This window comes from Kitasatospora sp. NPDC051164, assembly GCF_044455625.1.
Lineage (GTDB): Bacteria > Actinomycetota > Actinomycetes > Streptomycetales > Streptomycetaceae > Kitasatospora.
The window spans coordinates 77,596-187,939 of the sequence record NZ_JBITFB010000008.1 but is presented as its reverse complement, the minus strand read 5'-3'; the positions used below and the strand labels follow the sequence as shown (position 1 = coordinate 187,939).

105 protein-coding genes and 3 pseudogenes (2 of these 108 running past the window's edge) are annotated in these 110,344 nt (G+C 73.4%); 66 read left to right on the top strand and 42 right to left on the bottom strand.

Translation table 11 applies throughout. The features are described from left to right. From ACIBEC_RS14470 to ACIBEC_RS14455, 4 genes are all read left to right on the top strand, one after another. Positions 1–1,107: the 3' portion of a hypothetical protein gene (locus ACIBEC_RS14470; RefSeq protein ID WP_396287929.1), read on the top strand. Its footprint begins 117 nt before the window's first position; 1,107 of the gene's 1,224 nt are visible here — the last part of the coding sequence; the start codon falls outside the window, past its left edge; the stop codon is at positions 1,105–1,107. Positions 1,108–1,233: 126 nt separating this feature from the next. Further along, positions 1,234–2,871, top strand: a complete 1,638-nt coding sequence (locus tag ACIBEC_RS14465) for an ABC-F family ATP-binding cassette domain-containing protein (protein WP_360499384.1) — start codon at positions 1,234–1,236, stop codon at positions 2,869–2,871. Positions 2,872–3,050: 179 nt separating this feature from the next. Continuing rightward, on the top strand, positions 3,051–3,671 hold the full coding sequence (locus tag ACIBEC_RS14460) for a nitroreductase family protein (protein ID WP_360499410.1): 621 nt from the start codon (positions 3,051–3,053) through the stop codon (positions 3,669–3,671). A 123-nt stretch (positions 3,672–3,794) separates the two neighbouring features. Next, positions 3,795–4,454 carry a GNAT family N-acetyltransferase gene (locus ACIBEC_RS14455; RefSeq protein ID WP_360499382.1) on the top strand — a complete coding sequence of 220 codons (660 nt, stop codon included), beginning with the start codon at positions 3,795–3,797 and terminating at the stop codon, positions 4,452–4,454. Positions 4,455–4,481: 27 nt separating this feature from the next. Here ACIBEC_RS14455 and ACIBEC_RS14450 read toward each other — a convergent pair whose 3' ends face one another. Then, positions 4,482–5,435, bottom strand: a complete 954-nt coding sequence (locus ACIBEC_RS14450) for an aldo/keto reductase (protein WP_360499380.1) — start codon at positions 5,433–5,435, stop codon at positions 4,482–4,484. A 422-nt stretch (positions 5,436–5,857) separates the two neighbouring features. On the opposite strand from ACIBEC_RS14450, the gene ACIBEC_RS14445 reads away from it, so the two are divergent. The 3 genes from ACIBEC_RS14445 to ACIBEC_RS14435 all read left to right on the top strand — a co-directional run bounded on the left by ACIBEC_RS14445 (position 5,858) and on the right by ACIBEC_RS14435 (position 9,818). Continuing rightward, positions 5,858–6,454: a choice-of-anchor C family protein gene (locus ACIBEC_RS14445; RefSeq protein ID WP_360499378.1), complete on the top strand. Its 597-nt coding sequence runs from the start codon at positions 5,858–5,860 to the stop codon at positions 6,452–6,454. Positions 6,455–6,682: 228 nt separating this feature from the next. Beyond that, positions 6,683–8,209 carry a carbohydrate binding domain-containing protein gene (locus ACIBEC_RS14440; RefSeq protein WP_360499376.1) on the top strand — a complete coding sequence of 509 codons (1,527 nt, stop codon included), beginning with the start codon at positions 6,683–6,685 and terminating at the stop codon, positions 8,207–8,209. 205 nt (positions 8,210–8,414) lie between these two features. After that, entirely contained in the window at positions 8,415–9,818 is a 1,404-nt protein-coding gene (locus ACIBEC_RS14435) for an SDR family oxidoreductase (protein ID WP_360499374.1), read from the top strand. Positions 9,819–9,926: 108 nt separating this feature from the next. On the opposite strand, the gene ACIBEC_RS14430 is transcribed toward ACIBEC_RS14435, so the two are convergent. Beyond that, a complete protein-coding gene (locus tag ACIBEC_RS14430; protein ID WP_360499373.1) occupies positions 9,927–10,670 on the bottom strand; it encodes an SDR family oxidoreductase in 744 nt (247 codons plus the stop codon). Between the two features lie 111 nt (positions 10,671–10,781). Here ACIBEC_RS14430 and ACIBEC_RS14425 point away from each other — a divergent pair, with 111 nt between their 5' ends. Then, positions 10,782–11,456, top strand: coding sequence for a TetR/AcrR family transcriptional regulator (locus tag ACIBEC_RS14425; RefSeq protein WP_360499371.1), 675 nt, complete (start codon positions 10,782–10,784; stop codon positions 11,454–11,456). Between the two features lie 235 nt (positions 11,457–11,691). Here ACIBEC_RS14425 and ACIBEC_RS14420 read toward each other — a convergent pair whose 3' ends face one another. Both ACIBEC_RS14420 and def read right to left on the bottom strand, forming a co-directional pair. Beyond that, positions 11,692–12,345 carry a class I SAM-dependent methyltransferase gene (locus tag ACIBEC_RS14420; RefSeq protein ID WP_360499369.1) on the bottom strand — a complete coding sequence of 218 codons (654 nt, stop codon included), beginning with the start codon at positions 12,343–12,345 and terminating at the stop codon, positions 11,692–11,694. Positions 12,346–12,354: 9 nt separating this feature from the next. Further along, complete coding sequence (gene def, locus ACIBEC_RS14415) at positions 12,355–13,002, bottom strand: peptide deformylase (protein ID WP_396287935.1); 648 nt, start codon at positions 13,000–13,002, stop codon at positions 12,355–12,357. Positions 13,003–13,028: 26 nt separating this feature from the next. Between def and ACIBEC_RS14410 the strand changes: the two genes are divergently transcribed. Then, the gene (locus ACIBEC_RS14410) at positions 13,029–13,610 is read left to right on the top strand and encodes a helix-turn-helix domain-containing protein (protein ID WP_360499365.1); all 582 of its coding nucleotides are present in this window, start codon (positions 13,029–13,031) and stop codon (positions 13,608–13,610) included. A gap of 33 nt (positions 13,611–13,643) precedes the next feature. Here the strand turns inward: ACIBEC_RS14410 and ACIBEC_RS14405 are convergent, their stop codons facing one another. The 5 genes from ACIBEC_RS14405 to ACIBEC_RS14385 all read right to left on the bottom strand — a co-directional run bounded on the left by ACIBEC_RS14405 (position 13,644) and on the right by ACIBEC_RS14385 (position 19,050). Then, positions 13,644–14,180: a hypothetical protein gene (locus ACIBEC_RS14405; RefSeq protein ID WP_360499363.1), complete on the bottom strand. Its 537-nt coding sequence runs from the start codon at positions 14,178–14,180 to the stop codon at positions 13,644–13,646. Positions 14,181–14,373: 193 nt separating this feature from the next. Continuing rightward, positions 14,374–15,309, bottom strand: a complete 936-nt coding sequence (gene hemC / locus ACIBEC_RS14400; protein ID WP_360499362.1) for a hydroxymethylbilane synthase — start codon at positions 15,307–15,309, stop codon at positions 14,374–14,376. After that, a complete protein-coding gene (locus ACIBEC_RS14395) occupies positions 15,291–15,815 on the bottom strand; it encodes a hypothetical protein (RefSeq protein WP_396287928.1) in 525 nt (174 codons plus the stop codon). Before ACIBEC_RS14395 ends, hemC begins: the two co-directional genes overlap by 19 nt. A 126-nt stretch (positions 15,816–15,941) precedes the next feature. Then, entirely contained in the window at positions 15,942–18,251 is a 2,310-nt protein-coding gene (locus ACIBEC_RS14390; RefSeq protein WP_360499358.1) for an FtsX-like permease family protein, read from the bottom strand. 73 nt (positions 18,252–18,324) lie between these two features. After that, the gene (locus tag ACIBEC_RS14385) at positions 18,325–19,050 is read right to left on the bottom strand and encodes an ABC transporter ATP-binding protein (protein ID WP_360499356.1); all 726 of its coding nucleotides are present in this window, start codon (positions 19,048–19,050) and stop codon (positions 18,325–18,327) included. A gap of 118 nt (positions 19,051–19,168) precedes the next feature. Here ACIBEC_RS14385 and ACIBEC_RS14380 point away from each other — a divergent pair, with 118 nt between their 5' ends. The 6 genes from ACIBEC_RS14380 (at position 19,169) to ACIBEC_RS14355 (ending at position 24,581) form a co-directional block, all read left to right on the top strand. Beyond that, on the top strand, positions 19,169–20,038 hold the full coding sequence (locus ACIBEC_RS14380) for a histidine kinase (protein WP_360499354.1): 870 nt from the start codon (positions 19,169–19,171) through the stop codon (positions 20,036–20,038). Positions 20,039–20,097: 59 nt separating this feature from the next. Beyond that, positions 20,098–20,796 carry a response regulator transcription factor gene (locus ACIBEC_RS14375; RefSeq protein ID WP_360499352.1) on the top strand — a complete coding sequence of 233 codons (699 nt, stop codon included), beginning with the start codon at positions 20,098–20,100 and terminating at the stop codon, positions 20,794–20,796. Positions 20,797–20,981: 185 nt separating this feature from the next. Then, positions 20,982–22,187 (top strand): cytochrome P450, encoded by a 1,206-nt coding sequence (locus tag ACIBEC_RS14370; protein ID WP_360499350.1) that lies wholly within the window; start codon positions 20,982–20,984, stop codon positions 22,185–22,187. 104 nt (positions 22,188–22,291) lie between these two features. After that, entirely contained in the window at positions 22,292–23,452 is a 1,161-nt protein-coding gene (locus ACIBEC_RS14365; RefSeq protein WP_360499348.1) for a type III polyketide synthase, read from the top strand. After that, positions 23,449–24,033, top strand: coding sequence for an NUDIX hydrolase (locus ACIBEC_RS14360; RefSeq protein ID WP_360499346.1), 585 nt, complete (start codon positions 23,449–23,451; stop codon positions 24,031–24,033). The genes ACIBEC_RS14365 and ACIBEC_RS14360 overlap by 4 nt, the downstream gene beginning before the upstream one ends. Positions 24,034–24,158: 125 nt before the next feature. Beyond that, on the top strand, positions 24,159–24,581 hold the full coding sequence (locus ACIBEC_RS14355; RefSeq protein ID WP_360499344.1) for an SHOCT domain-containing protein: 423 nt from the start codon (positions 24,159–24,161) through the stop codon (positions 24,579–24,581). Positions 24,582–24,688: 107 nt separating this feature from the next. Here the strand turns inward: ACIBEC_RS14355 and ACIBEC_RS14350 are convergent, their stop codons facing one another. Beyond that, complete coding sequence (locus ACIBEC_RS14350) at positions 24,689–27,190, bottom strand: Tex family protein (protein ID WP_360499342.1); 2,502 nt, start codon at positions 27,188–27,190, stop codon at positions 24,689–24,691. Positions 27,191–27,358: 168 nt separating this feature from the next. On the opposite strand from ACIBEC_RS14350, the gene ACIBEC_RS14345 reads away from it, so the two are divergent. Then, positions 27,359–27,751: a PPOX class F420-dependent oxidoreductase gene (locus tag ACIBEC_RS14345; RefSeq protein ID WP_360499340.1), complete on the top strand. Its 393-nt coding sequence runs from the start codon at positions 27,359–27,361 to the stop codon at positions 27,749–27,751. Here the strand turns inward: ACIBEC_RS14345 and ACIBEC_RS14340 are convergent. Next, a complete protein-coding gene (locus ACIBEC_RS14340) occupies positions 27,738–28,316 on the bottom strand; it encodes a hypothetical protein (RefSeq protein WP_360499338.1) in 579 nt (192 codons plus the stop codon). The genes ACIBEC_RS14345 and ACIBEC_RS14340 overlap by 14 nt on opposite strands. A gap of 74 nt (positions 28,317–28,390) precedes the next feature. On the opposite strand from ACIBEC_RS14340, the gene ACIBEC_RS14335 reads away from it, so the two are divergent. Continuing rightward, the gene (locus ACIBEC_RS14335) at positions 28,391–29,290 is read left to right on the top strand and encodes an aminoglycoside phosphotransferase family protein (RefSeq protein ID WP_360499336.1); all 900 of its coding nucleotides are present in this window, start codon (positions 28,391–28,393) and stop codon (positions 29,288–29,290) included. 3 nt (positions 29,291–29,293) lie between these two features. On the opposite strand, the gene ACIBEC_RS14330 is transcribed toward ACIBEC_RS14335, so the two are convergent. Beyond that, positions 29,294–30,202, bottom strand: a complete 909-nt coding sequence (locus ACIBEC_RS14330; RefSeq protein WP_360499334.1) for a LysR family transcriptional regulator — start codon at positions 30,200–30,202, stop codon at positions 29,294–29,296. A gap of 72 nt (positions 30,203–30,274) precedes the next feature. Between ACIBEC_RS14330 and ACIBEC_RS14325 the strand changes: the two genes are divergently transcribed. The 6 genes from ACIBEC_RS14325 to ACIBEC_RS14300 all read left to right on the top strand — a co-directional run bounded on the left by ACIBEC_RS14325 (position 30,275) and on the right by ACIBEC_RS14300 (position 33,733). Then, on the top strand, positions 30,275–30,664 hold the full coding sequence (locus ACIBEC_RS14325; RefSeq protein WP_360499332.1) for a RidA family protein: 390 nt from the start codon (positions 30,275–30,277) through the stop codon (positions 30,662–30,664). Between the two features lie 105 nt (positions 30,665–30,769). Then, entirely contained in the window at positions 30,770–31,282 is a 513-nt protein-coding gene (locus ACIBEC_RS14320; RefSeq protein ID WP_360499330.1) for a DUF6232 family protein, read from the top strand. After that, a complete protein-coding gene (locus ACIBEC_RS14315) occupies positions 31,279–31,602 on the top strand; it encodes a hypothetical protein (protein ID WP_360499328.1) in 324 nt (107 codons plus the stop codon). Before ACIBEC_RS14320 ends, ACIBEC_RS14315 begins: the two co-directional genes overlap by 4 nt. A 69-nt stretch (positions 31,603–31,671) precedes the next feature. Beyond that, entirely contained in the window at positions 31,672–32,310 is a 639-nt protein-coding gene (locus ACIBEC_RS14310) for a TetR family transcriptional regulator (RefSeq protein WP_360499326.1), read from the top strand. 23 nt (positions 32,311–32,333) lie between these two features. Further along, positions 32,334–33,068, top strand: coding sequence for a tyrosine-protein phosphatase (locus ACIBEC_RS14305; protein ID WP_360499324.1), 735 nt, complete (start codon positions 32,334–32,336; stop codon positions 33,066–33,068). Between the two features lie 104 nt (positions 33,069–33,172). Further along, positions 33,173–33,733, top strand: coding sequence for a DinB family protein (locus ACIBEC_RS14300; RefSeq protein ID WP_360499322.1), 561 nt, complete (start codon positions 33,173–33,175; stop codon positions 33,731–33,733). A 163-nt stretch (positions 33,734–33,896) separates the two neighbouring features. Here the strand turns inward: ACIBEC_RS14300 and ACIBEC_RS14295 are convergent. Continuing rightward, positions 33,897–34,727: pseudogene (locus ACIBEC_RS14295) on the bottom strand (pentapeptide repeat-containing protein); the annotation flags it as partial. A 128-nt stretch (positions 34,728–34,855) separates the two neighbouring features. Between ACIBEC_RS14295 and ACIBEC_RS14290 the strand changes: the two are divergent. Then, positions 34,856–35,512 (top strand): GNAT family N-acetyltransferase, encoded by a 657-nt coding sequence (locus ACIBEC_RS14290; RefSeq protein WP_360499319.1) that lies wholly within the window; start codon positions 34,856–34,858, stop codon positions 35,510–35,512. Positions 35,513–35,559: 47 nt separating this feature from the next. Here ACIBEC_RS14290 and ACIBEC_RS14285 read toward each other — a convergent pair whose 3' ends face one another. Further along, the gene (locus tag ACIBEC_RS14285; RefSeq protein WP_360499317.1) at positions 35,560–36,345 is read right to left on the bottom strand and encodes an SGNH/GDSL hydrolase family protein; all 786 of its coding nucleotides are present in this window, start codon (positions 36,343–36,345) and stop codon (positions 35,560–35,562) included. A gap of 351 nt (positions 36,346–36,696) precedes the next feature. Then, positions 36,697–37,050 (bottom strand): annotated as a pseudogene (locus ACIBEC_RS14280) (winged helix-turn-helix transcriptional regulator); the annotation flags it as partial. Positions 37,051–37,147: 97 nt separating this feature from the next. Between ACIBEC_RS14280 and ACIBEC_RS14275 the strand changes: the two are divergent. Beyond that, on the top strand, positions 37,148–38,362 hold the full coding sequence (locus ACIBEC_RS14275) for a pyridoxal phosphate-dependent aminotransferase (RefSeq protein ID WP_360499315.1): 1,215 nt from the start codon (positions 37,148–37,150) through the stop codon (positions 38,360–38,362). Positions 38,363–38,383: 21 nt separating this feature from the next. Then, positions 38,384–38,716 (top strand): YnfA family protein, encoded by a 333-nt coding sequence (locus ACIBEC_RS14270; protein ID WP_360499313.1) that lies wholly within the window; start codon positions 38,384–38,386, stop codon positions 38,714–38,716. 72 nt (positions 38,717–38,788) lie between these two features. Here ACIBEC_RS14270 and ACIBEC_RS14265 read toward each other — a convergent pair whose 3' ends face one another. From ACIBEC_RS14265 to ACIBEC_RS14250, 4 genes are all read right to left on the bottom strand, one after another. Beyond that, on the bottom strand, positions 38,789–40,456 hold the full coding sequence (locus tag ACIBEC_RS14265; RefSeq protein WP_360499311.1) for a metallophosphoesterase family protein: 1,668 nt from the start codon (positions 40,454–40,456) through the stop codon (positions 38,789–38,791). Positions 40,457–40,665: 209 nt separating this feature from the next. Then, complete coding sequence (locus tag ACIBEC_RS14260) at positions 40,666–40,917, bottom strand: hypothetical protein (protein WP_360499309.1); 252 nt, start codon at positions 40,915–40,917, stop codon at positions 40,666–40,668. A 115-nt stretch (positions 40,918–41,032) separates the two neighbouring features. Next, positions 41,033–41,461, bottom strand: a complete 429-nt coding sequence (locus ACIBEC_RS14255) for a (2Fe-2S) ferredoxin domain-containing protein (RefSeq protein ID WP_360499307.1) — start codon at positions 41,459–41,461, stop codon at positions 41,033–41,035. A gap of 171 nt (positions 41,462–41,632) precedes the next feature. Continuing rightward, positions 41,633–43,288, bottom strand: a complete 1,656-nt coding sequence (locus ACIBEC_RS14250; protein WP_360499306.1) for an FAD-binding dehydrogenase — start codon at positions 43,286–43,288, stop codon at positions 41,633–41,635. A gap of 335 nt (positions 43,289–43,623) precedes the next feature. Here ACIBEC_RS14250 and ACIBEC_RS14245 point away from each other — a divergent pair, with 335 nt between their 5' ends. After that, a complete protein-coding gene (locus ACIBEC_RS14245) occupies positions 43,624–44,562 on the top strand; it encodes an SGNH/GDSL hydrolase family protein (protein ID WP_360499304.1) in 939 nt (312 codons plus the stop codon). A 123-nt stretch (positions 44,563–44,685) separates the two neighbouring features. On the opposite strand, the gene ACIBEC_RS14240 is transcribed toward ACIBEC_RS14245, so the two are convergent. Then, positions 44,686–45,786: a HoxN/HupN/NixA family nickel/cobalt transporter gene (locus tag ACIBEC_RS14240; protein WP_360499302.1), complete on the bottom strand. Its 1,101-nt coding sequence runs from the start codon at positions 45,784–45,786 to the stop codon at positions 44,686–44,688. A gap of 258 nt (positions 45,787–46,044) precedes the next feature. On the opposite strand from ACIBEC_RS14240, the gene ACIBEC_RS14235 reads away from it, so the two are divergent. The 4 genes from ACIBEC_RS14235 (at position 46,045) to ACIBEC_RS14220 (ending at position 50,743) form a co-directional block, all read left to right on the top strand. Beyond that, positions 46,045–47,010 carry a hydrolase gene (locus ACIBEC_RS14235; RefSeq protein ID WP_360499300.1) on the top strand — a complete coding sequence of 322 codons (966 nt, stop codon included), beginning with the start codon at positions 46,045–46,047 and terminating at the stop codon, positions 47,008–47,010. Between the two features lie 150 nt (positions 47,011–47,160). Further along, complete coding sequence (locus ACIBEC_RS14230; RefSeq protein ID WP_360499298.1) at positions 47,161–49,023, top strand: CocE/NonD family hydrolase; 1,863 nt, start codon at positions 47,161–47,163, stop codon at positions 49,021–49,023. 54 nt (positions 49,024–49,077) lie between these two features. Then, positions 49,078–49,773, top strand: coding sequence for an aspartate/glutamate racemase family protein (locus tag ACIBEC_RS14225; RefSeq protein ID WP_360499296.1), 696 nt, complete (start codon positions 49,078–49,080; stop codon positions 49,771–49,773). A 214-nt stretch (positions 49,774–49,987) separates the two neighbouring features. Continuing rightward, complete coding sequence (locus ACIBEC_RS14220; protein ID WP_360499294.1) at positions 49,988–50,743, top strand: alpha/beta hydrolase; 756 nt, start codon at positions 49,988–49,990, stop codon at positions 50,741–50,743. A 92-nt stretch (positions 50,744–50,835) separates the two neighbouring features. On the opposite strand, the gene ACIBEC_RS14215 is transcribed toward ACIBEC_RS14220, so the two are convergent. Further along, positions 50,836–51,144, bottom strand: coding sequence for a cupin domain-containing protein (locus ACIBEC_RS14215; protein ID WP_360499292.1), 309 nt, complete (start codon positions 51,142–51,144; stop codon positions 50,836–50,838). A 71-nt stretch (positions 51,145–51,215) separates the two neighbouring features. Here ACIBEC_RS14215 and ACIBEC_RS14210 point away from each other — a divergent pair, with 71 nt between their 5' ends. Beyond that, positions 51,216–52,022: a hypothetical protein gene (locus tag ACIBEC_RS14210; protein WP_360499290.1), complete on the top strand. Its 807-nt coding sequence runs from the start codon at positions 51,216–51,218 to the stop codon at positions 52,020–52,022. Here the strand turns inward: ACIBEC_RS14210 and ACIBEC_RS14205 are convergent. Next, complete coding sequence (locus ACIBEC_RS14205) at positions 51,989–52,981, bottom strand: aminoglycoside phosphotransferase family protein (protein WP_360499288.1); 993 nt, start codon at positions 52,979–52,981, stop codon at positions 51,989–51,991. The genes ACIBEC_RS14210 and ACIBEC_RS14205 overlap by 34 nt on opposite strands. A 114-nt stretch (positions 52,982–53,095) precedes the next feature. Continuing rightward, positions 53,096–53,827 carry an SDR family oxidoreductase gene (locus tag ACIBEC_RS14200; protein ID WP_360499408.1) on the bottom strand — a complete coding sequence of 244 codons (732 nt, stop codon included), beginning with the start codon at positions 53,825–53,827 and terminating at the stop codon, positions 53,096–53,098. Between the two features lie 105 nt (positions 53,828–53,932). Between ACIBEC_RS14200 and ACIBEC_RS14195 the strand changes: the two genes are divergently transcribed. Then, positions 53,933–54,781, top strand: a complete 849-nt coding sequence (locus ACIBEC_RS14195) for a LysR substrate-binding domain-containing protein (RefSeq protein ID WP_360499286.1) — start codon at positions 53,933–53,935, stop codon at positions 54,779–54,781. On the opposite strand, the gene ACIBEC_RS14190 is transcribed toward ACIBEC_RS14195, so the two are convergent. After that, on the bottom strand, positions 54,757–55,611 hold the full coding sequence (locus tag ACIBEC_RS14190) for a helix-turn-helix transcriptional regulator (protein ID WP_360499284.1): 855 nt from the start codon (positions 55,609–55,611) through the stop codon (positions 54,757–54,759). The genes ACIBEC_RS14195 and ACIBEC_RS14190 overlap by 25 nt on opposite strands. A gap of 103 nt (positions 55,612–55,714) precedes the next feature. On the opposite strand from ACIBEC_RS14190, the gene ACIBEC_RS14185 reads away from it, so the two are divergent. Beyond that, a complete protein-coding gene (locus tag ACIBEC_RS14185) occupies positions 55,715–56,449 on the top strand; it encodes an SDR family NAD(P)-dependent oxidoreductase (protein ID WP_360499282.1) in 735 nt (244 codons plus the stop codon). A gap of 13 nt (positions 56,450–56,462) precedes the next feature. On the opposite strand, the gene ACIBEC_RS14180 is transcribed toward ACIBEC_RS14185, so the two are convergent. The 3 genes from ACIBEC_RS14180 to ACIBEC_RS14170 form a co-directional block, all read right to left on the bottom strand. Further along, the gene (locus tag ACIBEC_RS14180; protein WP_360499280.1) at positions 56,463–57,128 is read right to left on the bottom strand and encodes an HAD family hydrolase; all 666 of its coding nucleotides are present in this window, start codon (positions 57,126–57,128) and stop codon (positions 56,463–56,465) included. Between the two features lie 137 nt (positions 57,129–57,265). Further along, a complete protein-coding gene (locus tag ACIBEC_RS14175) occupies positions 57,266–58,813 on the bottom strand; it encodes a putative Ig domain-containing protein (RefSeq protein ID WP_360499278.1) in 1,548 nt (515 codons plus the stop codon). A gap of 187 nt (positions 58,814–59,000) precedes the next feature. Beyond that, on the bottom strand, positions 59,001–59,621 hold the full coding sequence (locus ACIBEC_RS14170) for a hypothetical protein (RefSeq protein WP_360499276.1): 621 nt from the start codon (positions 59,619–59,621) through the stop codon (positions 59,001–59,003). A 217-nt stretch (positions 59,622–59,838) separates the two neighbouring features. Here ACIBEC_RS14170 and ACIBEC_RS14165 point away from each other — a divergent pair, with 217 nt between their 5' ends. Next, entirely contained in the window at positions 59,839–60,960 is a 1,122-nt protein-coding gene (locus ACIBEC_RS14165) for an alpha/beta hydrolase-fold protein (protein ID WP_360499274.1), read from the top strand. Positions 60,961–61,043: 83 nt separating this feature from the next. Continuing rightward, complete coding sequence (locus tag ACIBEC_RS14160; RefSeq protein WP_360499272.1) at positions 61,044–63,572, top strand: glycosyltransferase family 39 protein; 2,529 nt, start codon at positions 61,044–61,046, stop codon at positions 63,570–63,572. A 106-nt stretch (positions 63,573–63,678) separates the two neighbouring features. On the opposite strand, the gene ACIBEC_RS14155 is transcribed toward ACIBEC_RS14160, so the two are convergent. Together ACIBEC_RS14155 and moaA are read right to left on the bottom strand one after the other, a co-directional pair. Beyond that, a complete protein-coding gene (locus tag ACIBEC_RS14155) occupies positions 63,679–65,256 on the bottom strand; it encodes an alpha/beta hydrolase (RefSeq protein ID WP_360499270.1) in 1,578 nt (525 codons plus the stop codon). A gap of 166 nt (positions 65,257–65,422) precedes the next feature. Beyond that, positions 65,423–66,418 (bottom strand): GTP 3',8-cyclase MoaA, encoded by a 996-nt coding sequence (gene moaA, locus ACIBEC_RS14150; protein ID WP_360499268.1) that lies wholly within the window; start codon positions 66,416–66,418, stop codon positions 65,423–65,425. 129 nt (positions 66,419–66,547) lie between these two features. Between moaA and ACIBEC_RS14145 the strand changes: the two genes are divergently transcribed. The 5 genes from ACIBEC_RS14145 to ACIBEC_RS14125 all read left to right on the top strand — a co-directional run bounded on the left by ACIBEC_RS14145 (position 66,548) and on the right by ACIBEC_RS14125 (position 71,732). Further along, entirely contained in the window at positions 66,548–67,180 is a 633-nt protein-coding gene (locus ACIBEC_RS14145) for a nucleotidyltransferase family protein (RefSeq protein ID WP_360499266.1), read from the top strand. A gap of 152 nt (positions 67,181–67,332) precedes the next feature. Beyond that, positions 67,333–68,187, top strand: a complete 855-nt coding sequence (locus tag ACIBEC_RS14140; protein ID WP_360499264.1) for a hypothetical protein — start codon at positions 67,333–67,335, stop codon at positions 68,185–68,187. Between the two features lie 225 nt (positions 68,188–68,412). Beyond that, complete coding sequence (locus tag ACIBEC_RS14135; RefSeq protein ID WP_360499262.1) at positions 68,413–69,255, top strand: hypothetical protein; 843 nt, start codon at positions 68,413–68,415, stop codon at positions 69,253–69,255. Between the two features lie 166 nt (positions 69,256–69,421). Next, entirely contained in the window at positions 69,422–70,417 is a 996-nt protein-coding gene (locus tag ACIBEC_RS14130; RefSeq protein WP_360499260.1) for a (2Fe-2S)-binding protein, read from the top strand. Between the two features lie 214 nt (positions 70,418–70,631). After that, positions 70,632–71,732 carry a DUF2637 domain-containing protein gene (locus ACIBEC_RS14125; RefSeq protein ID WP_360499258.1) on the top strand — a complete coding sequence of 367 codons (1,101 nt, stop codon included), beginning with the start codon at positions 70,632–70,634 and terminating at the stop codon, positions 71,730–71,732. A gap of 158 nt (positions 71,733–71,890) precedes the next feature. Here ACIBEC_RS14125 and ACIBEC_RS14120 read toward each other — a convergent pair whose 3' ends face one another. Together ACIBEC_RS14120 and ACIBEC_RS14115 are read right to left on the bottom strand one after the other, a co-directional pair. Continuing rightward, positions 71,891–74,179 carry a SpoIIE family protein phosphatase gene (locus ACIBEC_RS14120; RefSeq protein WP_360499256.1) on the bottom strand — a complete coding sequence of 763 codons (2,289 nt, stop codon included), beginning with the start codon at positions 74,177–74,179 and terminating at the stop codon, positions 71,891–71,893. Between the two features lie 404 nt (positions 74,180–74,583). Further along, positions 74,584–75,135 (bottom strand): ATP-binding protein, encoded by a 552-nt coding sequence (locus tag ACIBEC_RS14115; RefSeq protein ID WP_360499255.1) that lies wholly within the window; start codon positions 75,133–75,135, stop codon positions 74,584–74,586. Positions 75,136–75,652: 517 nt separating this feature from the next. Here ACIBEC_RS14115 and ACIBEC_RS14110 point away from each other — a divergent pair. The 4 genes from ACIBEC_RS14110 (at position 75,653) to ACIBEC_RS14095 (ending at position 79,858) form a co-directional block, all read left to right on the top strand. Further along, positions 75,653–76,363, top strand: coding sequence for an urease subunit gamma (locus ACIBEC_RS14110; RefSeq protein ID WP_360499253.1), 711 nt, complete (start codon positions 75,653–75,655; stop codon positions 76,361–76,363). Beyond that, on the top strand, positions 76,360–78,081 hold the full coding sequence (locus ACIBEC_RS14105; protein WP_360499251.1) for an urease subunit alpha: 1,722 nt from the start codon (positions 76,360–76,362) through the stop codon (positions 78,079–78,081). Before ACIBEC_RS14110 ends, ACIBEC_RS14105 begins: the two co-directional genes overlap by 4 nt. Positions 78,082–78,129: 48 nt before the next feature. Then, complete coding sequence (locus ACIBEC_RS14100; RefSeq protein WP_360499249.1) at positions 78,130–79,176, top strand: agmatine deiminase family protein; 1,047 nt, start codon at positions 78,130–78,132, stop codon at positions 79,174–79,176. A gap of 82 nt (positions 79,177–79,258) precedes the next feature. After that, a complete protein-coding gene (locus ACIBEC_RS14095; RefSeq protein ID WP_360499247.1) occupies positions 79,259–79,858 on the top strand; it encodes a TetR/AcrR family transcriptional regulator in 600 nt (199 codons plus the stop codon). Between the two features lie 43 nt (positions 79,859–79,901). On the opposite strand, the gene ACIBEC_RS14090 is transcribed toward ACIBEC_RS14095, so the two are convergent. Further along, complete coding sequence (locus tag ACIBEC_RS14090) at positions 79,902–81,572, bottom strand: hypothetical protein (RefSeq protein WP_360499245.1); 1,671 nt, start codon at positions 81,570–81,572, stop codon at positions 79,902–79,904. A gap of 329 nt (positions 81,573–81,901) precedes the next feature. On the opposite strand from ACIBEC_RS14090, the gene ACIBEC_RS14085 reads away from it, so the two are divergent. The 5 genes and pseudogenes from ACIBEC_RS14085 to ACIBEC_RS14065 all read left to right on the top strand — a co-directional run. After that, entirely contained in the window at positions 81,902–82,477 is a 576-nt protein-coding gene (locus tag ACIBEC_RS14085; RefSeq protein ID WP_360499243.1) for a hypothetical protein, read from the top strand. A 103-nt stretch (positions 82,478–82,580) separates the two neighbouring features. Further along, positions 82,581–83,243, top strand: a complete 663-nt coding sequence (locus ACIBEC_RS14080) for a DUF3105 domain-containing protein (RefSeq protein WP_360499241.1) — start codon at positions 82,581–82,583, stop codon at positions 83,241–83,243. 134 nt (positions 83,244–83,377) lie between these two features. Next, on the top strand, positions 83,378–84,007 hold the full coding sequence (locus ACIBEC_RS14075) for a DUF305 domain-containing protein (RefSeq protein ID WP_360499406.1): 630 nt from the start codon (positions 83,378–83,380) through the stop codon (positions 84,005–84,007). Between the two features lie 120 nt (positions 84,008–84,127). Continuing rightward, positions 84,128–84,799: an aminoacyl-tRNA hydrolase gene (gene pth, locus ACIBEC_RS14070; protein WP_360499239.1), complete on the top strand. Its 672-nt coding sequence runs from the start codon at positions 84,128–84,130 to the stop codon at positions 84,797–84,799. Then, positions 84,786–85,196, top strand: a pseudogene (locus ACIBEC_RS14065) (SMI1/KNR4 family protein); the annotation flags it as partial. The gene pth and the pseudogene ACIBEC_RS14065, both read left to right, overlap by 14 nt. Here the strand turns inward: ACIBEC_RS14065 and ACIBEC_RS14060 are convergent. Continuing rightward, a complete protein-coding gene (locus ACIBEC_RS14060) occupies positions 85,154–86,839 on the bottom strand; it encodes an MFS transporter (protein WP_360499237.1) in 1,686 nt (561 codons plus the stop codon). The pseudogene ACIBEC_RS14065 and the gene ACIBEC_RS14060 sit on opposite strands and share 43 nt — an antisense overlap. Before the next feature lie 144 nt (positions 86,840–86,983). Between ACIBEC_RS14060 and ACIBEC_RS14055 the strand changes: the two genes are divergently transcribed. Both ACIBEC_RS14055 and ACIBEC_RS14050 read left to right on the top strand, forming a co-directional pair. After that, on the top strand, positions 86,984–87,493 hold the full coding sequence (locus ACIBEC_RS14055; protein WP_360499235.1) for a MarR family winged helix-turn-helix transcriptional regulator: 510 nt from the start codon (positions 86,984–86,986) through the stop codon (positions 87,491–87,493). Positions 87,494–87,596: 103 nt separating this feature from the next. Further along, positions 87,597–88,157, top strand: coding sequence for a GNAT family N-acetyltransferase (locus ACIBEC_RS14050; RefSeq protein WP_360499233.1), 561 nt, complete (start codon positions 87,597–87,599; stop codon positions 88,155–88,157). 41 nt (positions 88,158–88,198) lie between these two features. Here ACIBEC_RS14050 and ACIBEC_RS14045 read toward each other — a convergent pair whose 3' ends face one another. After that, positions 88,199–88,768 (bottom strand): methylated-DNA--[protein]-cysteine S-methyltransferase, encoded by a 570-nt coding sequence (locus ACIBEC_RS14045; protein ID WP_396287927.1) that lies wholly within the window; start codon positions 88,766–88,768, stop codon positions 88,199–88,201. Continuing rightward, the gene (locus ACIBEC_RS14040) at positions 88,765–90,333 is read right to left on the bottom strand and encodes an AlkA N-terminal domain-containing protein (RefSeq protein ID WP_360499231.1); all 1,569 of its coding nucleotides are present in this window, start codon (positions 90,331–90,333) and stop codon (positions 88,765–88,767) included. Before ACIBEC_RS14040 ends, ACIBEC_RS14045 begins: the two co-directional genes overlap by 4 nt. A gap of 109 nt (positions 90,334–90,442) precedes the next feature. Between ACIBEC_RS14040 and ACIBEC_RS14035 the strand changes: the two genes are divergently transcribed. Beyond that, positions 90,443–90,937 (top strand): ASCH domain-containing protein, encoded by a 495-nt coding sequence (locus ACIBEC_RS14035; RefSeq protein WP_360499229.1) that lies wholly within the window; start codon positions 90,443–90,445, stop codon positions 90,935–90,937. Between the two features lie 83 nt (positions 90,938–91,020). Here ACIBEC_RS14035 and rsgA read toward each other — a convergent pair whose 3' ends face one another. Continuing rightward, the gene (rsgA, locus tag ACIBEC_RS14030) at positions 91,021–92,178 is read right to left on the bottom strand and encodes a ribosome small subunit-dependent GTPase A (RefSeq protein WP_396287926.1); all 1,158 of its coding nucleotides are present in this window, start codon (positions 92,176–92,178) and stop codon (positions 91,021–91,023) included. Positions 92,179–92,509: 331 nt separating this feature from the next. After that, the gene (locus tag ACIBEC_RS14025) at positions 92,510–93,583 is read right to left on the bottom strand and encodes a cytochrome c oxidase assembly protein (RefSeq protein WP_360499227.1); all 1,074 of its coding nucleotides are present in this window, start codon (positions 93,581–93,583) and stop codon (positions 92,510–92,512) included. Between the two features lie 243 nt (positions 93,584–93,826). Between ACIBEC_RS14025 and ACIBEC_RS14020 the strand changes: the two genes are divergently transcribed. Next, a complete protein-coding gene (locus ACIBEC_RS14020) occupies positions 93,827–95,317 on the top strand; it encodes an FtsW/RodA/SpoVE family cell cycle protein (RefSeq protein ID WP_360499225.1) in 1,491 nt (496 codons plus the stop codon). A 122-nt stretch (positions 95,318–95,439) separates the two neighbouring features. Here ACIBEC_RS14020 and ACIBEC_RS14015 read toward each other — a convergent pair whose 3' ends face one another. Beyond that, positions 95,440–96,810 (bottom strand): YihY/virulence factor BrkB family protein, encoded by a 1,371-nt coding sequence (locus ACIBEC_RS14015; RefSeq protein WP_360499223.1) that lies wholly within the window; start codon positions 96,808–96,810, stop codon positions 95,440–95,442. A gap of 177 nt (positions 96,811–96,987) precedes the next feature. Between ACIBEC_RS14015 and ACIBEC_RS14010 the strand changes: the two genes are divergently transcribed. The 11 genes from ACIBEC_RS14010 to ACIBEC_RS13960 all read left to right on the top strand — a co-directional run bounded on the left by ACIBEC_RS14010 (position 96,988) and on the right by ACIBEC_RS13960 (position 106,885). Beyond that, positions 96,988–97,071 (top strand): putative leader peptide, encoded by an 84-nt coding sequence (locus tag ACIBEC_RS14010; protein ID WP_310593185.1) that lies wholly within the window; start codon positions 96,988–96,990, stop codon positions 97,069–97,071. A gap of 198 nt (positions 97,072–97,269) precedes the next feature. After that, a complete protein-coding gene (locus tag ACIBEC_RS14005; RefSeq protein WP_360499222.1) occupies positions 97,270–98,994 on the top strand; it encodes a nitrite/sulfite reductase in 1,725 nt (574 codons plus the stop codon). Next, complete coding sequence (locus ACIBEC_RS14000) at positions 98,991–99,173, top strand: hypothetical protein (RefSeq protein ID WP_360499220.1); 183 nt, start codon at positions 98,991–98,993, stop codon at positions 99,171–99,173. The genes ACIBEC_RS14005 and ACIBEC_RS14000 overlap by 4 nt, the downstream gene beginning before the upstream one ends. Further along, a complete protein-coding gene (locus ACIBEC_RS13995; protein WP_360499218.1) occupies positions 99,154–99,855 on the top strand; it encodes a phosphoadenylyl-sulfate reductase in 702 nt (233 codons plus the stop codon). Before ACIBEC_RS14000 ends, ACIBEC_RS13995 begins: the two co-directional genes overlap by 20 nt. A 78-nt stretch (positions 99,856–99,933) precedes the next feature. Further along, on the top strand, positions 99,934–100,515 hold the full coding sequence (gene cysC, locus ACIBEC_RS13990; protein ID WP_360499400.1) for an adenylyl-sulfate kinase: 582 nt from the start codon (positions 99,934–99,936) through the stop codon (positions 100,513–100,515). Further along, entirely contained in the window at positions 100,512–101,450 is a 939-nt protein-coding gene (cysD, locus tag ACIBEC_RS13985; protein WP_360499216.1) for a sulfate adenylyltransferase subunit CysD, read from the top strand. The genes cysC and cysD overlap by 4 nt, the downstream gene beginning before the upstream one ends. Then, complete coding sequence (locus tag ACIBEC_RS13980) at positions 101,450–102,769, top strand: GTP-binding protein (protein ID WP_360499214.1); 1,320 nt, start codon at positions 101,450–101,452, stop codon at positions 102,767–102,769. The genes cysD and ACIBEC_RS13980 overlap by 1 nt, the downstream gene beginning before the upstream one ends. A gap of 245 nt (positions 102,770–103,014) precedes the next feature. Continuing rightward, positions 103,015–104,175, top strand: coding sequence for an ABC transporter substrate-binding protein (locus tag ACIBEC_RS13975; RefSeq protein ID WP_360499212.1), 1,161 nt, complete (start codon positions 103,015–103,017; stop codon positions 104,173–104,175). A gap of 254 nt (positions 104,176–104,429) precedes the next feature. Next, positions 104,430–105,233, top strand: coding sequence for an ABC transporter ATP-binding protein (locus ACIBEC_RS13970; protein ID WP_360499210.1), 804 nt, complete (start codon positions 104,430–104,432; stop codon positions 105,231–105,233). Then, complete coding sequence (locus ACIBEC_RS13965; RefSeq protein ID WP_360499208.1) at positions 105,220–106,146, top strand: ABC transporter permease; 927 nt, start codon at positions 105,220–105,222, stop codon at positions 106,144–106,146. Before ACIBEC_RS13970 ends, ACIBEC_RS13965 begins: the two co-directional genes overlap by 14 nt. Positions 106,147–106,156: 10 nt before the next feature. Then, a complete protein-coding gene (locus ACIBEC_RS13960; RefSeq protein ID WP_360499206.1) occupies positions 106,157–106,885 on the top strand; it encodes a sirohydrochlorin chelatase in 729 nt (242 codons plus the stop codon). Positions 106,886–106,900: 15 nt separating this feature from the next. Here the strand turns inward: ACIBEC_RS13960 and ACIBEC_RS13955 are convergent, their stop codons facing one another. The 4 genes from ACIBEC_RS13955 to ACIBEC_RS13940 all read right to left on the bottom strand — a co-directional run bounded on the left by ACIBEC_RS13955 (position 106,901) and on the right by ACIBEC_RS13940 (position 110,008). Next, positions 106,901–107,311, bottom strand: a complete 411-nt coding sequence (locus tag ACIBEC_RS13955; protein WP_360499204.1) for a PIN domain-containing protein — start codon at positions 107,309–107,311, stop codon at positions 106,901–106,903. Next, positions 107,308–107,529, bottom strand: coding sequence for a type II toxin-antitoxin system VapB family antitoxin (locus ACIBEC_RS13950; protein WP_360499202.1), 222 nt, complete (start codon positions 107,527–107,529; stop codon positions 107,308–107,310). Before ACIBEC_RS13950 ends, ACIBEC_RS13955 begins: the two co-directional genes overlap by 4 nt. 385 nt (positions 107,530–107,914) lie before the next feature. Beyond that, on the bottom strand, positions 107,915–108,682 hold the full coding sequence (locus ACIBEC_RS13945) for a ricin-type beta-trefoil lectin domain protein (RefSeq protein ID WP_360499200.1): 768 nt from the start codon (positions 108,680–108,682) through the stop codon (positions 107,915–107,917). Between the two features lie 294 nt (positions 108,683–108,976). Continuing rightward, positions 108,977–110,008: a hypothetical protein gene (locus ACIBEC_RS13940; protein WP_360499198.1), complete on the bottom strand. Its 1,032-nt coding sequence runs from the start codon at positions 110,006–110,008 to the stop codon at positions 108,977–108,979. Between the two features lie 111 nt (positions 110,009–110,119). Between ACIBEC_RS13940 and ACIBEC_RS13935 the strand changes: the two genes are divergently transcribed. Further along, on the top strand, positions 110,120–110,344 hold the start of the coding sequence (locus ACIBEC_RS13935) for a helix-turn-helix transcriptional regulator (RefSeq protein ID WP_360499196.1). 663 nt of this gene lie beyond the right edge of the window; 225 of the gene's 888 nt are visible here — the first part of the coding sequence; its start codon is at positions 110,120–110,122; its stop codon lies beyond the right edge, outside the window.

Genomic DNA, 110,344 nt, shown 5'->3' with positions numbered 1-110,344 from the left:
ACGGCCCCGTCCGTCGCGGCCGGCGCCTCCGGCAAGCCGGGCGCGGCGCCGATCAAGCTTCCGACGCTCGAAGAGCTGAAGACCTGGAAGCCCGAGGACTGGGACAAGTGGGCCCAGGCGAACGTCATCACCCCGGCGGTCAAGGGCTACTGGACCCTGCAGAAGCTGCTGGAGGCCAAGCCGAAGCCGCTGCCCCAGGCCCCGGCCCAGGACCCGACGCAGGCGCCCGCCCAGCCGACCGCGCAGCCCACCAGCGCCGCCCCGGCCCCGGCCCAGCCCACCGCCGCCCAGCCGCCGGTCGGCCCGGACCAGATGCCCGCCATGGTCCCGGCGAAGCCCGTGGCGCACCCGTTCCCGAAGAACATGCATGTCAACGGCAAGCTCTTCTTCAAGGACGGCAACGACGACTACGTGTGCTCCGGCACCGTCGTCTCCGACCCGGCCAACCCGGGCAAGAGCAACCTGGTGTGGACCGCGAGCCACTGCCTGCACGGCGGCAAGGGCAACAAGTACTACACCGACATCACCTTCGCCCCGGCCTTCAACAGCAACGGCGTGCTGAGCAACGGCAACAAGCAGAAGTCCAAGCTGGACGACGCCGAGCCGTACGGCGAGTGGGGCGCGACCGCCGGCATGGTCTCCCCGCAGTGGACCGCCGAGGCCGACCCGGAGCACGGCGGCCCGTGGAGCCAGTACGACTTCGGCATCATCAAGGTCGCCAACCCCGACCCGAACGGCAAGTCGCTGGAGGAGACCGTCGGCGGCTCGGTGCCGCTGTGGTTCAACGCCCCGCGCGACCAGCTGGCCGCCGTCTCCAACTACGGCTTCCCGGAGGGCAAGCCCTTCGACGGCGTCGAGCTGGAGCACTGCGACGGCGGCAAGCCGTCCAAGAAGACCGGCGACCCGAGCCGCCCGGCGATGCTGCTGATCGGCTGCAACATGACCGGCGGCAGCAGCGGCGGCGGCTGGTACGCGACCAAGGACGGCAAGCCGGCCCTGGTCAGCGACACCTCCATCGGCAACGGCGCGAACACCTATGAGGCCGGTCCGTACCTGGAGGACGTGGCCCAGCACATGTTCGACTACTTCTCGAAGAAGGCCAAGTGATCCACGGGGGATGATCCCCCACCGGTCCCGGGGGCCGCGGCTGCCACAGCCGCGGCCCCCGGGCCTTTCCGTTGCCGGCCGGCTTTTTCCGGTGCCGGCCCTGTTCCTCCTACAATCGGGCCCATCATGAGCGCGACACTCGTAGTCAAGGACCTCAGCGCCGGCCACGGCGAACGCACCCTCTTCTCCGGCCTGGACCTGGTCATCGCCCCCGGCGACGTGATCGGCCTGGTGGGCGTGAACGGCGCCGGCAAGTCGACCCTGCTCCGGCTGCTGGCGGGCCTGGACACCCCCGAGGGCGGCTCGCTGCGGCTGAGCCCGGCCAGTGCCAACATCGGCCACCTCCCGCAGGAGCCGGAGCGGCGCGAGGGCGAGTCGGTGCGCGCGTTCCTGGCCCGCCGCACCGGCGTGGCGGCCGCCCAGGCCGCGCTGGACGAGGCCACCGAGGGCCTGGTCGAGGGCCGGGCGGGCGCCGACGACGCGTACGCGGCGAGCCTGGACCGCTGGCTGGACCTCGGCGGCGCCGACCTGGAGGAGCGGGCCGAGGAGGTCGCCGACTCCCTCGGGCTGAAGGTCTCGCTCGACCTGCCGATGACCGCGCTCTCCGGCGGCCAGGCCGCCCGGGCCGGCCTCGCCTCGCTGCTGCTCTCCCGCTACGACGTCTTCCTGCTCGACGAGCCCACCAACGACCTCGACCTGGACGGCCTGGAGCGGCTGGAGGCCTTCGTCAAGGGCCTGCGCACCGGCACCGTGCTGATCAGCCACGACCGCGAGTTCCTGGCCCGCACCGTGACCAAGGTCCTGGAGCTGGACCTGCACCAGCAGCAGGTCAACCTGTACGGCGGCGGCTACGAGGCGTACCTGGAGGAGCGGTCGGTGGCCCGCCGGCACGCCCGCGAGGACTACGAGGACTACGCCGACACCAAGGCCGGACTGGAGGCCCGCGCCCGGATGCAGCGCGGCTGGATGGAGCACGGCGTGCGCAACGCCCGCCGCAAGTCCTCCGACAACGACAAGATCGGTCGCGCGATGCGCTCCGAGTCCACCGAGAAGCAGGCCTCCAAGGCCCGCCAGACCCAGCGGATGATCGAGCGGCTGGAGGTGGTCGAGGAGCCCCGCAAGGAGTGGGAGCTGCGGATGGAGATCACCGCCGCGCCGCGCTCCGGCTCGGTGGTCGCCACCCTGAACGGGGCCACGGTCCGGCGCGGCGACTTCGCCTTCGGCCCGGTGGACCTGCAGATCGACTGGGCCGACCGGGTCGCCATCACCGGCGCCAACGGCGCGGGCAAGTCCACGCTGCTGGCCGCCCTGCTCGGCCGCCTCGAACTCGACGGCGGCAGCGGCTCGCTGGGCTCCGGCGTGGTGGTCGGCGAGGTGGACCAGGCGCGCGGCCTGTTCCTCGGCGGGGAGCCGCTGGCGGAGGCCTTCGCCGCCGCCGTACCGGAGCTCTCGCCGGAGGACGTGCGCACCCTGCTGGCCAAGTTCGGCCTGAAGGCGGTGCACGTGATGCGCCCGGCCGGCACCCTCTCCCCCGGCGAGCGCACCCGGGCCGCGCTGGCGCTGCTGCAGGCCCGCGGGGTCAACCTGTTGGTCCTGGACGAGCCCACCAACCACCTGGACCTGGCCGCGATCGAGCAGCTGGAGTCCGCGCTCGGCTCGTACACCGGCACCCTGCTGCTGGTCACCCACGACCGGCGGATGCTGGACACCGTCGCGGTGAACCGGCGGATCGAGGTCCGGGACGGGCGGGTGCACGAGCTGTAGCGGCCACTATTGGTCTCTACCTCTTCCCGGAGGGACCGTCATGTGCTGTGCTGTCGCCCATGGTTGACAGGACAGACGTTGACGCCGACGTCGACAGTACGGACATCGACAGTGCGGTGAGCCCCGCGGCGGGGAGCCCCGTGGCGGGGACGTCCCGCCCGACCGTCCCCCTCGCCCCCATGACGGTCCCGGCCCACGAGGCCGAGGCCCGCAGCAGGTCCTTCCACGAGGTGATGGCCCGGCGCCGGACCGTCCGCGACTACGCGACCCGCCCGATCCCGGACGGGGTGGTCGAGTGGGCGGTCCGGACCGCGAGCACCGCGCCCAGCGGCGCGCACGTCCAGCCCTGGCGGTTCGTGGTGATCACCGACCCGGAGCGCAAGCGGCGGCTGCGCGAGGCCGCGGAGGCCGAGGAGCGCGAGTTCTACGGCCACCGGGCGTCGGAGGAGTGGCTGGCCGCGCTGGCGCCGATCGGCACCGACTGGCGCAAGCCGTTCCTGGAGGACGCGCCGGCCGTGATCGTCGTGTTCGAGGTGCACAAGGGGCCCGGATCGCCGCGCCCGTACTACACCAAGGAGTCGGTGGGGATCGCGGTCGGGCTGCTGCTGGCCTCGCTGCACCAGGCCGGACTGGCCACGCTGACCCACACACCGAGCCCGATGAGGTTCCTCAACGAGGTGTGCGACCGCCCGGCCGAGGAGCGGGCGGCGTACGTGATTCCGGTCGGTTACCCGGCCGAGGGAGCACGTGTGCCGGACCTGCGGCGCAAGGAGCTCGACGAGGTGCTGGTCCGGCTCTGACGCGCCCCGGTCGGCGGCCGTACGCCGGGGCCGCGACCGCGCGCCGCCGTGCGCGCCCGCCATCAGGGGGCTTCCGACCGGGCCGAATGGTGACAGGTCCGGGCCAAGGACATAATCGCCGTCATGAGCCAAGCACAGCCACGGTCCTGTGACTCCGTCCCGGCCGAAGAGGCGCGCACGGCCGACCGGGCGCGGGCGGCGGCCGAGGTGACCACCGGGCGGCCGCCCGAGGTACTGCGGCTGCCCGGCGGCCTCTGGCTGCGCCGCCGCGGCAGCACCCACGCGGTGGCGCTGAACCGGGCCGTCCGGGCCAACCTGGAGCACCTGCGGCCCTGGATGGAGTGGGCGGCCGAGGCCCCGACCCGGGCCCAGACCGCCGAGCTCACCCGGGCCGGCTCCGCCGCCTGGGAGGCCGGCACCGACTTCATGTACCTGGTCGGCCTGGACGCCGAACCCGGCGCCGTGATCGGCGCCTTCGGCCTGCACGGGCGGATCGGCCCGGGCGCACTGGAGATCGGGTACTGGGTCGGCGCCGGGCACGTCGGCCGGGGCATCGCCACCACCGCGGCCGGGGCGCTGACCGAGGCCGCGCTGGCCCTGCCCGGGATCACCCGGGTCGAGATCCACTGCGACCGGGCGAACACCGCCAGCGCGGCCGTCCCGCGCAAGCTCGGCTACCGGCTGGACCGGGTCGCCGCGGCCGCCGTCCGGGCTCCGGGCGAGACCGGACGGCAGCTGGTGTGGGTCAAGGAACGGACCGGGTCCGTCCGGGACGGCCGGTAGCGCCCGCCGGCCGGTAGCCCCCGACGGTCAGTAGCGCCCGCCGGTCGGCGCCGGCAGCGCGTCCAGCTCGGCGAGGTCGGCCGCCGAGAGCACGACCTTGGCCGCGCCCACGTTGTCCACCAGGTAGCGCGGCGTCCGGGTGCCCGGGATCGGGAAGACGTACCGGCCCTGCGCCAGCACCCAGGCCAGCGCCACCTGCGCGGGCGTGGCACCGATCCGCTCGGCGACCTCCCGGACCTTCCCGACCAGCGCCAGGTTCGCCTTCAGCGCGTCCTGCTGGAAGCGCGGCAGCCGGCGGCGGAAGTCGTCGGCGGGCAGCTCGTCGAAGGAGGCGATGCTGCCGGTCAGGAAGCCCCGGCCGAGCGGGGAGAACGGCAGGACGGCGATGCCCTGCTCCTCGGTGTACGGCAGGACCTCGGCCAGCGCGTCCCGGGTCCACAGGGACAGCTCGTTCTGCACGGAGGCCACCGGGTGCACCGACTGCGCCCGCTTGATCTCCTCGACGGTCACCTCGGAGAGGCCGATGCTCCGGGCCTTGCCCGCCGCGACGACCTCGGCGAACGCGCCCCAGGTCTCCTCGATCGGGACCTGCGGGTCGACCCGGTGCAGCTGGTAGAGGTCGACGTGGTCGGTGCCCAGGCGGCGCAGGCTCTCGTCGATCGAGCGGCGCACGTGCTCGGGCCGGCCGTTGCGCTCCTGCTGGCCGTTGCCACCCGGGACGATGCCCACCTTGGTGGCCAGGAAGGCGCGCTCCCGGTAGGGGCCGGCCAGGGCGGCGCCGACGACCTCCTCATTGGTGTACGGGCCGTACATGTCGGCGGTGTCGATCAGGCCGACGCCGAGGTCCAGCGCCTGCCGGATCACCCGGACGGAGTTCTCGTCGTCCCGGTTCTGGACGTCGTAAGCCCAGGTCATGCCCATGCAGCCGAGGCCGATGACGCCGATCTCGGGGCCCTTGGTACCGAACGAGGCCTTGCGCATGACGGTGCTCCCATGTGTTGTCTTCGCGGTGGTTCGCATGCTGGTTCGTGTGGCGGTTCGCGCAGTGATTCGCGTGGTGGTGCGTGATCAACGCCTTCAGCTTTCACCTTGGAGTGCACTCAAGGTCAAGTCCGTTCGTACGGTCATCGGCTCACCGCGGGGGGTGCGGGCGGGGCGCATGATTCCGGTTTCACCACCAGGCAGGCAGACCCGGCCGTCGGCCCCCCGTCGTTCGTCCCCGGACCTTTCACCGGGCCATCACAGGTGGCCCTCCGCCAAACCGGCGCGCGAGAGCCCGCGCGCGAGCACCCCGCACCACCGGGCGCCGCCCGTCCGGCCTTGGCAGGGCCCACCGGGACGATCGACGCTCTGTGCACGGCCGATCATCGGCTCATCGCCTCACATCCCATCGGGGAGGACCCATGCAGCTCTCGCGCACCCGCGTCACCGTCGTCGCCCTGCTCGCGGCCGCCGCCACCGCGCTCGCCGTCCCGGCGCAGGCCGCCGGCGGGCACCGCGCGCTCAGTCACTTCGACGACGGCAGCTTCGAGACGCCCAAGGCCCCGGCGAACGCCTTCACCGAGTTCAGCGCCGGCCAGGTCATCGGCCCGTGGCAGGTCGTCAGCGGCAGCGTCGACCTGGCCGGCGCGGGCTTCTGGCAGGCCGCCGAGGGCGACCAGTCGCTGGACCTCAACGGCGGCAGCAGCGGCACCGTCGCCCAGACCTTCACCACCGTCCCGGGCGCCACCTACTCGGTGACGTACGCGCTGGCCTCCAACCCCGCGGGCGGCCTGGCGCTGAAGACCGGCCGGGCCCTGATCGACGGCCAGGACTTCCAGGACTTCTCCTTCGACTCCACCGGCAAGACCAGGGCCGCGATGGGCTACGTGGGGCGGCAGTTCAGCTTCGTCGCCCAGAACTCGTCCACCACACTGTCCTTCGCCAGCACCGTGGCGGGGGCGTACGGACCGGTGATCGACAACGTGCAGGTCAAGGAGTGCAAGCCCTGCTGCGGCTGACCGACCGACCCCCGGGCCGCCAGCGTCCCGGGCCCCGCCTTAACCCTTCCTAAAACCTGCCCTCGGCGAGGCGTCCGGTGCCGGGAAGTGCTTGACGTGCACAGCTGGTCTAGTCCAGTTTGATGCTCAGCACCGCGCTCCCCCGCACCGGACCACCCCAGGCCGCCGCCGCCCCGCGTCTCCCCCCCTCGCGGCGCGGGCGGCCCCCACGTCCCGAGAGGCACCCCCATGCCCAGCGCGCCCCAGCACGCCCCCGCGCACCGCCGCCCCACCGGCCGGACCACCCTGCTGAGCCTCACCGCCGCCACCGCACTGGCGGCCGGCGGCCTGGCCGTCCTCGCCGGGAACGCCGGGGCCGCCGACGGCAACCTGCTCGCCAACGGCGGCCTGGAGAGCGCCGAGCTCAGCCCCTGGAGCTGTTCCGCCGGCACCGGGAGCGTCGTCAACTCCGGTGCGCACAGCGGGACGTACGCACTGAAGGGGGCGGTGAGCGCGAGCGACACCGCGCAGTGCGGCCAGACCGTCAGCGTCCGGCCCGGCACCACGTACAGCCTCAGCGCCTGGGTGCGGGGCCAGTACGTCTACCTCGGCGCCACCGGCAGCGGCGTCACCGACCCGGCCGCCTGGGCCCCGGGCGGCGCCGACTGGCAGCAGCTGTCCACCAGTTTCACCACCGGCCCGGCCACCACCAGCGTCACCGTGTACCTGCACGGCTGGTACGGGCAGGGCGGCTACCTGGCCGACGACATCACGCTGACCGGCCCCGGCGGGGGCCCCAGCACCCCGCCGCCGAGTTCGAGCACGCCCACCGCCACCCCGACCGGCACGCCCACCGCGACGCCCACCGGCGGCCCGAGCACCCCACCGCCGAACGTCCCGCTCCCGGTCGCCCCCTACATCGACATGGGCGCCTGGCCCACCCCGTCCATGCCCGACCTGGCCAAGGCCGGCCACCTCAAGGGCTACACGATGGGCTTCGTCACCGGCGTCGGCTGCAAGGCCAGCTGGTTCAACGCCTATGACCCGCGCACCGGTTGGGCCAAGGACCAGGTCGACGCCCTGCGCGCGGCGGGCGGCGACGTCAAGGTCTCCTTCGGCGGCGCCGGCGGCACCGAACTCGCCGCCGCCTGCACCTCGGTGGACTCGCTGTTCGCCGAGTACGACGCCGTGGTGAAGGCCTACGACCTGCGCTACGTCGACTTCGACATCGAGGGCGCGGCAACCGCCGACACCGCCGCCAACGACCGCCGCTCCGCCGCGCTCGCCAGGCTGCAGCAGGCCCACCCCGGCCTCAAGGTCTCCTTCACCCTGCCGGTCCTGCCCGAGGGCCTGACCGCCGAAGGCGTCGCGATCGCCAAGTCGGCCCGCGACGCCGGAGTGACCACCGACCTGGTCAACATCATGGCGATGGACTACTACCGGAGCGGGACGGACTACGGCAACGCCGCCGTCCAGGCCGCCCAGTCGCTGTTCGGCCAGCTCAAGGCGCTCTACCCGGCGAAGACCGACGCCCAGCTGTGGGCCATGGTCGGCGTCACCCCGATGATCGGCGAGAACGACGACCACCAGATCTACAACCAGGCCGCCGCCCAACAGTTGGTGACCTTCGCCAAGCAGAACCACCTCGGCCTGCTCGCCTTCTGGGACGCCACCCGGGACGCCAACGCCTGCACCGGCGGCTCGCTCTCCAAGTGCACCAACATCCCGCAGCAGCCGTACGAGTTCGCGAAGCTCTTCGCCCAGTACGCGGGCTGACCAGCGGGCTGACCAGCGGGTTGCCGACTGCTGATCACCGTTCCGGGGTGCCGGCTCCGGAACGCCGGCCAGGTCAGGGCCACCGGCACTCCGGGTCGGTTCGCCCACGCCCGACTGCGGCCGAGCACCCGGGGGAAATTGACATCTCATCGGCCCGGACCGTCGGCTACTGTCCCTCCCACCTGTACGGCACGAGGGAGCGGACATGACGGTCCGGGACGACCACAACCAGCTGATCACCATCCATCCGACGAGCGACGCCGCCTGCGCCGGCGGTCTCACCACCGAGGAACTCGCCGCGTTCAGCCGCACCCTCGGCCGCCTCCGCGCACTCCCCTCCCACGACCGCACCCGGCTGCACGCCGAGCGGCAGCTCAGCTCCTTCGTGATGGAGAGCCGCAAGCGCCGCCGCCAGGAGTCGCGGCAGGCCCTCCGGGACGCCGACACCGCACTGCTCGCCGCCACCGCGACCGGCGGCCGGCACCGCCGCGAGGACGCGCCGCTCGCACCCGGCGGCGGGCCCGTCGGCGAGCTGCGGATACCGCGCAAGTGCTATGTCTGCAAACAGGCCTACCGCCAGGTCGACGGCTTCTACCACATGCTCTGCCCGGACTGCTCGGCCGACAACACCGCCCGCCGGGCCCTCGCCACCGACCTGCGCGGGCGCCGCGCGCTGCTCACCGGCGGGCGGGTGAAGATCGGCTTCCAGCTCGCCCTGATGATGCTGCGCGACGGCGCCGAGCTCATCGTCACCAGCCGCTTCCCCCAGGACACCGTCCGCCGCTTCCGCGCCGCCGAGGGCAGCGAGCGCTGGTGGGAGCGCCTCACCGTGGTCGGCATCGACCTCCGCGACCCGCGCCAAGTCCTCGGCCTGACCGAGCAGTTGCGCGCCGACGGACGCCCACTCGACATCCTCGTCAACAACGCCGCCCAGACGCTGCGCCGCCCGCCCGAGTCGTACGCACTGCTGGCCGCCGGCGAGCAGGACGCCCTGCCCGCCGCCGACCGCCGGGCCGTCGGCCACGCCCCCGGGTTCCGGTCGCTCGCCGGGACGCCCCGACTCCCCTCGGGCATGGGATCCCTGCTCGACCTGACGGACGAGGCCGGTCTGCTGCCCGACCTCGCCGCCGCCAACTCCTGGTCCGCCACGCTCGGTTCGCTCGACCCGGCGGAGATCCTGGAGACCCAGCTGGTCAACGCCCTGGCCCCGGCGCTGCTCTGCGACCGGCTGCTGCCCCTGCTGCTCGCCTCCCCGCAGCCCGCCCGCTACATCGTCAACGTCACGGCCGTGGAGGGCCGGTTCGCCGTCCGTAACAAGACCGCCCGGCACCCGCACACCAACATGGCCAAGGCCGCGCTCAACATGCTCACCCGCACCAGCGCCGCCGAACTCGCCACCCGGGGCGTGCACATGTGCGCCGTCGACACCGGCTGGATCACCGACGAGAACCCGGCGCCCAAGAAGGCCCGGATCGCCGCCCACGGCTTCCGCACCCCACTGGACATCGTGGACGGCGCGGCCCGGGTGTACGACCCGATCGTCCGGGGCGAGGCCGGGCACCCGGTGTCGGGCGTGTTCCTCAAGGACTACCGGGTGGCGGAGTGGTGAGGTGACGGCTCACCTGTCGTAGCAGCCACCCCAGGGAGCTGTGAGACCTGTGGGACCCGTGACAACGGCCCGCCCCGGGAAGCCGCCCCGGAGCGGGCCGCCGCCGGCTCAGCGGCCGGTGGGCAGGTTGGCCCCACCGGTGCAGTCGAACACCACGCCCGTCACGAAGGTGTTGGCCGCCAGCATGTGGATCGCCCGGGCGACGTCCTCGGCGCGACCCACCCGGCCGACCGGGGTGGTGGCGGCGAGGCCCTCGAAGAGCGCGGTGCGCTGCTCGGCCGGGACACGGTCCCACCACGGGGTGTCGATGACGCCGGGCGAGACCGCGTTGACCCGCAGCGGGGCGAGCTCGACGGCCAGCGGCGGGACCATCGCCTCCAGCGCGCCGTTGATCGCGGCCAGGCCTGCGGTGCCGGGGATGGCGGCGCGGGCGGAGGCGGCGGTGATCAGGGTGACCGAGCCGTCCTTGCGCAGGTGCGGCAGCGCCGCCTGCAGGACGCGGACCTGCGGCCAGAACTTGGCGTCGAAGCCGGTGGCAAGGTCGGCCAGATCGAGCTGGGCGAACGGGCCGCTGCCGGCCGCGCCGCTGACCGCGACGACCAGGTGGTCCACGGTGCCCTCCTCGGCGAAGAAGGCGGCGACGGCGGCGGGGTCGGCCGCGTCCAGCTGACGGCCGGTGGTCTTGCCCCCGATCCGGGCGACGGCGGCGTCCAGCCGCTCGCGGTCACGGCCGGTGACCACGACCTCGGCGCCGTCCGCCGCGAAGGCGGTGGCGGCCGCCTCGCCGATGCCCGAGCTGCCGCCCATCACGACGAGGTGCTGTCCGGCGAAGAGGTTTGACGCAGTGCTCATGGTGGGGGCCTTTCAACTTGTCGAGACCGTCTGTTCCGGTAATGATGGTTGTCGAGACTGCTAGTCTTGTCAAGCGGGGGCAAGAAACCGGGGCAGGAAGAGAGGGAGACCATGAGCGAGACCGAACCCCGAGCGGATCGCGCGGAGCAGCCTGACCGGCCGGAGCAGGCCGACCGGGCGACCGAGCAGGCCGAGCGGGGCCCGTCCACGCGCCCGCACACCGGACGCCGCCGCAACGAGGCCGCCCACCGGGCGATCCTCGACGCCGCCCTCCACCTGCTCGCCGACTCCGACGGCACCCCCGTCACCATCGACGCCATCGCGCGTACGGCCGGCGTCGGCAAGCAGACCGTCTACCGGTGGTGGCCCTCCAAGGGCGCCGTCCTGCTCGACGCCCTCACCGACCGCGCCGACCAGGACGTCCACGGCCCCGACACCGGCACCCTTCGCACCGACCTGCGCGCCTTCGTCGCCACCACCTTCGACGCCGCCCAGCGCAGCACCACCGCCTCCGCCCTGCGCACCCTCGCCCGCGAGGCCGCCCGCGACCCCCACCTCGCCGAGCTCATGCAGACCTTCACCGCCACCCGCCGCACCGCCCTGCGCGAACTCCTCTCCCGGGGACGCGAGCGCGGCGAACTGGCCGGGAACGCCGACCTGGAGCTGATCGTGGACCAGGTCTACGGGGTGTTCTGGTACCGCTTCCTGCTCGGCCACGGACCACTGGACCCGGCCACGGCGGAGCGGCTCGCCGATTCCCTGGTCACCGGGAACGCAGGCGACTGATCGCGCCCTCGGCCTTCGGAACCACCAGCCCCCGCCCGCACACCAGGGGCAGCTACACGCCCAGGAAGTCGGCCCGGTCGACTTCTCGCGCGACACTTGCGCACGGATATGACGGTCGGTCTACATAGTCATCCGGCCCAGCGATGCACGCGCGCGGGAAGTCGGCCACGCCGACTTCCCGCGCGATGGCCCCGGAGCATAACGGCTGGCGGCAGGAGCCCCCTGACGGAGCCGACTACCCGTGCGCCAGCAGGCTGACGTACCCGCGCTCCGGGTGGCCCGGGCAGGGCTGCTCCAGCCGGGTGGTGACGGTGAAGCCGGCCCCGGCCAGCAAGTCGACCAGGCGGTCGGCCGGGACGAGGTGGGAGGTGTACGAGACCGGGTGGCCGTAGCCCGTCGCCGGGTGCAGTCGGGCGTCGCCGATGTGGCCGCCGAGGAGGAGGTGGCCGCCGGGCGCGAGGGCGCGGTGGAACTCGGCGAACAGTGCGGGCAGCAGCTCGGGCGGGGTGTGGTGGACGGAGTACCAGGCGAGGATGCCGCCGAGGGCGCCGTCGGGGAGGTCGAGGGCGGTCATCGTGCCCTGGCGGAACCGGAGTTCGGGGTACGCGCGGCGGGCGAGCGCGACCATCTCGCCCGAGACGTCCACGCCGAAGGCCGACAGCCCCAGACCGTACAGGTATGCCGTCACCCGCCCCGGGCCGCACCCGAGGTCCGCGACCTCGCCGCCGCCCGAAGCCCGGACCAGTTCGGCGAAGGCGGCGAGCATCGCCCTGGACACCGGGTCCATGCCCTCCGGCGGGACGACCAGGCGGACGTAGTCGGCGGCAACGGTGTCGTACGACTCCCGGACGGCGGCGAGGTGGGCGGCGAGGTGGGCGGGGTCGGTCACCGCGTCGCCCTAACGCCCGGCCTCGGCGGCCTCGGTGGCCTGGGCGGCCTGGGCGGCCCTGGCGGCCCGCTCGGCGAACACCTTCTCGCGCCGGTCGGCGGTCTGCTTCATCATCCGCTTCCGGTCCCGGGCGGAGAGCCGGTCGAGGTACAGGTGGCCGTTCAGGTGGTCGGTCTCGTGCTGGAGGCAGCGGGCGAAGTATCCCGTGCCCTCGATGGTGACGGGATTGCCGTGCTGGTCGACGCCGCGCACGACCGCGTGGGCCGGCCGCGCGAGCCGGGTGTCCGCCCCCGGCACGGACAGGCAGCCCTCGGCGTCCTCGATCAGGCGGCGGCCTGGTTCCTGCTCGTCCACCACCGGGTTGAGCACGTGGCCGACGTGCCGGACGCCGTCGTCGTCGGGGCAGTCGTAGACGAACAGGCGCAGGTCCACATCCACCTGGTTGGCGGCGAGGCCGCAGCCGTCGGCGACGTACATGGTGGCGAACATGGAGTCGATCAGCCGGGCCAGGCGCTCACTGCCGAAGTCGTCCTCGGTCGCCGGGCGGCAGGTGCGGCGCAGGATCTCCTCCCCCACTTCGGTGATCCGCAGAACGGTCGGGCGTTCGCGCAGCTCGGACACGGGTGCTCCTTCGGGGTGGCAACGGCTTGCTGTCAGCTTTGCAAAGTAGCAGACTTTGCAAAGTGACCGAAGACCTCATCAGAACCGGCGCCCTCCCCGAGCACGCCGTCCGCACCGCGCTGCTCGAGCTGCTCGCGGAACGCGGCACCCTCACCTCCACCGAGGCGGCCGCCCGGCTCGGCTACAGCTCCGGCCTGTGCTCCTTCCACCTGCGGCAGCTGGCCCGCCACGGGCTGATCGAGGAGGCCCCGGCCACCGACGGGCGGGCCCGGCCGTGGCGCCTGCCGCAGGAGCAGCAGCCCGTCCCGGACGACCAGGTGCAAGGCCGGGTGGAAGACCGGACGGAAGACCAGTTCGGCGCGTTGGCCCGCGGCCTGGAGGACGAGAGCTACCGGCGCTGGCTCGCCCGGCGCGCCGAGGCCCCCGCCGACTGGCAGCACGACGAGGCCTTCAGCGCCGTCGTCTACCTGACCCCCGAGGAACTTTCGGCCGTCGGCGAGGCCGTCCGCCAGGTCCTCGCCCGCTACCGGCGTCGCGAGGCCGACCCGGCCGCCCGCCCCGCCGACGCCCGCCCGGTCGCCGCCGTCACCCGCCTCTTCCCGCTCCTCGACGAGCTTCCCGACGGGCTGCCCGAGGAACGGTGACCGAGGAGCTACCCGCGCACCGGTGACCGACGCTCAGGCCTGGCGCCAGGACTGCCGGGCCACCGCCCGTACCACCGGCCCGACCAGCAACCCCGCCACAGCGCCCAGGGCAACCCCCTGCACCCCGTCCCAGACGTCCTGCACATCGCAGGTCCGCCCGATCACCGGCAGCGCGTAGTGCAACGCCGACACCGCGAACGGCAGCGCCGCCGCGCCGAACAGCGCCGTCGTCGCCCGCCGCCGGGTCCCCGCCAGCGCGGCCGCGAAGCCGACCGGGGCGTAGGTCGCCAGCTTGAGCTCGATGTGCCGGACGTGCAGCAGCTCGTACGGCGAGCGCGGCCGCCCGCCCTCGACGGTGCAGTGCCGGACGGCGTCCTCGGAGAGCCGGAACGCCTCCGGCAGCAGCGTCGCCACGACCACCCCGCCGAGCCCGAGCAGCAGCACGAAGCCCACCGCCCAGTGGGCTCGCAACAGCCGCCCCACCGGCCGGTTCAGCAGGGCCGCGGGCGCCAGCGAGAGCAGCAGCCCGGGCCAGAACATCGGCATCCCGCCGATCACCGCACTGATCACGCCTCAACGGACGCCCCACGCGTCTGCTCGGTTCTCGCGACGGGAAAGGTGTTGCCTCGGCCGGGCTGCCGGCGCTACCGCCACCGCGCTCTGACGATCACACCCACTGGAACGAAGCAGCCGCGGAACGGGAGCACGGCCGCGCGCCGTGCTCGAGTCAGCAGGCGATCCAGTACGCGATCCAGTGCGCGATTCAGTGCGCGATCGAGGTGATCAGCTCCTGCGCCCCCTGCCGCTTGAGTGCCAGGGCCACCGAGGTCCCCAGGTCCTCCGGGCTGAGCACGCCCGCCCACTCGTGGGCGTCCAGCACCCGCTTGCCGTCCGGGGTGAAGACCCGGCCGCGCAGGGAGAGCCGGCCGTCCGGCTCGGCCTTGGCGTAGCCGGCGATCGGGCTGTTGCAGTGGCCCTGCAGCACGTGCAGGAACATCCGCTCGGCCGCCGCCTCGCGCCAGGTGTCGTGGTGGCCGAGCGTGGTGACGGCGTCGATGGTCGCGGTGTCGTCCTCGCGGCACTGCAGGACGAGGGTCCCGGCGCCGATCGGCGGGCACATCGCCTCGACGCCGAGGACCTCGGTGATCCGTGCCTGCTCGCCGATCCGCTCCAGGCCGGAGACGGCGAGCAGCAGGGCGTCGACGGTGCCGGCCTCGAGCTTGGCGAGCCGGCTGTTGGCGTTGCCGCGGATCGGTACGCATTCCAGGTGCGGGTGGGCGGCGGCGAGTTGGGCGGTGCGGCGGACGGAGGAGGTGCCGATCCGGGTGCCGGGCGGGAGTTCGGCCAGGGTTAGGCCGCCGGGGTGGACGAGGGCGTCGCGGATGTCGTCCCGGCGCAGGTAAGCGGCGAAGACGGTGCCGGCGGGCAGCGGGCGGTCGGCGGGCACGTCCTTGAGGCAGTGCACGGCGACGTCGGCTTCCCCGGCGAGCAGCGCGGCGTCGACCTCCTTGGTGAAAGCGCCCTTGCCGCCCAGGGCGGCGAGGTCCCCGGTCCAGCGGTCGCCCGAGGTGGTGACCGGCACCACCTCGGTGCGCAGGTCCGGGTGCAGCGCGGCGAGTTCGGCGCGGACCCGGTCGACCTGGGCGAGTGCCATGGGCGAGGAGCGGGAGACGATGCGGATCAGCTCAGCGGTGGCCATGGCGCGATGATAGGCGCCCATACGGTCACGACCGGGGGTGCCTCGCGGACTCGGCGACACGGCGCGGCACCGCCGCCCGCTGGACCGGTGCCGAGCACCTCGGCGACGGCGAGCCGTGCGCGCAGGTAGGCCAGGAAGTCCACGGTCGGCCGGCCCGGCCGGATGCCGGGGACGAACGCCCCCGAGCGCAGCATCACGTCGGTGCCGGCCAGGACCGACCGCCCGGCCCGCACGGCCAGCCAGGCGCCGACGGCGGCGAGCACGAACAGCAGTGCGAGGTAGGGCAGTCGGGGCAGCGGGACGGGGGCGAGCAGCAGGGCGGCGGTCACCGCCGGGATGAACCCGCGGTGGCTGAGCACCAGCGGCAGATGGCTCGCCTCGCCACCCGGCCGCACCCCGATCATGTGCCGGGCGTACTGGACCGGGACGCGCCGCTCGCCCTTGCGTCCGGCGACGACCAGCGCGGTGGTCGCCGTCAGGCCGAATCCGTTACGGCTGACGGGCACTTGCCTCATCTCCCCGGGTGTCCACGGGAGTTGGGATGCGACGGACGGCCGGGCGGTTCCTCGCCCGGCCGTCCGCTCCCGCAGAACCTCAATCGTTGTGCAGCACCTCACTCCTTGTGCAGCACCTCACTCGTTGTGCAGCACCTCCGCGATCGGCAGCCGGGCCGCCGAGCGGGCCGGGACGAGCGCGCCGAGGACGGCGATCGCGATTCCCGCGAGGGCGAGGGCGGCCAGCAGCGGGGCGCCCCAGACGTCGATCATCGAGTCCGTGAAGTGGATGATCCGGACGTTCTCGACGATCACCCGGTGCACCAGGATCCCGACCGGGATGCCGATGATCCCGCTGGCCACGCCCTGCCAGGCCACCGAGGTGATGGTCATGGCGACGACCTGCCGGGGCGTCATCCCGATCGACTTGAGCATGCCGAGGTCGCGGCGGCGCTCGCGGATGGTGAGCAGCAGGGTGTTGAAGACGCCGAGCGCGGCGACCACCGACAGCAGGACGGTGAAGATCGTGGTGAAGGACTGGATCGCGACGATCGACCCTTCCGTGCCCGCGGTGACCACCGAGGTCGACAGGCTCGGGTCGGCCGCCGAGACCGCGTCCCGGTAGGCCCTGGCGTCGGTGCCGGGGGCGAGCCGTACGTCGTACTCGACCACGTGCAGGTCGGAGGTGAGCAGAGCTGCGGTGGCGGCGTTGGAGGTGAGCGCGTTGGCGTTGCCCTGGGCCTCCTCGCCGACGATGGTGACGGTGGTCTGCCGGCCGTCCAGCAGCAGGGTGACCTTGTCGCCGAGCTTGAGCCCGTGCTGGTCGAGGAAGGCCGGTCCGACCTCGGCCTCGCCCAGCCCGGTCGCCGGGCGGCCCTCGACCACGTCGAGCCGCCGGTGGTCGACCATGGCGTCGCCGCCGTAGAAGTTGGCGAAGACCAGCTGCGGCTGGCCCACGACTGCGACCCGGAGGAGGCCGCGGACGGAGACCCGGTCGGCGCCGGGGGTGGCGTGCAGCATCGCCTCGGTCTGCTCCTGGGTCAGCCGGGGCGCGACCTTGGTGTCCGAGAAGGCACCGGTCTGCACGTTGATGTGGGTGTACGTGTCGGACGCGGTCATGGACTTGGCCAGGGTGCCGGTCACCCCGGTGGTCACGGTCACGGTGACCACGCCGAGGACGATCGCCGCCATGGTCAGCGCGGTGCGGGCCGGGCGGGCGAAGGGCTGGCCGAGGCCGAGGCTGACGGCGCGCGGCAGCCGGGTGCCGCTCAGCCAACGCTGGACCTTGAGGCCGCGCCCGCCGCGCGGCGCGCTGCCGGCCGAGATGGCCTGGGCGGCGGAGAGCCGGCGGGCCCGCGAGGCGGGGACGAAGGCGGCGAGCGCGACCAGCATCGGGACACCGAGCAGGGTCGCGACCGGCAGCCAGCCGGCCGGTTCGATCACGGCGGTGCCGGTCTCGATCCCGCTGAACGCGGTCAGCAGGATCGGGTACGCGGCCGCCCAGCCGGCCACCGTACCGAGGACGGTGCCGACGACGGCGGGCACCGAGACCATGGTCAGGTAGACCGTGACCACCTGGCGCGGGGTGAAGCCGATCGACTTCAGCACCCCGATGTGCCGGTAGCCGGAGATCACCGCACCGCTGACCACGTTGCCGATGATCAGCGCGGCGACGATCAGGCCGAGCACGCCGAAGACCGTCATCAGCGGCAGGTAGGCGTCGGCACCCGCCGAGAAGGCCTGCTTGAGCACCAGGTAGGACTGCCCGCTGGCGACGGCGTCCCCGGGCAGGCCCTCGGTGGCGTTGGCGAGCGAGGTGGTGAGCTGCTGTTCGGTGCCCGCGTCGGTGAAGCGGTAGAGCATCTGCCGGCCGGTGGGGTGCAGGGCGGCCGCCTGCTGGGGGGTGACCCAGCCGCCGGCGGACCGGCTCATCGTGGATGCGGAGCCCACGATGGTGAGCTTGAGCCCGGTGCCGGTGGTGATCGACGTGCCGATGTGTCCCTCTGCGGAGCCCCCGGCCGTGGCCATGACCATCTCCCCGGGTGCGGTGGCCCAGCGGCCGGACAGCAGTTCCGCGCGGTCCACCGGCGCGGCCGCCGGGTCGGGCCGGCCGACCAGGGTCAGCGGGCCCGGCGGGTGGCCGACCCAGTCGGTGGGGATGGTCACCACGGCCTCGTCGAAGGGCCCGGCGGCGGCCTCGACGCCCGGCCGGTGGGCGGTGGCGGCCAGTTGGTCCGCCGAGGCCTTGGCCGGGTCGAAGACGGCGCTGACGTGGGCGCCGTGCTCGGCCTCGAAGGCGGCGTCGAACGGGGCCCGGGCGGCGCTGATCACCGCGAGGGCGAGCAGCACGGTCGCGGTGGAGCAGAAGACGACCAGGCCGATCACGATGGTCTGCACCCGGCGGCGCTTCACCGCCGCCCGCGACGCCCGCCAGACAGCCCCGCTCATGCGCCCACCTCGCTGCGCTCGGCGGGCGCTTTGCGCAACACGCACCTCTTGATGGTTCCCTCGCTTCGCTCGCTCACGACGACGCCTCCAGCATCCGCTCGCGCGCCACCTTGCCGTCCGCGACCTCGACCAGCCGGCTGGCGCAGCGGGTGGCCAGGTTGGGGTCGTGGGTGACGATCAGCAGGGTCTGGCCGATCTGGTTGAGGTCGATCAGCAGGTCCATCACCTGCTCGCCGGAGCGGCTGTCCAGCGCGCCGGTCGGCTCGTCGGCCAGCAGCAGGGCCGGACGGTTCATCAGGGCCCGGGCCACCGCGACCCGCTGGCGCTCGCCGCCGCTGAGCGCGGCCGGGTAGACGTCCTTGCGGTGGGCGACGCCGAGTTCGTCCAGCAGTTCCAGGGCGCGGCGGCGGGCCTGGCGGGCGGTGGTGCCGGTCAGCTGGGCGGCGAGGGCGACGTTGTCGAGGGCCGGGAGGTCGTCGATCAGGTTGAAGAACTGGAAGATCATGCCGACGTGTCGGCGGCGGAAGAGGGCCAGGCCGGTCTCGTTCAGTTGCCCGAGGTCCTGTCCCTGGACCCGGACGGTGCCGGAGGTGGGCCGGTCCAGGCCGGCCACCATGTTCAGCAGGGTGGACTTGCCGCACCCCGAGGGGCCCATCACGGCGACCGCCTCGCCCGCCCGGATCCGCAGGTCGACGCCGTCGAGGGCCCTGGCGTCGCCGAACTCCTTGTGGACCCCGGACAGCTCGACGACGACCTGCGCGTCGTCCGGCCGGGAGGTCCCGTCGTGGTCGTTGCTCATGGTGGACGACGGTAGGCGCGGGCGCCCCGCCGGTACGTCCCACCCGAGGTGTAACCGCGGGCGGCCGTAGTACCGGGGATGTACGGGCCCGGCACTCCCGGATGATGTGGATCATGCCGTGACCTGGGAAGCTGGCGCCGTGTGGGGAACGGGGTTGGAATGGGCCGCCCTCGCGGTGGCGGGGACGGCGGGCGTGGGCGCGGGCTGGCTGGCCGTGGCGCTGGCCCGGGCGCGGCGGCTGCACCGGGCGGCCATCGGCGAGCGCGGCTGGCTGCTGGAACGGGAGCGCGAGAGCGCCGCCCGTACCGCCGTGGACGCCGAACGGGCGCGGATCGCCGCCGAGTTGCACGACATCGTCAGCCACAACGTGAGTCTGATGGTGGTGCAGGCCGGGGCGGCGCGCGAGGTGCTGGCCACCATGCCCGAGGAGGCGGCGGCGGCGATGGGCGCCGTCGAGGCCGCCGGGCGGGACGCGATGACCGAACTGCGGCACCTGCTCGGCCTGCTCGCCCCCGCCGCGGACGGCAGCGAGGAGGCGGACGGGGAGGACCTCGCGCCGCAGCCGAGCCTGGGCCGGCTGAGCCCGCTGATCGACCGGTTCGCCTTCGCCGGGCTGCCGGTCGAGGTCCGGATCTCCGGCGAGCCCCGGCCGCTGCCCGCCGGCATCGACGTGACGGCGTACCGGATCGTCCAGGAAGCGCTGACCAACGCGCTCAAGCACGGGGACGGGGTGACGGCGGAGGTGACGGTGCGCTACGCGGACCACTTCCTGCGGGTCGAGGTGCTGAACAGCGGGCCGAGCGTGCTGTCCGGTGCCCCGGCCGGCCCCGGCGCGCCCGCCCCGGCACCGCGGCCGGCCGACGGCGCCGGGCGCGGGCTGATCGGCCTGCGCGAGCGCGTCGCCGTGTACGGCGGGGACCTGGACGCCCGGCGCCGGCTCGGCGGCGGCTACCGGGTCCGCGCCCGCATCCCGCTGGACCGGCCGTGACGGAGCGGGCGACAGCGCGGGCGACCGGGCAGACGACGGAGCAGACGACGGAGGGCACCGTGGAGGAAGAGCACCAGGAGCGCCGCCCCCGGGTGGTGATCGCCGACGACCAGGAGCTGGTCCGCACCGGCTTCCGGATGATCCTGACCGCGCGCGGCATCGACGTGGTCGCCGAGGCCGGCGACGGCGCCGGGGCGGTGGCCGCCGCCGTCCTGCACCGGCCGGACGTCGCCCTGCTGGACATCCGGATGCCCGGCATGGACGGCCTGGAGGCCGCCCGGCGCATCCTCGCCCGGGTACCGGACTGCCGGGTGATCATGCTGACCACCTTCGACCTCGACCACTACGTCTACGCCGCCCTGTCCGCCGGGGCCAGCGGCTTCCTACTCAAGGACGTCACCTCCGCCCACCTCGCCGCCGCCGTACGGCTGGTGGACACCGGGGACGCCCTGCTCGCACCCTCGATCACCCGACGGCTGGTCGAGCGCTTCGCGGCCGGCGCCCCGCGTGCGGCTCCCGGTGCCGACGGCCCGCCGCTGCACCGCGACCTCGCCCCGCTCACCCCGCGCGAGGCGGAGGTGCTCGCCCTGCTCGGACGCGGGCTCTCCAACACCGAGTTGGCGCGCGAACTCACCCTCAGCGAGTCGACGGTGAAGACGCACGTGGCCCGGATCTTCGCCAAGCTGAACCTGCGCGACCGGGCGCAGGCGGTGGTCCTCGCCTACGAGACCGGGCTGGTCGCACGGGGCGGCGGCTGACCATCAACTCGCCTCACAAATAAGGCAGTTCACATGACAATCATTCATCTCACTCATTAGAGCTAACTCCACGTCGAATCCCCCGTTTTGCCAGTTCATGGGGCAACATCTGCATGTCCGCGCCCGAACGGAAGATCCACCGCGGGCGGCATCACCCGGCATGACGAAGACCATTGGACAGGCCCGTGACCACCACTCCCCTCGTGTGGGACTGCCCCTTCCACCACACCGACGGCCTGGAGTTCGACCCCCTCCTCAAGCGGCTGCTCACCGAGGCCCCGATCGCCCGGATCCGGCTGCCGCACGGCGAGGGCGAGGCCTGGCTGGCCACCCGCTACGAGGACGTCCGGGTGGTCACCACCGACCGCCGCTTCAGCCGCGCCGCGGGCATCGGCCGCGACCTTCCCCGGATGACGCCCGCCCCGATCGCCCAGTCCGAGGCGATCAACCTGATGGACCCGCCCGCCCACAACCGGCTCCGCCGACTGGTCGCCCAGGGCTTCACCAACCGCCAGGTCGAGCGGATGCGCCCCGCCACCCAGCGGACCGTCGACGGCTACTACGACGAGATGGCGGAGCACGGCTCCCCCGCCGACCTGATGCACTTCCTGGCCGGCCGGCTCCCGCTCACCACCATCTGCGACCTGCTGGACATCCCCGAAGCCGACCGCGCCGAACTCCGCGGCCACGCCGTCGCGATGATGCGGATGGGCCCGGCCAGCCGGGACGGCCAGGAAGCCGCCAAGGCCGCCCTGCGCGGCTACTTCAGCGAGCTGACCGCCGCCCGCCGCGCCGACCCCGGCGAGGACCTGATCAGCGCCCTCGCCACCGCCCGCGACGGCGACGAACTGCTCGACGCCGACGAACTGACCGTCATGGCGATGGTCCTGCTGGTCACCGGCCACGACACCAGCACCTACCAGCTCGGCAACATCACCTACACCCTGCTCACCCACCCCGAGCAGCTCGCCAAGCTCCGCGCCCAGCCCGACCTGCTGCCGCGCGCCCTGGAGGAGCTGCTGCGCTTCATCCCGTTCCGCCAGGGCGTCGGCATCGCCCGGGTCGCCACCGAGGACGTCGAGCTGGGCGGGGTGCTGATCCGGGCCGGCGAGGCGGTGCACGTCTCCTACCTGACCGCCAACCGAGACCCGGCGGTCTACGAGCGCCCCGACGAGCTGGACCTCGACCGCGGCGAGCCCACCCACATGGCCTTCGGCTACGGCCAGCACCACTGCCTCGGCTCGCACCTCGCCCGGATGGAGCTGCAGGTCGCCATCGGCACCCTGCTGCGGCGCTTCCCCGACCTGCGGCTGGCCGCCGAACCCGCCGACCTCGACTGGGACTCCGGCTCGATCTGGCGGTTCCCGCGCACCCTGCCGGTGGCCTGGTAGCAGCTCCCCCGCCCGCCACCGCCGCGCCCGCCACCGCCGCCGCGCCCGTACCGTTCCAGGCATCCACCGGCCTGCCCGCAGGCCCCCAGGGGAGACCCACGCCCATGGCAACACTCTGCCGCCCCGCCATCGCCGTACCCGAGCACGTCATCACCCTCGACGAGACCCTCGCCCTGGCCCGCACCCTGCACGCCGGCCACCCCGAACTCGGCCTGGCCCTGCGGCTGATCGAGAACACCGGGGTGCGGACCCGGCACCTGGTCCAGCCGATCGAGCGGACCCTCACCCACCCGGGCTTCACCGTCCGCAACGAGGTGTACGAGCGCGAGGCCAAGCGCCGCGTCCCCGAGGCGATCGAACGCGCCCTCGAGTACGCCGAGTTGACCGCCCGGGACATCGACCTGATGGTCTACGTGTCCTGCACCGGCTTCATGATGCCGTCGATGACCGCATGGCTGATCAACACCATGGGCTTCCGCTCCGACACCCGCCAGGTGCCCATCGCCCAGCTCGGCTGCGCGGCCGGCGGCGCCGCCGTCAACCGCGCGCACGACTTCTGCCGCGCCTACCCGGGCGCCAACGTGCTCATCGTCGCCTGCGAGTTCTGCTCGCTCTGCTACCAGCCGACCGACCTCGGCGTGGGCTCGCTACTCTCCAACGGCCTGTTCGGGGACGCGGTGGCCGCCGTGGTGATGCGCGGGCACGGCGGGCGCGGCGTGCAGATCGAGCGCAACGGCTCGCACCTCGTCCCGGGCACCGAGGACTGGATCTCGTACGGGGTGAGGGACACCGGCTTCCACTTCCAGCTGGACCGGCGGGTACCCGGCACGATGGAGATGCTCGCGCCCGCACTGCGCGGCCTGGCCGGCGAGCACGGCTGGGACGTCTCCGGGCTCGGCTTCTACATCGTGCACGCCGGCGGCCCACGCATCCTGGACGACCTGTGCCGCTTCCTCAACCTGGAGCCGGCCACCTTCCGCTACAGCCGCGCGACGCTCACCGAGCGCGGCAACATCGCCAGCGCCGTCGTCTTCGACGCCCTCGCCCGGCTGTTCGACGACGGCGGCGTCTCCGAGGGCACCACCGGACTGATCGCCGGCTTCGGACCGGGCATCACCGCCGAGATCTCGCTGGGGAGTTGGGTCGGCGCACCGACCGACACGCTGCGCCCGCGCCGGCCCCGCGCCATCTCCACGTCCGACATCGCCCTCGTCCATCCGACCGCTCCCCGCCGTTTCCCGACCGGCACTACGATCACCGAATGACCGATACCACGGACCGCACCGACACCTCCGCCAGAGCCGCCGAACTCGCCGCCCGCTTCCCGGCGTTGCACGCGCCGCAGCACTGGAGCTGGGGGCGGTACGACGCGCAGTTCTCCATCGAGATGCCGCCGGACTCACTGGTCACCAACATCCACCTGGTCGGTTTCGCGGACGGCGAGGTGGTGCTCTGCCGGGACGACCGGGACCACTGGTTCCTGCCCGGCGGCACCCGCGAGCAGGACGAGAGCGTCGCCTCCTGCCTGGAGCGCGAACTGCGCGAGGAGGCGGGCGCCCGGCTGCTCGGCGAGCCGGGCTGGCTGGGCGCGCACCGCTGCCGCACCGACGATCCGGTGCCGTACCGGCCGTGGCAGCCACACCCGGAGAAGGCCTGGCTGTGGGGCTGGGGCGAGGTCGTGCTGGAGTCCTCGCCGACCAACCCGGCGGACGGCGAGCAGGTGGTCGAGGTCCGTACGGTCCCCGTCGCCGAGGCGCAGCGGCTGCTGCTGAGCGGGCACGACGCCTGGTGGGGCGAGCTGATCGGCCTGGCGGTCGAACTGCGGGGCCGGGCCGGACGGGGCTGAGGCCGAGCCGGCCCTGTCCGGGCCGAGGCCGTCGACCGGCCGAGGTATTCCCGCGGTCGGGGAAGACCACTGGAACGGCGGAGCATCGGGCGACGATGTCTGTTTTGTGGTGATATGACTCATCCATGGACACCACATCGCTGGCCGTGGACTACCCGGTGCTCAACATCTTCTGGACGATGCTGGAGCTGTTCCTCTGGATCCTCTGGTTCTTCCTGCTGTTCAAGATCATCACGGACATCTTCCGCAGCCACGACCTCAGCGGCTGGGGCAAGGCCGGCTGGCTGGTCCTGGTGATCTTCCTGCCGCTGATCGGCATCCTCGCGTACCTGATCGCACGCGGGCAATCGATGAGCACACGCGACATCGAGCAGGCACAACGGTCCGAAGCCGCGTTCAAGTCCTACATCCGGGACGCGGCCGGGACGGAGCCGACCGCCGGCGGCGGCAGCCACGTCGACGACCTGGCGAAACTCGCGGCCCTCAAGGAGAAGGGCGCCATCTCCGACGAGGAGTACCAGAAGGCCAAGGACAAACTCCTGGTCTGACCGGCACCGCACTACGACGGGCACTGCGACCGGCACGACGGCGGGGCCGGTGGACGCGCGAACGTCCACCGGCCCCGACTTCGTTCACCCAGCCGGTCAGCGCCGGTTCAGCGCCGCCCGGAGCGCCGGTCGCCCGCGCCGCCGGCGCCGCCACCGGTCAGGCCGGCCCGGCGCAGCGCGTCCGCCATGGCACTGTTGGCCGGTGCCGCGCCGCCGCCACCCTGACCGCCCTGGCCGCCGCCGCGCCGGTCCTGGCCACCGCGTCCGCCCTGACCACCCTGGTTACCCTGGCCGCCCTGCCCGCTGCCGCGCCGCTCCTGGCGCGGCGGACGGGCCTGCCGCTCGCCCCGGTCCGCACGGTCACCGCGGTCGCCGCCCCGGTCGCCGCGCTCGCGCCCGACCTCGTCGTCCAGCCGCAGGGTGAGCCCGATCCGCTTGCGCGGCACGTCCACCGTGAGCACCCGGACCTTCACGATGTCGCCGGGCTTGACCACCTCGCGCGGGTCCTTGACGAAGTTCCTGGACAGCGCCGAGACGTGCACCAGCCCGTCCTGGTGGACGCCCACGTCCACGAAGGCGCCGAAGGCGGCGACATTGGTGACCACGCCCTCCAGCACCATGCCGACCTCCAGGTCGCCGATCTTGTCGACGCCCTCCTTGAAGACCGCGGTGCGGAAGGCCGGGCGCGGGTCGCGGCCGGGCTTGTCCAGTTCGCCGAGGATGTCGGTGACGGTCGGGACGCCGAAGGTGTCGTCCGCGAAGTCGCCGGGCTTCAGCGCCCGCAGCGCGGCGCCATTGCCGATCAGCTCGCGCAGTTCCCCGCCGGTCGCGGCGAGGATGCGGCGCACCACCGGGTAGGCCTCGGGGTGCACGCTGGAGGCGTCCAGCGGGTCCTCGCCGCCGGGGATGCGCAGGAAGCCCGCGCACTGCTCGAAGGCCTTGGGGCCGAGCCGGGCGACGTCCTTGAGCTGCTTGCGGGTGCGGAACGGACCGTTGGCGTCGCGGTGGGCGACGATGTTGTCGGCGAGCGTGCCGGTGATGCCGGAGACCCGCGTGAGGAGCGGCGCAGAGGCGGTGTTGACGTCCACGCCGACGGCGTTGACGCAGTCCTCGACCACGGCGTCCAGCGAGCGGGAGAGCTTCACCTCGCTCAGGTCGTGCTGGTACTGGCCGACGCCGATCGACTTGGGGTCGATCTTGACCAGTTCGGCCAGCGGGTCCTGGAGACGGCGGGCGATCGAGACCGCGCCGCGGATCGACACGTCCAGCTCCGGCAGCTCCTGCGAGGCGAACGCGGAGGCCGAGTAGACCGAGGCGCCGGCCTCGCTGACCATCGCCTTGGTGAGGTTCAGCTCGGGGTGGCGCTTGATCAGGTCCTCGGCGAGCTTGTCGGTCTCCCGGGAGGCGGTGCCGTTGCCGATCGCGACCAGGTCGACGTCGTGCTTCTTCGCCAGCGCCGCCAGGGTGTGCAGGGCCGCGTCCCACTTGTTGGCGGGCTGGTGCGGGTAGATCGTGTCGTACGCGACGACCTTGCCGGTGGCGTCCACCACGGCGACCTTCACACCGGTGCGGAAGCCCGGGTCCAGGCCCATGGTGGCGCGGGTGCCGGCCGGGGCGGCGAGCAGCAGGTCGCGCAGGTTGGCGGCGAAGACGCGCACCGCCTCGTCCTCGGCCTCGGCGCGCAGCCGGGCGCGCTGGTCGATGCCGAGGCGCACCAGGATCCGGGTGCGCCAGGCCCAGCGGACGGTGTCGCCGAGCCACTTGTCGGCCGGGCGGCCGCGGTCGGCGATGCCGAAGCGGGCGGCGATCCGCTGCTCGTAGTCGTTCTCGCCGGGCAGGTCGCCCTCGGACTCGCCGTCGTAGGGCGAGAGTTCGAGGTCGAGCACCTCCTCCTTCTCGCCGCGCAGCATCGCCAGGATGCGGTGCGAGGGGAGCTTGGTGAACGGCTCGGAGAAGTCGAAGTAGTCGGCGAACTTGGCGCCGTCCTGCTCCTTGCCGGCGCGGACCGTGGCGACCACGCGGCCGCGGGTCCACATCCGCTCGCGCAGCGAGCCGACCAGGTCGGCGTCCTCGCCGAAGCGCTCGACCAGGATCGCCCGGGCCCCCTCCAGGGCCGCCGGGGCGTCCGCCACCGACTCGTTGAGGTACCCGCCGGCGAGCGCCGTCGGGTCCTGCGAGGGGTCGGCGAGCAGGGTGTCGGCCAGCGGCTCCAGCCCCGCCTCGCGGGCGATCTGCGCCTTGGTGCGCCGCTTCGGCTTGAACGGCAGGTAGATGTCCTCCAGCCGGGCCTTGGAGTCGGCGGCCAGCACCCGGGCGCGCAGCGCGTCGTCCAGCTTGCCCTGGGACTCGATCGACTCCAGGACGGCCGCCCGGCGTTCCTCCAGTTCGCGCAGGTAGCGCAGCCGCTCCTCCAGGCTGCGCAGCTGGGCGTCGTCGAGGGAGCCGGTGACCTCCTTGCGGTAGCGGGCCACGAAGGGAACGGTCGAGCCGCCGTCGAGCAAGTCGACGGCCGCCTTCACCTGCCCCTCGCGGACGCCCAGTTCCTCGGCGATCTTGCGCTCGATCGCCTGTTGGGCCTGGCGGGCCACCTGTTCGGCTGGCGTGGTCACGAAGCCGGTCACCTTCTCCTTCAGTGCTTTCGCCGTTACGCCCTGCATTCTGGCAGGTGCCGACGACGACGCCCGGCCGTACCCGGGGCGGCCGGGCGTGGCGTGCCCGGCCGGCGGCCCCAAGAAGGCTCAAGCGATGCCCAGTTGCCGCTTCCTAGGCTGGCGGGCATGGACACTCTGGACGCTGCCGCCGAGGTGGAGCGGCTCGCCGCCGCCAAGTACCTGCTGTTCACCACCTACCGGAGGAACGGCACCCCGGTCGCCACCCCGGTCTGGGTCGCGCGGGACGGCGACGCGCTGGTCTTCACCACCGTGACGAAGACCGGCAAGGTCAAGCGCCTGCGCAACCGCTCCGACGTGCTGGTCGGCCCGAGCGACATCCGCGGCAACCTGCTCGGCGCCCAGGTCCCGGCCACCGCCGTGCTCGACCCGGCCCGGGCGCCCGCCTACCGCAAGCTGCTGCGGCGCAAGTACGGGCTGCTGTGCGCGATCGCGCTGACCGCGAACGTGCTGCGCTTCGGCAAGGGCGGCACGGTCGGGGTGCGGGTCACTCCAGTGTGAGCGAGCCGTCGGGCCGGCCGTCGGCGGCGAGGTCGATCACCGCCGTCCGGCTGCCGTAGGTCAGCCTGATCCGGTCCGGGCCGTCCCAGGCGGCGTCGACCCCGTCGCCGTACCGGAAGCCCGCGTAGGCGACCTGCCAGCGGCGGGTGGTCAGGCCGGTGCCCTGGTCGACGAAGACCCACTGGGCGGTGCTGAGCATCCCGGGCTCCTCCTGCCGGACGATCCGCCGGTCGGAGCGGTCGGGTGCCGGCCGCGTCGCGGTGGACCGCGGGTCGTCGAGGAAGATCCACAGCGGCACCGTCGCCGCGGCCGTCAGCAGCACGCCGACGCCCAGGACCACCCGGATCCAGGCCGACCAGGTGACGCAGTACAGCACCACCAGCAGCAGCGGCAGCGCGACGGTGCACAGCAGCAGCGGCCGGTCGAACCAGTCGCGCAGCACCAGCAGGCCGCCCGGGCGCTCGCTGTATTGCCCGACCGCACCGAGCAGGACGAGCAGCGCCAGCACGGCCAGGGCCGCGTGCAGGGCCCGGCGTTCTCCCGGCGTCTGCTGACTGATCACCATGCCGTCAGCCTATAAGTCCGCACACTTCGGGAATACGCCTGAACGAAAACGACCGGAGCTGTACGCTGCCGGGCATGTGCGCTGCCACCCGGATGCACCCCAACGAGCCGGTGGTCGACGCGGCCCTGGTGAGACGCCTGATCTCCGCCCAGTTCCCGCAGTGGGAGCGCCTTCCCATCACGCCGGTCGGCTCCGCCGGGACGGACAACGCGATGTTCCGCCTCGGGCCCGAACTCGCCGTCCGGCTGCCCCGGGTGGAGTGGGCGGCCGGAGACGTCCGCCGGGAGCACCAGTGGCTGCCCCGGCTGGCACCACGGCTGCCGCGGCCGGTCCCCGCCCCGCTCGCGATCGGCCGGCCCGCCGCGGGCTACCCGTGGGAGTGGTCGGTGCTGCACTGGATCGACGGCGTCAACCCCGCGGTCGGCGTCCTCGCCGCGCCCGACGCGCTCGCCCGCGACCTGGCCGGCTTCGTCAACGCCCTGCGCACCGTCAACCCGACCGACGCCCCGGCCGGCCACCGCAGCGTCCCGCTCGCCTCCCGGGACGGCGCGACCCGCGCGGCCATCGCCCAGCTCGCCGGCTCCATCGACACCGCGGCCGCAACCGCCCTGTGGGACAAGGCCCTGCGCCTGCCCGACTACGCCGGACCGCCGGTCTGGATGCACGGCGACCTCACCCCCGGCAACCTGCTGGTCTCCCGGACCGGCCGGCTCGCCGCGGTCATCGACTTCGCCCTGATGGGCGTCGGCGACCCGACCGCCGACCTGATCGCCGCCTGGAACCTGCTGCCCGCCGCCGCCCGCCCCGCCTTCCGCGCCGCCCTGCGTGCCGACGACGCCATGTGGGCCCGCGGCCGCGCCTGGGCCTTCTCGATCGCCCTGGTGACGATCCCGTACTACCGGCACACCGACCAGGCCCTGACCGCCAACGCCCGCCACGTCGTCCGCGAGGTGCTGGCCGACCGCAGCGTCTAGAGCCTAGGGCTCCGCCTGCTGCTCCTCGTCGACGGCCGCGAGCAGGTGGCGCACCAGGGGGTTGGGGTCGTTGGCACGCCAGGCGACGGCGACCCGGGTGCGGGCGGTGCCGGGCTCGACGCGGCGGAAGGCGACGCCCCGCAGGCGGATCCGCCGGATGCTCGCCGGGGCCAGCGAGACGCCCAGTCCGGCCCCGACCAGCGCGCACACCGTCTGCCACTCCACCGCGTGCTGCCCGATCCGCGGGGTGAAGCCCGCCCCGGCGCACAGGCCGGTGATCCGGTCGTACAGCTGCGGCCCGTCCTCCCGGGGCAGCAGCACGAACGGCTCGTCCGCCAACTCCGCGAGCCGGGCGGTCCGTCGGCGGGCCTGCGGATGGTGCGCCGGCAGCACGGCCACGAACGGCTCGGTGAGGATCGTCCGGAAGCGCAGCTCCGGCTCGTCCGTCGGCGGTTCGCGCAGCAGCCCCACGTCGATGCTCCGGTCGTGCAGCGCGGCGAGCTGCGGCGCGCTGGTCATCTCGCGCACGTCCAGGTGCACGGCGGGCCGGCGCTGCCGGAAGGTGTCCAGCAGGCCGGGCAGGACGGTCAGGGCGAGGGAGGCGGAGAAGCCGATCCGCAGCCGGCCGGCCTCGCCGCTGCCGACGGCGCGGGCGGCGGCCAGCGCGTCCGCGAGGTCGGTCAGCGCCCGCCGTGCGGCGGGCAGGAGTTCGCGGCCGGCCGGGGTGAGGGCGACGCCGCCGGGGTCGCGCCGGAACAGCGGGTGGCCGACCTTCTCCTCCAGTCGCCGGATCTGCTGGCTCAGCGGCGGCTGGGCGATGCCGAGGCGGGCGGCGGCGTGGCCGAAGTGCAGTTCCTCGGCGAGCACGGCGAAGGCGTGCAGCTGTGGGAGGGGGAGTTCGGGGCGCTCCATACCTCCAGGGATATCAGATCATCCCGCTCGGAGTGTTGGACGTATCCCCGCAGCCCACCTAGCGTTCCCGGCATGACAGAGCGACGCGCGATCCTCAGCGGTTCGACCTTCGAGGAGCAGATCGGCTACGCCCGTGCCGTGGTGGACGGCGACTGGGTCCACGTGTCCGGGACGACCGGGTTCGACTACACGGCCATGACCATCTCCGAGGGCGTGGTCGAGCAGGCCGAGCAGTGCCTGCGCAACATCGCGGCCGCGCTGGCCGAGGCGGGCTGCGGCTTCACCGACGTGGTCCGGGTGCGCTACCTGCTGCCCGAGCGCGCGGACTTCGAGCCCTGCTGGCCGGTCCTGCGCCGCTGCTTCGGCGACGTCCGCCCGGCCGCCACGATGCAGGTGTGCGGGCTCGCCGACCCCCGGATGCGGATCGAGATCGAAGTCACCGCCCGCCGGGCGGCGTCCTGACCCGCCCTCCTGACTCTCACTCCTGAGCCGCCCTCTTGACTCCACGTCACGATGTCGGCGTCGGTTGCTATGGTTCCTGTGCCACTAGGGGCAGGGGGAACGGACTTGGCACGGAACGTGATCGACGTCAGCGTGAGCCGGCGGGTGCTGTGGATCGGTGGCGACGCGTACCCGCTGCAGCACATCGCCCGGGCGCGGCAGCTGGTCTGGTGGCCGCCCAAGCGCTCGCGAACGATCATCCGGTTCGTCCGGCAGCTGTTCGCGCTGGTGTTCGCCACCGCCACCCTCGGCGCGCTCGTCCAGAACTCCCTCGAGAAGTCGCAGGCGGCGGTCGTCCCCGGCTTGCTGGTGCTCGTCGGTCTGGTCTTCATCGTCTACCGTCTGGTCACCAGGCTGCGCCAGCGGGCGCTGTACAAGCTGGTCATCGAGACCTCCAACTCCTCGACCACCGCGGTGGTGAGCCACGACCCGCGGCAGATCGGCGACCTGATCCAGATGATCATGGACGCGATCGACAACCCCCAGGCCGAGTTCGCCCTCCAGGTGGAGAACGTCCACATCGGAGACCGGATCAACCAGTACGGCAACCACAACATAGGGAAGCAGGTCGGCCGATGAGCGGCGACATCCACTTCGGCGACTCCGTCACCCAGCACGGCGACCACAACATCGGCATCGTCAAGCACCAGGCCCCGGCCGACCCCCGGGCGGCGATGCGCGAACTCGTCGCCGCCGTGCACGCGTTGCGCGGGCAGGTCCCGGCGGAGGACCGCGAGGTGCTGGACGAGTCACTGGAGGCCATCGGCGACGGCACCGCCACGCCGCCGTCCGTCCTGCGCCGCGCGCTGCGGAACATCTCCGGCGTCGCCTCCCTGGTGACGGCGGGCGCCCCGGTAGTGGAGTCGATCCGCCGGATCCTGGAGTCGATCAACTCCTGACGGCGCCGCGCCGACACGGCGACCGGGTAAAATCCCTTCCCGAGTCAAGGTTTCTGCTAGCCTGACGGCATGAGCGGACTGCGCGAGCGCAAGAAGGAGCAGACCCGGCGGGCCATCTCCGAGGCGGCCATCGCGCTCTTCCTGGAGCACGGCTTCGACCAGGTGTCGGTGGCGGAGGTCGCGGCGGCCGCCGAGGTCTCCAAGCCGACCCTGTTCTCCTACTTCCCCAGCAAGGAGGACCTGGTCGTCCACCGCTTCGCCGACCACCAGGAGCAGGCCGCCGAGGTCGTCCGCAACCGGCTCGCCGGCGAACCGGTGCTCGACGCCCTGCTCCGGGACTTCCTGACCGGCCTGACCCGGCGCGACCCCGTCACCGGCCTCAACGACCACCCCGCCGTCCTCGCCTTCACCGCCCTCGTCTACGGCACCCCGAGCCTGGCCGCCCGGGTCGGCGAGTACGTGGCCCGCGCCGAACGGTCCCTGGCCGACGCCCTGCGCGAGGCCCCCGACCTCCCCGAGCCGCGCGAGCTCACCGCCGCACTGCTCGCCGCCCAGGTCACCGCCACCCAGCGCGTCCTCGCCCTGCACAACTGGCGCCGCATCCAGGACGGCCGCACCCCCGACGACCTGCACGCCGAGGCCGCCGGCGACGCCACCCGCGCCTTCGACCTCCTCGCCCACGGCTACGGCCGGCCCGCCGCCGGCTAGCGGCCTGCCCTAGAGTGCCGCGCATGACGACGCGTCACCACACCTTCGATGCCCTGCACAACTTCCGCGACCTGGGCGGCTATCCGGCCGCCGGAGGACGGTCCGTACGGTGGGGCCTGCTCTACCGCTCCGACTCGCTCGGCAAGCTCACCTCGCCCGCCGACCTCGACAAGCTCCGGGCCCTCGGCGTCCGGACCGTGATCGACCTCCGCTATCCCTGGGAGATCGCCGCCAAGGGCCGGGTGCCCGACGTCGACGGACTGGAATACCACAACCTGTCGATCGAGCACCGCCCCTACGACCAGGCCGAGATCGACCCGGAGCTCGACCCATGGCGCTACCTCGCCGACCGCTTCGCCGAGGTCGCCGAGGACGGGGTGAAGGAGATCCGCCAGGTCCTGGACGTGATCGCGGCCGCCGACGCCCCGGTCGTCTTCCACTGCGCCTCCGGCAAGGACCGCACCGGGCTCATCGCCGCCCTGCTGCTCACCCTGCTGGGCGTCGCCGAGGACGACATCGCCGCCGACTTCGCCCTCACCGAGCTCGCCACCCCGCACTTCGTCGCCGACTGGCACGCCGCCCACCCCGACCGCGTCCTGCGCTGGCCCGGCTACGGCCGCGCCCCGGAGACCGTCATCCGCCTCACCCTCGCCGACCTCGCCGCCCGCTACGGCTCCGTCGACGGCTACCTCACCGGCACCCTCGGCATCGACCGCGACCGGATCGCCGACCTGCGCGCCCGCCTGCTCACCGACTGAGCCGCGCCGTTGCCCGCACCGGAAGTCGGACCGGCCGACTTCCCGTGCGCCTGCGGCGATAACTCGGTGGCGGGCAGGGGCGGTTTGCGACAACCATGCACGGTATGACCGAGCAACCCGCGCGATGGACCGAGGCGACCGTCTACCCCGACATGTGGGCCGACCCGGACGCAGACCCCCGCAACAGCGAAGGCCCCAGCCCCGACGGCGAACTCGGGACGCTGGAGGACTACCTGACGAACTACCGGCTGACCCTGCGGATGAAGTGCGAGGGCCTGGACGCCGAACAGCTGGCCCGCCGCTCGGTCCCGCCGTCGACGATGTCCCTGCTCGGGCTGGTCCGGCACCTGGCCGAGGTCGAGCGGGACTGGCGCAACTGGCTCACCGAGGACGAGCCGCTGCCCAAGCTCTACGGCACGCGGGACGCCGACTTCGAGGGGGCGGTGGCCGAACAGGCCGTGGTGGAGGCCTCGTTCCGGGACCTCGAACGCGAGCAGGCCGCGACGGACGCCGCGCTGGCCGGGTACGCCGACCTGGGCAAGCGGGTCGGGAAGGGCGGGATCGCGATCCGGGAGGTGCTGCTGCACCGGGTCGAGGAGTACGCCCGGCACTGCGGGCACGCCGACCTGCTACGCGAGTGCGTCGACGGCCGGGTGGGCCAGTAGCCCCTGGGCCGCTCTAGTGGCGACGCCCCCGGGCCGGCCGGCCGCCGGACTTGCCGGAACCGGAACCGGCCTCGGACGCGGACCCGGACCCGGCAGCAGACCCGGCACCGGACCGGGACCGGGGCTTGGCCGCCGGGGCCGCCACCGGCAGCGCCGTGGTGGGCCAGTGGGCGGGGCGGGTGAGGCCGGCCGGGAGGCGGGTGGCGGCGTCGCCGCGGGCGGCGTGGAGCTGGGCCTGGGTGAGGAAGAGGGCCGTACTGAGGTCGGCTCCGGCCAGGTTGGTGTCACGCAGGTCGGCGCCGATCAGGTCGGCCAGCCGCAGGTCGGCGCCGGCGAGGTCGGCGGCCACCAGGAGCGCCCCGCGCAGGTTGGCGCCCCGCAGGTCGGCGCCGCGCAGGCGGGCGCCGAAGAAGTCGCCGCCGCGGTGTTCGCGGCGGCGCGGGACGGCGGCGCGGACGAGTTCGCCGGCGCGCAGCAGGAGCTCGCTGACGCGCTGCCGGTAGGCCGGGACGTCGACGGCGAGGATCTCCTCGGGGGTGCCGCCGGCCAGCCGGTCGGTCTCTTCCAGGGCCTGTCGCAGCTCGGCGTGGAGGGGGCGGGCGGGCTCGAAGGTGAGCGCCTCGGTGAGGTACTGGAGGAGTTCGTGCAGCTGCCGCACGATCGGGAAGACCTCGAACATCGGCCCGGCGCTGTCCGGCTCCTCGCGCCAGCTGCGGCCACCGAAGGTCACCTGGGAGACCCGCTGCCCGGCGCCGAAGCAGTCGTAGACGGTGCAGCCCGGGAAGCCGCTCTCGCGCAGCCGCGCGTGGATGCCGCAGCTGAAGTCGGTCTGCAGGTTGCGGCAGGGGGTGCCGGCGGACTTGTTCATGGCGAAGTCGGTGCCGGCGGTGAACGGCAGGGCGGCGCAGCAGAGTCCGAAGCAGCTGCCGCAGTCGGACTGGAGCGGGGTCGGCGCGGCCGCCGTGGGGTCCTGCGGCGGCTGGGTCTCGCGCACGTTCCGGGGTCCTTCCAACTGGGCGCCGGTGCGGCGCCGTGAACCCCGAAATCCTACTGGGCAGACCACCCGATCCGCCTGTAAGGTATGAACTGCACAAGTGACTATTACATGCGAGGGTGGGCATCATGACGGAGCCGGGCATCAGGGAACTGGTCCGGATGTGGATCTCGGGCTGGGCCGTCTCGCGCGGCTCCGCCGAGCCGGTGGACCAGCCCTGGGGCTGGAGCATCGACGTCGGCGCGCCGGTCGGGGAGGTGGGTCGGCACGTGCTGCCCAAGCCGACCGAGGCCGAGGTCCGGAAGATCGCCGAGGCCACCACCGCGCCGACCACCTGGCTGAAGCTGTTCGCCGAGGGCGACACCGTGCGCCCCTGGCTGGGCCCGCAGTGGCGGCTGGACGCGCCGGGCTTCCTGATGAGCGTCCCGCTCACCCCCGAGCGGCCCGAGCCCCCGGCCGGCCACACCGTGACCACCTGGGAGCGCGGCGGAGTGCTCCGGACGCTGGTGCGCACCGAGGCCGGGCATCCGGCGGCCCGCGGCCAGGCGGGCCTGGCCGGCCCGGTGGCCGTCCCCGACCAGATCACCACCGTGCCCGAGTTCCGCCGCCGGGGCCTGGGCGCCCTCGTGATGCGGACGCTGCAGTCCGCCGCGTACGAGCGGGGCGCGCGCACCGGCGTACTGGTCGGCACCCCGGAGGGACAGGCGCTCTACACCGCGCTCGGCTGGACCACCCACGCCCCGATGGCGAGCCTGGTCCTGGAGCCGAAGCAGGCTGCGGCCTAGGGGCTGCCTTCGAACTCGCCCCGCAGGCGGGAGCTTGAAGGCAGCCGCTACGAGTACGGCAGCAGCTCGGCCCGCTTCGGCGGGCGGCCGTCGCCGGAGGAGCGGCCGGTCAGGCGGCGGCCGATCCACGGGCCGAGGTGGGTGCGCAGCCAGCGGGCGTCGGCGCGCAGGCGCTCGGCGCGGCCGGGCGGGGCGGCGACGGGCAGCGGGGCGCGCCAGTCGAAGGAGGCGGGGCGGCCGAGCGCCTCCAGCACGCCCTCGGCGACCCGCCGGTGGCCTTCCGGCGAGAGGTGCAGCCGGTCCTCGGCCCACATCCGGCGGTCGTCGAAGCAGGGCGCGGAGAAGAGGTCGACCACGGCGAAGCCGTCCTGCCGGCCGAGTTCCTGCACGAAGGCCTTCATCCGCAGGATGGTGGGCAGCAGCCGGGCGCCGCCCGCCATCCTGCGGGTGGGGTCGGTGCTGGTGAACAGGACGACGGTGGCGCCGGTGGCCCGCAGTTCGCGGGCGCAGTCGCCGAGCAGCCGTTCGACCCGGTCGATGTCGCAGCCGGGGCGCAGCACGTCGTTGAGGCCGCCGGCCAGGGTGACCAGGTCGGCGCCCATGGCGGCGGCCGGGGCGAGCTGCTCGTCGTGGATCTGGCCGATGAGCTTGCCGCGGACGGCGAGGTTGGCGTAGCGGAAGCGGCCGTCGGTGTGCTCCGCCGCCAGTGCCGAGGCGACCCGGTCGGCCCAGCCGCGGTAGTGGCCGTCGGGCAGCAGGTCGTCGCACATGCCTTCGGTGAAGGAGTCACCGAGGGCGACGTAGTCGACGTAGCTGCGATAGGGGGTGGGCACGGGCTGGCCTCCGCTCTCCTGGGACGGCTTCGCGGTCCGACGATCGTACGTGTGCGCCTGCGCGGCCCTGCGGGGAGGTCCCGCGTCAGGGCCCTGCGGGGAGGTCCCTGACCTCGGCGCTCATCGCGCGTCGAGCGTTCGTTTATCGGCCCGCGCCACCCTGGGGCCACGGGGCGGCGGCCGGCGACGGGGGCCTTGCCGCCGCCCCGCACCGCACCCCCCGCACCCCCCGCACCACACATACCCGGACCGCCCCGCCCGGACCGCCTCCCCGGACCGCCCCGCCCGGACCGCCTCGCCGGGTCGTCAGCCCGCGACCGCCGCCGCCTCGTCCCCCGACTTGCGGGGCGTGAACCAGTGCTCGCGCACGGCGTCGGTGGGCCGCTGCTCGCCGAGGGCGGTCAGGCCCCACTCCCCCAGTGCCTCGATGACGGGCCGCAGTTCGCGCCCGCGCTCGGTCAGCTCGTAGACCGTCGCGTTGGCCGGTCGTTCCAGTCGCCGCCGCGTGGCCAGCCCCTCGCCCTCCAGTTGCTTGAGCCGGGCGGCCAGGATGTCGGTGGAGACTCCGGGCAGGTCGGCGTGCAGGTCGGTGTAGCGGCGGGGGCCGCCGAGGAGTTCACGGACGATCAGGAGGCTCCAGCGTTCCCCCACCGCGTCCAGGGCGCGGGCGACGGCGCAGTACTGGTCGTAGCTTCGGCGTGACATGTGGATCAGCATAGCCAAAAGGTTGGACTTTCCAAGTGCCAACTTGGTAGAACAAAGCAGAAGCAACGGAGCGGTGGTGACGGTCGGGAGGCCGCAGGTGGAGTTTCGACAGTCCAGCAAGCTGAATGACGTGTGCTACGAGATCCGGGGCCCGGTGGTCGACCAGGCCAACGCCCTGGAGGAGGCCGGGCACACCGTCCTCCGGCTGAACACCGGCAACCCGGCACCGTTCGGCTTCGAGGCGCCCGAGGAGATCATCCAGGACATCATCCGCAACCTGCCCAAGGCGCACGGCTACAGCGACTCGCGCGGCATCCTGCCGGCCCGCCGCGCCGTGGTGCAGTACTACCAGCAGCGCGGGGTCCAGGGCGTCACCGTCAACGACGTCTACCTCGGCAACGGCGCCTCCGAGCTGATCCAGATGTCCGTCACCGCGCTGGTGGACGACGGCGACGAGGTGCTCGTGCCGATGCCCGACTACCCGCTCTGGACCGCCGTGGTCCGACTGGCCGGCGGCAAGGCCGTGCACTACCTGTGCGACGAAGAGGCCGAGTGGTACCCGGACCTGGACGACATCGCCGCCAAGATCACCCCCCGCACCAAGGCGATCGTCGTCATCAACCCCAACAACCCCACCGGCGCGGTCTACCCGAAGGAACTGCTGGAGGGCATCCTCGACCTGGCCCGCCGCCACCAGCTGATGGTCCTGGCCGACGAGATCTACGACAAGATCCTCTACGACGGCACCGAGCACCACTGCCTCGCCGCCCTCGCCGACGACGTGCTCACCCTCACCTTCAACGGCCTCTCCAAGTCCTACCGGGTGGCCGGCTTCCGCAGCGGCTGGCTGGTCGTCTCCGGGCCCAAGCAGCACGCCACCGACTACCTGGAGGGCCTCACCATGCTCTCCGGCATGCGGCTGTGCCCCAACGTGCCCGCCCAGTACGCCGTCCAGGCCGCGCTCGGCGGCCACCAGTCCATCAACGACCTGGTGCTGCCCGGCGGCCGGCTCACCGAGCAGCGCGACATCGCGGTCAAGGCGCTCAACGAGATCCCCGGCGTCAGCTGCGTCAAGCCCAAGGGCGCCCTGTACGCCTTCGCCAAGCTGGACCCGGCGGTGCACCGGATCGTCGACGACGAGCAGTTCGTGCTGGACCTGCTGCTGCGCGAGAAGATCCACGTCGTCCAGGGCACCGGCTTCAACTGGCCCCGCCCGGACCACTTCCGCTTCGTCACCCTGCCCCGCGCCGACGACCTGGAGACCGCCGTCAACCGGATCGGCCGCTTCCTGGCGACGTACCGGCAGGGCTGACAGCACGTACGCTCACCGGTCATGACCGTCCTGCGCTCCGTCGCCCTGTTCGTCCTCGCCGCGCTCGCCGAGATCGGCGGCTGCTGGCTGGTCTGGCAGAGCGTGCGCGAGCAACGGCCCTGGTGGCTGGCCGGGTTGGGAGTGGTGGCGCTCGGCGCGTACGGCTTCGTCGCGGCACTGCAGCCGGACAGCGCCTTCGGCCGGGTGCTGGCCGCGTACGGCGGGGTGTTCGTGGCCGGCTCACTGCTGTGGGGCGTGGCCGTGGACGGCTTCCGGCCCACCCGCTACGACGTGGTGGGCGCGCTGATCTGCCTGGCCGGGGTCGCCGTCATCATGTACGGCCCCCGGCGCTGAGCACCGGAGAGCCGACGCCGGTGCCCCGGGGTCGGAGTTCCGACCCCGGGGCACCGTCACGACCGCCCGGGGCTACCAGCCCCAGCCGCCGCCCTCGCCGTCGTCGTCGCGGCCGGAGTCCCAGCCCTCGCCGACCTTGCGCAGGATCGAGTAGTTGTCGATCTGCGTGCCGTCCTCGGCCAGCGCGGTGACCTTCATGACCGACTTCTGACCCAGGTGCGCCGGGGTGACGTCGACCTTGATAAAGGAGTAGCCGGTGTAGCGCACCCGCGACCACTGGATGGTCTCGGGGGTCTTCACCCTGCCCTTGCCCCAGTAGTAGGTGGCGACCTCGTCCCGGTGGTTCTCGTGCCCCTCGTAGGTGTCCGGCACGTCGAACTTGTACAGGCTGCGGCCGGCCGCGCCCGCGGTCACGTAGACCACGCCGTCCTTCTCGGGCTCGATGGTGGCGCCGCTCGGCACCTGCTTCGAGACCTTGTTGCCCAGGATGGCGTCGGTGCGCTCGTAGATGTGGTTGTGGCCGTTGATGACCAGGTCCACGCGGTACTTCTCGAACAGCGGCACCCAGGCCTCGCGGACGCCGCCCTCGGAGGCGTGCGCGACGGTGGTGGAGAAGGCGCAGTGGTGGAAGAAGACCACGACGAAGTCGATGGTCTCGTCGTTGCGCAGGTCCTTGAGGGTGCGCTCCAGCCACTTGGTCTGCTTGCCCGCCGAGAGGCCCAGGTTGGCCGGGATCTCGTAGGAGACGTCGTTGGCGTCCAGGGAGATGACGCCGACGTTCTTGTAGCGGAAGGTGTAGACGCCGGGCACGGTGCGCGGGTCCGGGCCGTTGTTCGGCAGGAAGAAGCGGGTGTTCTCGCCGCCGTAGCCGTTGGGCGAGTACCAGGCCTCGACGTCGTGGTTGCCGTAGGCGACCATCCACGGGATCTCGGCGGCGACCGTCTCGGTCTGGACCAGGAAGTCGTCCCAGGTCTTCGCGTTGTAGACGGACTTGTCCGGGTCGGTGCCGGAACCGGCCGGGTCGGCGTAGCAGATGTCGCCGGCGTGCAGGTGGAAGGCCGGCTTCTGGGCCTTGATGATGTGGTCGTTGCCCGCCGCGTGCGAGCTGACGCCCTGGTCGCCGAAGGCGGTGAAGGTGAACGGCTCGTACACCTTGCCCCAGCGGTGGTCGCGGGAGGGCGCGGTGCGGAAGGTGTGCAGGGTGGAGATCTGCTGCTGCGAGGCGGGGTCGAAGCCCTCGTGGCCGACACCGTAGTAGTACGTGGTGTCGGGGTGCAGGTCCTCCAGCGCCACGTGCAGGTAGTACTGGTCCACCGGCTGGCTGCCGGGGGTCAGCGCCGGGGTGTGCAGGGCGCGGACCTCGGCCTGCACCTTGTGGCTGAGCTCCCAGGGGGTCTTGCCGAAGCGCAGGAACGGCTTCTTGACCGGCGCCGGGACCTGCCAGGAGACCCGGAACTGGGTGTCCGGCTCGGGGCCGAACTGGAGGTGGCGACCGACCGGCGCGACCAGCGAACCGTCGATCCCGTCCGTCGTGCCGCCCGTCAGCAGCTGCGGGCCGGCCGGCGCCGCGAAGGCGGTGCCGCCGCCCAGGGCGCCGCCGACGGCGACGGCGCCGACGGTCACCGCACCGGCACGCAGCATCCGGCGGCGGGAGAAGCGGGCCCGCAGGTACTCGTGCTGCTCGGCCGTGCTCATGCGGTCGGCAAGCTTGGCCGGCACGCCCATGTTGGGGATATCCATGCGCGGGACTCTGTCAGCGGCGCGTGGATCGCACGCGGACGCGCGGTGAACGGGTCGCAGCGTGTCCCCCATTCGAACGCCAATGTTCGACCATGGTTCGGTAAAGGGCATGTCCGCGTCGATCCGACGCCGGATCATGACCGCCGCCGGCTGCGCCACCTGAGCGGATGTCGACGGATACCACGGCGAGGGGGGAACGTGCCGGAGGGTCAGGAGGGTTCGTCCCACTGCGTGGCGGTCCGGTTGCCGGTGCCGTCGCAGGTGCGGCAGATCTCGTCCCGGTAGGCGTGCTTGGCGCCGGTCGCGTCCACCCGGTAACGCACGTACTCCCCGGTGCCGTCACACAGGAAGCAGTTGCCGCCCCCGCCGCCCACCTCGGTGGTGCCGGTGCCCTGGCAGGTCCGGCAGCTGAGGCCGGCGGTCCGGCCGGTGCCCGCGCAGATCCGACAGACCGTCGTCATCGTCTTCCTCCCTCGCGCGGAACGGCTCGACGCCACCGGTCATGGTAGTGGTGCGGGCCGCCGAACCACCCCGGGGCCGACGATCTGACAATCGATCAGGATTCCGGCCCCGAAGTCACTCCGGCAGGGCCTCACGGACCCGGCGGGAGACCGAGATCAGCTGGAGGTCGAGCAGACCGGGCGGGTCGGCGAGGCCGGGGCCGCCCGCGCGCACCCAGGTCGCTATGTCGTCGATCATCTCGTCCATCAGCACGAAGCCGAGCCAGACCGGCCGCCCGCCCGCGGCCCGGCCCTCACCGGAAGGGCCGACCACCACCACGTTGGACTGGCTGCACACGTCCAGGCACTTGACGGCCCGGACCCGGCCCGCTTCTCCCACCGCCGTCCGCAGCCGCTCGTACTGCCCCGCGTGGTCCACGCCGGGGTGCTTCGCCTCGGTGCCGCAGCAGCAGCCGCGGCAGACCGTGACGGTCACCGGGGAGCCGGTGCCCCGCTTCCGGTCGTGGCCCTGGGCGCCGTCGCGGTCGCGGTCTCGGCGGCTCATCGGTTCTGGTACCCCTCGTGGTCGGCGGCGCGCTCTGCACCCGCACTGTATCCCCGGGGCCGAGCCGCTCCCCCGGCGCCCGCTGCCCCGGCGCCCGCCGCCCCACCGCCTTTTGCCCCACCGCCCGTTGTCCGGAGCCCGCTCCCCCACCGCGCGCTGCCCCGGCGCCCGTCATCCCACCGCCCGGGCCGCGGCCCGCCCTGCCGTACGGCCCGAGAACAGGCACCCGCCGAGGAACGTCCCCTCCAGCGAGCGGTAGCCGTGCACGCCCCCGCCGCCGAAGCCCGCCGCCTCGCCCGCCGCGTACAGCCCCGGCAGCACCTCCCCGTCCGGCCGCAGCACCCGCGAGGACAGGTCGGTCTCGAGCCCGCCCAGCGACTTGCGGGTCAGGATGTTGAGCCGGACGGCGATCAGCGGGGCGGCGTCGGGGTCGAGGACGCGGTGCGGGGCGGCGGTGCGGACGAGCTTGTCGCCGAGGTAGCGGCGGGCGCCGTGGATGGCGGTGACCTGGAGGTCCTTGGCGAAGGGGTTGGCCAGCTGCCGGTCGCGGTCCTCGACGGTGCGGCGCAGCTCGTCGGGGTCGATCAGCGGCTCGCGTGTCTTGGCGTTCATGCCCCGGGCGAGGTCGGCGAGGTTGCCGGCGACGACGAAGTCCCGGCCGTGCCGCAGGTGGCCGCGGACCGGTCCGGGGGCGCCGGGCAGGGCGCGGCCGAGCACGCCGCGCACGGATTTCCCGGTCAGGTCGGGGTTCTGTTCGGAGCCGGAGAGGGTGAACTCCTTCTCGATGATGCGCTGGTTGAGCACGAACCAGGTGTACTCGTACCCGGTGGACATGATGTGTTCGAGTGTCCCGAGGGTGTCGAAGCCGGGGAACAGCGGGACGGGCAGCCGTCGGCCGCGCGCGTCCAGCCAGAGCGAGGACGGGCCGGGGAGGATCCGGATGCCGTGGCGGGCCCAGATCGGATCGAAGTTCTCGATGCCCTCGGTGTAGTGCCACATCCGGTCGCCGTTGATCAGGCTGGCCCCGGCGGCGCCGGCGATGTCCAGCATCAGGCCGTCGACGTGCGCGGGCACGCCGGAGAGCATTCTGGCGGGCGGGGTGCCGAGCCGGGCGGGCCAGGCCTTACGGACCAGGTCGTGGTTGCCGCCGATGCCGCCGGAGGTGACGACGACGGCTTGGGCGCGCAGTTCGAAGTGTCCGGCGACCTCGCGGGAGCTGGCCTCGCCGCGGGGGGCGGGGCTGGGCTCCAGCACCTCGCCGGTGACGGTGTCGACGGCGCCCGCGGTGGCGGTCAGTCCGGTGACGCGGTGTCGGAAGCGCAGGTCGACCAGTCCGCGCGCGGCGGCGTCGCGGACCCGGCGGACGAAGGGCGCCAGCAGTCCCGGGCCGGTGCCCCAGGTGATGTGGAAGCGCGGCACCGAGTTGCCGGGCCCGTCGGCGAGGAAGCCGCCGCGCTCGGCCCAGCCGACCACCGGGAAGAACCGCACGCCCATTCCGCGCAGCCAGGACCGCTTCTCGCCCGCCGCGAAGTCGACGTAGGCCTCGGCCCAGCGGCGTGGCCAGGCGTCTTCGGGGCGGTCGAAGCCGGCGGTGCCGAGCCAGTCCTGCCAGGCGAGGGCGTGCGAGTCGCGGATCCGCATCCGGCGCTGCTCGGGCGAGTCGACCAGGAAGAGGCCGCCGAAGGACCAGTGCGCCTGCCCGCCGAGCGAGGCCGCCGGTTCCTGGTCGAGCAGGATCACCTTCCGTCCGGCGTCGGCGAGTTCGGCGGTGGCGGCGAGGCCGGCGAGTCCCGCTCCGATGACGATGACGTCGGCGTCCAGGGCCATGCGCAGTCCTCCGTCGCGGCTCGCGGTGGCGGCGGGTGGGGGCACCGCCGTCGCTGTGCGCCCGATACTGCGGCCTGCGGTGACGTTCGGTCAACCATTGGTCGACCGGTTGGTGACAACCGCGTGCATGAATTCCGCTCCACACCGTTTCGGAAATACCTCCGATACACGGTGGAGCGAAATTCGAAATGTCACGCGGCTCCATCTGACGGAATTTCGGCAATTTCTGCGCAAACCATGGACGCCCACGAAACCTGGCAGTAACTTACCTGCGAGTAGCTGTGGCCCGGCTCGGCACCACCCCCACCCGTCGTTTCTCTCCCCCAGGAGGAACCGTGCTCCGCCCTGCCCGGAATTCCCGGCACCTCCGCAATTCCACCGCGCTCGCCGCGGTCGCCCTCGGCGCCGCCCTGGCACTCACCTCCACCAGTGCCCAGGCCGCCACGCCCGCCCCGAAGCACCTCGTGGCGCTCGGCGACTCCTACGCCGCCGGCGCCGGCGTACCCGGCCAGTCGGCCGGCCTCTGCCTGCGCTCCGACCACAACTACGGCCACCTGGTCGCCGCCGCCCTCAAGGCCGGCGCGTACACCGACGTGACCTGCGCCGCCGCCAAGGTCAAGGCGATGACGCAACCCCAGTACGACGCGTTCATCAAGGTCAACGACCCCCAGCTGGGCGCGGTGACCCCCGACACCGACCTGGTCACCCTCGGGATCGGCGGCAACGACCTCGCGGCCAGCGACCTCGGACTCGGCGAACTGGTCGCCACCTGCATCGCCGGCGCCGTCGTCAACCCGCTCGGAACGCCGTGCAAGGACGTGTACCACCACGGTTACTGGGACTGGAGCACGTGGTCCTGGCAGTACGGCAACGACGACCTGGCCGAGCGGATCACCACCACTATCGCCCCGCAGGTCGCCGACACCCTCCAGCGCATCCACAGCAAGGCCCCCAAGGCCAAGGTACTGCTGGTCGGCTACCCGTCCGTGCTGCCCGCCGACGGCTCGTCCTGCGTGCTGCGCCAGCCCGTCACCCCCGGCGACGTCGAGTACATGCACGGCGTGCTCGACAAGCTGAACGCCGCGCTCAGGGCCACCGCGGCCGCGGGCGGCGCGACCTACGTCGACACCGCCACGCCGACCCGCGGACACGACGTCTGCTCGGACGACCGCTGGATCGAGGGCGCGCTGCCCGGCTCGCCCGCCGTGCCGTTCCACCCGAACGCGACCGGCGAGAAGGTGATGGCGGACGCGGTGCTCGCCGCGCTGCGGTAGGACCCGTCCCCAGGACCCGTCCCGCTCCCGGAAAGCCCCGAGGGGCCGGTGACCAGACCCCGGTCACCGGCTCCTCGGTTCGGGCCGCGCGTTGCTTCGCCCGTGCGCTGCCCGGCTTGTGCGTCAGTCGGACTCGGCCGAGGCGGCGGCCAGCCCGGCCGACCACTTCTCCTCGACGTTGCCGAACTTCCAGTAGGCGATCGCCGCCGCCCAGGTGAGCACGAACAGCCCGACGATCGCGTAGCCGACGAAGTTGAGGTCCAGCGAGCCGATCCAGGCGATCGGCCCGCTGGTGATGTCCAGCTTCTCGCCGAGCAGGCCGATCAGCTCGACCGAGCCGATGACCAGCGCGACCAGCACCGACAGCCCGGTGACGGTCAGGTTGTAGTAGATCTTGCGGACCGGCTTGGAGAAGGCCCACTCGTAGGCGAAGTTCATGAACGAGCCGTCGATGGTGTCCAGCAGGCTCATCCCGGCCGCGAACAGGATCGGCAGTGTGAGCAGCGCGTACCAGGGCAGCGAGAAGGCCGCCGCGCCGCCCGCCAGCACCAGCAGGGACACCTCCGTGGCGGTGTCGAAGCCCAGGCCGAACAGCAGGCCCACCGGGTACATGTGCCAGGGCTTGGTGACGGCCCTGGTCACCCGGCCGAGGATGCGGTTCATCAGCCCGCGCCGCTCCAGCTGGCGCTCCAGCTCGGCCTCGTCGTACTCGCCCACCCGCATCTTGCGGAAGACCTTGAGGATGCCGTTGAAGGCGCCCAGGTTGATCAGGCCGAGGAGCAGCAGGAAGGTGCCGGAGACGGTGACGCCGATCAGGCCCGTCATCTCGTGCAGCGTCGAGTCGTCGGACTCCACCTGGCCGGCCAGCGAGCGGATGCCGAAGGCCAGCAGCGCGCAGAGGCCGAAGACGATCGAGGAGTGCCCGAGCGAGAACCAGAAGCCGACCGACAGCGGCCGCTTGCCCTGGCCCATCAGCTTGCGGGTGGTGTTGTCGATGGCGGCGATGTGGTCGGCGTCGAAGGCGTGCCGCATGCCGAGGGTGTACGCGGTCAGGCCCATGCCCGCGCCGAACACCTGGCCGCCGACGGTGTAGTGCTCGGGTGCGACGAGCGCGAGCAGGGTGAACCAGCCGACGACGTGCAGCGCGAGGATGAACCCGCCCATTCCGGCCAGGCGGATCCACTCCTCACGGGTGAGCCGGTCGCGCCAGCGAGGGGCGGTCATCATCGGGTCCTTTCGGCGGAGCGGGCAGAGCCGGTCGGTGGAGCGGGCAGAGCTGGGCCATCTTTCCGCCTGGACACGCGCAGTTGCAAGTCATGCGCAATTACGGTCTGGTTTCTGCCCGACTCGAGATCCCCACGATCCGTACAGGGCTTCGTCACCTCCCGGGCCTTTCTCCGGCCGCTCTACGCGCGGATACTCCCGTTCTACGCGCGAAAACTCGGGCGCCGAACACCTCAACCCCCCACGGAGGAACGGCACATGACGATCCGCATTCGAACCGTCGCGGCCCTCTCCGGCGCGGCGCTGCTCGCAGCCGGTCTCACCACCCTCGCCCCGGCCGCCACCGCCGCCCCGGCCACGACCGCCTCGGCCGCCACGACCACCTCGGTGAGCGCCACCCCGCACCGGGTGCTGTTCGACAACAGCAAGGCCGAGACCGCCGGCAACGCCGACTGGATCATCAGCACCAGCCAGCCCGACCCGCTCGCCCAGAACCCCAGCCCCACCACCGAGAAGAGCTGGACCGGCGCGCTGTCCGCCTGGGGCGTCGCCCTCCAGAAGACCGGCCAGTACAGCCTCAAGACCCTCCCGGCCGGCTCGACCATCACCTACGGCACCGGCGGCGCGCTCGACCTCGCCAACTTCGACACCTTCGTCGTCCCGGAGCCCAACATCCGGCTCAGCGCGGCCGAGAAGACCGCAGTCATGAAGTTCGTCCAGAACGGCGGCGGACTCTTCCTGATCTCCGACCACAACAACAGCGACCGCAACAACGACGGCTGGGACTCGCCGAAGATCATCAACGACCTGCTGACCAGCAACGGGGTCGACAACAACGACCCCTTCGGCTTCTCGGTCGACCTGCTCAACATCACCACCGACAACCCGCGCGCGGTCGACGACGCCACCGACCCCGTCCTGAACGGCTCCTTCGGCACCGTCACCGGCTCCATCCTGCGCAACGGCACCACCTTCACCCTGAAGCCCGCCGACAACCCCTCGGTCAAGGGCCTGGTCTACCGGACCGGCTACAGCGGCAACACCGGCGCCTTCTTCGTCACCAGCACCTTCGGCTCCGGCCGGGTCGCCATCTGGGGCGACAGCTCCCCGATCGACGACGGCACCGGCCAGTCCGGCAACACCCTCTTCAACGGCTGGGACGACCCGGCCGGCACCGACGCCGCCCTCGCCCTCAACGCCACCGCCTGGCTGAGCAAGGCGTAACCGCCGAGGGGCCCTCGCCAGGAAAACGGCCGGTTCCTCCCCTAGGGTCGGAATGCCGACGCCCGCGGCGCGCACGTACGGACACCCGTACGACCCGCGCGCCGCGGGCCCGCCGGCGCCCACCCGGCCCGGGACCCGATGGGAGCGGCCATGCCGTCGTACCCCTTCCACACCACCCGCGAGGACGTCCGCATCCCGCTGCCCGACGGCACGCTGCTGGCCGGCCGGCTGTGGCGGCCGGTCGACGACGAGCCCGTCCCGGCGCTGCTGGAGTACTCCGGCGGCCGCCTCACCGACCGGACCGCCGCCGAGGACGCCCGCCGCCACCCCTGGTACGCCGGCCACGGCTACGCCGTCCTGCGGGTCGACACCCGCGGGCACGGCAACTCCGCCGGCACCCCCGGCGAGCCCGGCGGCGAACAGGAGCTGGTCGACGGCGCCACCGTGGTCGACTGGCTCGCCCGCCGCCCCCACGCCAATGGCCGGGTCGGCCTGCTCGGCGTCGGCGCCGCGGGCACCACCGCGCTGCGCCTGGCCGCCCGGGTGCCGGAGACCGTCGGCGCCGTGGTCACCGTCTGCCCCGAGGGCGGCCACCGGCTCGGCGGCGCCGTGCTCGCCGCCGACCTGCACACCCGGCTCACCGCCCTGGTCGCCGACGCCGCCCTGCCCCCGGACCCGCGCCACGTCGGCGACGCCTGGCGCGGCCGCTGGCTGACCCGGCTGGAGAACCTGGAACCGCCCGTCGACACCTGGCTCGCCGCCGGGGAGAGCACCGTGCCGATCTCCGTCCCCACCTTCGCGATCGCCGGCTGGGGCGACCCGTCCTGCTCCTTCGTGCTGCGCCTGCTCGCCGAGTCCCCCACCGCGCGCGCCCTGATCGGCCCCTGGCCGCACGGCCTGCCCGAGGACGCCCTGCCCGAGACCCTGCGCTGGTGGGACCACTGGCTGCGCGGCGTCGACACCGGTGCCACCAAGGAACCCGCCCTGCGCAGCTGGATCAGCACCCGCTGGGCCGGCGACGACGCCTGGCCCTCCCCCGACGTCCGCGAGATCCACTACGGTCTGGACGGGCCGCTGCGCACCGCCGGCACCGCCTCCGACGACCGCTACGTCCACGTCCGCTCCCCGCAGCACACCGGCCTCAACGCCGGCGCCTACCTCCCGCACGGCCGCCCCGCCGACCAGCCGCCCGACCAGCGCGAGGAGGACGGCCGCTCGGTCTGCTTCGACTCCCAGCCGCTGCCCGAGCCGGTCGAGCTGCTCGGCGCCCCGACGGTACGGCTGCGGCTGCGCGAGGGCGGGCCCGCGCCGCTGGTGGCGGTCCGGCTCTGCGCGGTCGGCCCGGACGGCACCTCGGAGCTGGTCACCCGGGGCGTCCTGATCGCCCCGCCCGACGCCGGGCCGGACGCCGAGGTGGAGCTGGCCGCCTGCGGCCGGACGGTCCCGGCCGGGCACCGGCTTCGGCTCGCCTTCTCCTCCGTCTACTGGCCGTGGGTGTGGCCCCCGGCGGAGGCCGCCGGATACGCCCTCGACCCGTCCCGGTCCACCCTGAGCCTGCCCGTCCGCCACCTCGCCGCCGACGTCGGCGCCACGCCCATCACCTTCGAGACCCCGGCACTGCCCGATCCGCTCGACATCCACCTCACCGAGCCGCTCACCGCCCGGCCCGAGCACCTCACCATCCACGACATCGGCCGCCACGAGTGGCGCACCGAACTCTCCCCCGCCACCGACGGCACCCGCACCCACCCCGACGGCCTGGTCCGCGACGAGCACACCGTCACCGCCTACCGCGTCCTCACCGACACCCCGCTCAGCGCCCAGGCCCGCACCGACCACACCGTACGGCTGGAGCGCCCCGACATCGGCTGGGACGTCACCGTCCAGACCCGCGCCCAACTGCGCTGCGACGCCGGGCACTTCCTCAGCATCGTGCAGCTGCGGGCGCTGGAGGCCGGGTCGGTGGTGTTCAGCCGCGAGTGGCAGCACCGGGTGCCCAGAGAGAGAACCTAAAAGATAGTCTTATGGAGTTGTCTTCCTTTCGCAACTTCCCTTATAAATGACCCCATGAAGACCATCGGCCTCATCGGCGGCATGAGCTGGGAATCCACCGCCGAGTACTACCGCCTGCTGAACGAACTCACCCGCGACCGGCTCGGCGGGCTGCACTCCGCGCAACTCGTGCTCTACTCGGTCGACTTCGCCGCCATCGAGCAGCTGCAGGCGGCTGGGCGCTGGGACGAGGCCGGAGAGGTCCTGGCCGCCGCGGCGCGGTCCCTGGAGGCGGCGGGCGCGGAGTTGCTGCTGATCTGCACCAACACCATGCACAAGGTCGCCGACCAGGTCGCGGCCGCGGTCGCCGTGCCCCTTCTGCACCTGGCCGACGCCACCGCGCTGGCCGTACGGGCGGCCGGCGCACGGCGGATCGGGCTGCTGGGGACGGCCTTCACCATGGAACAGGACTTCTACCGGGGGCGGTTGGCCTCGCACGGCCTGGACGTCCTCGTTCCCGAAGCCGACTCCCGCGCCCTGGTCCACCGGGTGATCTACGAGGAACTGTGCGTCGGCGTGGTCCGCGACGAATCACGGGCCGCCTACCGGCGGGTGATCGAAGAGCTGGTGGCGGCGGGCGCGGAGGGGATCGTGCTCGGCTGCACCGAGATCGAACTCCTGGTCCGGCCGGAGGACAGCCCGGTCCCGGTGTTCCCCACCGCTCGTCTGCATGCGGAGGCTGCCGTGGCCGCCGCCCTTGGCGACCGGTGACGGGAAACGGGCAGGAGAGGGAGCAGGAAAGGGGCTTGCACGGGGCGGCGTTCGAGGTGCAAGATCTTCCCTGACCGAGACACCGTCAGAGGAGGTGAGACCCGTGAAGGCTGTATCCCCGTGGGTGCTCCCCCTCTTCGTCACGGTCGGCGACTGACGTAGCCGTCGCCGGGAGCGCCTTCCTTTCTCAAGGCCCTTCCGAAAGGCACCAACCATGTCTGCTTTCCAGTTCACCGCCGATTCCACCGCGAACGGCATCCGCGAGCGCGACTTCACCGTGGGCGACGTCCCCGGCGTGATCTGGTCCCCGGCCACCACCGGCACCGACCGCGCCCCGCTGGTCCTGATGGGACACGGCGGCGGCAACCACAAGAAGCACCCCGCGATGTCGGGCCGCGCCCGGCTCCTCGTCCACGGCTACGGCTTCCACGTCGCCGTCATCGACGCACCCGGCCACGGCGACCGGCCGCGCACGGCACACGACGAGGCGGAAATCGCCGAGATGTTCCGGGTGCGGGCGGCCGGCGAGCCCGAAGGCCCCATCGTCGTCCGCTACAACGACCACCTGGCAAAGCTCGCCGTGCCCGAGTACCACGCGACCCTGGACGCCCTCCAGCGGCTCCCCGAGATCGGCACCGACGGGCCGGTCGGCTACTGGGGCATCAACATGGGCACCACGATCGGCATCCCCTTCGTGGCGGGCGAGCCCCGGATCACCGCCGCGGTCTTCGGCCAGCACTGGCCCGACGTCCTGGCCGAGCAGGCGAAGCGGATCACCATCCCGATCGAGTTCGCCCTGCAGTGGGACGACGAGCACATCTCCCGCGAGGACGGTCTCGCGCTGTTCGACGCCTTCGCCTCCAAGGAGAAGTCCCTGCACGTGAACGCGGGCAAGCACAAGGAGCTCCCCCGCTTCGAGGCCGACAGCGGCGCCCGCTTCCTCGCCCGCCACCTCACCAGCCGGACGTGACCCCACCGGTGCCCGGCCACCCCGGCCGGGCACCCGGCCCCGCAGGCCCCCCGGAAGCCGGGAAGCCCGGAAGGCCGGCCCCGGGGCGGCGATCACCCCTCCACCGCCACCTCCACGATCAGCAGGGTCCCCCGGCTGCCCGCCCGGACGGCGTGCCGCGCGCCCGCCGGCACGACGCACAGCTCGCCGGCCCGTACGGTCGACTCCTCGCCGTCCAGGAGCAGTTCGAGGCACCCCTCGGCGACGAACAGCACCTCGGCCGTCCCATGCACCTCCGGCGCCAGCTCCCGCCCGTCCATCCGCAGCACCTTCACCGCCGCAGCCCCGACCCGCCCCAGCACCTGGGAGTGCCAGGCCTCGGGCAGCCGCGCCGCCCGCTCGTTCACATCGACCACGCTCATGGCTCTGGACGCTACCCGGGGCGGCCCGGACGTTGGTTGACCGTTTCGTAAAACCTGCCAGGATCGCCGGGGTGAACGCTCGCGCACTGTACGAGGCCCTGCTCGACACCGACGGCCCGCCCGAGGACGTCATCGGCCCCTGGCTCGCCCGGGAAGGGGCCGGCGGCTACGCCGAGCGGCTCCGGACCGCCTCGACCCACCACCACTGGTGGGGTGACGAGGACGGCCAGAGGCTGCTGTGGGAGCTCTACGCCCTCGGCCGGGTCGCCGATGTCCTGCTGCTCGACCCGCAACCGCCCGCGTACCTCGGCCTGTTCACCGCGCTCGGCATGACGCCGTTCGAGGACGCCGCGCCCTTCGACCCGTTCCTGCACGAGATCGTCGAGGTCGAGCAGGCCGAGGACCCGCAGGCGCCGATCGAGGTCCTGGCGGTCCGCCACCCGGGGCTGATGCTGGGCGAGCTGCTGTTCAACCGCGCCGGGGTGCGGATCCGGGCCGGTGCGGCGCACGCCGAGCGCGGGGTGGCGGACCGCTCCCCGCTCTACTGGACCTTCCGCCGGGCCGACCGGCCCACGCGCGACCTGTCCCACGGCTGGGGCGGCAACTCCCAGTGGCGCACGGACCTCCGCCTCGACTACCGCACCCCCGAGGGCGACCACCTCAACGTCACCGAGGGCGGCTCGGTCGACGGCCGCCCCGACCTCGGCCACTACAAGGACCTCGGGCCCGACGAACGCCTGCTCACCCCTGCCGAACGGCGCGAACTCCTGCGCCACCGCTGCCTCCTGCGCACCCCCGAGGCTGCGACCGCCGACTCCCCCGGCTGGGCGGAGGAACTGTTCCCCTACGAGTGGCGGCTGCCGGCGGGGGAGGCATGAGCGGTTCCCGAGGCACGACCGGTACCCGAGGCACGATCGGTTCCCGAGGCACGATCGGGCCGGGAGGCGTGATCGGCCAGCACCTCGCCGATCACGTACCGGGCGATGCCCGTCATCCGCGGGCTGGTCTCGCGGTAGTAGGCCAGCTCCATCAGCGCGACGGACAGCGCCCAGCCCCGGCCGCGCGCCCAGGTCGCGTCGTGGGCGGCCACGCCCGCCCGGAAGGCGGCACGGGCCGCCACGGGGAGCACGTACCAGGCGGCGATCAGGTCCACGGCCGGGTCGCCGAGGCCCGCGCAGCCGAAGTCGATGACGGCGCTCAGCCGGCCGCGCCCGTCCAGCAGCAGGTTGCCGGGCTGCAGGTCGGCGTGGATCCACACCGGCGGGCCGGGGTGCCCGGGGGCCCGGAGTGCTTCCTCCCAGGCGTCGGTCGCAGCCCCGGTGTCGATGACGTCCGCCGAAGCCGCGATCGCCGTCCGGACCGCGTCGTCCCGCTCCGGCAGGGACTCGCTGCGGTAGGAAGCGGGGCCGCCGGCCGGGTCCACCCGGCGCATGGCGGTCACGAAGGCCGCCAAGTCGGCGGCCAGCAGGGCCGGTTCGGCCACCTGCCCGACCACCGGGTTCGCACCGTCGAGCCAGCGGAGGACCGACCAGGGCCACGGGCAGCCGTCCACCGGCCCGCTCCGGGCCACCGGTACGGGCACCGCGACCGGAAGCTCCGGGGCCAGGCGCCGCAGCCAGACGCACTCCTTCTCGATGTCCTCGACGGCTCCCGGGATCCGCGGGATGCGCACCACCAGGTCCGCACCCAGCCGGTACATCGCGTTGCTGGTCCCGGCCGTGGCGACCGCCTCGACCGGCAGGGCCGCCCAGTACGGGAACTGTGCGGCGACCATCCGGCGGACCAGGGCGTCGTCGATGGCGAGTTCGCCGGCGTGCATCGTGCGGGAGGAAGGCATGGCGCCCGAGCCTGCCAGCAACCATCGGCCCGGGCAACCGAATTAGCCCGCGCGGCCACCAGGCCACCGGCCACCGGCTGCCAGCCGCCAGGCCACCGGCTTCCAGGGCACCGGCTACCAGGCCACGTCCTTGCCCTCGTGGTCCAGGAACCGGAGCCCCGGCTCGCCGCGGTGGCGCTCGATCGTCCCCACCACGCCGGGAACGCTCTCCTCCACGCTCAACTCCGCTTCCATGCCGCCGAGTTCGGTCCGCACCCAGCCCGGGTCCATCAGCAGCAGGCTGCGCGCACTCCCGGCCTGACGGACGGCGTAGCAGCGCATCAGCTGGTTCAGCGCGGACTTGCTCGCCCGGTACAGGTCCTGCCCGCCCTCGGTGTTCAGGGCGATGCTCCCCTGGTCGGAGGACATCACCCCGATGGTCCCGGTCGGCGCGACCAGCGGGCCGAGGGTCTCCACGACGCGCATCGGGCCGAGCGCGTTGGTGGCCATCACCTCGGTGAACATCTCCGTCGGCACCTCGCCGATCGGCAGGTCGCCGCGGGCGACGGCGGCGTTGACGAAGAGCAGGTCGAGGGTGCGCCGGGCCAGCCGGTCGCGCAGGGCCGCGATCTGCTCCGGGTCGGTCATCTCCAACTGCTCGACGGTCAGCCGCCCGTCGGCGGAGTCCGCCAGGTCGTGCAGGCCGGTGCGGCGGCTGCCGCGCACGGTGCCGATGACGTCCCAGCCGCGGCGGAGGTACTCGGCGGCGATCCCGAGACCCAGGGTGCGGGAGGCGCCGATGACGAGGGCTGTCCTGCGCGGTTCGGCGGCGACGTGGGTGTCCGCCGCGAGGCGGGTGTCGGCCATGGAGTGCGTGTCGGCCGTGGAGTGAGTGTCGGTCATGGGTCGAGTCTCCGAGCGGCCGGGGCCGGGCGTCCAATACCCTTCCGCGCGCATTGATACCGTGCGGGCATGGATCTGGACCTGCGCAAGCTCCGCTACTTCCTCGCGGTGGCCGAGCACCGGCAGTTCGGCCGGGCGGCCCAGGAGCTGTTCATCGCGCAGCCGGTCCTCAGCCGGCAGATCCGGGCGTTCGAGCGGGAGTTGGGCTTTCTGCTGTTCACCCGGACCACCCGCAGTGTCGAACTGACTGCTGCCGGACGGCAGTTGCGCGAGGAGGCGCAGCGGATCACCGCCACGGTGGACACCGCCCTGCGGCGCGTCCAGGAGGCCGCGCGCGGCGAACAGCGGCTGGTCGTCGCCTTCTCGCCCGGCCTGCACGTGTCGGAGGCGATCCGGGCGTTCACCGCGCGCCACCCGGACATCGGGGTCGACGTCCTCCCGCTGCGCTGGTGGGAGCAGGACGCCCCGCTGCGCGACGGCCGCGCGCACGTCGGCTACCTGCGGCGGCCGTTCGACGACACGGGGCTGCGCACCGTCCCGATCGGCCAGGAGGCCAAGGTGGCCTGCCTGCCGGTGACGCATCCGCTGGCCGGCCGCCGTGCCCTCACCTCGGCCGACCTCGACGGTGAGCCGATCCTCGACGCCAGGAAGCGTCGGACGTCCTCCCTGGACGAGAAGTTCGAGCTGATCGCCTCCGGGCAGGGCATCGCACTGGTCCCGCTCAGCGTCACGGGCTCGTACTCCCGTCCCGACCTGGTCTACCTGCCGGTCACCGACTCGCTGCCCGTCGAGACCTGCCTGGCGGTCCCGGAGGGCGGTGGCACCGGCCCCGTACCGGACTTCCTGGCCATCGCCACCGCCACCCTGCGCCGGCCCGCCGCGGACGCACCCGCTCACTCCCGCACGGCCAGGTCCTGACTGCCCACCACCTTCAGCAGTCGCAGCGCCGTGTGCGACGGCGTCCCGGGGGCCGCGGTGTAGAAGATCGTCCACTGGTCCCGGTGCGGGTCGTGCAGCGCCTCGCAGTCGAGGTCGAGCGGGCCGACCACCGGGTGGACGATCCGCTTGCGGGTCGAGCGGCGGACCTCCACGTCCTGCCGCGCCCACAGCTCCCGGAACTCGGCGTCGGCCGCGAGCAGCCGCTCGACCAGGGCGCGCAGGGCGCTGTCGGCGGGGTAGCGGGCGGCGGCGGACCGCAGGTCGGCGACCGCCAGGCGGCCGAACTCGGCCTGGCCTGAGGCGTCGTGGCGGGCGCGGGTGTCCGGGTCGGTGAAGAAGCGCCAGATCAGGTTGCGCTCGCCGGGCGGCGGGGCGGAGAAGTCACCGAGCAGGGCGGCCGCCATGGGGTTCCAGGCGAGGATGTCGCGGGCGGCGCTGCAGACCATGGCCGGGGTGTCGTCCAGCCGGTCGAGCAGGTGCAGGATGCCCGGCCGGACGTCCCGGGACAGCGTGCTCGGGGGCAACGGCGGCTCGCCGACCAGGTGGTGCAGGTGGGCGGTCTCGTCCTCGGACAGCCGCAGGGCCCGGCTGATCGCCCCGATCATCTGGCGGGACGGCCGCGGCCCCCGGCCCTGTTCCAGCCGGATGTAGTACTCCACCGACATCCCCGCGAGCTGCGCGACCTCCTGGCGGCGCAGGCCCGGGGTGCGGCGCCGTCCGCCGGCCGGCAGGCCGACATCGGCGGGCTGGATGCGGGCGCGCCAACCCCGCAGGAAGGCGGCCAGCTCCGCCCGGTCCACGTTTTCCACGGCCCCAGTCTGACCCGACCACGTGCCCGGCCACCATGGGACCGCCGATACCACCCTCGACAGTGCTCTCCCGGCCCCGGCGCCACCGGGCCAGGGTGGGGCCATGAACACCAACCGCATCGTCCTGATCACCGGCGCCAACAAGGGCATCGGCCTGGCCACCGCCGGGGAACTCGCCCGCGCCGGGCACACCGTGCTGATCGGCGCCCGCGACCCGGAGCGCGGTGAAGCGGCCGCCGCCGGGCTCGCCGCCGAGGGCCTGGACGCCCGCTTCGTCCGCCTGGACGTGACCGACCCGACGACCGTCGCCGCCGCGGCCGAGCTGATCGCCGCCGAGTACGGCCGACTGGACACCCTGGTCAACAACGCGGGCATCGCCCGGGACTGGCGGCGCACGCCGGAGGAGCTGCCGGTCGAGGCCGTGCGCGAGACCTACGAGACCAACGTCTTCGGCGTCATCGCCGTCACCAACGCCATGCTGCCGCTGCTGCGGAAGTCACCGGCCGGGCTGATCGGCAACGTCTCCAGCGGCCTCGCCAGCTTCGCCTTCCTGGCCGACCCGGACTCCCCGGTCTGGGAGCACGCGACCCTGCTCGCCTACAACTCCTCCAAGGCGGCGCTGAACGCCGTCACCCTGGTCTACGCCCGGGCGCTGCGCGATTCCGCCGTCAAGGTCAGCTCGCTGGAGCCGGGCTACTGCGCGACCGACCTCAACGAGCACAGCGGCCTCGCCACCGTCGAGGAGGGCGGCCGGCGGATCGCCCGGCAGCTCGGCGAGGCGGCCGCCGGGCCGACCGGCCGGTTCTTCCACGCCGAGGGCGGCCACCACTCCTGGTGACCACCCCTGGTGACTAGGCCGGCTGAACCGCGCCGGCCGCGATCAGCCCCGGCAGCTCGCGCATGTCGTGGAAGACGACCGTGCCCGGCCCGGCCAGCCGCTCCGCCGCCGTGACGCCGCCCGCGTAGCCGAGCGATCGCATCCCGGCGGCGCGGGCGGCCGTGACGCCGGGCGCGCTGTCTTCGACCACGACGCAGGCCGCCGGGTCGACGCCCATGCTCCGCGCAGCGTGCAGGAACAGGTCGGGCGCGGGCTTGCCGTGCTCGACCTCGGTGGCGCTGAAGATCCGCCCGGCGAAGCGCTCGTAGAGTCCGGTCCGGCCCAGGGTGTGCCGCATCTTCTCGTGCGCACCGCTGGAGGCCACACACGCGGGCAGGCCGATCGCGTCGAGCGCCTCCGGCAGGCCGTCCACCGGGGTCAGCCCGGCGTCCACGGCCTCGGCGTGCAGCTCGTGGAACCGCTTGCCCCACACCGCCGCCGTCTCCGCCCCGAGCCGCTCGGCCACCAGCGCGTTGTTGACCGCCTCCGACCGCCCGACGAACCGCTCGATCGCCTCGGCCTCGGTCAGCGGCCAGCCCAGTTCCTCCCCCAGCCGCACCAGCACCCGCACGGCGATCACCTCGCTGTCCACCAGCACGCCGTCACAGTCGAATATCACCAGCTCAATCGGCTTGATCACCCGGACAGCATACGGCGGCGGCCGTCCACGAACGGGGCCCGACCCAAGGGGCTTTCCCGGTCCTGGAGTTGCGGCGGAAGACCGCGCAGCCCGGCCCCGGCGGGCCGGGGGCCGGGCTGCGCGGCCGGGGTGCCGCGTCAGGCGGTCTGGATCGAGGTGTCGTCGATCACGAAGCTCGTCTGCAGCGAGGAGTCCTCGACCGCGTTGAACTTCACGGTGACCGTCTGGCCCGCGTAGGCCGACAGGTCGAAGGTGCGCTGCTGGTAGCCCGCCGCGGCGTCGACGTTGGAGTACGTCTTCAGCGCGGTGCCGTTCACCGACACGGTCAGCTTGTCGTACGCGGTGGTGCCCGACTCCGCGGTGTCGACGTGCAGCCAGAAGCTCAGCGTCGCCTTGCAGCCCGTCGGAATGCTCACGGTCTGCGACACCGTGTCGGTGTGGGAGGAGCCGTAGCCGTCCATCCACGCCTTCCAGGAACCACCGTGCGCGGCCTGGCTGGAGCTGTTGTCGACCACGCCGGAGCTCGCCGTCCACGGCGCCGCCGAACCGGTCTCGAAGCCCGGGTTGCCGAGCAGCTGCGCCGGAGTGCACGAGCCTTCGCTGCCGATGACGTTCCAGGTGAAGCTCGCGGTGGCGGTCTTGCCGGCCGAGTCCTTCACCGTGACGGTCACCGGGTAGGCGCCGCCGGTGGTCGTGGTGCCGGTGATCGCGCCGGTCGAGGCGTTGATGGCCAGGCCCGCGGGCAGGCCGGCCGCCGAGTACGACAGCGGAGCGGTGCCGCCGGACGCGTTGATCTGCAGGTTCACCGAGCCGCCGACGGCGGTCGACTGGTCACCGGGGCTGGTCACCGAGACCGCGCCGCTGCCGGCGGGCTTGGTGAGCAGGCAGCCGACGACGTTGAGGTCGATGGCCCGGGTGGAGTTCAGGCAGGTGGTGAACCAGTAGGTCTCCTCGCCGTAGCTCTGGCCCTTGACGGCCTTGGTGGTGCCGTCGGCGGCCACCTCGCACGGGTTGTTGAGGGTGCACATCGCACCGTCGTCGTTGCCGGTGTTGTTGATGCCGACGATCCGTCCACTGGCGGAGTCGATGATCGGCGAGCCGGAGGTGCCGTGTGTGGTGTTGCAGCCGGAGCTGTAGCGCAGCGAGTCGTGCCAGGTCCACTCGTCCTCGCGGAGGGTGGGCACGAACCCGTTGACGGAGCAGTTCCAGACCTGCTTCCAGTACGAGGAGGGTATGTACATCGCGGCGCCGTCGACCGGGTGCGTGTCGCTGACGGTGAGCGCGGTGGCCCCGTACTTGGAGGTGATCGAGCCGTAGGTGTCGGTGAGTTGGTAGAGCGCGACGTCGGTGCCGGTCATCGTCGCGTAGAGCACCTTGTCGGCCTGGACGGTGCCCAGGCTGTTGCCGGCGCCGTCGAGCAGGGTGCCGCTGCGGCTGGCGCTGGCGTTCTGGATGACCTGGCCGGCCGAGGGCATGGTCGGCAGGCAGTGCCCGTTGGTGAGCATCAGCGCCCGGTCGCCGGCCACCGAGGTGGGGTAACGGACCAGCGAGGCGGAGCAGTTGCTCAGGGCGATGGTGGACGTCAGGTCGGCCGCCTGGGTGGCGTGCGCGGGGGCGGCCGCGAAGGCCAGCCCGCCCGCGACGACGGCGCTCGTGCCGGCCACCGCGACAAGTCTCTTGAACATGGCTCTCCTTGTGGGGGATCGCGGGGTGTACGACTGGTCGCCGACGCCCACGCCGCACGAAAGTGCCATGGCCACTTCAAGGGGGTCAACCGTTCTGCCCGAACTCGCCACTCGTCATGGCCTGTTGTGCCACCCGGCAGTAACCACCCGTCCCGGTATGCCCGTTACGTGCTACGGCCGCTACCTGCTACGGCTGCGGGGCGGAGTTCACATCCGACCACTCGGTCTTCCCGTTTCCGGGCCGCGCCGGGTTGAGGGTGATCGTCCAGGTGGTCGCGGTCCTCCCGGAGGAGGTCTTCTCGACCTTGAAGTCCTTCGGCGTCGAGAACTTGACGTACCGGCAGCTCCGGGTGAACACCTTCGCCCCGGAGTCCCAGTCCGAACCGCTGGTGTAGTAGAAGTCGTACGTGCCGCCCGTGATGCCCTCGACGGTGACCTGCTGCCCCTTGGCCGAGTACACCGAGGCGACGGACTGCCCGTCCCGCGCGATGGAGAAGACCACTTCCTCCGCTTCGTTGTTGACGACCTTCAGCGTGCCCAGGCCGTTCTCGTTCAGTCCGTTCACCAGTTCGGTGCGCGTGGTCTCGGCTCCGGCGGGCGTGCCGGCGGCGTTCAGGTTGCGGGAGGCGCGGTCGGCGCTGGACTCGACGGCCGCGAGCGCCGTACCGACCTCGTTCGTGGTCTTGGCCGCCGCCACCTTCGCCAGCCCGGTGTTGATCGGTCCGAGGCCCTGGTCGAGAGCGTCGTACCGTACGGCGTCGCCGACGCACTCGGCGCGGCAGTCCCTCCGCCCCCACCGCCCGAACACGCCACGAGCATCAGCACTCCGCCGACGGCCAGGCCGGACCTGAACACGGACCCCGAAGACCTCACGCACCCACCCCTGATGTCATCCAGTGCGCGCTCCCCACGTGCATCCGGGACGACATGCTGTCGAGTACGAACGACCCCGGTCAACCCGTTTCGAACGATCATCGGAAGGGCCCGCCCCGGCCCGCCCGTCAGGGTCAACTACGATCGGGCACGTGCTCAGCCTCACCGGACTCCCCCTCCAGATCATCACCTCGGTCATCGCGATCGTCGTCTTCGCCGCCACCATGTGGCTCTGGCCGCGGTTCGGCGGGAAGGGCTGGAAGTCCTGGCTGGGGCGGATCGGCGCCTTCCTGGCCACCCAGGTCTCGGTGCTGGTCGCGATGGGCCTGATCGCGAACGGCTACTTCGGCTTCTACAGCTCCTGGACCGACCTGCTCGGCACCAGCGGCAAGCTCGGCACGGTGGTCGACCACACGCCGAACGCCTCCGGGGTGGCCGTCACCGGCGAGCAGAAGTTCTACTCCTCCCAGGGCTCGGACCCGGAGCGGTCGGGGATGATCCAGCAGATCGCCGTCAAAGGGGCGGGCAGCGGTCTGAGCACCGAGGCGTACGTCTACCTGCCGCCGCAGTACTTCCAGCCGGACTACACCAAGCAGCGGTTCCCGATGGCCCTGGTGCTCACCGGCTACCCGGGCATCCCGGAGAAGCTGATCTCGCTGATGCAGTACCCGGCGTCGACCCTCGCCGCGATCGAGGAGAAGAAGCTGCCGCCGACCATCCTGGTGATGGCCCGGCCCACGCTCGTCGGCAACCGGGACACCGAGTGCGTGGACGTGCCGAACGGCCCGCAGGTGGAGACCTTCTTCACCAGCGACCTGCCCAAGGCCCTCGCCACCACCTACCGGATCGGCACCGACCCGGCCAACCGGGCCGTGATCGGCAACTCCACCGGCGGCTACTGCGCGCTCAAGTTCGCGCTGCGCAAGCCCGACTCCTACCCCGCGGCGGTCGCCCTCTCCGGCTACTACAGCGCCGCCCACGACGAGACCACCGGCGACCTGTTCGGCGGCAGCGCCCAGCTGAAGCAGGAGAACGACCTGCTGTGGCGGCTGAAGAACCAGCCGGCCGCGCCGGTCTCGCTGCTGCTGACCACTGCCAACGACGAGAACAACTTCGACGAGACCAAGGCCATGGTCGCCGCCTTCAAGGCCCCCACGAAGATGTCCACCATCACCCTGGACACCGCCGGCCACAACTTCCACACCTGGACCCGGGAGATCCCCCCGGCCCTGGAGTGGCTGGGCAAGCACATCACCATGCCCCCCGCCGCGTAGCCGAGCCGGCATCCCGGCAGATCACACCCGCCTCACAGCTCCGTCTCACGGTTCTCTCAGCCGCGCCACGCAGCGTATGGCGCATGACCACGAGCAGCTACTCCCCTCCGGCCGGCGACCCGTGGCCCGAGGCTGCGAACCACCCGCCGCCGGAGGTGTCGCAGCCGGGCCCCGACCGACCGGACCCGGCACCGCTCTTCCCCGAGCAGTCCCTGCCGCCCGCCGGCCCCAAGGGCCCCGGCTCCTGGTCCGGCCGGCTGCGCACCCTCCCGGCCCGCGCCTGGCGCGGGCGCGCGGACGACCCGCGCTGGGTGCGCCCGGCCCTGCTGGCGCTGCTGGCCGCGACGGCCGTCCTCTACCTGTGGGGACTGAGCGCCTCCGGCTGGGCCAACGCCTTCTACTCCGCCGCCGTCCAGGCCGGCACCCAGAGCTGGAAGGCCTTCTTCTTCGGCTCCTCCGACGCCGGGAACTTCATCACCGTCGACAAGCCGCCGGCCTCGCTGTGGCCGATGGTGCTGTCGGCGCGGGTCTTCGGCCTCTCCTCCTGGTCGGTGCTGGCCCCGCAGGCGCTGATGGGCGCGGCCACCGTCGGCGTCCTGTACGCCACGGTGCGCCGCCGCTTCTCCCCGCTCGGCGGCCTGCTGGCGGGCGCCGCGATGGCGCTCACCCCGGTGGCGGCGCTGATGTTCCGCTTCAACAACCCGGACGCGCTGCTGGTGCTGCTACTGACCCTGGCCGCGTACGGGATGGTGCGGGCGATCGAGGCCGCGGGCACCCGGTGGCTGCTGTTCACCGGGGCGATGTTCGGCTTCGCCTTCCTCACCAAGACCCTCGCGGCGTTCCTGGTCCTGCCCGCCTTCGCGGTGATCTACCTGGTCGTGGCGCCCACCGGCTTCTGGCGGCGGGTGCGGCAGATGCTGCTCGCGGGCGTGGCGCTGCTGGTCTCGGGCGGCTGGTGGGTCGCGATCGTCGAGCTGCTGCCCGCCTCGGCCCGCCCGTACGTCGGCGGCTCGCAGGACAACAGCTTCCTGTCGCTGACCTTCGGCTACAACGGCCTCGGCCGGGTGGACGGCAACGAGCGCGGCAGCGTGGGCGGCGGCGGACGGCTCCCGGCCGGGCTCGACCTGCCGGGCGGCGCGATGCGCGGCGGCGGCCGCGGCTGGGGCTCGACCGGCCTGACCCGGCTGTTCGGCACCGACATCGGCGGGCAGATCGCCTGGCTGATGCCGGCCGCGCTGATCCTGCTGCTGGTCGGCCTCTGGGCGACCCGCCGCTATGCCCGCGCCGACAGCGCCCGCGCCGCGTTCCTGGTCTGGGGCGGCTGGCTGCTCTCCACCGCGCTGATCTTCAGCTTCATGTCCGGGATCTTCCACCAGTACTACACGGTGGCGCTGGCCCCGGCCGTCGCGGCCCTGGTCGGCATGGGCGTGGACGGGCTGTGGCGGGCGCGGCACCGGCTGCCGTGGGCGCTGGTGCTGGCCGGGACGCTCGCGGTGACGGCGGTCTGGGCGTTCGTGCTGCTCGGCCGCAGCCCGGACTTCCTGCCGTGGCTGCGCTGGGCGGTGCTGGTCGGCGGGCTGGCGGCGGCGGTCGCCCTGGTCGGCGGGCAGCTCGCCGGGCGGGCCTCCGGCCGGGTCGGCGCGCGGATCGCCTCGGTGGCGGGCCTGGTGGGCCTGGCGGCGGCGCTCGGCGGTCCGGCGGCCTACGCGGTGGACACCGTCAACACGGCGCACACCGGCTCGATCGTGACCGCCGGACCGGGCGTGCAGGGCGCGTTCGGGCCGGGCGGCGGTGGCGGACGAAAGGGCGACGGCAAGGGCTTCCCGGGCGGCGGCGGCAACGGCCGCTGGTTCGGCCAGGGTGGGCAAGGCGGACAGGGCGGACAGGGCGGACAGGGCGGACAGGGCGGACAGCAGGGCTTCCCCGGCGGCCAGGCTCCGCGCGGGCAGAACGGCGGGGGCTTCCCCGGCGGGTTCCCCGACGGCATGGGCGGCGGTTCGGGCTCCGGTAGCGGCAACGGATCCGGCTCCGACCACGCGAACGGACGCCACGAGCGCGGTTCCGCCGGCGGCAACGGTGGCAACGGCACCGCCGGCGGCAATGGCACCTTCCCCGGCGCTCCCGGCGCGGCCGGCCCCGAGGGCACGGCCCCCGGCGGCATGGGCGGTGGCTTCCCCGGCGGCATGGGCGGTGGCGGCATGGGCGGCCTGCTTGGCGGCACCAAGGTGAGCGACGAGGCCGCCGCGCTGCTCAAGGAGAACGCCGACCACTTCACCTGGGCGGCTGCGACCGTCGGCTCGCAGAACGCCGCGAGCTACCAACTCGCGACCGGTGAGCCGGTGATGGCCCTCGGCGGCTTCAACGGCACGGATCCCTCGCTGAGCCTGGCGGGCTTCCAGAAGTACGTCCAGGAGGGCAAGGTCCACTGGTTCATCGCCGGCGGTTCCCGCGGCGGCTTCGGCGGCGCGGGCGGCAGCAGGGCCGGCAGTGCGGCCGGCGGTGAGCAGCAGGAGTCGGAGAACGCCCGGATCGAGTCCTGGGTGGCCGCCCACTTCACCGTCAAGACGGTCGGTTCGGCCACCTTCTACGACCTGACGGCCCCGACCTCCTGACTCCGGTCCCCGATCCCCGGTCTCCGATCCCCGAGGGGGCGTGCCGCGTTCGCGCGGCACGCCCCCTTGTCGCGGCCTTTCCCGTCCCCGGGCGCGCCGGAGCCGCTCAGTCGGACGGGCAGTGCGTCCCCGCCGCCGGCATCCGGCCGTCCTCCAGGAACGCGGCGATGGCCGTCCGGACGCAGGAGCTCTTGTCGTACGCGGTGTGCCCGTCGCCCTCGCGGGTGAGCAGCACGCCGTGCTCCAGACCGGCCGCCAGCCGCTGCGCCCACGGGTACGGGGTGACCGGGTCCTCGGTGGAGCCGACGACCAGGATCGGGGCGCTGCCGGGCGCCAGGATCGAGTGCGGGTGTTCGGTCGAGCGGTACGGCCAGGGACGGCAGTCGGGGGCGAGCAGGGTGACCAGGGGGTTGTGCCGGCTGGTCAGCGGGGCCTGGCCGGCGAGGTCGGCGAGGGCCGCGCTCAGCTCCGCCTGGGTGGGCGGCGGGAGGTCGGCACAGGAGATGGCCGCGTAGGCGTCCGCGACGGTCGCGTAGTGCCCGTCCTCGCCGCGTCCGTTGGCGCCGTCGGCGAGTGCGAGCAGGGCGTCCGCGTCGCCCCGGGTGACGGCCGGGGTGAGGGCGTCCTGCAGCCGGTACCAGGAGCGGTGGCCGTCGTAGAGCACGTTGAGGGTGGCGGTCCAGCCGAGGGCGGCGGTGAGGGTGCGGCCGTCGGTGGCGTGCAGCGGGTGCTTGTGCAGGCCGTCGAGGAAGGCGGCGAGGCGGCGCGGGGCGGCGGCCGGGTCGGCGCCGAACGGGCAGTCCTTTCCGTCGTCGGTGGCGCAGGAGGTGGCGAAGGCCCGGAACGCGGCCTCGCCGGCGACGGCCTGTTCGACGTCGAGCTGCATCGGGTCGGTGCCGTGCTCGACGGCGCCGTCGAGGACGAGGCGGCCGGTGCGGTCGGGGAACTCCTCGGCGTAGAGCGCGCCGAGGTGGGTGCCGTAGGAGAGGCCGAGGAAGTCCAGTTTGGCTTCGCCGAGGGCGCCGCGCAGGACGTCGAGGTCGCGGGCGGTGTCGCGGGTGGCGACGTGCGACAGCAGGTCGGGGTGGTTCGTCCGGCAGGCGTCGGCGAGGATCCGGCCGTGGTCGTAGGCCGGGTCGTCGGTGGCGTTCCACTCGTCGCGGGTGTGGTCGTCCAGGCAGTGGACGGGGGTGGTGGCTCCGGCGCCGCGCGGGTCGAAGCCGACCAGGTCGAAGCGGCCGTGCAGCCCCTGGTAGGTCTTCCAGTCCCAACGGACCATGCTGATACCGGAGTTGCCGGGCCCTCCGGGGTTGACGAAGAGGGCGCCGATCCGCCGGTCCCGGTCGGCGGCGGGCAACCGGACGAGGGCGACGCCGATGGTGCGGCCGCCGGGGTCGGTGTAGTCCAGCGGGACGGTGAGGGTGGCGCACTGGATGGTCGGCGCGTCCTGGTCGCCGTCGTCCTCGTCGGGGCAGGTCCGCCAGTCGATCCGCTGGCTGTAGAGCGCGCGCAGGGCCGGGGTGGCGGTGGCGGCGACCAGTTGGTCGAGGGGCGGCCGGCTGCCGGTACTGCCCGCGCCGCCGGCGCCGGTGCAGCCGCCCACGAGGGCGAGCACGGCGGCGACGGCGAGGGCGGACAGGGCGCGCCGGGGGAACCGGGCGGGACGGGGGAAGCGGGAGATCATCGGGGCCACTGCCCACGAATACCATCCGACCCGCACCCGCCTCGAATCCGGGTCGCACCGCACCCACCCCGGATCCGGGTCGCACCGCGCAGCGCGAGCCCCACACCGCGAGCCCCACACCGCCCACCGCGAGCCCCGAACGGCGAACCCGCCCCCCCCGGGGGTGTCAGCCGCCGATCGCGGACATCGGACGGTCCGGCCGGACGAAGTCCGCGCTCCCGATGGCGTGTCCGGGCCCCTTGCCCGTCACCGAGGCCCGCCAGGCCGCCTCGATCGCCGCGTCGTCCGACCCGCCGCGCAGCAGGGCGCGCAGGTCGGACTCCTCCGTCGCGAACAGGCAGTTGCGCAACTGCCCGTCGGCCGTCAGCCGGACCCGGTCGCAGCCGCCGCAGAACGGCCTGGTCACCGAGGCGATCACCCCGACCACCGCGTCCGTCCCCGCGATCCGCCACTCCTCCGCCGGCGCGCTGCCGTGCCGCCCCACCGGCACCAGGTCGAACCGCTCCCCCAGCGCGGCCAGGATCTCCTCCGCCGTCACCATCGCGGCCCGGTCCCACGCCCCCTGCGCGTCCAGCGGCATGGACTCGATGAACCGCATCAGGTAGCCGTGCTCGACGGCGAATTCGGCCAGGGCGACGATCTCGTCCTCGTTCACCCCGCGCACCGGCACCGCATTGACCTTCACCGGGCCCAGCCCCGCCGCCTTCGCCGCGGCCAACCCCGCCAGCACGTCGGCCAGCCGGTCCCGCCGGGTGATCGCGGCGAAGCGCTCGGGCCGCAGCGTGTCCAGGCTGACGTTCACCCGCCCCAGACCGGCCTCGCGCAGGGCGACCGCCGTCCGTGCCAGGCCGATCCCGTTGGTCGTCAGCGACACGTCGGCGCCCAGCTCGGCGATCCGGCCGACCAGCCCGGGCAGTCCCCGCCGCAGCAGCGGCTCGCCACCCGTCAGCCGGACCGACGCGATCCCCAGCCGCTCGACGGCGATCCGCACCAGCCGCACCACCTCGTCGTCGCCGAGCACCTCGGCCCGGGCGAGCCAGTCGAGGCCCTCCGCCGGCATGCAGTAGGTGCAGCGCAGGTTGCAGCGGTCGGTCAACGAGACCCGCAGATCGGTGTGGACCCGACCGAAACGGTCCACCAGCGGGCGCGGTGCGGTGTTCATCGACCCAGTACAGGCGGCGGGAGCCCGCAGGACCAGCGGCCGAACCGCCGGGGAGCGGCCGCCACCTGCGGCTTCGCCTTGTGGATTCACACAATGCGCGACCCCGTCCGGGGGCGGCAGGCTGGGCCCATGCAGACTGCGCCGACGCCCGCTTTCCCGCACCCGGTCGGCCCCGCCCCGGTCGCCGCCCTCGTGCTCGCCGCCGGGGGCGGGCGGCGACTCGGCGGACGCCCCAAGGCGCTGATCCGGTACGCGGGCCGACCGCTGGTGGAGCACGCGGTGGCGGTGGTCCGGGCCGGCGGCTGCGCGGACGTCACGGTGGTGCTGGGCGCGGCGGGCGAGCGGGTCAGGGCCACCGCCCACCTGCCGGGCTGCCGCCTGGTGGCCAACCCGGACTGGGCGGGCGGCATGGGCTCCTCGCTGCGGGCCGGCCTGGCCGCCGTGGCGCCCGAGGCCTCGGCGGTGCTCGTCATGCTGGTGGACACTCCGGGCGTCACCCCGGCCGCCGTGGCCCGGCTGCTGGCCGCGCACCGGGCGGGCGCCGAGCTGGCCGCGGCGGCCTACGACGGGCGGCGCGGCCACCCGGTGCTGATCGGCGCCCGGCACTTCGCCGAGGCGGCCGCGGGCGCCTCCGGCGACGCCGGCGCCCGCGCCCTCCTGGCGGCGCACGCGGCGGAGGTCGTCCTCGTCGAGTGCGCCGACGTCGCCGTCCCGGACGACCTGGACACCCCCGCCGACCTGGCCCGCTGGTCCGCCGGGTGACCGTCCTCCTCGGGACGGAGGCCGCCTCGCCCCTGACGGTCGGCGACCCCTGATCCGTCCCTGAGGATTGCCCCATTCCGCGCCCAGCGCCGGACATTTCGGGGAGCATGGGAATCGTCCCACCCACCCGACACCGACGGACGGAGCCCGCGATGGCCGGACTGCCCGACGACTTCACCGGACACGACCCCACGCGGCCGGGGGCGGGCGGTGGCGCCCGGGCGATCCGTTGCCCCGCCTGCCGCCGCGAGCACCTGTACGAGCCGCCCTCGCTGCCCTGTCCCTGCGGCGCCTCGCTCAAGGTGCCGCTGCTGCGCGGCGGGGTGCCGGTGCAGGTGCGCTTCCGTTCCTGGGAGGACTCCTGGCTGAGCATGCGCTGCCCGCACTGCGGCCGCTCCGACCAGTGGCCGCAGCCCGAGTTCACCTGCAACTGCGGCGCCACCGTCCGGCTGCCGGTGGACCGTGCCACCCGGCTGGGCAGCGGTACGGCCGCCCCGCTCGCCGCCCCCGGCCCGCAGGCCTCCCGCCCCCACCCGGCCCACCCGCTGGGCGCGCCGGCGCCCGCCCCGCCCGCGCCGCCCGGCGCCTCCACCGGCCGCTCCCGCCCGTTCCGCCACCGCACGCCCTTCCGTCCGAACCCGGTGCGTACCTCGCAGGACGCGGTGATCACCGCCGCCCGCTACCTGGAGTGGCTCGGCTTCGACGACCTGGAGCTGACCGAGGCGCAGGAGCGTGACGGGGTCACCCTGCTGGGCGGCCGGATGGTCGCCCAGGTCGACACCTGGACCGAACCGGCCGACGTGAAGGCGGTCGAGTGCCTGTGGCTGCAGACCCTGCACGCCGAGGAGATGGCCGCCGCGATGTTCACTCTCGCGGGCTATTCGCACCAGGCCACCGTGCGCGGCGAGCAGCTGCTGGTCGCCCTGTTCAGCCTGGATCTGGCAGGTGTGCCGCAGCCCGCGAACGGCGCCGCCGAGGCCCTGATGGAGACCGGCTGGACCTCCTGACCGACCGGATGCCCCGCCGGATCGTTTCGCCCGCGCACCCCTAGATCATTTCTTCCTCAAAATCAACAACCTTCGCTCGTGATCTGGTGCACAAGCTCACCCCCGTGTTGAATTGCCGCCACAGCGCGGGCCTTTCGCCCTGCCGTTGCCATGCGCACGGTCGTGGCGGCAGGGCCCCAGGGGCAGGTCCGTGCCCTGCTGGATGGCGCACACAAGGAGGTGGCGTTGTCAGAGCACGGATGGGGCCCGAGCGGCCCGAACGGGCGGGGGCGGGCAGCAGCGGAGGAGCCGGGCGACACCGTGTGGCGACTGAGGTCCCGGGGGTGCTGGCAGGAGGCAGCCGAACTGTTGCGCCCGGCCGCCGAACAGGACCCGGCAGCGGCCCTCGGACGGGCCGAACTCCTCATCGAGCAGTGCCTGTTCACCGCCACGCACTGGACCCAGGCGGAGCAGGCGTTACGCCTGGCGGAGGCACTGGCGGCCGGCACCGAACAGCGCGCGGCCGCCGCCTGCGCCCGCGGCTTCCTCGCGTACGTGGCGAGTGTGCTCGGGCCGCGGGACCGGCTGGACGAGGCCCAGGCCGCGCTCGGCCGCACCTCGGCCCTGCTGCCGCCGGACGCGCCCGGCCGCCCACTGCTGGACTTCCGACGCGGCCTGGTCGCCGAGAACCTGCTACGCGACCGCGGTGCCGCCTGGATCGCCTACCGCCGGGCGCACGAGGGCGCCGGCGAGCGCGGGGACGAACTGCTGCGCTCGTACACCTGGCGTCACCTGGGCGCGTTGGCGCTCTCCCGTGGGGACCGCGCCAACGCCCGCGAGGGCTTCGACGCCTCCCTGCGGCTGCGCGAGCAACTCGGCTTCACGGTGGGGGTGGCTCCGGCGCTCGCGGCGCTCGCCGAGGTGTCCGAACCGGACGAGGCCGCCCGGCTGCGCGCCGAGGCGACCCGGCTGGTGCACGCCCTGGGCGGGGTCCCGGTCTGGCTCGCGCGCCAGCTGGGCTCCGCCCGCGCGCCGGGGCCTCTCCCGGACGGGCGCACCACCAGCGAAACCCAGGGAACAATCAGCTAAGGTGAGCCTAACCTGGCTGGGGCGGGCAGTGCCCCGGCCGGGTCGCCTTGCCGTTCCCCGGGCACCGCCATGCCCCGGTCCGGCCGCGCCCGGCACGCACCACCGCGCCGCCGGGCACCGCCGGGCGGTCCATGGGCGGCCCCGGTCGACTTGATGGGGCTCACCCATGACCGCGAGCAGCGCCAGGCCCGGCCCCACGCCGCGTGCCCCCCGCACCCCCGGGGCGCACACCCCCGCGGCGGCCTCCCCCTCGCCGACCAGCCCCCGACCCGCCCCCACCCCACCGACTCCCCGCAGCACCACCGCGCCCACCCCCACCCCCGCCGCACCACTCGACGCCCCGGGCGCCCCCGCGTACCGCCGGCTGGCCGGGCTCACCTCCGTCCTGAGCGTGCGCTGCGCCCCGCCCCGACGCGGCGGCGGCTGGCTGCCCGCCGCCGACCTGGCCGCCCGCCCCGAGGCGGTGCGCGAGCTGATCGCCCATGACGCCCGGCAGGGCCTCGCCCGCTACGGGCGGCCGCTGCGCCCGGACGTCGCGGCCGGCTTCGGGCTGCACCGCTTCGTCTGGCCGGTCTCGCTGCTGTTCACGCTGCCGTGGTTCCTGCAGCGGCGCGTCCCGCTGCTCGCCCTCGGGGACGTCTCGCTGCGCCGGCGGCCCGGCGCGATGGAGCTGACGGTCCGCCCGACGGCGTTCGCCTGTCTGCCGGACGACCCGGCAGCCGCCGCGCCGCAAGCCCGTACGGCGCCGGCTGAGGACGCGCTGGCCGCCGAACTGCGGTGCGCGCTGGGCGGGTTCCTGACGCCGGTGCTGGCCGCCTTCCGCCCGGAGGCGCGGCGTGGACCCCGGGTGCTGTGGGCGATGGCCACGGACGCGGTGGTGGAGGGGCTCTGCCACGCGGGCGGGCTGCTCGGGGAGGCGGAGCGGGCGCGCGCCGAGCTGTCCGCGCTGCTGGCGCCCGGCAGGACCGCGTGCGCGCCCGGCGCGGACGGCGGCCCCGCCCCCGCCCCGGCCCCCTTCACCCCGGGCGCCGGCTTCGCGCCCCCGGCGCCCGGATGCGTCGACGCTTCGAGTACGGACCGGGCCCGGGCCAGCTGCTGCCTCGTCTACACCGTGGAACCGCAGGAGATGTGCGGCGGCTGCCCACGCGTCACGCGGAGTTGACGAACATTCGTCCGACTCCAGATCCGGAAAGCCCGGAATTCCAGGAACAATCCGCTTCAGATTTATCAGACAATCGTTTTGCTGCTGCGTCAGAAATCCCTCTCCCCAGCGCATTGACTGCGAATCGGCCATTCCTCCGCCGAGCATCGGCCATGATGGTCCCCGCCATCACGACGCAGGAACGCGACGCAGGAAAGCGAGGCTGGTTCCGGCGATGAAATTGTCCGACATACCGCTCGGGTGGGCCGTCACCGTAGTCGCGGGGCTACTGGTCAGCGCGCTCCTGGTGGCCCTGCTCCGCAACCGGGGATCCGTCAACGCCACCGGCGCGGATTCCTGGGAGCGCGCCGAGGAACGGCGCCGCCGCAAGGAATCCCTGTACGGCGCCGCCTCGTACACGCTGCTGTTCTGCTGCGCCGCCGTCGCCGCCGCGCTCTCCTTCCACGGACTGGTCGGCTTCGGCGTACAGAACCTCAACCTCTCCGGGGGCTGGGAGTACCTCGTCCCCTTCGGGCTCGACGGCGCCGCGATGTTCTGCTCGGTGCTCGCCGTCCGCGAGGCCAGCCACGGCGACGCGGCGTTCGGCTCCCGGCTGCTGGTCTGGATCTTCGCGGGCGCCTCGGCCTGGTTCAACTGGGTGCACGCACCACGCGGCTTCGGCCACGCCGGGTCCCCGCAGTTCTTCTCCGGCATGTCCCTCTCGGCGGCGGTCCTGTTCGACCGGGCGCTGAAGCAGACCCGCCGGGCCGCGCTGCGCGAACAGGGGCTGGTCCCCCGGCCGCTGCCACAGATCCGCATCGTCCGCTGGCTGCGCGCCCCGCGCGAGACCTACGCGGCCTGGTCGCTGATGCTCCTGGAGGGCGTGCGCAGCCTGGACGAGGCGGTCGAGGAGGTCCGCGACGACAAGCGGGAGCGCGCCCTGGACAAGGAGCGCCGCAGGCTGGCCGGGCGCCGCGAGCGGGCCGAGATCCGGGCGATCAACCGATCCCACAGCACCTGGCGCCGCGGCGGCGGCGCCGCGCGGCAGCTGGAGTCCGGCTCGGAGCCCGCCATAGCCGACGGGCCCGGGGCCGACCGGCCCGCCGCCACCGGACGGCGCCGGGCGGGCCGCCCCGAGGTGGAACGGCCCGCCGCTCCGCGCGAGGTCGAGCCCGCCGAGGTCGAGCCCGCCGAGGGCACGGTGGTCCAGCCCGGCCTGCCGGCCCGCCCGGAGCGGCGCACCATCGACCTCACGCTGGAGGAGGACACCGTCACGCTGCCCCGGCTGGACTCGCTGGAGCGCAAGCTGAAGGACCTGGAGCAGCAGTTCGGCTGACGCCCTGTCGACGCCCCGGGACCCGATGATCCGCCGGGGCGAGGTCGGCCCTCCCGCAGGAGCGTCGGCGCCCGAGCGGCCTGAGCACCCGGGGCGCCCCGGGTGCTCAGGCCGCTCGGTTGCTCAGGCCACCCCGGTTGCCCGGGCCCCGCGGGTGTTCAGGCCGCCGCCCCGCTGAGCTCGAACCACATCCGCTTGCCGGACCCGCGGGGCTCCACGCCCCAGGAGTCCGCAAGCGCCTCGACCAGCATCAGCCCGCGGCCTGACGAGGCCTGTTCCCCCGGGGTCCGGCGGGTCGGCCACAGGTCCGACTCGTCCTCCACCTCGACCCGCAGCCGGGCCCGCCCGCCGTCCTCCTCGGGCTCCCGGTAGAGCCGGGCGGTGAACATGGCGTCCCGGTCGGTGTGCCGGATGGCGTTGGTGACCAGCTCGGAGGAGAGCAGTTCGGCGGTGTCGATGAACTCGGCGACGCCCCAGCGGCGCAGCGCGTCACGCAGCTCGGCCCGCACCTCGGCGACCCGCGCCAGGTCGGCCTGGCCGATCCGGCGGCGCAGCTGCTGGGCGGCGAGCCCGCCCGCCGGGCCGTCCCAGCGCAGGAGCAGCAGCGCTATGTCGTCCTCGCGCTCGCTGGAGTCGGCGGCCTGGGAGGCGATCCGCTCGGCCAGCTCGTCCAGCGGGTCGCGGGCCGCCTCCCCGGCGGGCGGCAGCGGGCGGGCGAGCACCTGGGTGAGCCGGGCGATGCCCTCGTCCAGGTCCATGCCGCGTGCCTCTACCAGGCCGTCGGTACAGAGCAGCACGGTCTCGCCCGGGTCCAGGCTGAACCGGGTGACCCGGTACTCCTGGTCCGGATCGATGCCCAGCGGCAGCCCACCGGCCACCGGCACCACGGCGGCGGTGCCGTCCGCGCGGCGCACCACCGGGTCGAGGTGGCCGGCCCGGACCGCGTAGACCACGCCGTAGTCCACGTTGACCTCGGCGTAGGTGCAGGTCGCGAAGTGGTCGGTGTCCAGGTCGGCGAGGAAGCGGGAGGCGCGGGCCATCACGGCGGCGGGCGGGTGGCCCTCGGCCGCGTAGGCGCGCAGCGCGATCCGCAGCTGGCCCATGATCCCGGCGGCGTGCACGTCGTGCCCCTGGACGTCACCGATCACCAGGCCGACGTGCCCGCCGGGCAGCGGCACCACGTCGTACCAGTCGCCGCCGATCTGCAGGCCGGAGCCGGCCGCGAGGTAGCGCACGGCGGTGGTCACGCCCGGCACGGAGGGGACGGTACGCGGCAGCATCACCCGCTGCAGGCCGGCCGCCAGCTCGTGCTCGGCGTCGTGCAGCCGGGCCCGGGCCAGCGACTGGGCGACCAGCCCGCCCAGGGTGGACAGCAGGGTGCGCTCGTCCGCGTCCAGCTCGCGCTCGTCGTCGAAGCTGACCACGCAGACGCCGATCGCCCGGCCGCTGGCCACCAGCGGCAGGTACGCCCAGGAGCCGCGGCCGGTGCGGCTGGTCGGCCCCCACACCTCGGGGTAGCCGGCGCGGAACTCCTCGCGGGTCGAGACGAACACCGGCGCGCGGTGCCGCAGCGCCTCGGCGGCCGGGTGGCCGGCGGGCAGCACGGTGCGGTCCCAGACCGCCAGCGCGTCGGCGCGGTAGCCGAAGGCGCCGAGGATCCGGGCCCGTCCGGCCTCGAAGGAGGCCAGCACCAGGCCGTCCGGTGGCAGGCCGGGCAGCGGCAGCTCGGTGAACACCCGGGCCACGTCACGGACGGTGACGGCTTCGGAGAGGGCGCGCGCCGCCTCCTTGATGAACCGGGAGCGGTCCTCGCGCAGCAGGGCCATCCGGTCGGCGAGGTCGCGCTTGTGCAGCTCGACGGTGGCGTCCCAGACGAAGCCGACCATCCGGGAGGCGCGGCCGAAGGCGTCCGCGAGCACCCGGCCGCGGAAGCGCACCGCGCGCATGGTGCCGTTCGGCCCGACGGTGCGGTAGTAGGCGCCGCACTGGCCGAGCTCGGCGACCGCGCGCTCGACCCGGCGACGCACCACCGGCGCGTCCTCGGGGTGCAGCAGGGCCAGGAAGGAGGTGGCGGTGCGGTCGAAGCGGGCCTGCCCCGGGCCGTCCAGGCCGATGATCGTGCAGGCCCGCTGGTCGCCCTCCAGGACGTCGCGGCGGATGTCCCAGTCGAAGGACCCGATGCCGTTGGCGGCCATCGCGGGCTCCAGCCAGTCCGGCATGGAGTCGGCGGAGGCGGGCGGCAGTCCGCCGGTCAGCACGGGGGCCAGCCGGGCGGCGGCGAGGCTCGGCGACGGGCGCACCGCGGGGCTTCGTCGGGTCGACTGCGCGGGCGGCCGGGCCCGGCCCGTCCCGGCGGTGGTGGGGCCGACGAGGGGCTGTCCGGGGCTCCACGGCTCGGGGACGGTCGGCTGCTCGGGGAGGGTCGGCTCGATGGTTGCGGACTCCACGGCTCGCGACGGCTCCACGGCTCGCGGCTCTGCGGTTCTGGGATCCACGGCTCGCGGCTCTACGGCGGACGCGCCGGGAGGAAGCGCCGGCCCCGGCGACTCGGGCTCAGTGGGCATGCTGCTCCTGCCGCTGCCGTGGCGGACCGCGCCGACCGTTCGGACGGGCCGCGTGGCGGTGTGATGGGTCGTGCTGGATAGGACGGTGCCGACGGACGGTGGTCAGTCGAGGTACGGTCTCCCCGCTACTTCCCGCACGTGGACACACATTCCCACCATCCTGGCCAATGTTCCGCCGAGCGGCAATGCCAACGGTCCGGAAATCTTCCGTTCCGCCTTCTGTTCAGAGCTTCCTTCGCCAGCGAATCAATCGGATGCGAACAATCGTACGGCCGCGGCGGCCGGGCTCAGGGCAACGCGAGTTCGAACCAGGTGACCTTGCCGTCGCCTCTCAGCTGCACGCCCCAGGAGTCCGCGAGCGCCTCCACCAGCAGCAGGCCGCGCCCCGAGGTCGCGTACTCGGCCTCCGGGGCGCGACGGCGCCCGGGCAGCCTGCTCGTGCCGTCCTGCACCTCGATGCGCAGCCGGTGGTCCGAGCCGAGCACCGCGTCGAAGACCGCGCCCTTGGTGGTGTGCAGCAGCGCGTTGGTGACCAGCTCCGAGGAGAGCAGCTCGGCGGTGTCGGACAGCTCCGGCACCCCCCAGTGGTCCAGCGCCGAGCGCAGTCGCCGCCGGACCGAGCCGACCGCGACCAGGTCGGCCGGGTCGAGCGTCAGGTGCAGGCGCCGGTGCAGCGCGCACCCGGGGGCCGGTGTGCCCGGCAGGGCCGTCCCGGTGGCCCCGGCGGTGCCGTTGGCGCCGACCGTCCCGGTGTTGCCGACCGCGCCCTGGACCGGGCCGGACCGGTAGGCGTCGCCCGAACTCGTCCGCTGCCGCGGGAATCGCGACTGACCGTCCATCACCACAATGCCCCCGCCCTGAAATCCGGGCCCCCGCCTCCGGATCCCCCGCCGGCCGGGTGGCCCCCTCGATCTGACCACCATCCTCATGCCCAGTTGACGGCGTTTGCAACAGTGTGCGTCCGATCACGTGGGGTGAAAGGGGCACGGGGAGGTCCGCGTGATCCAACTGCCCGCGCCGGACAGGTTTGCGAAGCACAGAGGCGATTTCGAAGCCGCCGCCACTCGATCCCGCGCACACCCGGCGCCCGTACGGGCCGCGCCCCCGGCCCCGCGCCCCCGGCCCCGCTCCCGCCCGCGCCCCCTCCCCTTCCGCCCGGCCCGTCGCCCCTGCCGCCGCCTCTCACCCCCATCCGCCGCCCAGGAAGCCGAACCCGCGCGGACCGGCAACGCTGGACAGGGCGCCCCGGGCCGGGTTCAATGGCCCGAGATGTTTGAACGCCGTTCTAACATCACCCCCGGGAAGCCCCCAGCCCCCGAGCCGACCCCCTCCCCCGGCGACCGCGAGCGAGGAACCGTGCGACTGACCCCCACCGAGCGGGACCGGCTGCTGATCTTCACAGCAGCCGAACTGGCCCGCGCCCGCCGAGCCCGGGGCGTACGCCTCAACATCCCCGAGGCCACCGCCCTGATCGCGGACGCCGTCTGCGAGGCCGCCCGCGACGGCCGGCGCCTGGCCGAGGCCATCGAGGCCGGCCGCTCCGTGCTGACCGCCGACGACGTACTACCCGGCGTGCCCGACGTGGTCACCGTCGTCCAGGTCGAGGCCGTCTTCGACGACGGCACCCGCCTCGCCGTCGTCAACGACCCGTTCCAGGGCGCCGGCTCGCTCGGCGACGAGGCCCCCGGCGGCGCGCTGATCGGCGACGGCGCCGGTTACGACCCGGTCGAGGAGACGCTGCTGCTCCCCGTCCACAACACCTCCGAGGTGCCGATCTCGGTCACCTCGCACTTCCACTTCTTCGAGGCCAACCCGCGCCTGGCCTTCGACCGCGCCGCCGCCTACGGCACCCACCTGGCCGTCCCGGCGGGTTCCTCGGTGCGCTTCGACCCGGGCGCCACCGTCGAGGTCGGCCTGGTGCCGATCGGCGGCGAGCGGGTCGCGATCGGCTTCGCGGGGCTCGTGGACGGGCCCCTGGACGCGCCCGGCGCGAAGGAGGCCGCCCTGACCAAGGCCCGCGCGACCGGCTACCTGACCAGCTTCGACGACGCGGAGGTGCCCTCATGACGGCGATCACCCCCCATGACTACATCTCCGTGCACGGCCCGCGCGCCGGGGACCGGATCCGGCTCGGCGACAGCGGTCTGATCGTCCGCGTCGAGTCCGACTCCCAGGCGCCCGGCGACGAGTTCCTGGCCGGCTTCGGCAAGACCGCCCGCGACGGCCTGCACCTCAAGCCCGCCGCCGTCCGCGACACCTGCGACGTCGTGATCAGCAACGTGCTGGTGATCGACGCGGTCCAGGGCATCCGCAAGACCTCGATCGGCCTGATCGGCGGCCGGATCGCCTCGATCGGGCGGGCCGGCAACCCGGACACCCTGGACGGGGTGGACGTGGTCGTCGGCACCGGCACCACGATCGTCTCCGGCGAGGGCATGATCGCCACCGCCGGCGCCATCGACACCCACGTCCACCTGCTCTCGCCGCGGATCATGGAGGCCTCGCTGGCCTCCGGGGTCACCACGATCATCGGCCAGGAGTTCGGCCCGGTCTGGGGCGTCGGCGTCAACTCGCCGTGGGCGCTGCGCCACGCGTTCAACGCCTTCGACGCCTGGCCGGTCAACATCGGCTTCCTGGGCCGCGGTTCGTCCTCCGACCCGGCCCCGCTGGTCGAGGCGCTGGCCGAGGGCGGCGCGTCCGGCTTCAAGGTGCACGAGGACATGGGCGCGCACACCCGCGCGCTGGACACCGCGCTGCGGGTCGCCGAGGAGTACGACGTCCAGGTCGCCCTGCACACCGACGGCCTGAACGAGTGCCTCTCCGTCGAGGACACCCTGAAGGTGCTGGAGGGCCGGACCATCCACGCCTTCCACATCGAGGGCTGCGGCGGCGGTCACGTCCCCAACGTGCTGAAGATGGCGGGCGTGCCGAACGTCATCGGCTCCTCCACCAACCCGACGCTGCCGTTCGGCCGGGACGCCCTCGGCGAGCACTTCGGCATGATCGTCTCCGCGCACGACCTCAAGGTCGACCTGCCCGGCGACGCGGCGATGGCCCGCGACCGCATCCGGGCCGGCACCATGGGCGCCGAGGACGTCCTGCACGACCTCGGAGTCATCGGGATCACCTCCTCCGACGCCCAGGGCATGGGCCGGGCCGGCGAGACGGTGCGCCGCACCTTCGCCATGGCCGGGAAGATGAAGGCCGAGCTCGGCCCGCTCGACGGCACCGGCTCGTACGGGACGACGGAGACCGGCGACGACAACGAGCGCGTACTGCGCTACATCGCCAAGCTCACCATCAACCCGGCCATCGCGCACGGCCTCTCGCACGAGGTCGGCTCGATCGAGATCGGCAAGCTCGCCGACATCGTGCTGTGGCGCCCGGACCACTTCGGGGCCAAGCCGCAGCTCGTCCTCAAGGCCGGCTTCCCCGCGTACGGCGTGGTCGGCGACCCCAACGCCTCCACCGACCGCTGCGAACCGCTCGTCCTGGGGCCGCAGTTCGGCGCCCACGGCGCGACCGCCGCCGACATCTCGGTGGCCTTCGTCGCCCAGGCCGCCGCCGACGGCGCCTACCTCGACCGCCCCGCCGACGGGCTGCCCACCCGCCGCCGCCGCGTCGGCGTCCGGGGCACCCGCGGCATCGGGCCGCGCGACATGGTGCGCAACGCCCGGGTCGGCCACGTCGAGGTCACCGAGACCGGGCTGGTCTCGCTGGACGGCTCACCGCTGCGCTCCGAACCGGCCGACAGCGTCTCGCTCAGCCGTCTCTACTTCCTCTGATCGCCCCGGATCTCCCCGGATCTCCCCCGATCTCCCCCATAGGACTTGATGATGACCACCCCCACGCCCGCCTCCCTCGGCTACCGGATGCCCGCCGAGTGGCACCCGCACGACCGCACCTGGATGGCCTTCCCGACCGCCAACCCCACCTTCGACACCCCCGAGGCGCTGCACGCCGGCCGCGAGGCCTGGGCCGCCGTCGCCGACACCATCGTCCGGTACGAGCCGGTGACGCTGGTCGTCAACACCGGCGAGACGGCTGAGGCCCGCAAGTACGTCTCCGAGCGGGTCGAGATCGTCGAGCGCCCGCTCAACGACGCGTGGATGCGCGACATCGGCCCGTCCTTCCTGATCGACGGCAAGGGCTCGCTGGCCGCCGCCGACTGGATCTTCAACGGCTGGGGCGCGCAGTCCTGGGCCCGCTGGGACAAGGACCAGCACATCGCCGAGCACATCGGCGAACTGACGGAGGTTCAGCGCTTCGCCTCCCGGCTGATCAACGAGGGCGGCGGCATCCACGTCGACGGCGAGGGCACGGTGCTGGTCACCGAGACCGTCCAGCTCGGCGAGGGCCGCAACGCCGACTGGACCAAGGAGGAGGTCGAGGCCGAGCTGCACGCCTTCCTCGGCACCACCAAGGCGATCTGGCTGCCGCGCGGACTCACCCGCGACTACGACGAGTTCGGCACCCGCGGGCACATCGACATCGTCGCCTCCTTCGTGCGCCCCGGCGTCGTGGTCGCCCACGTGCAGCCCGACCCGTCCCACCCGGACCACGAGGTCTGCCGGGAACTCGTCGCCGTCCTGCGCGCCTCGACGGACGCCCAGGGCCGGCCGCTGGAGGTCATCGAACTGCCCGCCCCCACCGTCCTGCTGGACGAGGACGGCGAACCGGTCGACTACTCCTACATCAACCACTACGTGGCCAACGGCGCCGTGATCCTGTGCGCCTTCGCCGACCCGCGCGACCAGGAGGCCGCCGCCATCCTCGGCCGCGCCTACCCGGGCCGCACCGTCGAACTCGTCGACGCCCGCGAGATCTTCGCCAACGGCGGCGGCATCCACTGCATCACCCAGCAGCAGCCCAAGGCCTGACCCCCGGGGCTACCGGAGCGGGGCCCACCGCCCCGCCCCGGTAGCCTTCGAACTACCGTTCCACCCAGGGAGAGCACCGCACATGGCCGACCCCCGCCCGCGCCGGCCCGCACGCCCCCGCGAGGAGGTCTTCGCCACCGCCCGGGCCGCGATCGCCGAACACGGGCTCGCCAAGCTCACCATGGCCGGACTCGGCAAACAGCTCCAGATGAGCGCCGGACACCTGCTCTACTACTTCGGCAGCAAGGACCAGCTCCTGCTGGAAACCCTCCGCTGGAGCGAGGACCAGCTCGGCGCCCGCCGCCGCGGCACCCTCGCCGACCACACCCTCGACCCCTGGCAGCGCCTCGACGCCTACCTGCGCCTCTACCTGCCCGAGGGAGCGGGGGACCCGCGCTGGATCCTCTGGGTCGAAGTCTGGGGCCGCTCCCCCGCGAGCGCCGAGATCCGCCGGGGACAGCAGGAGATCGAAGCCCCCTGGCAGGCCGACCTGGTGACCCTCATCGAACAGGGCACCGCCACCGGCCACTTCACCCCGGGCCCCGCCGCCGACCGCGCCACCCAGATCCGCGCCCTCCTCGACGGCCTCGCCGTCCCCATCGCCATCGGCCTCCCCGACTCCCACCCCCCAGCCGCCCTCACCCAGGCCACCGCCGTCACCGGCATCCTCCTCCGCACCTGAGCCGCGGCCGCTCCCGGGGCGAAATAGGCACACCGGTCCACCGTCACTCGGTCCAGACGGCGGCGGCGGTGCGGTCGTCGGCGTAACCCTTGGCGCGGACCTGGACCTGGCGCAGGAAGTCGACGGTGCCCGGGGTGTGCGGGTGGGCCCAGTGGGTGGAGAGGAAATGGGCGACGGCCGGTTCGTCGGCGATCGGGCGGGCCAGGCCGGGGGTGCAGAGGAGCAGGATGTCGCCCGGCGTGGCGGGAACGAGCCGGAAGCGGAACGGGCGCGGGTCCGGGACCGGGGCCTCGGGCGCCGGCGGCTGGCCGTCCGGGTGGTGCAGCAGCCGGGCCGCGTACGCGTCGATCCAGTGGCCGGAACGCAGCAGGTACAGGCCGCCCGGGCCGACACCGAAGGCCGCGCGATAGCCCGCCGCCGGGTCGAGCGACACCATCAGGCAGTGCAGCGAGGCCGGCGACGGGCTGTCGTCCCCCTCCGCCCGGGGTGCCAACGCGCGCAGCGGGGCGGCGGCTCCGGTGGCCAGCCGCTGGAGCCCGTAGCGGAGCCGGTCCCGGGCACCGTCGCGCAGGTCGGCGGCCAGTCCGGCCCGGCTGCGCCCGATCGCGGCGGCGAGTTGGCGGCAGGCCTCACCGGCGGCGGTGGCGACGGCCTCCGCGGTGACCGTGTCGTCCTCGGCGCCGCCCGTCCGGTCGAAGCCGCCGAGCACGGCGAGCAGCAGTCCGTCGGGCCCGTCGCCGAAGCGGGTGACCAGGAGGGAGTCGCGGCGCGGTTCGCCCCGGTAGCGCGCGCAGTCGCCCCGGACGGACACGGCGCGCAGGACGGACGGCCCGTACTGCGCGCCCTCCAGCACGGTGTCCGGGGCGAGCGAGCGCAGCGAGCCCGGGTCCGCCTCCGGTACGGCCGTCGGCTCGGGCCCGTAGGTCGGGGGGCGTTCGCCGACGTGCGGGACGGTGGCCCCGCCGTCGGCGAGTGGCGCGCGGACGGCCAGGCGGGGGTCGGGGACGGTGGCGGTGACAGGTGCCGGTGCCGGGTCGGATTCGGGCGCCGGTGCGTGGTCGGGCTCGGGTTCGGGGGTCGGGTCGGGGGTGGCTGCCTCGAGTACCTCGGGTCCTTCGGGCGCCTCGGCCACCGCCTCGGGCGCTTCAGGCACCTCGGCAACCTCTGAAACCTCGGCAACCTCCGGAACGTCCGGAGGTTCCGGAACCTCGGCGACGACGGGCCCGGGGGCTGACGGCGGGGTGTTCTTCTCCAGCGAGAGCGGAACAGCCGCCTCCTCCGGCTCCGGCTCCGGCTCCGGCTCCTCCTCCGCCGCCGCCCTCGGCGCGTCGTCGGCGAAGGAGGGCGCCGGGAACTGGTGGGTCTCCATGGACGTCCGCTGACGCCCGATCCCCTCCGGTCCGTCGATCACGCCTGGTCCGTCGATCACGCCTACCGCCGTGTCGAACCAGTCGTCGAGGCTGTCGCGGCCGTCCTGCGCGGGCTCCGGCTCACCCTCCGCCGCCGCCGGAGCCGGGGCCGGCTCCGGCTCCGGCTCCGCCGACCGCTGCTGCCCGATGAGCCCTGCCGCCGTGTCGAACCAGTCGTCGACGCTGCCGTCCCCCGGGTCGGCGTGCGGGGTGTCCGGGAGGGTGCCCGCCGGGCCGTCGTAGACGGTGTCCCACCAGCCGTCGTCGGGCCGGTGCGGCTGTGCGGGTGCACCCTGCTTGCTCATCTGGCGGCTCCTGCCTCGGTCCGTGGTCGCGCCGCCCCCGGCGGGCCGGGCTCGACGTCATTGTTCTCCACGTGCAACGGCCCTGTCCGGGTTTCGGCGACAACCGGTCACCCACCGGAACATCCCGGCCACCGCGCCGACCAGCCGGTTCGTCGCCCGCGCCCGGTCGCTTCACCGGGGACGTCACCGCCCGGTCCGCTTCCGTTCCGTCCGTGCTTGCCGGATGTGCCCGGAGCAGGGTGTTTCCTGGACATCCGGGCGTTCCGGCCCCCGAAAATGAGGGCCGGTGGGGGGCATCGCTTCACTCGTTCGGCTGATTAAATGTGCGCATGACCGCGTCGGCCCCCAGCTCACCCCGACCGGGGAGGGCCGCACCGGCGGGCCGCCCGGTGGGTGCGCTGTTGGTCCTGCTGCTCGCCGCCCTGTTGTCGATGCTGCCCTGCGCGGGTCCGGCGAAGGCGGTGGACGGGCCTGCCCGTCCGGTGCCGGCCGCCGCCCCGGCCAGTGCCCTCACCATCGTCAGCGTCGTCAGCGTCCAGGTCGCGACCGGACAAGCGCCCCACACGGGCCACGCCGAGCAGGCCACCAAGCCCGCCAAGGCCGCGAAGCTCGCCGAGGTCGGCAAGGCCTCGAAGGCCTCCGACCAGCAGCGGATCGCCGAGGAGCAGGGGCACTGGATCCTCTGCACCGCCGACGGCCAGCCCCCGCGCAACAACGGCTGCACCAGCCACCCGTACTGCCCGCAGGACGCCCAGCTGCCGAATCCGCCGCCGCAGCCTCAGCCCGCCGTGTCACCCGTCACCCCGGCCGCGCCCGAGGCGCTGCCCCGGGTGGCGCCCGCGGGCCTGCTGGACGGTTCGCACCCGGCGCCCGACCTGCACGAACTCCAGGTCCACCGGTCCTGAGCGGAACCCACCGCCGGCCCAGCCGCCGACGGATCCGCCCTGCCTCACTCTCCAGCTGACCGCCGCCACCGACCTTGTGCGCGGCGGAGACAAGGACACCACCATGGGTTCCGCCAAGCAGTCCAACAAGTCCGGCGGCAAGCAGGTCGGCCTCGACCGCCGCGCCCGGATCGCCGAGCTGCGCGCCGCCGAGCAGCGCCGCGACCGCCGTAACAAGGTCGTCGCTTCGGTGGTGGCCGGTGTGCTGGTGATCGCCGCGATAGCCACCGGCACCTGGGTCGTCATGGACCAGAACCAGAAGAAGAAGGACAAGGAAGCCGCCGCCAACGCGGACATCCCGGGTGTGAAGACCTTCGGCGACCTGACCCGCAACCACGTCAAGGAGAAGGTCACCTACCCGATGACCCCGCCGGTCGGCGGCGACCACAACGCGGTCTGGCTGGACTGCATGGGCCACGTCTACGACCAGCCGGTCGAGAACGAGCGTGCCGTCCACTCGCTGGAGCACGGCGCGGTCTGGGTGACGTACAACGGCAAGGCCACCCCGGACGACATCAAGACCCTGACCGACAAGGTCAAGGCCACCCCGTACTCGCTGATGAGCCCGTACCCGGACGAGCAGGGCACCATCACCCTGAACGCCTGGAGCACCCAGCTGGTCGTGGACAGCGCCAGCGACCCCCGGGTGAACCAGTTCTTCACCAAGTACGTCCAGGGCAAGCAGACCCAGGAGCCGGGCGCCTCCTGCACCATGGGGCAGATGTGACCGCCGACGCGGGCCGTCCCCAGGCGGCCGCGGCCGAGAACGGCGTGGAGACGGCCGTGGACCCGGCCGCGGAGGCCGTCACCGGAGCCGTCACCGCCGAGGACGGCGGGGGCGCGCCCCCGCGCCGTCGGCGCATGTGGTGGCCGGCCGCGCTGGCCGCCGCCGTGGCGCTGGCGCTCGGGGTGCCGGCCCTGGTGGCGAGCGGGACCTCCGCCTCCGGCACCGCGCTGTCGGTCCCCGCGGACGACTCGCCCGAGGCCGGGTTCGCCCGCGACATGGCGACCCACCACCAGCAGGCGGTGGACCTGTCGTTCGTCGTCCGGGACCGCACGAGCGACGAGCCGACCCGCACCCTCGCCTTCGACATCATCAACACCCAGGCCAACCAGCGCGGCATGATGATGGGCTGGCTGGACCAGTGGGGGCTGACGCAGCACTCGGGCGCCAAGCCGATGGCGTGGATGCAGATGGGCCACGACTACCAGGCGCACGACGGTTCGCTGATGCCCGGCATGGCCACCAACACCCAGATCGCGAAGCTGCGTTCGCTCAGCGGGCGGGACGCCGAGGTGTTCTACCTGCAGCTGATGATCGAGCACCACAAGGGCGGCGTCGAGATGGCCCAGGGTTACGTGGACCTGGCCAGGAACGACACCGAGAAGCGGCTCGCGCAGTCGATGGTGATCGCCCAGACCTCGGAGCTGCAGCTGATGACCGACATGCTCACGGAGCGCGGCGCCGCCCCCGGCGTGCCCGCGTCCTGAACCGGCTCACCACTCCCACCGCTCTCGTTCCCCGGACGGCCGGGGCGCAGCCGACGGTCCCGCACCGTCCCCGCCGCGCCCCGGCCGTCCGCCGTTCCCACCCCCCTGCGGAGACCTCGCATGACCCCCGACGCACCCGACGCACCTGCCGCACCCGGCGCACCCTGGCTGATCGCCGGACTGGGCAACCCCGGACCGTGGTTCCGGCAGACCCGGCACAACGCGGGCTTCCTGGCCGTCGACCGGCTGGCCGAGCGGCACGGCGCCCGGTTCCGGTGGCACGGCATCGCCACCCTGGTCGCGGAGATCGCGGTCGACGGCCGGCCGGTGCTGCTCGCCAAGCCGCTGTGGTTCATCAACCTGTCCGGCCGCCCGGTGGCCGCGCTGCTGCGCCGCTACGGCGTGCCGGTGGAGCGGCTGGTGGTCGTGCAGGACGACCTGGACTTCGCGTTCGGCTCCGCCAGGCTCAAGCGCGGCGGCGGGCCCGGCGGCCACAACGGGGTGCGCTCGGTGGGCGAGGTGCTCGGCACCCGCGACTTCGTCCGACTGCGGTTCGGCATCGGCCGGCCGCCGAAGGGGCAGAGCGTCGGCGACTTCGTGCTGAAGAAGTTCTCGGACGACGAACTCGCCGCCATGCCCGGCGAGTTGGACCGTTGCGCGGACGCCCTGGAGACCCTGGTGCGGCGTGGCCTGAACCGGGCCCAGGACGCCCTGAACGCCCGCCCCGCCCCTGAGACCGGTCACGGCGCGGAAGCGGGCCGTGGCGCGGAGACCGACCATGGCGCGCGGTGACGACTTCCGGTGTTCCCTGTGGGACGCCGGGGCCGAGGACGACGCGCAGTCGGCCCTGACCGCCGAAGCGGTCGCGGAGGCCCAGCGGCTGCTCGGCGTCACGCTTCCGGCCGCCCTGCTCGACCTGCTGCACCACCGCGACGGCGGCGGGGTCGCGGACGACCGGAACGCCTTCCCCACCAGTCGGCCGACCTCGTGGAGCGCCGACCACGTCCCGTTCGACTGGCTGATGGGCATCGGCCGGCGCGCGGGAGCGCTGTCCCTGCTCGACAGCCCGTACCTGGTCACCGAGTGGGGCCTGCCCTCCCCGGTGGTCCTGCTCTCGGGTGAGGGACCGTGCTGGATCGGGCTGGACTACCGGGAGCGCGGCCGGGACCGGGAACCGTCCGTCACCTGGTTCGAGGCGGACCTCGGCCGGGAGCTGCCGCTCGCGCCGGACTTCCGCTCGTTCCTCGAAGGCCTCACCGCAGCCGACGACTTCGAATGAGGATCACCGGGCACCCCGGACACTCCGGGCGCCCCAGGCACCCCGGGCACCCCGGGCGCCTCGAACGCCCCGGGAGCCCCGGGACCGGGCACGGCCCGATGTCTGCGGAGCGGACCGTGGGTCGGCCGGGTGAGGAGTGCGGCCGCGGCCGCGACCGCCGCGAGGAGGAGGAGCACCGTCCGCCCACCGGACGCCGCGCCTGCCAGGTGGACACCGAGGACGGACAGTGCCATGCCGAGCGCCGTACCGAGGCTGCGCGCCATGTTCACCATGCCGCCGCCGACCGCCGAACACTCCGCCGGGATCGCCCGCATCACCAGCGCGTTGTTGGCCGGCAGCAGCAGGCCCAGCCCGTACCCGGCGACCAGCAGCGGGGCCGCCGACACGGTCGAGGCCGGCAGCAGGGCGAACAGCAGCAGCCCGCCCGCCGCCACGGCCGCGCCGAAGCGGCACCTGGTCGCATCCGACCAGTCCCGGGGCAGCAGCCCGCCGCCGACCGTCGCGGCGAAGGCGAACGCGGCGGGCAGCAGGGTGACCAGCAGGCCCGCGCCGGCCGTCGACACACCCGCGCCGGTGAGCAGCACGGGACCCAGCACGAGCGGGCAGAACAGCAGCAGGTAGCCGATCAGCGCGACCACCAGGCCGGACCGCACGCCCGGGGTGTTGACCAGGCCGGGTGCCAGGATCGGCCGGGCGGCCCGCCGCTCCTGGCGCACCAGCGCCACCGTGAGCACGGCGGCGGCGAGCAGCAGGACGGCGACGACCCAGCCGGGCAGCGGAAGGCCGGAGGCGGTGGACAGGGCGAGCAGCAGCGACGTGGTCGCGCCGGTGAGCAGCAGCATGCCGGGCAGGTCGAAGCGGGCGTCGTCGCGGTGCGGACGGGCCGTGGGGGGCGTCCGGGGGTTGGGAACGGGGCCCACGCCGTCCGTCCGGGTGCGGGGCAGCAGGTACCAGCCGGCCAGGATGCCGAACACGGCGATCGGCATGTTGACCCAGAACACCCAGCGCCACGAGGCGTGTTCGACCAGCAGGCCGCCGAGGCTGGGCCCCAGCGCCAGCCCGAGGCCCTGGGCGGAGGCCTGGATGCCGAGCGCGCGCCGCATCGCGTGCTCCGGGACGCCGCGGGCGACCAGCGCGACGCTGTTGGCCTGCATCATCGCGGCGCCGACGGCCTGGACGGCCCGGCAGCCGACCAGGATCCAGAGGCTGCCGGCGAATCCGGCGCCGAGCGAGGAGAGGCCGAAGACGGCGAAGCCGCCGATGTACATCGTCTTGCGGCCGGCCAGGTCGGACAGCCGGCCGATCGGGGCCAGCAGGGCGACCAGGACGAGCAGGTAGGCGAGGGCGACCCATTCGACGGCGGCGAAGCCCGCGTCGAAGTGGTGGCCGATGGCGGGGAAGACCAGGGCGATGACGCTGGCGTCGAGCTGGCCGAGGAAGGCGCCGAGGCAGACCGTGCCGACAGCCAGCCAGTGGGCGTGGCGCCACCCGGCGATGCCGCGGGGCCGGGGCCGCTCGGTGAGCAGTCGGGCGGCAAGGGCGGTGGCGTCCATAGGACGAATATATCGGATGCAGACATGTTCTTTCTACGAGCAGGTCGCCCTGCGATACGAAGCGTCTCGCGGGGCGTCCACACCGCGCCCGAGGGACGGACCGCGCCCCCGGCACGCCCCGTACCAGGAGATACGCTGTCCGCCATGCCGTCGTCACCACACGTTCCCGACCCCGCCACCACAAGCCCCGACCCGGCGGTCGAGCACGCCCGGCAACTGACCGACACCGTGACCCGGCTGCGCCGCGCACTGCGCAGCAGCATCCGCACCGACTACCCGTGGGAATCCCTGCCGATGGCGCAGGTCGAACTCCTCCAGACCCTCGCCGCCGCACCACTGCGGGTCGGCGAACTGGCCGCCCGTCAGCGGCTCGCCCCCAACACCGTCAGCGGACTGGTCGGCAAGCTGCTCGAAGCCGGCTTCGTGGACCGCCAGGCCGACCCCGGCGACCGCCGCACCGCCCGGATCGCCCTCACCCCGGCCGGACGGCGCCAGCTCGACGACTGGCAGCAGGCGCACGAGCGCCGCATCGCCACCGCGCTCGGCGCCCTCGAACCCGCCGACCGCGCGGCGGTCGTCAACGCCCTGCCCGCCCTGGAGCAGCTCGCCCGGGCCCTCGCGCAACAGCCGGGGACCGGCACCGAGCAGGGCTGAACCGGCGTCGACCGGCTCGCCCCGTCCCGGCCGGTGCCGCCGGTGCCGACCGGTGGACAAACCCGTTGGTCGACGGCCCGGTCCTGCCGCTACCGTCGCCGGCATGACCACAGCACGGGTACACATCGAGCCCTGGACGGACGCCGACCTCGCGCTGCTGCGCCGGGTCAACACACCGGAGATGAAGAAGCACGTCGGCGGCCCGGAGACCGAGGAGCAGCTGCTCGTCCGGCACGGCCGCTACCTGGACTTCGTCCCGTCCGGCCTCGGCTGCATGTACCGGATCGTGCTGCTGCCCGAGGACGCGGCGGTCGGGGACGGGACAGTCGACGGCGGGGCAGTCGACGGCGAGTCGGTCGGCACGGTCGGCTACGGCACCCGGACCTGGGAGGGCGAGACCGTCCACGAGATGGGCTGGAACGTGCTGCCCGGCTTCCAGGGCCGGGGCATCGCCGTCGCCGCCACCCGCGCCGCGGTCGCGGCCGCCCGTCGGGAGGCGGCCCACCGGTACCTGCACGCCTTCCCGTCGGTGGACAACCCCGCCTCCAACGCGGTCTGCGCGAAGGCCGGGTTCACGCTGCTCGGCGAGACGGAGTTCGAGTTCCCGCCCGGGCGGTTCATGCGCAGCCACAACTGCCGGGTGGACCTGCGCAGTTCGGAGTGATCACCTCAGGAGCGATCGGGTCGGAGCGATCGGGTCGGCGGTCAGAACAGGGTGCCGCTCTCCAGCTCCAGCAGCAGGCGCTTGCGGTCCACGCCCGCCGCGAAGCCGGTGAGCGAGCCGTTGGCGCCGAGCACCCGGTGGCAGGGGCGCACGATCAGCAGCGGGTTGGCGCCCACCGCGCCGCCGACCGCGCGGACCATCCGCGGCTCCTGCCCGGCCAGCTCGGCGAGTTCGCCATAGGTGACGGTCGTGCCGTACGGGATCTCGTCCAGCGCGGCCCAGATCCGGCGGCGGAACTCGGTGCCGACCGGCGCGAGCGGCAGGTCGAAGCCGGTGCGCTCGCCGGCGAAGTAGGCGGTCAGCTGGGCGACCGGCTCGGCGAGCGCCTCCGGGTCGAGGACCCAGTCGTCGGCGGGTTCGGCCAGCGCGTACTTCTGGCCCGGCGCCGTGACGGTGGCCAGCGCGGCCGGCCCGCCGTCCTCGGGCAGGACACCGCTGAGCAGCAGCCGGCCGAAGGGGCTCTCCATGGTGGTGTAGACGGTGCCGGTGTGGGCGGTGGTCGTGTGGGCGGTGGTCGTGTGGACGGTGGCGGTGGGGACGGTGGTGCTCATGCTCGTTCGTTCTCCGTTCCGGTGCTGGTGGTCGCGGGGCCGGCCCACAGCCGGTGGACCGCGTAGGAGCGCCACGGGGCCCAGGCCTCGGCCGCGCGGGCGGCGGACTTCGGGTCGCCGGGGACGCCGAGCCGGACGAGGCCGTGCTTGACGCCCACGTCGCTCGGGAGGAAGACATCGGGGTCGGCGAGAGCCCGCATCCGCAGGTAGCCGACCGTCCAGGGGCCGATGCCGGGCAGGGCCAGCAGCCGGGTCGCGGCCTCCTCCCGGTCGACCCCGCTGTCGAGGCTCACCACGCCCTCCGCCAGAGCCGCGCACAGGCCGGTGAGCGCGCGGCGGCGGGCGGCGGGCATCGCGAAGTCCTCCGCCTCTGCCGTGGCCAGGACCGCCGCGGTCGGGAAGAGCAGCCGCAGGCCGCCGCTGGGCTCGGGCAGTGCGATGCCGTACTTCTCGGCGAGCCGACCCGCCAGGGTACGGGCCGCGCCGACGCTGACCTGCTGGCCGAGGACGGCGCGGACGGCGAGTTCGTGCGGGTCCACGTGGCCGGGCGAGCGCAGTCCGGGCCGCTCGCGGACCAGCGGGCCGAGCACCGGGTCGGCGCCGAGCTGCTCGTCGACCGCGAGCGGGTCGGCGTCCAGGTCGAAGAGGATGCGCAGCCGTTGGACGGCGGTCGGCAGGTCGCGCAGGTCGGCGAGGAAGAGCCGGCAGTCCAGCCAGCCTCGGGTGCGCGGCTCGTCCGGCGCCAGGCCGTCGACCTCGGCGATGCCGTGGCCGTAGGGGAGCCCGAGGGTGCGCCGGTAGGTCCGGACGCCCGGGCGCGCGCCGGGGACGACCTCCTCCACACCGGGGATGGCGCGCAGGGCGAGGAAGTCGATCAGGTGGTCACTGTCCAGCGCGCCGCGGTAGGCGAGGCGCAGGGTCAGGCCGCCGGCCGGGGTCGCGGTGCGGCGACCGGCGGCGACCTCGGCGCGCAGGCCGCTGGGCGTACGGTCGTAGACCTCGCGCACGGTGTCGTTGAACTGGCGGACGGAGGCGAAGCCGGCCGCGAACGCGATGTCGGTGACGGACAGCTCGGTGGTCTGCAGGAGGAGGCGGGCGGTCTGGGCGCGACGGGCGCGGGCCAGCGCGATCGGGCCCGCGCCGAGTTCGGCGGTGAGCTGACGCTGCAGCTGGCGGGAGCTGTAACCGAGGCGGCCGGCCAAACCCGCGACGCCCTCGCGGTCCACCACGCCGTCGCCGATCAGTCGCATCGCGCGGCCGACCAGGTCGGCGCGGTGGTTCCACTCGGGGGATCCCGGCACCGAGTCGGGGCGGCAGCGGCGGCAGGCACGGAAGCCTGCGCCCTGGGCGGCTGCGGCGCTGGGGTAGAAGACGCAGTTGACCCGCTTGGGGGTCACGGCGGGGCAGCTTGGTCGGCAGTAGATGCCGGTGGAGGTGACGGCCGTGAAGAAGACGCCGTCGAAGCGGGCGTCGCGGCTGTCCACGGCTCGGTACCGGATGTCGTCGTCGATCACGTTGTCCAGTCTGCGGGATCGGGCGGGGGGTGACTGGCGGGAATCGGACATTGCCGTTCGGGGCCCTCCCCCTCCCCCGCCCTGGCCCTCCCCCGCCCTGGCCCCGGCCCGGCCCGAAATTCACGGGCCGTTCCAGCCGGCCCGCGGCTACGCTCGCCGCATGAGCGAGCAGCCCGGCGCCCGGCCCACCGGCCGGCCCGACACCGGCCACCCCTACATCGGCCCGGACGACCCGCGCGTGGTCGCCCTGCCCCCGGAGGAGTTCGCGTTCCCCGGCCCGCTGCGCGACCAGCTGGTCGCGGCCGTCCTCAGCGGCGCCAAGACCAGCACCACCGGGCTGGTCGCCGACTACGAGTACGAGGGCGAGCCCCTGCCGCAGCCCGGCGAGCGGGGCGCCGTCCTCGACTCGGACGGCCGCCGGGTCGCGGTGATCGAGACCACGGACGTCCGTGTGGTCCCGCTCTCCGAGGTCGACCTGCGGCACGCCCTGGACGAGGGCGAGGGGTACGCCAGCGTGGCGGACTGGCGCGCCGTGCACGAGGGGTTCTGGCGGAGCCCGGAGATGCTCGCCGCTCTCGATGACCCGGACTTCACCGTGGACGACACCACCCCCGTGCTCCTCCAGCGCTTCCGACTGGTGGCCGACCTCCGCTGAGCCGGGTGGGCCGGGCGGAGGCCGGCCACCGTCGCCGCAGCGCGACAGCGGCCGATTGACGGCGGTCGGCCGGCTCCGACGGGTCAGCGCTTCACCGGACCTCCCACGGCACGCATCGACTTGGTGATCGTCTTCCACTTCTGCAGCCGGGCCTTGGCCACCCGGGCGTCCGAGCGCGAGGCGATCCACTCGTTCTCGCGCTGGAGCTTGAGGTAGCTCTCCATCCGGCGCTGCGGCAGGGTCCCGTCGGCCAGCGCCGCCTGCACCGCGCAGCCCGGCTCGGTGTGGTGGCCGCAGTCGTGGAAGCGGCACTCCTCGGCCAGCTCGGCGATGTCGGCGAAGGCCAGGTCCACGCCCTCGCCCCCGTAGAGGCCGACCTCGCGCAGCCCGGGAGTGTCGATCAGGACGCCCCCGCCGGGCAGCGGGATCAGCTCGCGGGTGGTCGTGGTGTGGCGGCCCTTCTGGTCGACCTCGCGGGCCTCCTGGACGGTCATCACCACGGCGCCGGCCAGCGCGTTGGTGAGCGTGGACTTGCCGACGCCGGACTGGCCGATCACCGCGGTGGTGCCGGGGGTGCAGGCGCGCAGCACGTCCATGCCCTCGCCGGTTTCGGCGCTCACGACGACCACCGTGACCCCGGGCGCGATCGCCTCGACGTCGGCCCGGATGAAGTCGGCGTCGTCCACCAGGTCGGCCTTGGTGAGGGCGACGAGTGGTTCGGCGCCGGACTCCCAGGCCAGGGCGAGGAAGCGCTCGATCCGCCCGAGGTCGGGATCGGTGGCGAGGGAGGAGGCGATCAGGACGGTGTCGACGTTGGCCGCCAGCACCTGGCCGTCGGAGCGCTTGCCGGCCACCTTGCGGATGATCGCGGTGGAGCGCGGCAGCAGCGCGACGACGGCGGCCATCGGCTGGGCGTGGAGGTCCACGGCCGCCCAGTCGCCCGTGCACGGGCAGTTGATCATGTCGGCGTCGCCGACCGGCCGGGTGTCGAAGCGGACGGTGCGCGGCTCGCCCGTCTCCGGGTCGGCGATCACGGCGTCGCACTGGCCGCGGTCGACCCGGACGATCCGGGCCGGGAGCAGCCCGGCCTCGCCGAGCGGGGTGAACAGCTCCGCGAGCTCGGGCGTCCAGCCGTAGCCGGCCAGCGCGGAGCCGGCCTCGGAGGGAGCGCTGCCGACCTCGGCGGAGGAGAAAGAAGACAGAGAAGGAGAGAACGACGGAACGGAGGCAGCGTTGGTCAACGCAGTGGCCCTTCGGGAGCAATGGTCCCGGCGGGCTACGGCTGGCGCGAAGGGCTCAGCCGGCGGCCGGGAAAAGGAGGTGAACGCGAGTACTGCCCTGGGCAGCTATCGGGGCGACAACGACCACGGGGTTCACCTCCTGCTCTCTACTCCTCGGACGGCCCAACGGCCTCCGAACCGGACACGTCACACGCTAGCGAAGCGCCCTGGCCGCGCCAACCCATTTTTGACCTGCGGAAATGCGCCCCACAGAAGCCCGGAAGCCCCCGTACCGCGACTGTCCCCGTACCGGCGCCATCCCCCCGTACCGCAGCTGTCCCCCGTACCGGCGCTATCCCCCGTACCGGTGCTTGAGGTTCGGGTCGTCCAGCCACCACGGCCGCATCCCCGTCTCCTCCTCTTCCGGCCGCCCCTCGGCCCGCGCCTCCTCGGCCGCCGCCTCGAAGCGCGCGTCCAGCTCGGCGTCCACGGCCCGGATCTCCTCCCGCCCCTGTACGACCATCCGTCGCACCAGCGCGGCCAGGAACGGCAGTCCGACCAGGTCCCCCAGCACCCAGAACGCGTTGCCGCCCCAGGTCTGGTCCTGCGCCAGGCTCGGCCCCCACGGCCGCCCGAGCGCCACGTAGTAGTGCTCGGCGACCAGGTGGCCGCCGTAGATCAGCACGATCCCGAGCCCCGCGTCGAAGATCACCTCGGCGAAGGTGATGAACAGCCCGACCAGGTGCGGGTACTCGTGCCCGACCGGGTCGATCTGCAGCCGCGGCCAGAAGTAGGCGAGGCCGAGCAACACCAGCGCCAGGTGCAGCAGCACGTTCCCGAACGCGCTGGAGACCGACTCCTCGTACCAGGGCGTGAAGTAGAGCAGCCACGGCGGTGCCATCAGCAGCGCGGTGGAGACGGCCGGGAACATCAGCACCTTGGACGGGCGGCTGCGCAGCGCCCGCAGGATCCGCTCCCGGCGGGCCGGCGGCGCGGCCTCGACCAGCAGCGAGACGGGCGCGCCGAGCGCGAGCAGCAGCGGGACGACCATCAGCAGCAGGACGACCTGCACGGCCCGGTCGGTGAAGAGGATCCGGTCGTACACGCCGAGGCCGGAGCAGGTGCACCAGATCCACAGGAGCAGTCCGCCGAGGAACGCGGCGCTGCGGGTGGGCTTCCACCGCTCGCCGCCGGACCGGTGGACGGTGCGCACCGCGGCGAGGTACCAGGCGCCGAGCAGCACCGAGAGGGTGAGCACCAGCGGTTCGGCCGTCCAGGAGGTGGCCAGGTCGGACCACTGCCACGCGGGCGGTCCGTGGTAGGCGAGTACGGAGACCGCGCCGTCCACCGCGCCGTTCATCCGTCCGCCCACCTCGCTCGCACCCGCCGCCACCGAGGCGGCGGCAGCCGTGCACACCATCGCCATCGGGCCCCGCGGCGGACGCCGCGACGCCCGGCCATGATGTCGCCGCGCCGACGGCCCGGCGCGCGCGGGGCCCACCTCTATACCCGGTCCTGAACAAAGCTTTACCCGGCCCGAACAAAGCTTTGCCCAGGCAAAGTTCTGCCCCCGGGCCCCGTCGCTCCGCAACCGCGGCGACGACCCGGACGTCTGGCAGGATGCCAGTCGGCGATACCCGCCACGTGGGTGACAAGGGGACGACACGAGGTGCACAGCACTGCACGCGGCGAGGGCCGCCGGCTGGCCGCGCGCCACCGCAACATCGAGCTGGGCCTGCTGGCGCTCGCGGTGGCCGTCTGTCTGGCGGGACACATCGAAGCCGATCTGGCGCTGACCGGCAAGATGCCGCCCGGACTGCTGGTGCACGGCCTGTCGCTGGGCGCGCTCGCCGGGGCGGCGCATCTGGCGGTGCGCCGGTTCGCACCGTACGCGGACCCGCTGATCCTGCCGCTGGGTGTCTTCCTGACCGGCTTCGGACTGGTGCTGCTGGACCGGCTGGACATCAGCTACAAGGCCGCGCACAGCGCCAAGGGCGACTACCAGAAGCTCCCGGCCGCGCCCGCCCAGCTGATGTGGGTGTTCATCTCGGTGGCGGCGGCGATCGCGCTGATCGTGCTGGTCAAGCACCACCGCTTCTTCCAGCGCTACGTCTACCTGCTGATGGCGGGCGCGCTGATCCTGCTGGCCGCTCCGGTGGCCTCGCCCAGCGACAGCTTCGGCGCCAAGCGCTGGATCCGGCTGTTCGGGCTCTCCTTCGAGCCGGACGAGTTCGTGAAGGTCGCGATCACGATCTTCTTCGCGGGCTACCTGATGGCCTCCCGGGACGCGCTCGCGCTGGCCGGCCGCAAGGTCTGGGGGATGACCCTGCCGCGCGGCCGGCACGCCGGGCCGGTGCTGGCGATCTGGGTGGTCAGCCTGCTGGTGCTGATCTTCGAACGGGACCTGGGCACCTCGCTGATCTTCTTCGGCGTCTTCATCGTGATGCTGTACGTGGCGACCGAGCGCACCAGCTGGGTGGTGCTCGGCCTGCTGATGGCGGTCGGCGGCGCGGCGGTGGTCGGCACCGTGGAGCCGCACGTGCACGGCCGCGTCGAGGCGTGGCTGCACCCGCTCGACTACTACAAGCCGGTGCACGACAAGGCGATCTCCGAGCAGCCCGCCGAGGCACTGTTCAGCCTGGGCACCGGGCATCTGACCGGGACGGGCCTGGGCTCGGGGCGGCCCTGGCTGATCGGCTTCGCCGGGCGCAGCGACTTCATCTTCACCACCATCGGCGAGGAGCTGGGCCTGGCCGGGGTGACGGCCTTGCTGCTGGTCTACGTGCTGCTGATCCAGCGGGGCCTGCGCACCGCGATCGGCCTGACCGACCCGTTCGGCAAGCTGCTGGCCACCGGCCTGTCGGCGGCCCTGGCGCTGCAGATCTTCGTGGTCGTCGGCGGGGTGAGCGGGCTGGTCCCGCTGACCGGCAAGGCGCTGCCGTTCCTGGCGGCGGGCGGGTCCTCGCTGCTGGCGAACTGGCTGATGGTCGCGCTGCTGATCAAGCTGAGCGACTCCTCCGGGCGCACCGCGCTGGAGCCGGCCCAGCCCACCACCGAGCCGTTCCCGGTCCGGGCCGCCCCGGCGGCGGCCGGCCCGACGCCCACCAGCCCGACGCCGACCCCGCAGTACGGCTACCCCCCGAACCCCGCCACCACCTGACCGCCCGACCGGTGGACCTTCCGACCACGTGACCGCACGACCACAGGGACCGTCGGACACGGCACAGGGCCTCCCCCGCACCCGCGGGAGAGGCCCTGTCCGTTGGCACCGCACGCCCCTGCCTACCGCTGCTCCCACGGCGGCCGGGGCGGCCGCGGCGGGTACCCCGGCAGCTCCTGCCCGGGAGGACCGCCCGGCCCTGCGTCCGGAGGCCCGCCCGCAGGCCCGCCCGGCGCCCCCGGCGGGGGCCCGGACGGCCGGTCGCTGTCCGGCGGCGGCGGGGTGGGCCGGTGGTGCGGCCCGCCGCGGGCGGTGAGCCGGCCGCGCACGTTGTCGGCGGCCAGCACGTCGGCCCACCGCTCCGGGTACTCGGAGGGCACGTCGACGTCCTCGCCGTCGTCCTCGCCGTCGTCCTCGCCCCACTCTTCCTCGGCGCCCTCGGCGAGCCCGAGTTCGCGGGCGCGCCGGGCCCGTTCGACGGCTCGCCGGGCGGCGACCTCGCGGACCACGGCGGCGGCCGCCTCCTCGTGGGCCCGTTCGTTCTCGGCGCGGGCGTCGGCGGTCTCCAGGGTGGGCCAGCGCCGGTCTATCGCGGCGTTCATGGCGGCGCCGATGAGGACCGCGAGGGCCACCACGAAGATCCACAGCAGGACGGCCACCGGCGCCGCCAGCGAGCCGTACACCGAGGGGCCCTCGACCGAGCTGACCAGGTAGAGCCGCAGGCCGACGCTGCAGAAGACCAGCACCACCAGGGCGACGAGGGCGCCGGGGATGTCCTCGCGCCACGGGGTCGAGACCGGGACGGCCAGGTGGTAGAGGGTGGTCAGCGAGACGATCAGCAGCACGATCGCGACCGGCCAGTACGCGGCGCCGACGAGTCCGGCGATGCCCGGCACGGCGTTCTCCACCAGTCCGGGCCCGGCCATCAGCAGCGGCAGCACCAGCGAGCCGATCACCAGGGCGCCGAGGTAGAGGCCGAGCGACATCAGCCGGGTCTTGACGATGCCGCGCTTGCCGTCGAGCCCGTACATGACGGTGATGGTGTCGATGAAGATGTAGAGCGCCCGGGAGCCGGACCACAGCGACAGCAGGAAGCCGATGGAGACGAGGTCGGGCCGGGTGTGGTCGAACACCTGGTTCAGCAGCGGGACGACGACCTCCCTGACGGAGGAGTCCGACAGGACCGTCCCGGAGGCCGAGACGATGTCGTGCTTGAGCCGGTCGATGGTGCCCGCGCCGAGGAACTTGTCGAGGTAGCCGAGGGTGCCGGCCAGGCCGAGCAGCAGCGGTGGGATCGACAGCAGGGTGAAGAAGGCCGCCTCCGCGGCGAGGCCGGTGACCCGGTACTCGACGCAGGTGTTGGTGGTGTCCTTGACCAGCTCCCACGCCGTGTGGCGCCGGGTGGCCTGTTTGGCCGCGCGCCGGGAGCCCTTGCCCCGGCGCCGGGAGGGCCGCTCGGGGTTCGTTCCGCTCGTATCGCCTGCTGCTTGCACAGGGCCAACCGTATCGGGCCGTGGCCCCGCGGTTGATCTCCCCGGGGTGGAAGCGTGTGGCCGGGCACCCGGGCCGGGAGCGGCGGGAACTCCCGAGCGTCCCACATGACGAAACATCAGCGTCCAGTATGCGGATGTTAGTGGACCGCAAGTCCCGCGCCGTGCGAATCTCTTGCCATGCCTAGCGCCGGAACCACCCTGGTAGGTCGACTCCACGTCGATCTCCTTCGCGTGTCCAGCGCCATCTGTCCGGTGACCTGAGCCCACCCCCGCCGCACCACCGCACCCGGCGCCACCCGTTCCCGCCATCCCCGTCGCAGCGGATGTGCAGGCGCCCACCCGGTCTCGGTCACTGCCCTCCAGGCCCTGAGAAACCCGCAGGTCAGAGCAGCACCGCACGGCTGAGCACGCTCCGCGACCCGCCTGGCACCAGCGCCATCTGCCCCGAAGGACTTCACCATGGCCACCTCCCCCGAGACCGTCGAGCCCACGGCCGACAGCCCCGCCGCGCGCCGCCCCGCCGCGGCCCGCAAGGTGACCCGCCACCGCGGCGAGGGCCAGTGGGGCATGGGCCACCACACTCCTCTGAACGCCAACGAGCAGTTCAAGAAGGACGACGACGGTCTCAATGTGCGGACACGTATTGAGACGATCTACGCGCACCGCGGCTTCGACTCGATCGACCCCGCCGACCTGCGCGGCCGGATGCGCTGGTGGGGGCTCTACACCCAGCGCAAGGAGGGCATCGACGGCGGCAAGACCGCGATCCTCGACCCGCACGAGCTGGACGCCGAGCACTTCATGCTCCGGGTCCGCATCGACGGCGGCCGGCTGACCGTCCCCCAGCTGCGGGCGGTCGCCGAGGTCTCCGAGCAGTACGCGCGCGGCACCGCCGACCTGACCGACCGGCAGAACATCCAGTACCACTGGATCCGGATCGAGGACGTCCCCGCGATCTGGCAGAAGCTGGAGGCCGTCGGCCTGTCCACCACCGAGGCCTGCGGCGACACCCCACGCGTCATCCTCGGCTCCCCGGTGGCCGGCGTCGCCGAGGACGAGATCATCGACGGCACCCCCGCCATCGATGAGATCCAGCGCCGCTTCATCGGCAACCCGGACTTCTCCAACCTGCCGCGCAAGTTCAAGAGCGCGGTCTCCGGCTCCCCGCTGCTGGACGTCGCGCACGAGATCAACGACGTCTCCTTCGTCGGCGTGGTCCACCCCGAGCACGGGCCCGGCTTCGACCTGTGGGTCGGCGGCGGCCTGTCCACCAACCCGCGCCTGGGCGTGCGGCTGGGTGCCTGGGTCCCGCTGGACGAGGTCGCGGACGTCTACGGCGGCGTCATCGGCATCTTCCGCGACTACGGCTACCGCCGTCTGCGCAACCGCGCCCGGCTGAAGTTCCTGGTCGCCGACTGGGGCGTGGAGAAGTTCCGCCAGGTGCTGGAGGACGAGTACCTCAAGTACCGGCTGGTCGACGGCCCCGCGCCCGCCGAGCCCGCCGCCCGCTGGCGCGACCACGTCGGCGTCCACCGGCAGAAGGACGGCCGGTTCTACATCGGCTTCGCGCCGCGCGTCGGCCGGGTCCACGGCAAGCTGCTCGGCGAGATCGCCGACCTCGCCGCCGCCCACGGCAGCGACCGGGTGCGCACCACCGCCGAGCAGAAGATGCTGATCCTCGACATCGCCGAGGAGCACGTCGAGTCGGTGGTGGCCGCCCTGGAGGCGCTCGACCTGCGCGTCGCCCCGTCGCCGTTCCGCCGCGGCACCATGGCCTGCACCGGCATCGAGTACTGCAAGCTCGCCATCGTCGAGACCAAGGAGCGCGGCCGCACGCTCATCGACGAACTGGAGCAGCGCCTGCCGGAGTTCACCGAGCCGCTGACCATCAACATCAACGGCTGCCCGAACGCCTGCGCCCGCATCCAGGTCGCCGACATCGGCCTCAAGGGCCAGCTGGTCACCGACGACAACGGCGAGCAGGTCGAGGGCTACCAGGTGCACCTCGGCGGCGCGCTCGGCCTGGAGGCCGGCTTCGGCCGCAAGGTCCGCGGCCTCAAGGTCACCAGCGCCGGCCTGCCCGACTACGTCGAGCGCCTGCTGACCCGCTACCAGGCCGACCGCACCGAGGGCGAGCGCTTCGCCCAGTGGGCGACCCGGGCGACCGAGGAGCAGCTGTCATGAGTGAGCGAGCAGCACCGTTCTTCTGCCCGTACTGCGGGGAAGAGGACCTGCGCCCCTCCGAGGCCGGACACGGCGCCTGGGAATGCCACGGGTGCCGCCGGGCCTTCCAGTTGAAGTTCCTCGGCCTGCTGTCACCGACCGACCACGGGGGTACGTCCCATGAGCAGCACCGCGACTGACCACGAGGCGGCAGCCGTCCGGGCCGGCCGCGAGCTGGAGGAGGCGGCCCCGCAGGAGATCCTGCGGTGGGCCGCCGACACCTTCGGCAAGCGGTTCTGCGTCACCTCCTCGATGGAGGACGCGGTCGTCGCCCACCTCGCCTCCTCGGTGCTCCCCGGCGTGGACGTGGTGTTCCTGGACACCGGCTACCACTTCCCGGAGACCACCGGCACCCGTGACGCGGTGGCCGCGACCATGCCGGTCAACGTCATCACGCTCACCCCGCTGAAGACCGTGGCCGAGCAGGACGCCGAGTACGGGCCGAACCTGCACGACCGCGACCCGGACCTGTGCTGCTCGCTGCGCAAGGTCGAGCCGCTGAACCGCGGCCTCGGCGGGTACGACGCCTGGGCCACCGGGCTGCGCCGCGACGAGTCGCCGACCCGGGCGAACACCCCGGTGGTCTCCTGGGACCCCAAGCGCCGCAAGGTCAAGATCGCCCCGATCGCCCGGTGGACGCAGGAGGACGTGGACGCCTACGTCGCCGCCAACGGCGTGCTGCTCAACCCGCTGCTGTGGGAGGGCTACACCTCGATCGGCTGCTCCCCGCTGTCCTGCACCCGCAAGCCCGCGGAGGGCGAGGACGCCCGGGCCGGCCGCTGGTCCGGCTCCGGCAAGACCGAGTGCGGCATCCACCTCTGACGCACCGCCAGGCGAGCCCGCCGGGCACACACGTACCGTCGACTACCGAGTGAGGAAGACCCCGTGACAGCTCACACCCTGGCCGCCGATGGAGCCGCAGAGGCGGCCCGCACGGCCGGCCCCTGCGAGCGCGGCGCCACCGTGTGGCTGACCGGGCTGCCGAGCGCCGGCAAGACCACGCTGGCCTTCGCGCTGGCCGAGCGGCTGCGCGCCGAGGGCCACCGGGTCGAGGTCCTGGACGGCGACGAGATCCGCGAGTTCCTCTCCAAGGGCCTCGGCTTCTCCCGCGAGGACCGGCACACCAACGTCACCCGGATCGGCTTCGTCGCCGAGAAGCTCGCCGCCAACGGCGTCAAGGTGCTCGCCCCGGTGATCGCCCCGTTCGCCGACTCCCGCACCGCCGTGCGCGAGCGGCACGCCGCGGCCGGCACCGAGTTCCTGGAGATCCACGTCGCGACCCCGGTCGAGCTGTGCGCCGAGCGCGACGTCAAGGGCCTGTACGCCAAGCAGGCGGCCGGCGAGATCTCCGGTCTCACCGGCGTGGACGACCCGTACGAGGCGCCGCAGGACCCGGAACTGCGGATCCGGACACAGGGCCGCGCGGTGGCCGACTCCGCCGCCGAACTGCACGCCTTCCTGACCGAGAGGGGTCTGGCATGACCACCGCGACCGACAGCCCGGTCTACACCGACGACAACCCGTTCGCGCTGTCCCACCTGGACGCGCTGGAGGCCGAGTCGGTGCACATCTTCCGCGAGGTCGCGGGGGAGTTCGAGCGCCCGGTGATCCTCTTCTCCGGCGGCAAGGACTCCATCCTCATGCTGCACCTGGCGCTCAAGGCCTTCGCGCCCGCGCCGGTGCCCTTCTCCCTCCTGCACGTCGACACCGGGCACAACTTCCCCGAGGTCATCGCCTACCGCGACCGCGTCGTCGCGGAGCACAACCTGCGCCTGCACGTCGCCCATGTCCAGGACTTCATCGACGACGGCCGGCTGCGCGAGCGCCCGGACGGCACCCGCAACCCGCTGCAGACCGTCCCGCTGCTGGACGCCATCGAGAAGGGCCGCTTCGACGCGGTCTTCGGCGGCGGCCGCCGCGACGAGGAGAAGGCCCGCGCCAAGGAGCGCGTCTTCTCGCTGCGCGACGAGTTCGGCGCCTGGGACCCGCGCCGCCAGCGCCCCGAACTGTGGTCGCTCTACAACGGCCGGCACGCCGTCGGCGAGCACGTGCGGGTCTTCCCGCTGTCCAACTGGACCGAGCTGGATGTCTGGCAGTACATCGAGCGCGAGGGCATCAAGCTCCCGGAGATCTACTACGCGCACGAGCGGGACGTCTTCTCGCGCGGCGGCATGTGGCTGACCGCCGGCGAGTGGGGCGGCCCCAAGGACAGCGAGCCCGTCCAGCGGCGGCTGATCCGCTACCGCACCGTCGGCGACATGTCCTGCACCGGCGCCGTCGACTCCGACGCCACCACCATCCAGGCCGTGATCGCCGAGATCGCCGCCAGCCGCCTCACCGAGCGCGGCGCCACCCGCGCCGACGACAAGCTGTCCGAGGCCGCGATGGAAGACCGCAAGCGCGAGGGGTACTTCTAATGAGCACGACCGTCGAGAACACCGCCACCTCCCTGCTGCGCTTCGCCACCGCCGGCTCCGTCGACGACGGCAAGTCCACCCTGGTCGGCCGCCTGCTGCACGACTCCAAGTCGGTGCTCGCCGACCAGCTGGAGGCGGTCGAGCACGCCTCCCGCAACCGCGGCCAGGAGGCGCCCGACCTCGCGCTGCTCACCGACGGCCTGCGCGCCGAGCGCGAGCAGGGCATCACCATCGACGTCGCCTACCGCTACTTCGCCACCCCCCGGCGGCGGTTCATCCTCGCCGACACCCCCGGGCACGTGCAGTACACCCGCAACATGGTGACCGGCGCCTCCACCGCCGAACTCGCCGTCGTCCTGGTCGACGCCCGCAACGGCGTGGTCGAGCAGACCCGCCGGCACGCCGCCGTCGCCGCGCTGCTGCGGGTGCCGCACGTCGTGCTCGCCGTCAACAAGATGGACCTCGTCGACTACGCCGAGCCCGTGTTCGCCGCCATCGCCGCCGAGTTCACCGCCTACGCCGCCTCGCTCGGCGTGGGCGACGTGCTCGCCGTCCCGATCTCCGCCCTCGCCGGGGACAACGTCGTCGAGCCCTCCGCGCACATGGACTGGTACGGCGGCCCGACCCTGCTCGAACACCTGGAGACGGTACCGGTCGGCAGCGACCCGAGCGCCGAACCGGCCCGCTTCCCCGTCCAGTACGTGATCCGCCCGCAGACCGAGGAACACCCCGACTACCGCGGCTACGCCGGCCAGCTGGCCTCCGGCGTGCTGCGCGTCGGCGACCCGGTCACCGTCCTGCCGTCGGGCCTCACCAGCACCGTCGCCGGGATCGACGCGCTCGGCCGCCGGACGGACATCGCCTGGGCCCCGCAGTCCGTCACCGTCCGGCTCGCCGACGACCTCGACATCTCCCGCGGCGACCTCATCGCGGCCGGGGCAACGGCCGCCCCCACCAAGGACATCGAGGCCACCGTCAGCCACCTCAACGAGCGCCCGCTGCGCGCCGGGGACAAGGTGCTGCTCAAGCACACCACCCGCACCGTGCGCGCGCTCGTCAAGGAGATCTCCTACCGGATCGACATCGACACCCTCGAACAGCGCTCCGGCGACGAGGGGTTGAACGTCAACGACATCGGCCACGTGAAGCTGCGCACCGCCGAGCCGCTGGCCCTGGACAGCTACTCGGACAACCGTCGCACCGGCTCGTTCCTGCTGATCGACCCGGCCGACGGCACCACCCTCACCGCCGGCATGGCGGGCGAGGCCTTCGAGACCGTACGCACCACCGACGTACCCGACGAGGAGGACTGGGTCTGATGCCCAGCGAGGCGTTCTCGGGCATGGACAAGGAAGGCGGCCGCATCGGCAGCGGCGCCCTCGGCAGCGGCCAGGGCGGCCTGACCCGATGTGCGGGCCGACAGGGCTGAGAACGCCCTGTCACCGGGCTGTCTTCCCCCACAGCCGCCCGGCTTGCCCCGGCACTTGGCTGCCGCGCGCACCACCTTCCGAACCATCCGCCCGAGACCGCTTCCTGACGGTCCGTCCGCGAACAGGACTCCACCATGGCACCGAACCCGGCACCCTCGCATACCCGCACCCGCCCCAACGCCGGCCGGATCAGACGTACCGCCGCGGCCGCCACGGCCGGCCTGGCCGCCGTGGCGCTGCTGTCGGCCTGCAGCTACGGCTCCAAGGCCGACGACAAGTCCTCCGACACCAAGGCCGGCGCCGCCACCGCCGCGGATTCCGGCGCGAAGCTCTCCGCCGACTCCGTGAAGATCGGCTACTTCGCCAACCTGACCCACGGCACCCCGCTGGTCGGCCTCCAGGAGGGCCTCTTCCAGAAGGAGTTGGGCGCCACCCAGGTGAAGACCCAGGTCTTCAACGCGGGCCCGGCCGAGATCGAGGCGCTCAACGCCGGCTCGATCGACATCGGCTGGATCGGCCCCTCCCCGGCGATCAACGGCTACACCAAGTCCGACGGCAAGTCGCTGAAGATCATCAGCGGTTCGGCCTCCGGCGGGGTCAAGCTGGTGGTCAACCCGGACAAGATCTCCTCCCTCGACGACCTCAAGGGCAAGAAGATCGCCACCCCGCAGCTGGGCAACACCCAGGACGTGGCACTGCTCAACTACCTCGCGGGCAAGGGCTACAAGGTCGACGCGGCCTCCGGCGCGGGCGACGTCTCGGTGGTGCGCACCGACAACAAGGTCACCCCCGACGCCTACAAGTCCGGCTCCATCGACGGCGCCTGGGTGCCCGAGCCGACCGCCTCCAAGCTGGTCACGCTCGGCGCGAAGGTCCTGCTCAACGAGAAGGACGTCTGGCCGGACAAGAAGTTCGTGATCACCAACATCATCGTCTCGCAGAAGTTCCTCAAGGAGCACCCGGACGTGGTGGAGGCCGTGCTGCGCGGCTCGGTGAAGACCAACGCCTTCATCAAGGCCGACCCCGACAAGGCCAAGGCCGACGCCAACGCGGCGATCAAGAAGGAGGTCGGGACCGCCCTGGAGCCCGCCGTCCTCGACCCGGCCTGGGCCGACATCGACTTCCTGGACGACCCGCTGGCGAACACCCTGCAGGCCGAGGCCGACCACGCCGTCACCGCCGGGCTCCTCAAGAAGCCCAGCCTGAACGGCATCTACGACGTCACCCTGCTGAACAAGGTCCTCGCCGCCCAGGGCCAGGCCGCCGTGGCGGACGCCGGGCTCGGCGCCAAGTAGCGCCACCGCCCCTCCAGTTCCGCGGTCCGGCCCCCGCCCGCCCGGTCGATCCCCGATCGATGCCCACCGGGACGGGCGGGGCCCGGGCCCCGGCCCCGACCCGCAGCCCCCGCAGACCACTCACGCAGGAGGTGCCCGCATGAGCGAGCGCAGCGAGCGAATCATCAGAAGGTGCGCGTGGGCGAATGCCCCTGCCGAGCGAAGCGAGGCGGGCGCATGAGCGAGCGCAGCGAGCGAATCATCAAGAGGTGCGCATGAGCCCGGCACTGACCACCTCGGCGGACGCCCCTGGCACCGACGCCCACGGCGGCGCGCCCGCCGTCCGGATCTCGCACGTGCACAAGTCCTTCGGCCGCCCCGGCGCGCAGACCCACGTCCTGGACGACATCACCCTCGACGTCGCGCCCGGCGAGTTCGTCACCCTGCTCGGCGCCTCGGGCTGCGGCAAGTCCACCCTGCTCAACCTGGTCGCCGGCCTCGACAAGCCCACCGCCGGCAGCATCGAGGTGCCCGGCGGCCGCCCCGCCCTGATGTTCCAGGAACACGCGCTGTTCCCCTGGCTCACCGCCGGGAAGAACATCGAGCTCGCCCTCAAGCTGGCCGGCCTGCCCCGCCCCGAGCGCCGCGCCGAGGCCGAGCGGCTGCTCGAACTCGTCCGCCTGAAGGGCTCGTACGGCAAGCGGGTGCACGAGCTGTCCGGCGGCATGCGCCAGCGCGTGGCGATGGCCCGGGCACTCGCCCAGGGCAGCAAGGTCCTGCTGATGGACGAGCCGTTCGCCGCGCTGGACGCCATCACCCGGGACGTGCTGCACGACGAGATCACCCGGATCTGGGCCGAGCGGCAGCTGTCCGTCCTCTTCGTCACCCACAACGTGCGCGAGGCGGTGCGCCTGGCCCAGCGGGTCGTGCTGCTCTCCTCCCGCCCCGGCCGGGTCGCCCGCGAATGGCGGATCGACCTGCCGCAGCCGCGCCGCATCGAGTCCGCGGGTGTCGCCGACCTGTCCATCGAGATCACCGAAGAACTGCGTGGGGAGATCCGTCGCCATGGCCAGCACTGACACCACCCCCGTCCTGGACAAGACCGCCACGGTCGACGCGGCCGAGAAGGGCGCCACCGACACCGCCGGCGTCGGCGCGGGCCTGGACGCCCTCGACACCGTCACGGCGCAGCGCGGCTCGCTCGGTGAGGCCCTGCGGACCAAGGCGCTGCCGCCGCTGATCGGCGTGCTCGTGGTGATCGCCCTGTGGCAGGGGGCGTACAGCCTGCACGTCACCTCCTCGTACAAGCTGCCCAGCCCGGCGGACGTGTGGCACTCCGCGCAGGACCTCTGGTACCAGGGCACGCTGTTCTCGATCATCTGGACCAGCGTCTGGCGCGGCCTGTCCGGCTTCCTGCTCGCCGTGGTGATCGGCACCCCGATCGGACTGGTCGTCGCCCGGGTCAGGCCGGTGCGCACCGCGATCGGGCCGGTCCTGCAGGGCCTGCAGTCGCTGCCCTCGGTCGCCTGGGTGCCGGCCGCCGTCATCTGGCTCGGCATCAACGACTCGATGATGTACGCGGTGATCCTGCTGGGCGCCGTCCCGTCGATCGCCAACGGGCTGGTGGCCGGCATCGACCAGGTGCCGCCGCTGTTCCTGCGGGCCGGGCGCACCATCGGCGCCACCGGTCTGGCGGGCGCCCGGCACGTGCTGATCCCGGCCGCGCTGCCCGGCTACCTGGCCGGGCTCAAGCAGGGCTGGGCGTTCTCCTGGCGCTCGCTGATGGCCGCCGAACTGGTCGCCTCCTCCCCCGACCTGGGCCGGGGCCTGGGCCGGTTCCTGGAGGACCAGCGCGAGTTCTCCGACATGTCCGGGGTCCTGCTCGGCATCATCCTGATCCTGTTCGTCGGCATCGCCATCGAGCTGCTGGTGTTCACCCCGGTCGAGCGCCGGGTGCTGCGCAACCGCGGCCTGCTGGCCGGCGGCAAGTGAGGCCCCGCTGATGCCCGCCCTCCTCCTCATCGCCCACGGCAGCCGCGACCCGCGCCACGCCGCGACCGTGGCCGCGCTCGTCGAGGAGGTGCGGGACCGGCGGCCCGGCGTCGAGGTCGCCACCGCGTACCTGGACCACTGCGCGCCGCGGATCCCGCAGGTGGTGGGACGGCTGGCGGACGCGGTGGCCGTCCCGCTGCTGCTCAACCGGGCGTTCCACGCCAAGCACGACATCCCCGCCGCCCTGCGCGCCGTCGGCTCCCGGCTGCCGGTCGCGGACGTGCTCGGCCCCTCCCCACTGCTGCTCGCCGCCCTGGACCGCCGCCTCGCCGAGGCCGGCCTCGACGTCTCCTCCCCCGCCGTCCGCGCCCGCACCGGTGTGGTGCTGGCCGCCGCGGGCTCCTCCGACCCGGCGGCCGGCGCCGCGACCCGCGCGGTGGCCGCCGAGTGGCGGCGCACCCGCGGCTGGGCCGCCGTCGAGGTCGCCTACGCCTCCGCCGCCGGCCCCCGTGTCCCCGACGCCCTCGGCGCCCTCCGGGCCGCGGGCGCCGAGCACACCGCCGTCTCCCCCTACCTGCTCGCCCCGGGCCTGCTGCCCGACCGCATCGCGGCGGCGTCGGAAGGGGCGGACGTGCTGGCCGACGTCCTCGGCCCCGCCCCCGAGCTGGCGGCCCTGCTCCTGGAGCGCTACGACGAGGCGAGCCGCACAACCTCGGCCGTCCCTGCGCTCACCGCCTGAGCGGGGAGCCCTCCCTCACGTGTGGTCCAGGATGCTGTGCTCGCTGAGGTCGGACGCGAACCGCGCCACGGTGCGGTAGTCCGCATCATCGTGGAGGACCGTGAGTCCGTGGTGCGCGGCCGTCGCCGCGATCATGAGGTCCACCGCAGATGCACTGCGGTGCTGTCCGGCGAGTGCCATCCGTCGTTGCGCCGTGGCGATCCAGCGCCCCGCGCCCTTCGGCACCGAGACGTCCGGGTACAGCTCGGCGAACATCTCGGAGATCTCGTCGTACTCCCGACCGTCACGCGCGGTGTACAGGAACTCGGCACGCTGCGGATAGCACGACGCGATCGACCCCGCGTCGATCGCGTCGTACCAAGCGGCCTGGAGGTTCGGATCACGGAGCAGCCGGACCAGCCCGGAGGTGTCGAGCAGGTAGATCACCGGGCGTCCTTCTCGGCCTGGTGCAGCCGCTCGGCGCGATCGACGGCCTCCCAGTTCCGAGCCCGCTCGAAGTGCCTGCCGATGCGGGCCGCCCGTTCCTGACGCTCGGCGTAGTAGCGCAGCGCGAGATTGACGGCTTCCTTCTTCGTCCGCACTCCGGCGAGTGCCATCGCCCGCTCCAACGCCTCTTCATCGATGTCGATCTGGGTCACGGACATTCGGCGCCTCCGTCGATCGATGTTGGTTATATCCATGGAATTGTACTCCGCCAACATCACACTGGGCGAGGACCGGAACCAGGCCGGACCGACGGCGCGCGCGGCCGGTGGCCACGCGCGCCGTGCGGGTGGTGCGGGTCAGGCCAGGAGGTTCCGCTTCTCGTTGGCGGCGCCGTTGCAGTCCCAGATCTGGACGGGCGTGCTGTCGGCGTTGCTGCCGCCGCGCGCGTCCACGCACTTGTTCACGCACCCGCTGATCCGACCGGCCGGGCCCGCCAGGACGGGCGAGCCGGTCACGATCCAGCCGCGAACAGGGCGGCGGTGCGACGCACGGCGGGGCTCCTTGGGGGTGAGGGTGATCCGGTCGACGGTCCGGCCGCGGGCATCAGACGGGCAGGTGCCAGATCTGGTTGGCGGCGGTGGCGCCGAAGCAGTCCCAGATCTGCAGGACCGCTCCGTTGGCGCTGGAGACGCCCCGGACGTCCAGGCAGCGGCCGGACTGCGGGTTGACCAGCGAGCCGTCGGCCCGCGGGCGCCACTGCTGGGCGCCGCTGCCGTTGCACTCCCAGGTCCGCACCAGGGTGCCGTTGCCGGTGCGCCCGCCCTCGACGTCCAGGCAGTTGCCGACGGCCCGGACGGTGCCGTCGGCGCCGACCTTCCAGGTCTGGTTCACGTTGCCCAGGCAGTCCCAGATCTGGGTCTGGGTCCCGTTGGCGTTGCTGCCGCCGCGCACGTCCAGGCACTTGCCCGCGATGCCGGTGATCTGGCCGACCGGGCCCGCCGGGACCGCCGGACCGAAGGAGACGCCGCCCCAGCCCCCCGTGGCCATACCGGAGCACCCCGCGGTGGCGGTGGTGTTGCCGGTGACCCAGCCGCTCATCCCGTACGAGTAGGTGGGAAACCCGTTGCTGTCGGGGAGGCCCTGGCAGGTGATCCCGACCATCCAGGTCTGCTGCGGGTCGAGGCCCGTGCAGGTGCCGGAGAGGCCCCAGCCGGTGCCGCTGACGGTGCAGCTCCCGACACCGCCCGGGCCCGGGGTGGTGTCGGCCGACGCGTTACGGGTGGTGCTCTCGGCGGCACCGGCGGCGGGCGCGGTGACCGCGGCGGCTCCGGCGAGCAGGGCGGTGGCGAACAGGGCGGCGGTACGACGCACGGGGGTAGTCCTTCCGGAGAGGGTGAACCGACCGGCCCGCATGTGAAGTATTCGCGGTGAAGATGCGATCTTTGTGCGGGCCGCGCGAAAGCCTCGGGCACGCCGTGTTCACGGTCAACGAGCAAGGCCAAGATCACGCCATAGATTCGTACACGCACGGAGCTTGTACGACACGGCGCGGGAACGGCCCCGGCAGACCGCGCGCCCGGCCGATCCGGCCGGATCGCGTACGGCCCGGCCCCCGGGTGAGCGGGGGCCGGGCCGTCAGGCGACCCGGGGTCGGGCGGCGCCGGGTCAGATCCGGCGCAGGGTGAAAGCGTCCGTCGGGTGGCCCGCGATGGCGTCGCCGAGGCCGGCGGAGAGCTGGTAGACGCGGCCCGCCGGGCCGGCGATGAGCGCGGTGGGAGTGGCGTCCACGGAGGGGCGGACGGCGGTGAGGCGGGCGGTGCGCCAGTGGTCGTCGGAGCGCAGTTCGACCTCGGCGTCGCGGCCGGCCCCCAGGAGGGCGTTGGTGACGCCCGCGACGGAACCGTCCGGGCGGCCGAGCAGGCCGTCCAGGTGGAGCAGGGACGCGGCTCCGGCGTCCACCTCGACCTGCCGCACGGCGGCCGGGTTCCACAGCGGGACCTGCCACAGCGTGCCGTCGTCCCACTTGCCGATGATCAGCCGGCCCTCGCGCAGGACGATGCCGTTGAGGCCGTACGAACCCGGGGCGGGGGTCAGCCGTGGGTCCCGCAGCAGGACGGAGGCGGTGCCGTCCGGCGCCACCCGGTAGACGACGGGGGCGAAGGAGTCGGTGACGTAGGCGGTGCCGTCGGGGCCGACCGCGATGTCGTTGGCCAGGTGGTTGCCGCCGTCGGCGGCGACGGCGGCGAGGTCGGTGTAGAAGAGGCGGCGGCCGGTGTCCAGGTCGTAGGCGCCGATCCCGGCGATCTTCCCGAGGGTCGCGGGGCTGCTGTGCTCGCCGACGCCGTTGTCGAGGTCGGTGACCAGGACGCGGCGGTGGACGGGGTCGACCCGCAGGCCGGCGACCTCGGTCAGCGCGGGGTCCTGCACCAGGGTGCGCACGGTCCCGTCGGTGCCGACGGCGGAGACCGTGCCGTGCCGCAGCGAGCCGAGCAGGAAGCGGTGGTGGGAGGCGTCCCAGGCGCCCGCCTCGGGCACCAGGGTGGGCGCGTGGCCGGTGATCACGGCCGGGGCCGGGCAGTTGGCGGGCGACGCGGCGGCGGGCGAGGCCGCGGGCAGTGCGCCGGCGGCGCCCAGCAGGGTGGTCAATGCGGCCGCGACCAGGGTGCGGCGGAGAGTACGGTGCTGACGGTTGCTCATCGGAATTCCCTTGCGTGCGATCCGTTGACGTGATCAAGCTTCGCGTGAACGGGCGGTCCGCAGCAGTGCGTGGGAATACTGGTAGTTCGACTACCAGGGAGGACGGGGGAGATGGTCGAGGTGGAGGACGCCCAGGAGCGCCGTACGGCGCTGTCGAGTTTCCTGCGCAGCCGCCGGGCGCGGCTGACGCCGCAGGACGTGGGGCTGGCGCCGGGGGTGCGGCGGCGCACACCGGGGCTGCGGCGGGAGGAGCTGGCGCTGCTCGCCGGGGTGGGGGTGACCTGGTACACGTGGCTGGAGCAGGGGCGGGACATCCATCCGTCCCCGGAGGTGCTG

What these genes read in the sequence shown, in the direction of transcription:
- ACIBEC_RS14440 (WP_360499376.1), top strand. Translation starts at nt 6,683, where the DNA reads ATGCCCAGCGCGCCCCAGCACGCCCCCGCGCACCGCCGCCCCACCGGC.
- ACIBEC_RS13950 (WP_360499202.1), bottom strand. Translation starts at nt 107,529, where the DNA reads ATGTCCGTGACCCAGATCGACATCGATGAAGAGGCGTTGGAGCGGGCG.
- ACIBEC_RS13960 (WP_360499206.1), top strand. Translation starts at nt 106,157, where the DNA reads ATGCCCGCCCTCCTCCTCATCGCCCACGGCAGCCGCGACCCGCGCCAC.
- ACIBEC_RS14265 (WP_360499311.1), bottom strand. Translation starts at nt 40,456, where the DNA reads ATGGATATCCCCAACATGGGCGTGCCGGCCAAGCTTGCCGACCGCATG.
- ACIBEC_RS14195 (WP_360499286.1), top strand. Translation starts at nt 53,933, where the DNA reads ATGGATCTGGACCTGCGCAAGCTCCGCTACTTCCTCGCGGTGGCCGAG.
- ACIBEC_RS14435 (WP_360499374.1), top strand. Translation starts at nt 8,415, where the DNA reads ATGACGGTCCGGGACGACCACAACCAGCTGATCACCATCCATCCGACG.
- ACIBEC_RS14000 (WP_360499220.1), top strand. Translation starts at nt 98,991, where the DNA reads ATGAGTGAGCGAGCAGCACCGTTCTTCTGCCCGTACTGCGGGGAAGAG.
- ACIBEC_RS14255 (WP_360499307.1), bottom strand. Translation starts at nt 41,461, where the DNA reads ATGAGCCGCCGAGACCGCGACCGCGACGGCGCCCAGGGCCACGACCGG.
- ACIBEC_RS14290 (WP_360499319.1), top strand. Translation starts at nt 34,856, where the DNA reads ATGACGGAGCCGGGCATCAGGGAACTGGTCCGGATGTGGATCTCGGGC.
- ACIBEC_RS14310 (WP_360499326.1), top strand. Translation starts at nt 31,672, where the DNA reads ATGAGCGGACTGCGCGAGCGCAAGAAGGAGCAGACCCGGCGGGCCATC.
- ACIBEC_RS14045 (WP_396287927.1), bottom strand. Translation starts at nt 88,768, where the DNA reads ATGAGCACCACCGTCCCCACCGCCACCGTCCACACGACCACCGCCCAC.
- ACIBEC_RS14115 (WP_360499255.1), bottom strand. Translation starts at nt 75,135, where the DNA reads ATGGACGGTCAGTCGCGATTCCCGCGGCAGCGGACGAGTTCGGGCGAC.
- ACIBEC_RS14460 (WP_360499410.1), top strand. Translation starts at nt 3,051, where the DNA reads ATGACGGTCCCGGCCCACGAGGCCGAGGCCCGCAGCAGGTCCTTCCAC.
- ACIBEC_RS14225 (WP_360499296.1), top strand. Translation starts at nt 49,078, where the DNA reads ATGAAGACCATCGGCCTCATCGGCGGCATGAGCTGGGAATCCACCGCC.
- ACIBEC_RS13965 (WP_360499208.1), top strand. Translation starts at nt 105,220, where the DNA reads ATGGCCAGCACTGACACCACCCCCGTCCTGGACAAGACCGCCACGGTC.
- ACIBEC_RS14230 (WP_360499298.1), top strand. Translation starts at nt 47,161, where the DNA reads ATGCCGTCGTACCCCTTCCACACCACCCGCGAGGACGTCCGCATCCCG.
- ACIBEC_RS14335 (WP_360499336.1), top strand. Translation starts at nt 28,391, where the DNA reads ATGTGCGCTGCCACCCGGATGCACCCCAACGAGCCGGTGGTCGACGCG.
- ACIBEC_RS14430 (WP_360499373.1), bottom strand. Translation starts at nt 10,670, where the DNA reads ATGAGCACTGCGTCAAACCTCTTCGCCGGACAGCACCTCGTCGTGATG.
- ACIBEC_RS14005 (WP_360499222.1), top strand. Translation starts at nt 97,270, where the DNA reads ATGGCCACCTCCCCCGAGACCGTCGAGCCCACGGCCGACAGCCCCGCC.
- ACIBEC_RS14240 (WP_360499302.1), bottom strand. Translation starts at nt 45,786, where the DNA reads ATGACCGCCCCTCGCTGGCGCGACCGGCTCACCCGTGAGGAGTGGATC.
- ACIBEC_RS14085 (WP_360499243.1), top strand. Translation starts at nt 81,902, where the DNA reads ATGACCGCGTCGGCCCCCAGCTCACCCCGACCGGGGAGGGCCGCACCG.
- ACIBEC_RS14050 (WP_360499233.1), top strand. Translation starts at nt 87,597, where the DNA reads ATGACCACAGCACGGGTACACATCGAGCCCTGGACGGACGCCGACCTC.
- ACIBEC_RS14175 (WP_360499278.1), bottom strand. Translation starts at nt 58,813, where the DNA reads ATGTTCAAGAGACTTGTCGCGGTGGCCGGCACGAGCGCCGTCGTCGCG.
- ACIBEC_RS14270 (WP_360499313.1), top strand. Translation starts at nt 38,384, where the DNA reads ATGACCGTCCTGCGCTCCGTCGCCCTGTTCGTCCTCGCCGCGCTCGCC.
- ACIBEC_RS14100 (WP_360499249.1), top strand. Translation starts at nt 78,130, where the DNA reads ATGATGACCACCCCCACGCCCGCCTCCCTCGGCTACCGGATGCCCGCC.
- ACIBEC_RS14465 (WP_360499384.1), top strand. Translation starts at nt 1,234, where the DNA reads ATGAGCGCGACACTCGTAGTCAAGGACCTCAGCGCCGGCCACGGCGAA.
- ACIBEC_RS14095 (WP_360499247.1), top strand. Translation starts at nt 79,259, where the DNA reads ATGGCCGACCCCCGCCCGCGCCGGCCCGCACGCCCCCGCGAGGAGGTC.
- ACIBEC_RS13980 (WP_360499214.1), top strand. Translation starts at nt 101,450, where the DNA reads ATGAGCACGACCGTCGAGAACACCGCCACCTCCCTGCTGCGCTTCGCC.
- ACIBEC_RS14155 (WP_360499270.1), bottom strand. Translation starts at nt 65,256, where the DNA reads ATGATCTCCCGCTTCCCCCGTCCCGCCCGGTTCCCCCGGCGCGCCCTG.
- ACIBEC_RS14425 (WP_360499371.1), top strand. Translation starts at nt 10,782, where the DNA reads ATGAGCGAGACCGAACCCCGAGCGGATCGCGCGGAGCAGCCTGACCGG.
- ACIBEC_RS14035 (WP_360499229.1), top strand. Translation starts at nt 90,443, where the DNA reads ATGAGCGAGCAGCCCGGCGCCCGGCCCACCGGCCGGCCCGACACCGGC.
- ACIBEC_RS13995 (WP_360499218.1), top strand. Translation starts at nt 99,154, where the DNA reads ATGAGCAGCACCGCGACTGACCACGAGGCGGCAGCCGTCCGGGCCGGC.
- ACIBEC_RS14355 (WP_360499344.1), top strand. Translation starts at nt 24,159, where the DNA reads ATGGACACCACATCGCTGGCCGTGGACTACCCGGTGCTCAACATCTTC.
- ACIBEC_RS14160 (WP_360499272.1), top strand. Translation starts at nt 61,044, where the DNA reads ATGACCACGAGCAGCTACTCCCCTCCGGCCGGCGACCCGTGGCCCGAG.
- ACIBEC_RS14125 (WP_360499258.1), top strand. Translation starts at nt 70,632, where the DNA reads ATGAAATTGTCCGACATACCGCTCGGGTGGGCCGTCACCGTAGTCGCG.
- ACIBEC_RS14455 (WP_360499382.1), top strand. Translation starts at nt 3,795, where the DNA reads ATGAGCCAAGCACAGCCACGGTCCTGTGACTCCGTCCCGGCCGAAGAG.
- ACIBEC_RS14060 (WP_360499237.1), bottom strand. Translation starts at nt 86,839, where the DNA reads ATGGACGCCACCGCCCTTGCCGCCCGACTGCTCACCGAGCGGCCCCGG.
- ACIBEC_RS14390 (WP_360499358.1), bottom strand. Translation starts at nt 18,251, where the DNA reads ATGAGCGGGGCTGTCTGGCGGGCGTCGCGGGCGGCGGTGAAGCGCCGC.
- pth (WP_360499239.1), top strand. Translation starts at nt 84,128, where the DNA reads ATGACCCCCGACGCACCCGACGCACCTGCCGCACCCGGCGCACCCTGG.
- ACIBEC_RS14185 (WP_360499282.1), top strand. Translation starts at nt 55,715, where the DNA reads ATGAACACCAACCGCATCGTCCTGATCACCGGCGCCAACAAGGGCATC.
- moaA (WP_360499268.1), bottom strand. Translation starts at nt 66,418, where the DNA reads ATGAACACCGCACCGCGCCCGCTGGTGGACCGTTTCGGTCGGGTCCAC.
- ACIBEC_RS14140 (WP_360499264.1), top strand. Translation starts at nt 67,333, where the DNA reads ATGGCCGGACTGCCCGACGACTTCACCGGACACGACCCCACGCGGCCG.
- ACIBEC_RS14360 (WP_360499346.1), top strand. Translation starts at nt 23,449, where the DNA reads ATGACCGATACCACGGACCGCACCGACACCTCCGCCAGAGCCGCCGAA.
- ACIBEC_RS14010 (WP_310593185.1), top strand. Translation starts at nt 96,988, where the DNA reads ATGCCTAGCGCCGGAACCACCCTGGTAGGTCGACTCCACGTCGATCTC.
- ACIBEC_RS14250 (WP_360499306.1), bottom strand. Translation starts at nt 43,288, where the DNA reads ATGGCCCTGGACGCCGACGTCATCGTCATCGGAGCGGGACTCGCCGGC.
- ACIBEC_RS14205 (WP_360499288.1), bottom strand. Translation starts at nt 52,981, where the DNA reads ATGCCTTCCTCCCGCACGATGCACGCCGGCGAACTCGCCATCGACGAC.
- ACIBEC_RS14080 (WP_360499241.1), top strand. Translation starts at nt 82,581, where the DNA reads ATGGGTTCCGCCAAGCAGTCCAACAAGTCCGGCGGCAAGCAGGTCGGC.
- ACIBEC_RS14325 (WP_360499332.1), top strand. Translation starts at nt 30,275, where the DNA reads ATGACAGAGCGACGCGCGATCCTCAGCGGTTCGACCTTCGAGGAGCAG.
- ACIBEC_RS14260 (WP_360499309.1), bottom strand. Translation starts at nt 40,917, where the DNA reads ATGACGACGGTCTGTCGGATCTGCGCGGGCACCGGCCGGACCGCCGGC.
- ACIBEC_RS14220 (WP_360499294.1), top strand. Translation starts at nt 49,988, where the DNA reads ATGTCTGCTTTCCAGTTCACCGCCGATTCCACCGCGAACGGCATCCGC.
- ACIBEC_RS13940 (WP_360499198.1), bottom strand. Translation starts at nt 110,008, where the DNA reads ATGAGCAACCGTCAGCACCGTACTCTCCGCCGCACCCTGGTCGCGGCC.
- ACIBEC_RS14450 (WP_360499380.1), bottom strand. Translation starts at nt 5,435, where the DNA reads ATGCGCAAGGCCTCGTTCGGTACCAAGGGCCCCGAGATCGGCGTCATC.
- ACIBEC_RS14330 (WP_360499334.1), bottom strand. Translation starts at nt 30,202, where the DNA reads ATGGAGCGCCCCGAACTCCCCCTCCCACAGCTGCACGCCTTCGCCGTG.
- ACIBEC_RS14200 (WP_360499408.1), bottom strand. Translation starts at nt 53,827, where the DNA reads ATGGCCGACACCCGCCTCGCGGCGGACACCCACGTCGCCGCCGAACCG.
- ACIBEC_RS14105 (WP_360499251.1), top strand. Translation starts at nt 76,360, where the DNA reads ATGACGGCGATCACCCCCCATGACTACATCTCCGTGCACGGCCCGCGC.
- ACIBEC_RS14145 (WP_360499266.1), top strand. Translation starts at nt 66,548, where the DNA reads ATGCAGACTGCGCCGACGCCCGCTTTCCCGCACCCGGTCGGCCCCGCC.
- ACIBEC_RS14075 (WP_360499406.1), top strand. Translation starts at nt 83,378, where the DNA reads ATGTGGTGGCCGGCCGCGCTGGCCGCCGCCGTGGCGCTGGCGCTCGGG.
- ACIBEC_RS13970 (WP_360499210.1), top strand. Translation starts at nt 104,430, where the DNA reads ATGAGCCCGGCACTGACCACCTCGGCGGACGCCCCTGGCACCGACGCC.
- ACIBEC_RS14345 (WP_360499340.1), top strand. Translation starts at nt 27,359, where the DNA reads ATGGACACTCTGGACGCTGCCGCCGAGGTGGAGCGGCTCGCCGCCGCC.
- ACIBEC_RS14385 (WP_360499356.1), bottom strand. Translation starts at nt 19,050, where the DNA reads ATGAGCAACGACCACGACGGGACCTCCCGGCCGGACGACGCGCAGGTC.
- ACIBEC_RS14215 (WP_360499292.1), bottom strand. Translation starts at nt 51,144, where the DNA reads ATGAGCGTGGTCGATGTGAACGAGCGGGCGGCGCGGCTGCCCGAGGCC.
- ACIBEC_RS14305 (WP_360499324.1), top strand. Translation starts at nt 32,334, where the DNA reads ATGACGACGCGTCACCACACCTTCGATGCCCTGCACAACTTCCGCGAC.
- ACIBEC_RS14025 (WP_360499227.1), bottom strand. Translation starts at nt 93,583, where the DNA reads ATGGCGATGGTGTGCACGGCTGCCGCCGCCTCGGTGGCGGCGGGTGCG.
- hemC (WP_360499362.1), bottom strand. Translation starts at nt 15,309, where the DNA reads ATGGCCACCGCTGAGCTGATCCGCATCGTCTCCCGCTCCTCGCCCATG.
- ACIBEC_RS14130 (WP_360499260.1), top strand. Translation starts at nt 69,422, where the DNA reads ATGACCGCGAGCAGCGCCAGGCCCGGCCCCACGCCGCGTGCCCCCCGC.
- ACIBEC_RS14055 (WP_360499235.1), top strand. Translation starts at nt 86,984, where the DNA reads ATGCCGTCGTCACCACACGTTCCCGACCCCGCCACCACAAGCCCCGAC.
- ACIBEC_RS14365 (WP_360499348.1), top strand. Translation starts at nt 22,292, where the DNA reads ATGGCAACACTCTGCCGCCCCGCCATCGCCGTACCCGAGCACGTCATC.
- cysD (WP_360499216.1), top strand. Translation starts at nt 100,512, where the DNA reads ATGACCACCGCGACCGACAGCCCGGTCTACACCGACGACAACCCGTTC.
- ACIBEC_RS14445 (WP_360499378.1), top strand. Translation starts at nt 5,858, where the DNA reads ATGCAGCTCTCGCGCACCCGCGTCACCGTCGTCGCCCTGCTCGCGGCC.
- ACIBEC_RS14340 (WP_360499338.1), bottom strand. Translation starts at nt 28,316, where the DNA reads ATGGTGATCAGTCAGCAGACGCCGGGAGAACGCCGGGCCCTGCACGCG.
- ACIBEC_RS13975 (WP_360499212.1), top strand. Translation starts at nt 103,015, where the DNA reads ATGGCACCGAACCCGGCACCCTCGCATACCCGCACCCGCCCCAACGCC.
- ACIBEC_RS14235 (WP_360499300.1), top strand. Translation starts at nt 46,045, where the DNA reads ATGACGATCCGCATTCGAACCGTCGCGGCCCTCTCCGGCGCGGCGCTG.
- ACIBEC_RS14300 (WP_360499322.1), top strand. Translation starts at nt 33,173, where the DNA reads ATGACCGAGCAACCCGCGCGATGGACCGAGGCGACCGTCTACCCCGAC.
- ACIBEC_RS14090 (WP_360499245.1), bottom strand. Translation starts at nt 81,572, where the DNA reads ATGAGCAAGCAGGGTGCACCCGCACAGCCGCACCGGCCCGACGACGGC.
- ACIBEC_RS14040 (WP_360499231.1), bottom strand. Translation starts at nt 90,333, where the DNA reads ATGTCCGATTCCCGCCAGTCACCCCCCGCCCGATCCCGCAGACTGGAC.
- ACIBEC_RS14315 (WP_360499328.1), top strand. Translation starts at nt 31,279, where the DNA reads ATGAGCGGCGACATCCACTTCGGCGACTCCGTCACCCAGCACGGCGAC.